At 61.4% G+C, this 113,877-nt stretch carries 101 protein-coding genes and 1 tRNA gene; 52 read left to right on the top strand and 50 right to left on the bottom strand.

The genetic code is table 11. The annotated features are described in order from the left end of the window. Positions 1-87 precede the first annotated feature (87 nt). From ACYU70_RS09330 to pth, 5 genes are all read left to right on the top strand, one after another. A tRNA-Gln gene (locus tag ACYU70_RS09330) sits at positions 88-160 on the top strand. Positions 161-305: 145 nt separating this feature from the next. Further along, on the top strand, positions 306-1,232 hold the full coding sequence (locus ACYU70_RS09335; RefSeq protein ID WP_342300522.1) for a ribose-phosphate pyrophosphokinase: 927 nt from the start codon (positions 306-308) through the stop codon (positions 1,230-1,232). 258 nt (positions 1,233-1,490) lie between these two features. Further along, complete coding sequence (locus ACYU70_RS09340) at positions 1,491-2,555, top strand: DUF6340 family protein (protein WP_342300520.1); 1,065 nt, start codon at positions 1,491-1,493, stop codon at positions 2,553-2,555. Positions 2,556-2,676: 121 nt separating this feature from the next. Further along, complete coding sequence (locus ACYU70_RS09345) at positions 2,677-3,249, top strand: 50S ribosomal protein L25/general stress protein Ctc (protein ID WP_342300518.1); 573 nt, start codon at positions 2,677-2,679, stop codon at positions 3,247-3,249. 137 nt (positions 3,250-3,386) lie between these two features. Further along, positions 3,387-3,953: an aminoacyl-tRNA hydrolase gene (gene pth, locus ACYU70_RS09350; protein ID WP_342300516.1), complete on the top strand. Its 567-nt coding sequence runs from the start codon at positions 3,387-3,389 to the stop codon at positions 3,951-3,953. 77 nt (positions 3,954-4,030) lie between these two features. Here the strand turns inward: pth and metG are convergent, their stop codons facing one another. After that, positions 4,031-6,073: a methionine--tRNA ligase gene (gene metG, locus ACYU70_RS09355; RefSeq protein ID WP_342300514.1), complete on the bottom strand. Its 2,043-nt coding sequence runs from the start codon at positions 6,071-6,073 to the stop codon at positions 4,031-4,033. 238 nt (positions 6,074-6,311) lie between these two features. On the opposite strand from metG, the gene ACYU70_RS09360 reads away from it, so the two are divergent. Next, entirely contained in the window at positions 6,312-7,055 is a 744-nt protein-coding gene (locus ACYU70_RS09360; protein ID WP_342300513.1) for a hypothetical protein, read from the top strand. A gap of 89 nt (positions 7,056-7,144) precedes the next feature. Here ACYU70_RS09360 and ACYU70_RS09365 read toward each other — a convergent pair whose 3' ends face one another. The 3 genes from ACYU70_RS09365 to msrB form a co-directional block, all read right to left on the bottom strand. Continuing rightward, complete coding sequence (locus ACYU70_RS09365) at positions 7,145-7,516, bottom strand: hypothetical protein (protein WP_342300512.1); 372 nt, start codon at positions 7,514-7,516, stop codon at positions 7,145-7,147. 75 nt (positions 7,517-7,591) lie between these two features. Continuing rightward, positions 7,592-8,383, bottom strand: coding sequence for a DUF3050 domain-containing protein (locus ACYU70_RS09370; protein WP_342300510.1), 792 nt, complete (start codon positions 8,381-8,383; stop codon positions 7,592-7,594). 158 nt (positions 8,384-8,541) lie between these two features. After that, positions 8,542-9,090: a peptide-methionine (R)-S-oxide reductase MsrB gene (gene msrB / locus ACYU70_RS09375; protein ID WP_342300509.1), complete on the bottom strand. Its 549-nt coding sequence runs from the start codon at positions 9,088-9,090 to the stop codon at positions 8,542-8,544. A 228-nt stretch (positions 9,091-9,318) separates the two neighbouring features. Between msrB and typA the strand changes: the two genes are divergently transcribed. From typA to galB, 4 genes are all read left to right on the top strand, one after another. Next, on the top strand, positions 9,319-11,130 hold the full coding sequence (gene typA, locus ACYU70_RS09380) for a translational GTPase TypA (protein WP_342300507.1): 1,812 nt from the start codon (positions 9,319-9,321) through the stop codon (positions 11,128-11,130). A gap of 157 nt (positions 11,131-11,287) precedes the next feature. Then, positions 11,288-11,815: a hypothetical protein gene (locus ACYU70_RS09385; protein WP_342300506.1), complete on the top strand. Its 528-nt coding sequence runs from the start codon at positions 11,288-11,290 to the stop codon at positions 11,813-11,815. Positions 11,816-11,824: 9 nt separating this feature from the next. Next, positions 11,825-12,352 (top strand): DUF6630 family protein, encoded by a 528-nt coding sequence (locus ACYU70_RS09390; protein WP_342300505.1) that lies wholly within the window; start codon positions 11,825-11,827, stop codon positions 12,350-12,352. Positions 12,353-12,427: 75 nt separating this feature from the next. After that, on the top strand, positions 12,428-14,878 hold the full coding sequence (galB, locus tag ACYU70_RS09395) for a beta-galactosidase GalB (protein ID WP_342300503.1): 2,451 nt from the start codon (positions 12,428-12,430) through the stop codon (positions 14,876-14,878). Positions 14,879-14,894: 16 nt separating this feature from the next. Here the strand turns inward: galB and ACYU70_RS09400 are convergent, their stop codons facing one another. Next, positions 14,895-15,722, bottom strand: coding sequence for a TrmH family RNA methyltransferase (locus tag ACYU70_RS09400; protein WP_342300501.1), 828 nt, complete (start codon positions 15,720-15,722; stop codon positions 14,895-14,897). Positions 15,723-15,803: 81 nt separating this feature from the next. Between ACYU70_RS09400 and ACYU70_RS09405 the strand changes: the two genes are divergently transcribed. The 8 genes from ACYU70_RS09405 (at position 15,804) to ACYU70_RS09440 (ending at position 23,982) form a co-directional block, all read left to right on the top strand. Beyond that, on the top strand, positions 15,804-17,294 hold the full coding sequence (locus ACYU70_RS09405; protein ID WP_460615971.1) for a sensor histidine kinase: 1,491 nt from the start codon (positions 15,804-15,806) through the stop codon (positions 17,292-17,294). A gap of 120 nt (positions 17,295-17,414) precedes the next feature. Further along, entirely contained in the window at positions 17,415-17,825 is a 411-nt protein-coding gene (locus ACYU70_RS09410) for a response regulator (protein WP_342301175.1), read from the top strand. 192 nt (positions 17,826-18,017) lie between these two features. Further along, complete coding sequence (locus ACYU70_RS09415) at positions 18,018-19,001, top strand: hypothetical protein (RefSeq protein ID WP_342301173.1); 984 nt, start codon at positions 18,018-18,020, stop codon at positions 18,999-19,001. Between the two features lie 80 nt (positions 19,002-19,081). Continuing rightward, entirely contained in the window at positions 19,082-19,843 is a 762-nt protein-coding gene (locus ACYU70_RS09420; protein ID WP_342301171.1) for an endonuclease III domain-containing protein, read from the top strand. A 139-nt stretch (positions 19,844-19,982) separates the two neighbouring features. Next, positions 19,983-20,249, top strand: a complete 267-nt coding sequence (locus ACYU70_RS09425) for a DUF167 domain-containing protein (RefSeq protein ID WP_342301170.1) — start codon at positions 19,983-19,985, stop codon at positions 20,247-20,249. A gap of 57 nt (positions 20,250-20,306) precedes the next feature. Next, positions 20,307-21,680, top strand: a complete 1,374-nt coding sequence (locus ACYU70_RS09430; RefSeq protein ID WP_342301168.1) for an ATP-binding protein — start codon at positions 20,307-20,309, stop codon at positions 21,678-21,680. Further along, positions 21,680-22,924 (top strand): tetratricopeptide repeat protein, encoded by a 1,245-nt coding sequence (locus tag ACYU70_RS09435; protein ID WP_342301166.1) that lies wholly within the window; start codon positions 21,680-21,682, stop codon positions 22,922-22,924. The genes ACYU70_RS09430 and ACYU70_RS09435 overlap by 1 nt, the downstream gene beginning before the upstream one ends. A 38-nt stretch (positions 22,925-22,962) precedes the next feature. After that, positions 22,963-23,982 carry a tetratricopeptide repeat protein gene (locus ACYU70_RS09440; protein WP_342301164.1) on the top strand — a complete coding sequence of 340 codons (1,020 nt, stop codon included), beginning with the start codon at positions 22,963-22,965 and terminating at the stop codon, positions 23,980-23,982. Positions 23,983-24,033: 51 nt separating this feature from the next. Here the strand turns inward: ACYU70_RS09440 and ACYU70_RS09445 are convergent, their stop codons facing one another. From ACYU70_RS09445 to ACYU70_RS09460, 4 genes are all read right to left on the bottom strand, one after another. Continuing rightward, entirely contained in the window at positions 24,034-25,866 is a 1,833-nt protein-coding gene (locus tag ACYU70_RS09445; RefSeq protein WP_342301161.1) for a polysaccharide deacetylase family protein, read from the bottom strand. A 159-nt stretch (positions 25,867-26,025) separates the two neighbouring features. After that, a complete protein-coding gene (locus ACYU70_RS09450; protein WP_342301160.1) occupies positions 26,026-27,228 on the bottom strand; it encodes a threonine synthase in 1,203 nt (400 codons plus the stop codon). Between the two features lie 63 nt (positions 27,229-27,291). Then, positions 27,292-28,197, bottom strand: a complete 906-nt coding sequence (locus tag ACYU70_RS09455; protein ID WP_342301159.1) for a LysR family transcriptional regulator — start codon at positions 28,195-28,197, stop codon at positions 27,292-27,294. Positions 28,198-28,278: 81 nt separating this feature from the next. Further along, the gene (locus ACYU70_RS09460; RefSeq protein ID WP_342301158.1) at positions 28,279-28,908 is read right to left on the bottom strand and encodes a chloramphenicol acetyltransferase; all 630 of its coding nucleotides are present in this window, start codon (positions 28,906-28,908) and stop codon (positions 28,279-28,281) included. Positions 28,909-28,951: 43 nt separating this feature from the next. Here ACYU70_RS09460 and ACYU70_RS09465 point away from each other — a divergent pair, with 43 nt between their 5' ends. Continuing rightward, complete coding sequence (locus ACYU70_RS09465) at positions 28,952-29,647, top strand: HAD family hydrolase (RefSeq protein ID WP_342301156.1); 696 nt, start codon at positions 28,952-28,954, stop codon at positions 29,645-29,647. Positions 29,648-29,662: 15 nt separating this feature from the next. On the opposite strand, the gene ACYU70_RS09470 is transcribed toward ACYU70_RS09465, so the two are convergent. Further along, positions 29,663-30,676, bottom strand: a complete 1,014-nt coding sequence (locus tag ACYU70_RS09470) for a 2-hydroxyacid dehydrogenase (RefSeq protein WP_342301154.1) — start codon at positions 30,674-30,676, stop codon at positions 29,663-29,665. A gap of 130 nt (positions 30,677-30,806) precedes the next feature. Between ACYU70_RS09470 and ACYU70_RS09475 the strand changes: the two genes are divergently transcribed. Next, on the top strand, positions 30,807-36,332 hold the full coding sequence (locus tag ACYU70_RS09475) for an alpha-2-macroglobulin family protein (protein ID WP_460615972.1): 5,526 nt from the start codon (positions 30,807-30,809) through the stop codon (positions 36,330-36,332). Between the two features lie 77 nt (positions 36,333-36,409). On the opposite strand, the gene ACYU70_RS09480 is transcribed toward ACYU70_RS09475, so the two are convergent. The 4 genes from ACYU70_RS09480 to ACYU70_RS09495 are packed head-to-tail and all read right to left on the bottom strand — an operon-like array spanning position 36,410 to position 43,130. Then, entirely contained in the window at positions 36,410-37,573 is a 1,164-nt protein-coding gene (locus tag ACYU70_RS09480) for a Wadjet anti-phage system protein JetD domain-containing protein (RefSeq protein ID WP_342301284.1), read from the bottom strand. Beyond that, positions 37,570-40,992, bottom strand: a complete 3,423-nt coding sequence (locus ACYU70_RS09485; protein ID WP_342301282.1) for an ATP-binding protein — start codon at positions 40,990-40,992, stop codon at positions 37,570-37,572. The genes ACYU70_RS09480 and ACYU70_RS09485 overlap by 4 nt, the downstream gene beginning before the upstream one ends. Positions 40,993-40,995: 3 nt before the next feature. Then, positions 40,996-41,643 carry a DUF4194 domain-containing protein gene (locus ACYU70_RS09490; RefSeq protein ID WP_342301280.1) on the bottom strand — a complete coding sequence of 216 codons (648 nt, stop codon included), beginning with the start codon at positions 41,641-41,643 and terminating at the stop codon, positions 40,996-40,998. A 26-nt stretch (positions 41,644-41,669) separates the two neighbouring features. Beyond that, complete coding sequence (locus ACYU70_RS09495) at positions 41,670-43,130, bottom strand: DUF3375 family protein (protein WP_342301278.1); 1,461 nt, start codon at positions 43,128-43,130, stop codon at positions 41,670-41,672. 295 nt (positions 43,131-43,425) lie between these two features. On the opposite strand from ACYU70_RS09495, the gene pbpC reads away from it, so the two are divergent. Then, the gene (gene pbpC, locus ACYU70_RS09500) at positions 43,426-45,708 is read left to right on the top strand and encodes a penicillin-binding protein 1C (RefSeq protein WP_342301276.1); all 2,283 of its coding nucleotides are present in this window, start codon (positions 43,426-43,428) and stop codon (positions 45,706-45,708) included. Between the two features lie 55 nt (positions 45,709-45,763). On the opposite strand, the gene ACYU70_RS09505 is transcribed toward pbpC, so the two are convergent. The 4 genes from ACYU70_RS09505 to ACYU70_RS09520 all read right to left on the bottom strand — a co-directional run bounded on the left by ACYU70_RS09505 (position 45,764) and on the right by ACYU70_RS09520 (position 49,759). Then, positions 45,764-46,636: an SMP-30/gluconolactonase/LRE family protein gene (locus ACYU70_RS09505; protein ID WP_342301273.1), complete on the bottom strand. Its 873-nt coding sequence runs from the start codon at positions 46,634-46,636 to the stop codon at positions 45,764-45,766. A 10-nt stretch (positions 46,637-46,646) separates the two neighbouring features. Further along, positions 46,647-47,639, bottom strand: a complete 993-nt coding sequence (locus ACYU70_RS09510) for a 2-dehydro-3-deoxygalactonokinase (protein WP_342301271.1) — start codon at positions 47,637-47,639, stop codon at positions 46,647-46,649. 164 nt (positions 47,640-47,803) lie between these two features. After that, a complete protein-coding gene (gene dgoD, locus ACYU70_RS09515; RefSeq protein WP_342301269.1) occupies positions 47,804-48,952 on the bottom strand; it encodes a galactonate dehydratase in 1,149 nt (382 codons plus the stop codon). A 180-nt stretch (positions 48,953-49,132) separates the two neighbouring features. Next, entirely contained in the window at positions 49,133-49,759 is a 627-nt protein-coding gene (locus tag ACYU70_RS09520) for a bifunctional 4-hydroxy-2-oxoglutarate aldolase/2-dehydro-3-deoxy-phosphogluconate aldolase (protein WP_342301267.1), read from the bottom strand. A 102-nt stretch (positions 49,760-49,861) separates the two neighbouring features. Between ACYU70_RS09520 and ACYU70_RS09525 the strand changes: the two genes are divergently transcribed. From ACYU70_RS09525 to ACYU70_RS09535, 3 genes are all read left to right on the top strand, one after another. Then, complete coding sequence (locus ACYU70_RS09525) at positions 49,862-50,467, top strand: 2,3-bisphosphoglycerate-dependent phosphoglycerate mutase (protein WP_460615973.1); 606 nt, start codon at positions 49,862-49,864, stop codon at positions 50,465-50,467. Between the two features lie 111 nt (positions 50,468-50,578). Then, positions 50,579-51,898, top strand: a complete 1,320-nt coding sequence (locus tag ACYU70_RS09530; protein ID WP_342301237.1) for a family 1 glycosylhydrolase — start codon at positions 50,579-50,581, stop codon at positions 51,896-51,898. 170 nt (positions 51,899-52,068) lie between these two features. Next, entirely contained in the window at positions 52,069-52,812 is a 744-nt protein-coding gene (locus ACYU70_RS09535) for an SDR family NAD(P)-dependent oxidoreductase (RefSeq protein WP_342301235.1), read from the top strand. 95 nt (positions 52,813-52,907) lie between these two features. On the opposite strand, the gene ACYU70_RS09540 is transcribed toward ACYU70_RS09535, so the two are convergent. After that, positions 52,908-54,191 carry an aminopeptidase gene (locus tag ACYU70_RS09540; RefSeq protein ID WP_342301234.1) on the bottom strand — a complete coding sequence of 428 codons (1,284 nt, stop codon included), beginning with the start codon at positions 54,189-54,191 and terminating at the stop codon, positions 52,908-52,910. Positions 54,192-54,353: 162 nt separating this feature from the next. Here ACYU70_RS09540 and ACYU70_RS09545 point away from each other — a divergent pair, with 162 nt between their 5' ends. The 3 genes from ACYU70_RS09545 (at position 54,354) to ACYU70_RS09555 (ending at position 57,909) form a co-directional block, all read left to right on the top strand. Beyond that, positions 54,354-55,121 carry a DUF4197 domain-containing protein gene (locus tag ACYU70_RS09545; protein ID WP_342301232.1) on the top strand — a complete coding sequence of 256 codons (768 nt, stop codon included), beginning with the start codon at positions 54,354-54,356 and terminating at the stop codon, positions 55,119-55,121. 156 nt (positions 55,122-55,277) lie between these two features. Beyond that, positions 55,278-55,748, top strand: a complete 471-nt coding sequence (locus ACYU70_RS09550; RefSeq protein ID WP_342301230.1) for a MaoC family dehydratase — start codon at positions 55,278-55,280, stop codon at positions 55,746-55,748. 118 nt (positions 55,749-55,866) lie between these two features. Then, positions 55,867-57,909 (top strand): S9 family peptidase, encoded by a 2,043-nt coding sequence (locus tag ACYU70_RS09555; RefSeq protein WP_342301228.1) that lies wholly within the window; start codon positions 55,867-55,869, stop codon positions 57,907-57,909. A gap of 85 nt (positions 57,910-57,994) precedes the next feature. On the opposite strand, the gene ACYU70_RS09560 is transcribed toward ACYU70_RS09555, so the two are convergent. Beyond that, positions 57,995-58,390 (bottom strand): DUF779 domain-containing protein, encoded by a 396-nt coding sequence (locus tag ACYU70_RS09560; protein WP_342301226.1) that lies wholly within the window; start codon positions 58,388-58,390, stop codon positions 57,995-57,997. A gap of 176 nt (positions 58,391-58,566) precedes the next feature. Next, the gene (locus ACYU70_RS09565; protein ID WP_342301224.1) at positions 58,567-60,096 is read right to left on the bottom strand and encodes an aldehyde dehydrogenase family protein; all 1,530 of its coding nucleotides are present in this window, start codon (positions 60,094-60,096) and stop codon (positions 58,567-58,569) included. A gap of 164 nt (positions 60,097-60,260) precedes the next feature. Here ACYU70_RS09565 and ACYU70_RS09570 point away from each other — a divergent pair, with 164 nt between their 5' ends. After that, complete coding sequence (locus ACYU70_RS09570) at positions 60,261-61,190, top strand: helix-turn-helix transcriptional regulator (RefSeq protein ID WP_342301221.1); 930 nt, start codon at positions 60,261-60,263, stop codon at positions 61,188-61,190. Between the two features lie 193 nt (positions 61,191-61,383). Here ACYU70_RS09570 and ACYU70_RS09575 read toward each other — a convergent pair whose 3' ends face one another. The 3 genes from ACYU70_RS09575 to ACYU70_RS09585 are packed head-to-tail and all read right to left on the bottom strand — an operon-like array spanning position 61,384 to position 62,875. Continuing rightward, positions 61,384-62,310, bottom strand: coding sequence for a bestrophin family protein (locus ACYU70_RS09575; RefSeq protein WP_342301219.1), 927 nt, complete (start codon positions 62,308-62,310; stop codon positions 61,384-61,386). A 40-nt stretch (positions 62,311-62,350) separates the two neighbouring features. Next, a complete protein-coding gene (locus ACYU70_RS09580) occupies positions 62,351-62,620 on the bottom strand; it encodes a GreA/GreB family elongation factor (RefSeq protein WP_342301218.1) in 270 nt (89 codons plus the stop codon). Between the two features lie 57 nt (positions 62,621-62,677). Continuing rightward, the gene (locus ACYU70_RS09585; RefSeq protein ID WP_342301216.1) at positions 62,678-62,875 is read right to left on the bottom strand and encodes a hypothetical protein; all 198 of its coding nucleotides are present in this window, start codon (positions 62,873-62,875) and stop codon (positions 62,678-62,680) included. Between the two features lie 130 nt (positions 62,876-63,005). Here ACYU70_RS09585 and ACYU70_RS09590 point away from each other — a divergent pair, with 130 nt between their 5' ends. Next, positions 63,006-64,208, top strand: coding sequence for an MFS transporter (locus ACYU70_RS09590; protein WP_342301214.1), 1,203 nt, complete (start codon positions 63,006-63,008; stop codon positions 64,206-64,208). Positions 64,209-64,262: 54 nt separating this feature from the next. On the opposite strand, the gene ACYU70_RS09595 is transcribed toward ACYU70_RS09590, so the two are convergent. From ACYU70_RS09595 to ACYU70_RS09615, 5 genes are all read right to left on the bottom strand, one after another. Further along, positions 64,263-64,499 (bottom strand): hypothetical protein, encoded by a 237-nt coding sequence (locus tag ACYU70_RS09595; protein WP_342301213.1) that lies wholly within the window; start codon positions 64,497-64,499, stop codon positions 64,263-64,265. Between the two features lie 98 nt (positions 64,500-64,597). Continuing rightward, positions 64,598-65,461 carry a dTDP-4-dehydrorhamnose reductase gene (gene rfbD / locus ACYU70_RS09600; RefSeq protein ID WP_342301211.1) on the bottom strand — a complete coding sequence of 288 codons (864 nt, stop codon included), beginning with the start codon at positions 65,459-65,461 and terminating at the stop codon, positions 64,598-64,600. A 123-nt stretch (positions 65,462-65,584) separates the two neighbouring features. Beyond that, the gene (locus ACYU70_RS09605; RefSeq protein WP_460615974.1) at positions 65,585-66,517 is read right to left on the bottom strand and encodes a TIGR03915 family putative DNA repair protein; all 933 of its coding nucleotides are present in this window, start codon (positions 66,515-66,517) and stop codon (positions 65,585-65,587) included. Positions 66,518-66,642: 125 nt separating this feature from the next. Continuing rightward, entirely contained in the window at positions 66,643-66,921 is a 279-nt protein-coding gene (locus tag ACYU70_RS09610) for a hypothetical protein (RefSeq protein ID WP_342301207.1), read from the bottom strand. Between the two features lie 7 nt (positions 66,922-66,928). Next, complete coding sequence (locus ACYU70_RS09615) at positions 66,929-68,197, bottom strand: putative DNA modification/repair radical SAM protein (RefSeq protein WP_460615975.1); 1,269 nt, start codon at positions 68,195-68,197, stop codon at positions 66,929-66,931. 296 nt (positions 68,198-68,493) lie between these two features. Here ACYU70_RS09615 and ACYU70_RS09620 point away from each other — a divergent pair, with 296 nt between their 5' ends. Continuing rightward, positions 68,494-70,392 carry a BamA/TamA family outer membrane protein gene (locus tag ACYU70_RS09620; protein ID WP_342301325.1) on the top strand — a complete coding sequence of 633 codons (1,899 nt, stop codon included), beginning with the start codon at positions 68,494-68,496 and terminating at the stop codon, positions 70,390-70,392. 161 nt (positions 70,393-70,553) lie between these two features. Here ACYU70_RS09620 and ACYU70_RS09625 read toward each other — a convergent pair whose 3' ends face one another. After that, positions 70,554-71,006, bottom strand: a complete 453-nt coding sequence (locus ACYU70_RS09625; protein ID WP_342301324.1) for an energy transducer TonB — start codon at positions 71,004-71,006, stop codon at positions 70,554-70,556. Between the two features lie 361 nt (positions 71,007-71,367). Between ACYU70_RS09625 and ACYU70_RS09630 the strand changes: the two genes are divergently transcribed. The 5 genes from ACYU70_RS09630 (at position 71,368) to ACYU70_RS09650 (ending at position 74,043) form a co-directional block, all read left to right on the top strand. Beyond that, positions 71,368-71,718, top strand: coding sequence for an ArsR/SmtB family transcription factor (locus tag ACYU70_RS09630; protein ID WP_342301323.1), 351 nt, complete (start codon positions 71,368-71,370; stop codon positions 71,716-71,718). Positions 71,719-71,774: 56 nt separating this feature from the next. After that, the gene (locus ACYU70_RS09635; protein ID WP_342301321.1) at positions 71,775-72,236 is read left to right on the top strand and encodes a DUF6428 family protein; all 462 of its coding nucleotides are present in this window, start codon (positions 71,775-71,777) and stop codon (positions 72,234-72,236) included. Between the two features lie 43 nt (positions 72,237-72,279). Then, entirely contained in the window at positions 72,280-72,702 is a 423-nt protein-coding gene (locus ACYU70_RS09640) for an arsenate reductase ArsC (RefSeq protein ID WP_342301319.1), read from the top strand. A 148-nt stretch (positions 72,703-72,850) separates the two neighbouring features. Then, positions 72,851-73,360 (top strand): GNAT family N-acetyltransferase, encoded by a 510-nt coding sequence (locus ACYU70_RS09645; protein ID WP_342301318.1) that lies wholly within the window; start codon positions 72,851-72,853, stop codon positions 73,358-73,360. Beyond that, positions 73,360-74,043, top strand: coding sequence for an MIP/aquaporin family protein (locus ACYU70_RS09650; RefSeq protein ID WP_342301316.1), 684 nt, complete (start codon positions 73,360-73,362; stop codon positions 74,041-74,043). The genes ACYU70_RS09645 and ACYU70_RS09650 overlap by 1 nt, the downstream gene beginning before the upstream one ends. 189 nt (positions 74,044-74,232) lie before the next feature. Here ACYU70_RS09650 and ACYU70_RS09655 read toward each other — a convergent pair whose 3' ends face one another. Beyond that, a complete protein-coding gene (locus ACYU70_RS09655; protein WP_342301314.1) occupies positions 74,233-75,690 on the bottom strand; it encodes an OmpA family protein in 1,458 nt (485 codons plus the stop codon). A gap of 238 nt (positions 75,691-75,928) precedes the next feature. On the opposite strand from ACYU70_RS09655, the gene ACYU70_RS09660 reads away from it, so the two are divergent. The 3 genes from ACYU70_RS09660 to ACYU70_RS09670 all read left to right on the top strand — a co-directional run bounded on the left by ACYU70_RS09660 (position 75,929) and on the right by ACYU70_RS09670 (position 78,114). Then, positions 75,929-76,765, top strand: a complete 837-nt coding sequence (locus ACYU70_RS09660) for a CvfB family protein (RefSeq protein ID WP_342301313.1) — start codon at positions 75,929-75,931, stop codon at positions 76,763-76,765. Between the two features lie 106 nt (positions 76,766-76,871). Beyond that, a complete protein-coding gene (locus ACYU70_RS09665; protein ID WP_342301312.1) occupies positions 76,872-77,336 on the top strand; it encodes a transposase in 465 nt (154 codons plus the stop codon). A gap of 124 nt (positions 77,337-77,460) precedes the next feature. Beyond that, positions 77,461-78,114: an NAD-dependent epimerase/dehydratase family protein gene (locus ACYU70_RS09670; RefSeq protein ID WP_342301310.1), complete on the top strand. Its 654-nt coding sequence runs from the start codon at positions 77,461-77,463 to the stop codon at positions 78,112-78,114. A 124-nt stretch (positions 78,115-78,238) separates the two neighbouring features. Here the strand turns inward: ACYU70_RS09670 and ACYU70_RS09675 are convergent, their stop codons facing one another. The 3 genes from ACYU70_RS09675 to ACYU70_RS09685 form a co-directional block, all read right to left on the bottom strand. Then, on the bottom strand, positions 78,239-79,576 hold the full coding sequence (locus tag ACYU70_RS09675) for a hypothetical protein (RefSeq protein ID WP_342301308.1): 1,338 nt from the start codon (positions 79,574-79,576) through the stop codon (positions 78,239-78,241). Continuing rightward, on the bottom strand, positions 79,554-80,597 hold the full coding sequence (locus tag ACYU70_RS09680) for a hypothetical protein (RefSeq protein WP_342301305.1): 1,044 nt from the start codon (positions 80,595-80,597) through the stop codon (positions 79,554-79,556). The genes ACYU70_RS09675 and ACYU70_RS09680 overlap by 23 nt, the downstream gene beginning before the upstream one ends. Positions 80,598-80,869: 272 nt before the next feature. After that, positions 80,870-83,263 (bottom strand): RCC1 domain-containing protein, encoded by a 2,394-nt coding sequence (locus ACYU70_RS09685; protein WP_342301303.1) that lies wholly within the window; start codon positions 83,261-83,263, stop codon positions 80,870-80,872. 348 nt (positions 83,264-83,611) lie between these two features. Here ACYU70_RS09685 and ACYU70_RS09690 point away from each other — a divergent pair, with 348 nt between their 5' ends. From ACYU70_RS09690 to ACYU70_RS09705, 4 genes are all read left to right on the top strand, one after another. Next, on the top strand, positions 83,612-84,943 hold the full coding sequence (locus tag ACYU70_RS09690; protein ID WP_342296991.1) for a glycoside hydrolase family 28 protein: 1,332 nt from the start codon (positions 83,612-83,614) through the stop codon (positions 84,941-84,943). A gap of 203 nt (positions 84,944-85,146) precedes the next feature. Further along, complete coding sequence (locus tag ACYU70_RS09695) at positions 85,147-85,755, top strand: peroxiredoxin-like family protein (protein ID WP_342296989.1); 609 nt, start codon at positions 85,147-85,149, stop codon at positions 85,753-85,755. Between the two features lie 24 nt (positions 85,756-85,779). Further along, complete coding sequence (locus ACYU70_RS09700; protein WP_342296987.1) at positions 85,780-86,469, top strand: spondin domain-containing protein; 690 nt, start codon at positions 85,780-85,782, stop codon at positions 86,467-86,469. A 213-nt stretch (positions 86,470-86,682) separates the two neighbouring features. Next, entirely contained in the window at positions 86,683-87,282 is a 600-nt protein-coding gene (locus ACYU70_RS09705; protein ID WP_342296986.1) for a hypothetical protein, read from the top strand. A gap of 91 nt (positions 87,283-87,373) precedes the next feature. Here ACYU70_RS09705 and ACYU70_RS09710 read toward each other — a convergent pair whose 3' ends face one another. Further along, a complete protein-coding gene (locus tag ACYU70_RS09710) occupies positions 87,374-88,540 on the bottom strand; it encodes an acyltransferase family protein (protein WP_342296985.1) in 1,167 nt (388 codons plus the stop codon). Positions 88,541-88,687: 147 nt separating this feature from the next. On the opposite strand from ACYU70_RS09710, the gene ACYU70_RS09715 reads away from it, so the two are divergent. The 6 genes from ACYU70_RS09715 (at position 88,688) to ACYU70_RS09740 (ending at position 94,481) form a co-directional block, all read left to right on the top strand. After that, the gene (locus tag ACYU70_RS09715; RefSeq protein WP_342296984.1) at positions 88,688-89,335 is read left to right on the top strand and encodes a zinc ribbon domain-containing protein; all 648 of its coding nucleotides are present in this window, start codon (positions 88,688-88,690) and stop codon (positions 89,333-89,335) included. 164 nt (positions 89,336-89,499) lie between these two features. Then, positions 89,500-89,862 carry a glyoxalase superfamily protein gene (locus tag ACYU70_RS09720; RefSeq protein ID WP_342296983.1) on the top strand — a complete coding sequence of 121 codons (363 nt, stop codon included), beginning with the start codon at positions 89,500-89,502 and terminating at the stop codon, positions 89,860-89,862. A gap of 60 nt (positions 89,863-89,922) precedes the next feature. After that, positions 89,923-92,532, top strand: coding sequence for a PAS domain-containing protein (locus tag ACYU70_RS09725; RefSeq protein ID WP_342296982.1), 2,610 nt, complete (start codon positions 89,923-89,925; stop codon positions 92,530-92,532). Positions 92,533-92,563: 31 nt separating this feature from the next. Next, positions 92,564-92,968 (top strand): response regulator, encoded by a 405-nt coding sequence (locus tag ACYU70_RS09730; RefSeq protein WP_342296980.1) that lies wholly within the window; start codon positions 92,564-92,566, stop codon positions 92,966-92,968. 137 nt (positions 92,969-93,105) lie between these two features. Next, positions 93,106-93,519: an STAS/SEC14 domain-containing protein gene (locus tag ACYU70_RS09735; RefSeq protein WP_342296979.1), complete on the top strand. Its 414-nt coding sequence runs from the start codon at positions 93,106-93,108 to the stop codon at positions 93,517-93,519. Between the two features lie 515 nt (positions 93,520-94,034). Further along, a complete protein-coding gene (locus ACYU70_RS09740; protein ID WP_342296977.1) occupies positions 94,035-94,481 on the top strand; it encodes a hypothetical protein in 447 nt (148 codons plus the stop codon). Positions 94,482-94,582: 101 nt separating this feature from the next. Here ACYU70_RS09740 and ACYU70_RS09745 read toward each other — a convergent pair whose 3' ends face one another. Further along, a complete protein-coding gene (locus ACYU70_RS09745; RefSeq protein WP_342296975.1) occupies positions 94,583-95,572 on the bottom strand; it encodes a GlxA family transcriptional regulator in 990 nt (329 codons plus the stop codon). 194 nt (positions 95,573-95,766) lie between these two features. On the opposite strand from ACYU70_RS09745, the gene ACYU70_RS09750 reads away from it, so the two are divergent. The 4 genes from ACYU70_RS09750 (at position 95,767) to ACYU70_RS09765 (ending at position 97,758) form a co-directional block, all read left to right on the top strand. After that, positions 95,767-96,204: a DoxX family protein gene (locus tag ACYU70_RS09750; RefSeq protein WP_342296974.1), complete on the top strand. Its 438-nt coding sequence runs from the start codon at positions 95,767-95,769 to the stop codon at positions 96,202-96,204. A gap of 190 nt (positions 96,205-96,394) precedes the next feature. Continuing rightward, complete coding sequence (locus tag ACYU70_RS09755; protein ID WP_342296973.1) at positions 96,395-96,820, top strand: VOC family protein; 426 nt, start codon at positions 96,395-96,397, stop codon at positions 96,818-96,820. Positions 96,821-96,841: 21 nt separating this feature from the next. After that, complete coding sequence (locus ACYU70_RS09760) at positions 96,842-97,375, top strand: dihydrofolate reductase family protein (protein ID WP_342296971.1); 534 nt, start codon at positions 96,842-96,844, stop codon at positions 97,373-97,375. A gap of 5 nt (positions 97,376-97,380) precedes the next feature. Continuing rightward, entirely contained in the window at positions 97,381-97,758 is a 378-nt protein-coding gene (locus ACYU70_RS09765; protein WP_342296970.1) for a VOC family protein, read from the top strand. Positions 97,759-97,855: 97 nt separating this feature from the next. Here ACYU70_RS09765 and ACYU70_RS09770 read toward each other — a convergent pair whose 3' ends face one another. From ACYU70_RS09770 to ACYU70_RS09835, 14 genes are all read right to left on the bottom strand, one after another. Then, the gene (locus tag ACYU70_RS09770) at positions 97,856-99,649 is read right to left on the bottom strand and encodes a HAMP domain-containing sensor histidine kinase (protein WP_342296968.1); all 1,794 of its coding nucleotides are present in this window, start codon (positions 99,647-99,649) and stop codon (positions 97,856-97,858) included. A gap of 169 nt (positions 99,650-99,818) precedes the next feature. Beyond that, positions 99,819-100,985 (bottom strand): sensor protein KdpD, encoded by a 1,167-nt coding sequence (locus ACYU70_RS09775; RefSeq protein ID WP_342296967.1) that lies wholly within the window; start codon positions 100,983-100,985, stop codon positions 99,819-99,821. 185 nt (positions 100,986-101,170) lie between these two features. Beyond that, positions 101,171-102,298 (bottom strand): porin, encoded by a 1,128-nt coding sequence (locus tag ACYU70_RS09780; protein ID WP_342296966.1) that lies wholly within the window; start codon positions 102,296-102,298, stop codon positions 101,171-101,173. Positions 102,299-102,321: 23 nt separating this feature from the next. After that, complete coding sequence (kdpC, locus tag ACYU70_RS09785) at positions 102,322-102,882, bottom strand: potassium-transporting ATPase subunit KdpC (RefSeq protein WP_342296965.1); 561 nt, start codon at positions 102,880-102,882, stop codon at positions 102,322-102,324. Between the two features lie 185 nt (positions 102,883-103,067). After that, complete coding sequence (gene kdpB / locus ACYU70_RS09790; protein WP_342296964.1) at positions 103,068-105,113, bottom strand: potassium-transporting ATPase subunit KdpB; 2,046 nt, start codon at positions 105,111-105,113, stop codon at positions 103,068-103,070. A gap of 127 nt (positions 105,114-105,240) precedes the next feature. After that, the gene (gene kdpA, locus ACYU70_RS09795) at positions 105,241-106,941 is read right to left on the bottom strand and encodes a potassium-transporting ATPase subunit KdpA (RefSeq protein ID WP_342296963.1); all 1,701 of its coding nucleotides are present in this window, start codon (positions 106,939-106,941) and stop codon (positions 105,241-105,243) included. A gap of 110 nt (positions 106,942-107,051) precedes the next feature. Further along, the gene (kdpF, locus tag ACYU70_RS09800) at positions 107,052-107,132 is read right to left on the bottom strand and encodes a K(+)-transporting ATPase subunit F (RefSeq protein ID WP_410779753.1); all 81 of its coding nucleotides are present in this window, start codon (positions 107,130-107,132) and stop codon (positions 107,052-107,054) included. A 30-nt stretch (positions 107,133-107,162) separates the two neighbouring features. After that, the gene (locus ACYU70_RS09805; protein ID WP_342296962.1) at positions 107,163-107,312 is read right to left on the bottom strand and encodes a hypothetical protein; all 150 of its coding nucleotides are present in this window, start codon (positions 107,310-107,312) and stop codon (positions 107,163-107,165) included. A gap of 166 nt (positions 107,313-107,478) precedes the next feature. Next, entirely contained in the window at positions 107,479-108,834 is a 1,356-nt protein-coding gene (locus tag ACYU70_RS09810) for a sigma-54-dependent transcriptional regulator (protein WP_342296961.1), read from the bottom strand. An 83-nt stretch (positions 108,835-108,917) separates the two neighbouring features. Next, the gene (locus ACYU70_RS09815) at positions 108,918-109,295 is read right to left on the bottom strand and encodes a cupin domain-containing protein (protein WP_342296960.1); all 378 of its coding nucleotides are present in this window, start codon (positions 109,293-109,295) and stop codon (positions 108,918-108,920) included. A gap of 22 nt (positions 109,296-109,317) precedes the next feature. Continuing rightward, positions 109,318-109,917: a hypothetical protein gene (locus tag ACYU70_RS09820; RefSeq protein WP_342296959.1), complete on the bottom strand. Its 600-nt coding sequence runs from the start codon at positions 109,915-109,917 to the stop codon at positions 109,318-109,320. A gap of 174 nt (positions 109,918-110,091) precedes the next feature. Beyond that, positions 110,092-110,385, bottom strand: a complete 294-nt coding sequence (locus tag ACYU70_RS09825) for a hypothetical protein (RefSeq protein WP_342296957.1) — start codon at positions 110,383-110,385, stop codon at positions 110,092-110,094. A gap of 90 nt (positions 110,386-110,475) precedes the next feature. Next, positions 110,476-111,453 carry a DUF4249 domain-containing protein gene (locus ACYU70_RS09830; protein WP_342296955.1) on the bottom strand — a complete coding sequence of 326 codons (978 nt, stop codon included), beginning with the start codon at positions 111,451-111,453 and terminating at the stop codon, positions 110,476-110,478. A gap of 12 nt (positions 111,454-111,465) precedes the next feature. Further along, positions 111,466-113,835, bottom strand: a complete 2,370-nt coding sequence (locus ACYU70_RS09835; protein ID WP_342296953.1) for a TonB-dependent receptor — start codon at positions 113,833-113,835, stop codon at positions 111,466-111,468. Positions 113,836-113,877: the final 42 nt, after the last annotated feature.

The raw sequence follows: 113,877 nt of genomic DNA on the forward strand, positions 1-113,877 counted from the left end.
CTTCAAATTTTTTTCAAAAAATCCTTGCGCCGAATTTTTCCGGTAGTACATTTGCACTCCCAAACGGCACGTAGCCAACTGGGAAATTGTCCGATGGTGTAACTGGCAACACGCTTGATTTTGATTCAAGAAAGTCCAGGTTCGAGCCCTGGTCGGACAACGACAAAGCTCGAGTAAATGCAAAGGCGCTGGCTTCTCCAATTTCCGGAGTGGTCAGCGCCTTTCGCTTTTCTATCCTTTCCGGTTTTCATGGCCTCCCCCCTGGCAGGCTTCCGTACACCAACTCATTATCAGCACCTTCCCCTATGAAACAGGTCAAAATATTCGCCGGCAGCGCTTCGCGTGAGCTCGGCGAAAAGATTGCCGCCGCCTACGGCACCACCCTCGGCGACCTCAGCCTCCAGCGCTTCGCCGACAACGAAATGGGGCCGAGCTTCAATGAAAGCGTGCGTGGCTGCGAGGTATTCCTCGTGCAAAGCACCTTCCCGCCCGCCGAGCACCTCATGGAGCTCATGCTGATGGTGGACGCCGCCAAGCGCGCCTCGGCCCACAAGGTCGTCATCGTGATGCCCTACATGGGCTACGCCCGCCAGGACCGCAAGGACAAGCCCCGCGTAAGCATCGGGGCCAAGGTGGTGGCCAACATCATCCAGAGCGTGGGCACCGACCGCCTGATGACCTGCGACCTGCACGCCGGCCAGATTCAGGGCTTCTTCGATATCCCCGTCGACCATCTCGACGGCGCCACCGTCACGGCCCCCTACATTAAGTCGCTGAACCTGGAAAATCTGATTTTCGCTTCGCCCGACGTGGGCGGCGTGGTGCGTACCCGCGCCTTTGCCAAGAAATTCGGGGCTGAAATCGTAGTCTGCGATAAGATGCGGATACGGGCCAATGAAATTGCCTCAATGCAGGTGATTGGCGACGTGAAAGGCATGGACGTGGTGTTTGTGGATGATATGGTGGACACTGCCGGCACCATCTGCAAAGCCGCCGAGTTGGTGATGGAGCGCGGGGCCCGCTCGGTGCGCGCCGTGGTGACTCACCCGCTGCTCAGCGGCCCGGCCCACGACCGCATCCGCGCCTCGGCCCTCACGGAGCTGATTACGACCGACACGATTCCCCTACGGCAGGAGAATGAGAAAATCCGGGTGATTTCGCTAGCTCCGCTATTTGCGGCGGCTATTCGGAACGTGGTGACGCACGAGAGCATCAGCTCTTTGTTTGTGTAAAGTCGACTGTCATTGCGAGTGGAGCGCAGCGCGGCAATCCGTCCTCTCAAACTTAGACACGTTCTTTTACCAGAAAGCCCCGGTACTTCATAGTATCGGGGCTTTCTGTTGTTAAAAAGGGCTTTATCAAATCTCGGGATTTGTCACCCTGGGAGGACGGATTGCCGCGTTGCGCTACGCTTCACTCGCAATGACAGCCGACTTTGGCACAATTTTGTAGAAACCACTTCCTAACTGGAACCTTTTTCTGCAAACCTGATGAACAAGCTTTACACCTCCGCTTCCACCCTTTTAGCCGCGCTGCTGCTCAGTGCCTGCGCGTCGTCGGTCCACATTCGGGCGCTGGCCCCGGCGGCGGTGCCCATGCCTGCCAACCTGCAAAGCGTGGCCACCGCCAACCGCATTATCCCGGAATCACGCCGCGATAAATTCTTCGACGTTATGGAAGGAGCCTTCACCGGCGAGGGCATTGGCGTGGACCGCGCCGGGGCCGATGAATGCGTGAACGTGGTAGGCCAGGCGCTGGCTAATAACAGCTACCGTTTCAAGGTGACGCAGGCGCAACTGCAGTTGCTGGGTCGCAGCCGCGAGTTTTTCCTGCCGCCGCTGGCCCCGCGCTACGTGCAGGACCTGTGCCGCCGCACGCAGGTTGACGGTTTGGTGGTGCTCGAAGCCTTCGACTCCGATATGCTGCTGAGCCACACCAACGGCTTCCGTACCTTCAAAGACAAGGAAGGCAAGGAGCAAAAAGTGCCCACCGTGCACGTGGAAATGGTGATGAAAATCGTGAGCGGCTTCCGCACCTACGGCGCGGCTCAGGGCTTCGTACTCGACCAGGCCCGGCAGGAAGACCAGCTGGTTTTCACCGGCAACGCGGATACCTACCCCGCCGCTCTGCGTCAACTGCCGCCGCCCGAGGAGTGCATCCGCCGGGTGGCCCAGCGGGCCGGCGATGGCTACGCCCGCCGCATCGCGCCGTCCTACGTCGACCTGAACCGGGATTATTTCACGCAGGCTAAAAAGGACGTCCGCATGAAAGAAGCCGCCCAGCGCGCCGAAGCCGGCGACTGGGCCGGAGCCGCCACGCTCTGGCAGCAGTCGGCGCGCCACCTCAACCCCAAAATTGCCGGCCGGTCCTTCTACAATCTGGCCGTGGCCAGCGAGGTGCGCGGCGACCTGCCGGGGGCCATCGACTGGGCCAAAAAGGCGGCTTTCACCTGCAACAACGCCCAGGCCCGCCAGTACCTGCGTGTGCTGAACGACCGGATGCAGGCCCAAGCCGTGGTGCAGGAGCAATTGAAGAGCGTGCCGACCGTGGACTAGCGCTGGCGGCTTTTCTTCGTAACAGGTTGGCTTTTCGGCCGATTTACCCCTACCTTTGCGGCCCGTTTGCCCCCAACGTTGGGAGCGAACGGGCCATTTTTCATCCCCAAAAACCACTTTTATGAAAAGCCTCGAGATTGTAGGGTTTAAAAGAGCGAATCTCGGTAAAACGGACGCCAAGGCATTGCGCCTCGACGCTCAAGTACCGTGCGTATTGTATGGCGGCAAGGACACCGTGCACTTCTCTGTGCCCGCTATCCTGTTCCGCGAGTTGTTGTATACGCCGGAGGCTCACATCGTGGACCTGAACGTGGAAGGCGCTATGTACAAGGCTATTGTGCAGGACGCCCAGTTCCACCCCGTAAACGAAATGCTCCTCCACGTTGACTTCCTCGAGTTGGAAGAAGGCAAAGAGGTGAAAATGGACATCCCCGTGAAGTACGTAGGCGTTTCGCCGGGCGTATTGGCCGGTGGCAAACTGGTGAGCAAGCTGCGCAAAGTGCGCGTGCGTGCCACGATGGACAACCTCCCCGACTACGTGGAAGTGAACATCGGCACCATGGAGCTGGGCAAATCCATCAAGGTAGGTGCCGTGGAGCCGAAGGGTTACACCATCCTCACCAGCGCGGAGGCTCCCATCGCCACCATCACCATCCCGCGTGCCCTGAAAGGCGAGCTGGCTGGCAACAAGTAATTCTTTTGCCCGCGATACGCCCACATTCCGGGAATATTCGGACGAATACAAAAAGCCGCTCCAATTTTGGGGCGGCTTTTTAGTTACCTCAATATGCGCCGCGCCCTGGCCGGTGGTTTCTTGTTGATTGAATTGATATGAAATTTTTGGTTCTCTGCCTGGGCAACATTGGCCCCGAATACGCCGACACCCGCCACAACATCGGCTTCATGGTGGCCGATTACCTGGCCGCCAAATTTGACGCGCCCCGCTTCGAAATCGGCCGCCATGCCTTCACCACTGAGTTTAAGCACAAAGGCCACACCTACGTGTTGGTGAAACCCACCACCTACATGAATCTGAGCGGCAAAGCTGCCGCCCACTGGCTGGCCACGCTGAAAATCACGGCCGAAAACATGGTGGTAGTGACCGATGACCTGGCCCTCCCCTTCGGCAAGTTGCGTCTGAAGGGCCAGGGCTCGGCCGGAGGGCACAATGGCTTGAAGGATATTCAGGCCACGCTCGGCACCGATGTGTATACCCGCCTGCGTTTTGGTGTGGACGCGAATTTTCCCAAAGGCCGGCAGGTGGATTATGTACTGGACCCGTTTTCGAAGGATGAATTAATTGAATTGCCTACGCGCATTGAAAAAGCCGGTGAGGCAGTTTTAGCGTTCGGTGCAATGGGCTTGGAACGGGCTATGAACATTGTGAACGTGAAGTAATTCGTGTACTAAACACCATAAAAAAGGCTCATCGGAACAATTCGGATGAGCCTTTTTTATGCAATCAAACGAGCAGTTTACGCCACTCCGCTGCCGTTGCGCACGGGCTTGCTGGGCTGCATGAGTGCGAGGCTGCCGTCGGCGTTTTCGGCCATCAGCAGCATGCCCTGGCTTTTGATGCCTTTGATTTCGCGGGGCGCGAGGTTGAGCAATACCTGCACCTGCTGGCCAATCAGGGCCTCGGGGATGAAATACTCCGCAATACCACTCACGATGGTGCGTTCTTCCAGGCCCAGGTCGACGGTGAGTTTGAGCAGCTTTTTGGTTTTGGCTACTTTTTCGGCCGCTGTGATGGTGCCGATGCGCAAATCCATCTGGCCGAAATCATCGAAGGAAATATCGTCTTTTGCCGGCGTCACGGGTGTGTTGGCGAGTTGATTTTCCTTTTTGGTATCGAGCAATTTCTGCACCTGCGTTTCAACCACGGCATCTTCAATTTTACCGAAGAGCAGCGCGGCTTCGCGCAACTGGTGACCGGCAGTGAGGGCATCGGGACGGCCGGCGCTGGCCCAGTTGCCCAGTTCCAGGTTGAGCATGGTGGCCAGTTTCCGGGCCGATTCGGGCAGGAAAGGCTCCAGTAGCGGGGCCAGGCCAGCCGCGATTTGCAGCGACACATTCAGCACGGTGCCGGTGCGGGCGGCATCGGTTTTGATGAGGTGCCAGGGCTGGGTTTCGGCGAGGTATTTATTGCCGAGGCGCGCCAGGTTAATTACTTCGGCCAGTGCGTCGCGGAAACGGTAATTCTCAATCAGCTCGCCAATTTTAGCCGGAAATTCGGACGCTTGGGCCAATGTAACCCGGTCAATGTCCTGCAATTCACTTATTGCTGGCACTTTGCCTTCGAAGAATTTGTGCGTGAGCACGGCGGCACGGTTTACGAAATTGCCGAGCGTGGCGACTAATTCGTTGTTATTACGCGCTTGAAAATCCTTCCAGGTGAAGTCGTTATCCTTGGTTTCGGGAGCATTGGCACACAGTACGTAGCGCAATACGTCGGCTTGGCCAGGGAAATCGGCCAAGTATTCGTGCAGCCACACGGCCCAGTTGCGCGAAGTGCTGATTTTATCGCCTTCGAGGTTTAGGAATTCGTTGGCGGGCACGTTATCCGGCAGAATAAATTCGCCGTGCGCCTTCAGCATCGTCGGGAAAATAATGCAGTGGAAAACGATGTTATCCTTGCCGATAAAATGCACCAGTTTCGAGCCGGCATCTTTCCAGTATAATTCCCACTCTTCTGGGAAGGCTTCTTTGGTGGCAGAAATGTAGCCAATAGGCGCATCAAACCACACGTAGAGCACTTTTCCTTCGGCTCCGGGCACCGGCACGGGCACGCCCCAGTCGAGGTCGCGCGTCACGGCGCGGGGGTGCAGGCCCTGGTCAATCCAAGATTTGCACTGGCCGTAAACGTTGGTTTTCCAGTCGTTTTTGTGGCCTTCAATTATCCATTCGCGCAGCCAGGGCTCGTATTGGTCGAGAGGCAAAAACCAGTGCTTAGTATCGCGCAATATCGGCTGGTTGCCGCTGAGCATGGAGCGCGGATTAATTAATTCCGTCGGGCTGAGCGAGGTGCCGCAGCGCTCGCACTGGTCGCCGTAGGCATTTTCGTTGCCACAGTTTGGGCAGGTGCCCACGATGTAGCGGTCGGCCAGAAATTGCTGAGCTTTTTCGTCGAAATATTGCTGCGTGGTTTGCTCGATGAATTTGCCTTCGTTGTTCAGCTTGGTGAAAAAGCTGCTGGAAACCTCGGCGTGCGTGGGCGACGAAGTGCGCGAATACACATCAAACGACACGTTGAAATCTTTGAACGAATCGCGAATCAGGGCGTGGTATTTGTCCACCACTTGCTGCGGCGTAACGCCTTCTTTCTGGGCGCGAATGGTGATGGGAACGCCGTGCTCATCGGAACCGCAAATAAATTTCACATCCCGGCCGGCTGAGCGCAGGTAGCGCACATAAATGTCGGCGGGCAAATAAACCCCGGCCAAATGCCCGATGTGTACCGGCCCGTTGGCATAGGGCAAAGCAGCAGTAACGGTGTAGCGCTTAGGAAGAAGTGACATAAAAAATCAGAAGTAAAAAGGCGGGGACGCGAAGGATATTTTTCACAGAAAAACAGGGCAATTATTCCCCTCCGCAAAGAAACGATTAAAAAAAGTACAGAATTAAATCAACAAAAAAACCGGGCAAACCGTTTGACGCTTAAATGATTTTATATTTGAGTGCGCTTAATTAAAATATAGCGCCATCTAATCGACTTCCTTTCGCCTCTTTCACCCTTCACCAACCAATTTTTTTCAGATGAAAAAACCTGCTTCTCCGGTTAAAACGGAAAAACGTGCTAAACGCACGCCGGAAGAAAAATCAGCTCGTAAATCGGCCAAAAGCGCAAGCCGCGCTTCCGCTGACCTGAACGACGACCGCGCCAGCAAAAAAGCCAGCCAGAAGAAGTCGCTGAAGTCGGCCGCCAAGCAATTGCAAAAGGAGTTGAACGCCCGTATGAATGAAGTGGTGACACGCATTCGCAAAGAAACGAAGGCCAAGCTGAAGGAAGTGGTGAAAGAGGCCACGCGCCGCCTCGACGGCGACACGGAGCGCATGTTTGAGCAGGCCCTGCACACCATCGTGCGCCACTACGATTCAGTATCCGGCCCCGCTGCCGCCGACAATGGCCAGAATGCTGCTGCTGCTACCTCTGCCGCTGGCAAATCTGCCCGAGGCAGCAAAAAAGGCCCGACGCTGAACAAGGACGGCACCCCCCGCAAACCCCGCGCCCCCCGCGCCGGCGATGAAGCCGCTACCGAAACTGCTGCTGCCGCTCCGGCTGCCAGCGGCCGGGGCCGTAAGCCCACTGCCACGGCAGCCAAAGCCAAAACCACCGGTGCCAAGCGCGGTCCCAAGCCGGCCGCCGCTACCGCCGCCGCCAGCACGGGTGCCAAGCGTGGCCCCAAGCCGCGCGTTCAGGCCGCCCCCGCGCCGGAGCCCGAAGCAACCGGCGTATTGAACTCGGCCGATAGCCCCAGCACCGGCGAAGTAAGCGAATAGCCTGCTTCAGCCATTGCCTGGCTAGTGGCAAAAAGCCCGCTCCGAATAATTCGGGGCGGGCTTTTTTTATTAATGCCACCAAAGGCTTTTCAGGGCCGGCGGGCAGTGTCCAGCGGCGTGGGGGCGTTGGTATTGAGGCGTTGCAGGCGGGTTTCGGGCGTGGTGTTGTTGGGGTCGTTGGTGTTCACGTTTTCGATGCGCTTCTGGCTGTTGATATCGGCGGCCTGCTCGCCGAGGCGCACGCGGTTGGGCGTGGCATCGGGCACGGCGTAGCCATTGCTGGTGCCCGCGCCGTTGCTGTTGTAGATGGCGCGGCGGTCGGCATCGGTGCGGACCTCGGTGGGTACCGAGGTGGGCGCGGCGTTTTCGGAGGTTTGCTCCGAAACCGAGCAGGCTGAGAGCAAGGCGGCAGCCCCGAGCGCCAGCCAGGGACGGGCGGTGAATAGTTGGGAAGTCAGCATGGCCGATAAGTAAAAAGGAGGCAGCCAAGTGGCTGCCTCCTTCAAACGGTGAGCGGGGCTCAGTAGTTTACTGATTTACGCCAATGTGGGGCTTGCCTGGGTGGGCTTGATGCCATCCCAGAGGGCCATGCGGGCTTCCAGGCATTCGATAGTGACTTGCTGGGCTTCCTGCCAGCACTGGGGGTCGTCGGCGCACAGCTCGCGCACCATTTGCTGGGCCAGCGGGGCGTGCACTTCCTCATCGAGCTCGATGTGGCGGTCGAGGTAATACACGAACGTGTCGAGCTGGCCGGGAAACCGGTCGCGCAACTCACCCACCAGCTGACGGAACATAGCCGGAATCAGGTCCTCGCGGCCGAAGGTGAAAGCGGCAGCTACCGCGTGCGCCTTGCCGGATTGAATGATGCGGAACGTGGTTTCGACAAACTGGCGCACCGAATCCGGAGCCTGTGCATCGGTAAGCGCCTGGGAAACGGTGCGGCCGGCCCCCACGGCCGCCACCAGGCGGCGGATGGGCAGCGTGTTAGCCCCGCATTCTTCCATGGCCCGCACGTAGAGCTCGAAATGACTGATGGGCTGGCCCTGCGGGTCAAGGTCGGTTTCCTCGCCCAGCACAATTTCGTTGATGAGGCGGCGCGTGGCGGGGTTGGCGGTGGGCACCCATGGCACATCCACGCAGGTTAAATCGCGTTGCAGAGCCTTGAGCAGCGACATGAAATCCCACACGGCAAAGATGTGGTGCTCCATGAACTGGCGCAGGTCGGCCATGGTCTGGAGGCGGTAGTAAAGCCCGTTGTTGAGCAGTAGCTGGCGGGTACTAGCCACTTCCTGCTGCAAAAATTCGATGGGGTCCAGTACTGCTTCCATATGGCAATTTATATTATAACTATTTAAATACAACCAATTCGCTATTATTCCCAACGGCAGGCTGCTGAAAATGGTTTATACAAACGAAAAACCCTTTGGACTGGATTGCCAAAGGGTTTCGATTTGTTAATTTTCCCAGAAAATCACCAGGGTTTCTTTTATTTCTTCTCAAATACCAGCGCGTTGCCGTCCATGCAGTAGCGCTGGCCGGTGGGCTTGGGGCCGTCGTTGAAAACGTGGCCGAGGTGGCCGCCGCATTTGGCACACACAATCTCGTCGCGGCTCATGCCGAAGCTGTTATCGGAGGCAATTTTGACGCTGGTAGCGGTGGCTGGCGCGAAGAAACTGGGCCAGCCGGTGCCCGACTCAAACTTGGTATCGGAAGTGAAAAGCAGGTTGTGGTCGGCGGCGCAGTAGTAGTTGCCGGCGGCGTGGTTGTCGTGGTATTTGCCGGTGAAGGGCCGCTCGGTGCCCTGCTCGCGCAGGATGTAGTATTGGTCGGGCGTGAGGATTTTCTTCCACTCGGCGTCGGTGTGGCGCACCGGAAATTCGTCGGGTTTACCGGTCACGGGCTGGGGCTGGAAGTAGGTTTTGCCGGCGATGGTGCGAGCCGGGCGCGGCGTATTGGCGGCTACATCACGCTTCTGCGAGCAGGCCGAATTGAGCGAAAGCACCGAAACAAGTAATAAGAGCAGGGAAAAACGCATGGCTGAGGTTGGGTTTAAAGGCACGTGGACTACATACGGTGGCGGGGCCGGGTTTGGTCGGCCAGGTAGACGAAAGAAGGCCGGGAACCTTACGCCTTAGCTAATCGATTTAGGGCGACAGGCTTGGCTGCGTAGCGGGGTGCAGCAGCGGGGCTCGTGTTAATAGTTGAGTACCACAAGGCTTTGCGCTATTTTATCCGTACCTTTGCACCCGCAAAACCAACCCATATGGCCAACAATATTCGGAACATTGCCATCATCGCTCACGTTGACCACGGCAAGACGACCCTAGTGGATAAGATTATCCACGCTTCCAAGATTTTCGACGCGCACCAGCACTTCGACGACCTGATTCTCGACGACAACCCCCTGGAGCGCGAGCGTGGCATTACCATCGTTTCCAAAAACGTATCGGTACGCTACAACGGCACCAAAATCAACATCATCGACACCCCTGGTCACGCCGACTTCGGCGGTGAGGTAGAGCGTGTGTTGAAGCTGGCCGACGGCGTGCTGCTGCTCGTGGATGCCTTCGAAGGCGCCATGCCGCAGACCCGCTTCGTGCTCGGCAAAGCCATTGCCCTGGGCCTGAAGCCCATTGTGGTGGTGAACAAAGTGGACAAGGAAAACTGCCGCCCCGACGAGGTGCACGAGCAAGTTTTCGACCTCATGTTCAACCTCGGCGCTTCGGAAGACCAGCTTGATTTCGTGACCTTGTACGGTTCGTCGAAGCAGGGCTGGATGAGCACCGACTGGAAAGTTAAAACCGACAACTTGATTCCGCTGCTCGACGCGGTTATCTCGTCGATTCCGCCCGCGCCGACCTTGGAAGGCACGCCCCAGATGCAGATTACCTCGCTCGACTACTCGTCGTTCGTGGGTCGTATCGCCATCGGCCGCGTGCACCGCGGTACGCTGCGTGAGGGTTCTAACATGAGCCTGATGAAGGCTGATGGCACCATCAAAAAAGTAAAAATCCGCGAGTTGCACGTATTTGAAGGCCTCGGCCGCGTGAAAGTGGCAGAAGTAGCAAGCGGCGAAATCTGCGCCGTATCGGGCATTGAAGGCTTCGATATTGGTGATACGCTGGCTGACTTCGAGAACCCGGAGGCACTGGAGCGCATCAGCATCGACGAGCCGACGATGAACATGTTGTTCACTATCAACAACTCGCCGTTCTTCGGTAAGGAAGGTAAGTTTGTGACTTCGCGTCACTTGCGTGACCGTCTGTTCAAGGAGACCGAGAAAAACCTCGCTCTGCGCGTGCAGGCCACCGATAAGGAGGATTCGTTCCTCGTGTTTGGCCGCGGCATTCTTCACTTGTCGGTACTCATCGAAACGATGCGCCGCGAGGGTTATGAGCTGCAAGTAGGTCAGCCCCAGGTTATTTTCAAGGAAGATGACAACGGCAAACGCCAAGAGCCCATTGAGCTATTGGTAGTGGACGTGCCCGAGGAATCGGCCGGCAAGGTGATTGAGCTGGTGAGCATGCGCAAAGGCGAAATGACCATCATGGAGCCTAAGGGCGACCTCCAGCACTTGGAATTCATGATTCCGTCGCGCGGCCTGATTGGCCTGCGTAACAACGTGCTGACCGCTACCGGCGGTGAAGCCATCATGAACCACCGTTTTGTGGACTATGAGGACCACAAAGGCACCATCCCCGGCCGTATTGCTGGTTCGCTGATTTCGCTGGAAACCGGCGCTGGCACGGCTTACACGATTGACAAGCTGCAGGACCGTGGCTCGTTCTTCGTGGACCCGGGCGAAGAAGTGTACGGCGGCCAGGTTATCGGCGAGCACACGCGCCCCAATGACCTGACGGTGAACATCCAGAAAGGCAAGAAGCTGACCAACATGCGTGCCTCGGGTACGGATGACAACGCGAAGATTGTTCCCAAGCGTCAGTTCTCGCTGGAAGAAGCCATGGAATACATCCAGAAGGATGAGTACCTGGAGGTGACGCCGAAGTCGATTCGGATGCGCAAGATTCTGCTCGACGAAAACGAGCGTCTGCGCTACGCCAAGCAGGCTGACTAATTGTCATCCGCTTTTTATAATAAGCAAAATGCCCAGCTTCGGAGTCCGAGGCTGGGCATTTTGCTTATGAAGCAGGTATGAATGCGGGCGGGGCATTATTTTTACTGATTGTTCGCTGACTATTTCAGTTGATTTTCTTTCCTTTCACACCTCCTTTATGCTCAAAAAATCTACGCGGTTGTTTCTGTTTGCCTTACTCATTATTGCCCGGCCGGGGCAGTCGCAGTCGCCAGCCGCAACAATGACTGAACACCCGGACAAATCCGAATACAAGCTCTCCAGGGCGGGTTTCGAGGATGCTTATGCTTTCAACGACACGGCGCGCGCCATTATTCGCATGTATTACGCCAAGTGGAATACCGGCCGCAACATCATGCGCTTTGCGGCCATTCCGGTGCCGGTAGTAAGCCTCGTGGGGCGACACTACGAGCCCAACCCCGCTACGTATGGTGTCACACCCAATTACAATGCCTATTACTACGACTCGTGGGTAGCTCCTACGGCCTTTAGCTTGTTGGGCATCTCGGCGTTCGGGATGATTCGGGCCGTGAGCAATGGCCGTGACCAACTGTATCAGGTCATCCGGCAGTATCGCGCTACGCGGCGGTTGCCGCTGTCGATACGTACGGCCGCTCTGGTGCCCTATCTGGTGCAGGTGCAACAGGAAGGAGTACAGCCCCGCTAATTTTAATTTATGATGAATTCGACATCCCCCGAAACCCTGAGCCGCTTCGTGCAGCTTTTTACCCTGAATGATGCGGAGGCCACCCAGCGTGTGAGCGAGCGGCTGGCGCTGGCGCTACGCGACCCGGCCGCCTATCAGGAGCGGTTTGCCGAGGAATTGGAAGAGCGCGGCATCGTGGCGGCGCTGCCGGCGCAGGAATTGCGCGATTTGGCGCTGATTGATGCCTTGCTGAGCGAGGAATTGCTCTGGGAAAGCGACTGGAAAGACCCGGCCGCTGACCTGGTTTATGGCATCAATGAAACACTGACGCAGCAGAAGCAGCCTGTGCGGCTTGGTGAGCCCGCGAGCGGCCGCGCCACGGTGACGGGCCCCGAAGCGCTTGACATCGTGCAGGATTTGGCCGAGCCGGTTGGGCTGGCGGTGGTGTTGTTTACGTTGGATAGCGACTCGTATGCCTTAAGCGTGGTGGCTGATGCGCAGGCTGAGGAAGCGCGCCAACTGGCGCAGGAACTGGGCTTCGGGGTGACGGTGTACTAGCCCAACAGGGCAGGATAATCGATTGTGTAAAGGCAGCGGCGCGTACCTTGCGGGTCCAATCCCCCCTGCTCGCTTATGCTGCTGAAAAACCTGCTGAGTGCCACGCTTCTGCTGGCCGCCACCGCTGCCACGGCCCAAAACCGGCACGAATACCTGCTCGATTCCAACTGGAAATTCTCGAAGGGCGACGTGCCGAATGCGGCTAAACCGGATTTTGCCGATGCCAAATGGCAGACGGTGAGCGTGCCGCACGACTGGGCCATCACCGGGCCGTTTGATGGGAATAACGACCTGCAGGTCGTTAAGATTGAGCAGAACCAGGAGCAGAAGGCCACCCAGAAATCGGGGCGCACAGGCGGGCTGCCGTTCATCGGCACGGGCTGGTACCGGCGTAAGCTGGCGGTGCCGGGCTTCGGGTCGGGGCAGCGGGCGGTGCTGGTGTTCGACGGCGCGATGAGCGACCCGCACGTGTTTGTGAACGGTAAGGAAGCGGGCCACTGGGCCTACGGCTATAACTCGTTTTCGCTGGACATTACCTCGCTGCTGAAGCCAGGCGACGGCAACGTGCTGGCCGTGCGCCTGCAAAACCAGTCGGAAGCCTCGCGCTGGTACCCCGGCGCGGGCCTCTACCGCAACGTACATCTGGTGGTGACGGATGATGTGCACATTCCGGTGTGGGGCACTTACCTGACCACGCCCGAAATCACAGCGACGCAAGCCAAAGTGACCCTGAAAACGACGGTGGAAACGCCGGGCGGCAAGCCGCAGCCACTGCGGCTTGATACTGAAATCCGCGATGCGGCTGGCAAGGTGGTGGCCACGACTAGCACGGAATTGACCAATGGACTGACGTTCGAGCAGAACCTGACGGTACCGCAGCCGAAGCTGTGGTCGCCGGAAACGCCGGTGCTTTATACGGCTTCGTCGAAGCTATACGCGGGCAAGGTGCTGAAAGACGCTTACAAAACCACGTTTGGCATTCGCTCCTTTAAGTTTGAGAAAGGCGTGGGCTTTTCGCTGAACGGGCAGCCGCGCAAGTTTAAAGGCGTGTGCAACCACCACGATTTGGGGCCGCTGGGCGCGGCAATTAATACGGCGGCCTTGCGCCGGCAATTGACTTTGCTGAAGGATTTGGGCTGCGATGCTATTCGGACTTCGCACAACATGCCGGCCCCGGAGCTGGTGGCGCTGTGCGACGAAATGGGCATGATGCTGATGGTGGAGTCGTTTGACGAGTGGAAAGCGCCTAAGGTGAAGAATGGCTACAGCCAGTATTTCGATGAGTGGTCGGAGAAGGACTTGGTGAACATGGTGCACCACTACCGCAACAATGCGTCGGTGATAATGTGGAGCATTGGCAACGAGGTGCCCGACCAGAGCAACGCCAACGGCCCCATCATCGCCAAGCGTTTGCAGGACATCGTGCACCGCGAAGACCCCACCCGCCCCGTGACCATGGGCCTGGACCGCTTCGATGATGATTTCAAGTACGGCATCGCGGCCGTGCTCGACATCCCCGGCTTCAACTACAAGCCCCACCGCTACCCCGAGGCCCTGGCCAAGCTGCCGCAGGGTTTCCTGCTGGGCTCGGAAACGGCTTCGACGGTAAGCTCGCGCGGGGTGTACAAGTTTCCGGTGGAGAAGGCTAAGCAGAAGCAGTACCCGGATAATCAGTCATCGTCTTACGACCTAGAGGCCTGCGTGTGGTCGCAGACGCCGGACGAGGAGTTTGCTGCGCAGGATGATATTCCGAATGTGATGGGTGAGTTTGTGTGGACGGGGTTCGACTACCTTGGCGAGCCCACGCCTTACGATGAAAAGTGGCCTTCGCACAGCTCCTACTTTGGGATTCTGGATTTGGCGGGGATGCCGAAGGACCGGTACTACCTCTACCGCGCCCGCTGGAATACGGCCAAGCCCACGCTGCATATCCTGCCGCACTGGACCTGGCCCGGCCGCGAAGGCCAGACCACGCCGGTTTTCGCCTACACCAGCTACCCATCGGCTGAGCTGTTTGTGAACGGCCAAAGCCAGGGCCGTCAGACCAAAGGCCCATCGACTGAGCCGCAATCGCGCTACCGCCTGATGTGGAAGGACGTTAAATACGCACCGGGTAGCATCAAAGTGGTGGCCTACGATGCGCAGGGCAAAGCCGTGGCCACTGAGGAAGTCAAAACCGCCGGCGTGCCCCACCACATCAAACTGGTGGCCGACCGCACGGCCCTCACGGCGGATGGCAAGGACCTCGCCTTCATCACCGCCCGCGTAGAGGACAAGGACGGCAACCTCTGCCCCGATGCGGCGCATTCGCTCAGCTTCGCGGTGAGCGGCGCAGGCAGCTTCCGCGCCATCGGCAATGGGGATGCGACCAGTTTGGAGCCGTTCCAGAAGCCGCAAATGCGGGTGTTTCAGGGGCAGTTGGTGGCCATTGTGCAGGCAGGCGATAAGGGCGGCGCGGTGCAGGTGAAGGCCAATAGCACGGGACTGCAAGCCGGTACCATTACACTGCAAACCAAAGCTCGCTAGGCACTATATCGTTGGATTACGAGGCCGTGCGCTGGCGCACGGCCTCGAAGGCCAGCACGGCCCCGGCCACGCTCACATTAAGCGAGTCGATGCGGCCCATCATGGGGATGATGATGGTTTCATCACAGGCTGCCAGGGCGGCGGGGGTCAGGCCGTCGGCTTCGGTGCCGAGGACGAGGGCCGTGGGCTGGCGGAAGTCGCAGTCGAGGTAGGAATGCGCTTTGGGCGTGAGGGCGGCGGCGTAGCTGCGGATGCCTTTTTCGCGCAGGAAGGCGGTGATTTCGGCCATTGGGGCGGCGATGACAGGCACCGAGAATACGCAGCCGATGCTGGAGCGGATGGTGTTGGGGTTGTAGAGGTCGGTGCGCGGGTCGCCGATGAGCACGGCATCGACCGGGGCGGCGTCAGCGGTGCGGAGGATGGCCCCGAGGTTGCCGGGCTTCTCCACGGCTTCGAGGACGAGGAGGAGCGGGTTGGCGGGCAGGCGCAGGTCGGCCAGGGTGCGGGCCGGGGTGCGGAGGACGGCCAGCAGGCCGTCGGAGCCTTCGCGGTAGGCTACTTTTTCGAAGACGGGGCGGGTGACCTCGAACCACTCGGGCGCATCTTTCTTGCCGAAAAAGAGGCTTCGCAATTCGGTTTCGCCGTTTTCGCCGGCCAGCTCGGGGCAGCTGTAAATGGTGGCGACGGGCACGCCCGCTTCCACGGCAATGGTGAGCTCGCGTAGGCCTTCGACCAGGGTGAGGCCCAGCGCCCGGCGCTCGGCCGACTTCTGCTGCAGCTTCAGGAGCTGCTTGATGCGCGGGTTTTGGGGGCTGCTGAGGCGGTCGGAGGGGGCAAAAGGCATGGGGCAAAGATACCGGGCCGGCCGCCGGCCCCAACCATCACGGGGCCGGCCGCGTAGGGCGGCCGAGTACCTTCGCAACTGATGACCTTAAAAACCAACACCAAAATCATCGTGGGCTTTGCCCTGGCCGTGGGCGTGCTGCTGCTCACAGCGGCCGCCTCGTTCTGGAGCATCCGGGGCCTGAGCGTGCAAACCCGGAACGTGGAGCACACCTACCAGGTGATGCAGGAGGCCGAAACCGTGACGGCGGTGCTTAAGGATGCCCAGGCGGGCACGCGCGGCTACCTCCTCACCGGCGACACGGTGTACCTGCGGCCCTACAGCATGGCCACCAACCAGCTGCCCGCCGCCTTGGAGCGCGTACAGGCCCTGACCGTGGACAACCCCGACCAGCGCGCCCGGCTCGACTCGCTGCGCGGCTTGGTGGAGCAGGAATTCCGCATCCTGCGGCCCCTCACGGAGATAAAAAAAGCCATGAGCCAGTCGGCCATGCAAACCCTGCTCGACACCGACCGCCAGACCCTGCGCCAGGTACGGATGCTGTACAGCCGCATCAAAACCAGCGAGCTGGCCCTACTGGCCCAGCGCAGCGCCTTGCAGGACGTGTTTGAAAAAGCTACGCCCATCGTGGTACTGATTTCGGCGGTGCTGGCCGTGCTGATTGTAGTGTGGCTGGTGATGAAAATCGTGAAAGAGCTGGACGACAACCGCCGCCTGCAAAGCGAACTGGCCGACGTGAACGCGCAGGTAGCCCGCCGCATTGCCCAGATTCGGGAGCTGGCCGAGCAGGTGGTGCAGGGCGATTACACCGTCAAAATCACGGACGATGCCGAGGACAACCTCGGCGGCCTGGCCGCGTCGCTAAACCGCATGACCCAGACGCTGGAAGGCAGCTTCAGCGCCCTTGAGAAGCGCAACCGCGAGCTGGACCAGTTTGCCTACGTGGCCTCGCACGATTTGAAAGCGCCATTGCGCGGCGTGACCACCATCGTGAAGTGGATTGAGGACGAGCTGGCCGCCGAGCTTTCGCCCCAGCTCCGCACCTATCTCGACCAGATGAAGGGCCGCCTGGCGCGCCTCGAAGACCTGATAAACGGCCTGCTGGCCTATGCCCGCGTGGGCCGCACGGCGCAGTCGCGCGAAACGGTGAGCGTGCAGCAGCTCCTGACCGAAGTGGCCGACCTCGTGGTGCCCCCCGATTTCACGCTGCGCATCGGCCCCGATATGCCCACCTTCGAAACCGACCGGCTCAGCCTGCAACAAGTCTTCACCAACCTGCTCTCGAACGCCGTGAAATACCACCAGCGCGGAGCCGGCCACCTCGAAGTAACGTGCCAGGACATTGGCCGCTGCTACGAGTTTCGGGTGCAGGACGACGGACCAGGTATCGCGCCGGAGTACCATCAGAAGATTTTCCTGCTCTTCCAGACCCTGCGCGACCGGCACACGGCCGAAAGCACGGGCATCGGCCTGAGCATCGTGCAGAAAATTATTAACGAGCAGCAGGGCACTATTCGCGTCGAATCGGCGGTGGGGCAGGGAGCTGGTTTTATCTTTACGTGGCCCAAGTAAACCCCGGCCCTTACTACCGGGTCTGACCAGTTTGGACACCCTTTTAAACTACCGGATTTTTTATCGGGCGCGCGGCGCGGCCGGGCTTTCTATTGCTTACTTATTTCAGCTAACCACCCTATGCGTTCTGTTTTACTAGTCGAAGACGATATTTTTGATACGATGACGGCGGAGAAATCCTTCGCCAAATTCAACGTGCCGCACCAGCTGCACACGGCCTTCAACGGCGAAGAGGCGCTGGACCTGCTGCTGGGCCGCAACGGCGCGGAGGCCCTGCGCCCGCTGCCCGAAGTCATCCTGCTCGACCTGAACATGCCCCGCATGAACGGCGTCGAATTCCTGACCGAGCTGCGCGCCAACCCCGAATTCCAGCACATTCCGGTATTCATCACCACCACGTCGAGCATGGAGGAAGACCGCGCCGATGCCGAAACGCTGGGCGTGAGCGGCTACATTCTCAAGCCGCTGGATTTTGAAACCGGCACCGACCTCTCGGACAGCCTGAGCCTGCTGGAAAAGCTGCTCAAGTAGCGCCGGCCGTAGCCTGAACGGTTACAGGCTCACTTGCGCTTCACAATAAAAGTGCGGAATTTACCGGCGATTACCGACGTTCCTTTTTCACGGTTCACCTGCGCATTTGTAGGGGTTTGCGCGGGGTTCGGTATTATTGGCGGGGCAAGGCTACCTTGTTCGGCCTGTTGGTCCTAATTGCTGTCCTTCCGTATGAAAATTCCCATTTTATATCCGGCCCTGCTGTTGGTTTTACTAGGGGTGCGCCCGGCGCAGGCGCAGGATGATGGCCCGCGCCAGCTGGGTGCGCCGCCGGCCATGCCCACGCCCGCCCGGCCCCGGCCCACCCCCGCCCCACGCCAGCTGGAAACCGTGCCCGTGGCCCCCCGCGACTCTTCGCGCCGTGCGGCCGTGACGGCCCCGCAGCCCGGCCCCATGGCCGCCCCCGCACCCGTGTACGCTCCTACGCCCGCCGGCCAGCTGCCGGGCAACAACGCCCGCCCCGCCCGCTTCCAGGTGGGCCTGAAAAACGGGATGATATACTCGGCCAACGACGTGGAAACGAAGAATCCGCTCTTCGGCCGCTCCTACCTGCTGCTGGACGGCCGGCAGAAGTTTGAAATGGCGGAAATCGGGTTTTATGAGGATGAAACCGGACACTACGTTCGCACCACGCTGCCCAACTCTTCGCGGGAAACCACGTTGCGCCGCGAAAAAACCGGGCGCATCAGCCTCTATTCCATCACCACTTCGCAGTACAGCTCGGGGCCGGGCGGCTTCGGCTACCCGGGCTATGGCTACGGCTACGGGGGAGTTGGCATGGGCTACGGCGGGTTTGGCGGCTACCCCTACGGGGGCTACCGCACCGTGAAAACCGAATATTTTTCCAAAGACAACGGCCCCATTCAGAACCTGACCACCAACAACCTGATGCTGGCCACCCGCGACAATGCCGGCTCCCAGGAGCTGCTGCTGGAATCGCGCCGGTACCAGCGGCTCACCGTGGGCAGCTACGTGGTGGGCGGCGGGCTGCTCGCGGCCGGGCTGTTGCAGTCGCTACGCTCCAACGATGGCCGGGCGGGCATTTCGCCGCTGGTTTACGCGGCCATTCCGGTGCTCATCGTGCCCATCGTGCTGCAAAGCAAGCAGGCGAATAACCAGCGCCAGGCCATTGCCTTGTATAACTCGACGCGGTGAGACGTCTTTGACTTACTGGGAAAAAGAACGTCATGCTGAGCGTAGCGTAACGCCACCCCACCTCGCCGCGTAGGCCGGGGATGAAAACTGCCGCCGCTTCTACCATTACTACCGAAGCTCAGGCCGCCGACCTTGCCGCCCGCCAGGCCAAGGCACTGCTGGTGCACGAGCGGCTTTGCGCCGAGTACGGGGCTCCGTTCCGCTTCTTCAGCACCAAGGACCCGCTGAGTGAGCTGGTGAGCGCCCTGCTTTCGCACCGCACCAAAAATGCCGAATCGCACCGCGCCTACCTGGAGCTGCGGGCCACTTTTCCCACTTGGGAGGCCGTGCGCGACGCGCCCACCGAGGCCGTGCAGCACGCCATCCGGGCCTGCACCTGGCCCGAGCAGAAGGCCCCGCGCATTCAGGCCGTGCTGCGCGAAATCAGCCAGCGCTGCGGTACTGATGCCCCCTGCGCCCTGGATTTCCTGGCCGAAATGCCCATTCCCGAGGCTCGCGCCTGGCTGGAAAGCATCAGCGGGGTGGGGCCGAAAACCAGCGCGGCTACCCTCCTTTTCAGCACCCTGCGCATCCCAGCCATGCCCGTCGACAGCCACCACCACCGCGTGGCCCAGCGCTTGGGCCTCATCGGGCCGAAGGTGGGCGAAGGCCCGGCCCACAAGCTGCTCGAAGCCCTGCTCCCGCCCGGCTGGGACGCCCAGCAGGTGTATGACCACCACGAGGCGCTCATGTTTCACGGGCAGAAGTGCTGCTATTTCAGCGGGCCGGCCTGCGGGCGTTGCGTGGTGCTGGACCAGTGCCCGTTTGGGCAAGCGCGGCTGGGCGGGAAGGCTGCCGAATAAATCAGGTTCCCGAAGCACGTCATGCTGAGCGCAGCCGAAGCATCTCTACCGCAATAGTAAATAAATTACTTGCACAGTAGAGATGCTTCGGCTGCGCTCAGCATGACGTTCTCTATTTAACATCAAACTAGCCCAGACCATGATTCTGCACCTGCGGGCCAAGCCCAACGCCCGCCAAACCCAGCTGCTCCGCGCGCCCGACGGCACCCTGACCGTGCGCCTGCAAGCACCGCCTCAGGAAGGCCAGGCCAATGCCGTGCTGCTGGCGTTTCTGGCCACGGTGTTTGCCGTGCCCAAAAGCCGCGTGCTGCTGCTGAGCGGCCACACGGCCCCGTTCAAAAAGCTCGAAATTGAGGGCGTGAGCGAGGAAGACGGCCAACGGATACTGGCCGCGCGGCTGGCCTGAGCGGCCGGCCGGGCTTAACTTCCGGGCCGGTTTCACCCTCCCTCCGCCCCCGCCGCCATGTCTGCCGACTTCCAGCCGCTGCTCGATGCCCTGCAATTCTCACCCGATAACCTGCCGTTGCGCCAGCACCTGGCCCGCCAGCTCAACGCCGCCGGCCAGCCGCACGAGGCCGAAGCCCTGTGCCGCGAAGGCCTGCGCCAGTACCCCACCGACGACGCCCTGCGCCTGAGCCTGGCCGAAGCCTACCTCGCCACTGGCAAGCACTCGGCCGCTTTTGTGGTGGTGGAGGAGCTGCTGGACCAGCACGCCGACCACGCCCCCGCGCACTGGCTGCACGCCCGCCTGCTGCTGGCCACCGGCCAGCCCGCCGAGGCCCGCGCCGCCTACGACCACGCCATCGAACTGAGACCCGACCTGGCCGACAACGACCTCGACCAGGCCCTGACGGCCGCCCTGCCCGCCCCGCGTGTGCCCGCCGCCACCGGCAGCGGCTATGCCGCACCCGCCAACCACGCCGCCGATGCCCTCAACACCCAGGCCCAACTGCTGGGGCTGGAGAAGCCCAAAATCAACTTCTCCGACGTGGGCGGGATGGAGGCGGTGAAGGATGAAATCCGCCTTAAAATCATTCATCCACTGCAATTCCCGGACCTGTATAAGGCCTACGGCAAGGCCAGCGGCGGCGGTCTGCTACTGTATGGCCCGCCCGGCTGCGGCAAAACCCACCTGGCCCGCGCCACGGCCGGCGAGGTGCAGGCCAGCTTCATCAGCGTGGGCATTTCGGATATTCTGGACATGTGGCTCGGCAATAGTGAAAAAAACCTGCACAAGGTGTTTGCGCTGGCCCGGGCGCAGGCCCCGTGCGTGCTGTTTTTTGACGAAGTGGATGCCCTGGCCGCCAACCGCCACGACCTGCGCCAGAGCGCCGGCCGCACCGTGATAAACCAGTTTCTGGACGAGCTGGACGGGGCCACGCACTCCAACGAGGGCGTGCTCATCATGGCCGCCACCAACGCGCCCTGGCACCTCGACCCCGCCTTCCGCCGCCCCGGCCGGTTCGACCGCATCACGCTGGTGACGCCGCCCGACGAGCCGGCCCGCGCCGCCATTCTCGACATCCTGCTGCGCGGCAAGCCCCTGGCCCCCGGCCTGAACGTAGCCGCCGTGGCCGCCCGCACCGCCGGCCTCAGCGGGGCCGACCTGATGGCCCTCGTGGACGGGGCCGTGGACGTGTGCCTGCGCGCCTCCATGCGCAGCGGCCGGCCCCTGCCCATCGAGCAAAGCCACCTGCTGGATGCCGCCAAGCTGGTAAAGCCCAGTACCAAGGAGTGGTTTGCCACGGCCCGCAACTACGCGCTGTACTCCAACGAAGGCGGGCTGTACGACGATATTCTGGTGTATCTGGGGGTAAAAAAGCCGGGCGGACTGTAATGGCCCAGGCGCAGGGGGAAGCGGTGCGGAGCCAGCCCGGCTGGTTTGCGCAGGTCGAAAACCTGGTCGCGGTACACCGCTACGCCCTGGCCGAGGAGCTGACCCGCCGCGAACTGGCCCAGAACCCCCGCTCGGCCTTTGTGCTGGTGGTGCTGTGCATGGTGCTGAACGGCCACGACCGGCACCCCGAGGCCGAGGCGGCGGCCCGCAGCGCGGTGGCCGAGCAGCCAGAATATGCCGAGGCGTACTACTTCCTGGCCCTCAGCATTGCCAACCAGCGCCGCAACAAGGAGGCCGGGCAGGCCCTTGATACCGCCCTGGCGCTGGACCCCGGCAAGCCGAAATTCTACGCCCTGCGCAGCTACCTGGAGCTGGCGGGCAACCACCCGGCGCAAAGCCGGGCCACGGCCGAAGCCGGCCTGCGCTGGGACCCCAACCACCTGGATTGCCTGTATCGCCGGCTGCTGGCCCTGCGTCAGCTCGATGAAAACGACCTGGCCGAAGCCACGGCCCGCACCATGCTCCGCCTCGACCCCAGCCACTGGCGGGCGCACCTGGCGCTGGGCCAGCTGCTGCTGCCGCGCGAAGCCTATGCCGAAGCCGAAAGTCATTTCCGCACGGCCTTGCAGCACCAACCGAATTCCCGGGAAGCCCGCGAGGGCCTGTCGCTGAGCTGGAAGCAACGCTACTGGCTGCCGCGCCAGATGGAGCGAATAGATGGATACATTGTGGCCTACAACGAGTGGTTCGCGGCCCGGCTGGGCACCGCCGGCCACGCGGTGGCAATGCTGGGCCTGACGGTGGCTATTTCGATGCTGTGCGTGCCCCTGCTGCTGCTCTATGGCTGGGCCTACCTGCGCTGGCGCCTGGCCCCCGTGGTGATGCAGCTGCGCGGCCGCCCCCTGGCCTGGCTGGGGCCGCTGAGCTGGCGGCTGGTGGCGGCCGGCCTGGGCTGCGTAGGCGCGGCCGTGCTGGCCGTGCTCATTCCGGCCCGGCTGCCGGTGGTGGCCGCCACGCTGGCCGGGCTGGCGGTATTAGGGGTGTGGCAAGGGTCTTGGCGCAAGGTGTGGGGCGATTCGGAGCACCGGTACGCCCAATGGTTTTGGGTGGGCGTGGCCACCGCCACATTATTTATGTTCTGGCTCGACAATTCCCCCTTAGCACTCTGGAGCCGGCTGATGCTGTTTGCTTATACCGGCCTGCTTAGCGGCGCGGTATTCCTCCGACCGCCCGCTGCCCAGTAGGCAGCCGAAGTTTTCATTTTGCCTTTCCCCGCTTGCGCATGGCCCATTTCCACCCTGGCACCTCTCCCCTGGCGCGCGTCTGGGTGCTGCTGGAGCACCACCGGCCGCAGCAAGCCGCCCAGCTGGCCCGCCAGTGCCTGGCCGATGACCCTACCCACGCGCCTACCCACGTGGCCCTGGCCGAAGCCCTGCGCCAGCTCGACCGGCTCGACGAAGCCCGCGAGATTGCCCAAACGGCCATCGGCTTAGCCCCGGAAGCCGCCCGAGGCCACCACCTATTGGCCCTTATTCTGGGCCAGCAGGGCCACCTGCGCAAAGCCACCGCCGCCATCGACCAGGCCCTACAGCTGGACCCCACCCGTGGCGAATTTTTCGGCCTACGGGCGCAGCTGTGCTACGTTCAGGGGCAATACCACGCCGCCATTCAGTGCGCCGGGCACGGCTTGCAGGCCGATGCGCGCCAGGCCGACTGCCTACTCTGGCGGGCCCTGGCCCAGGAAAAGCTGGCCCGAACAACCGCCTCCGATGCCACCTTCGACCAGGCATTGCGCCTGGCCCCCAACAGCGCCTTGGTGCACCAATGGCGCGGCAAGCTGCTGCTTCAGCGCTACGAGCCCCAGCAGGCCGCCCTCCATCTCACCGAGGCCCTCCGCCTCACGCCTACCAAACGTGCCCTGCTCCCCCTGCTGCAACAGGCCCGCCGGCAACAGCTATGGCCCGCCTGGCTGACGCAGCTGCACCAAAAGCGGCAGCGCGACTGGAGCACCGACCTGCCGGTTAGCTGGACTGGCCCGGTCATCGGCATCCTGATGCCATTTTTTGAGCTGCGTAGCTGGTGGCAAACGCGCACCGACCCCCTGTTTCAGGAAAATATTCCCGGGCAGCGCCGGGTACTGGCTAAAAGGTGGGGGACAACTGGAGCAGTAGTGGCTTCGATAGGCATCATGGGGTTTGCCTGCCTGTCCGCTGGCATGCCTTTTTCCGTCATGCTTTTAGGCTTGGTGATGCCTTTGCTCATGCTGGCAGTCGGAGCAATGATAAGGTCGAAATCGGACTAGCGACGCGGCAGCGCCCCCCACCTCGCACCAATCCGCTACCACCCACCGTCCCTATTTCCCGCGCTTCCAGCGGTAGTATTTGCGGTACCAAGGCGAGGTTTTCTTGAATAAGCTGCTGGTAGACTCGTTCGGAAACATGTTCACCCGGAATACCTGCATCCGGTCGGCTTCGATGGTCATACCGCCCGTGTCGGTGGCCACGCCGAGGGCGAATCCGGCTTCGCGCACCGCCGCTTTCACGTCCTCGCTCAGGTCGCCATAAGGGTAGGCGAAGCTCACGATTTCGGTTTGCAACCCAGTTTCCAGCGCCGTTTTGCTGCGCTGAATTTCGGCGGCGGCTTCAAGCAGCGGCAGGGTGGTGAGGCGGGGGTGCGACATGGTGTGTGCCCCGATTTCCCAGCCGGCGGCCACGAAAGCCCGCTTCTGAGCGAGGTCCATTATCTCGGAGCGCGGCTCGTCGGGGTCGAAATCCGCATCCCACTGGTTGTAGCGGATATCGGCATCGCCCAGCAGGTAGAGCACGCCCCGGTAGCCATATTGCTGCATCAGCGGCAGCAGGTTGGTGTAGTTATCGGTGTAGCCATCATCAAAAGTGAGGATGATGGGGCGGGCGGGGAATTCGCGTAGCGGCAGCTCGCCGCTGGCATATTTCAGGTAGTCGGCGAAGGTGATGGGCGTTAGCTTCTGCTGCTTGAAATAGGCCAGGTGCTTCTCAAAGTTCTCCTTCGTGACGTAAATCTGGTGTTTGGTGGCCAGCGGCGCGTCAGGGATTTTGTGGTACATGAGCACCGGAATGAAGCCCGGGACGGCCTTCTGCATCCGCGCCGCCTGGTACACTTCCAGCACCCGCGCCGCCACGGTGGCCAGGCTATAATGCGCCCGCACCTGCTCCCGCAACGCAACCGGCACTGCCTGCGGCTGCCGCAAAAATCCCTGCGCATCGGCCAGCAGCGCACCAAAATCAACTTCCGAAGCGCCTAACCGGGCCGAGATATCCCCAAAATTGGAAGCCGCCGCCGAAGCAAAAGTTTCTTCCGTAACGAGGCCCGCGTAGCTGGCCTCACCCAGCGCCAGCACGGGCCGGCGGGCCCCCAGCGCCTCAATGGCCACGCGCCCCGCCCCGATAACCAGCGTGGTGCGGGCCAGCCAGCCGGGCACGTCGTCGGTGAAACCCACCACCTCAATCCGCTCCCCAAAATCGGCTTGCAACTGCGCCAGGGCCGTTTTGCCGGCCGCCGGCAGGTGTTGCAGCTCCCCGCCGATAAGTGCCACCCGCAACCCCGGAAACTCCCGCAGCAAGGCCGGAAACACCTGCGCCAGCAGCGCCGCCGCCCGCTCGCCCTTGCCCCCATTGAAGCGCCCGATAAAGGAGATTCGCAAAGCGGAATCCGCGCTGGCCGCTGCTTCCTTCCCAAACGCCACCCCATTGGGAATAGCCACAATTTTGGCCGCGTCCATCTTCACTTCGGTGATGAGGTGCTCCCGCAGATTGGCACAAATGGCAATGACTTTGTCGCCGTACACATCGAGCAGTGAGGTGGACGTGTGCAGGTGCTGCCGCCCGTGCACGGTGCTCACCAGCGGCACGGCCAAGCCGCGCAGGGCAAAATAGCTAACCCAGCTGGCTGCCCGCGAGTGGCAATGCACCACGTCAATCCGTTCCTTTTTCACCACCTGCCGGATGATACGCGCGTTGCGCAGCCGCTGCCGGTAGCTGCGGTTGCTGATGCCGGCCCACACCAGCGTGGCCCCGGTGGGCAGTTTGTCGGCATCGGCTACCACCCATACCTGGTGGCCCTGGGCGCGGTGGGCCTCGGCCAATTGCACGGCATAGGCCACGGAGCCCGCAAAAAACTCAGCCGAAAGAACGTGGAGAATGCGCATGCCGCAAAGGTATTGCCGGGCGCGGGGCTGGCACTGCTATCCGAACTGTGTCGGACAGTCATGCAGAGCGCAGCGAAGCATCTTTACCGCTATAGTAAATCAGATTACTTGCGCGGTAAAGATGCTTCGCTGCGCTCTGCATGACGGCCCTTTTTCCTGTCAGCCCCGCGCCCGGCCGGCCACGTTGTCCATGTACTTCTGGCCGTTGCCGGTGTTCAGGAGGAGGATTTTCTCGTCGGGCTGGATTTCGCCGCTGGCTAGCAACTGGAGGGCGGCCGTCCACACCGCGCCGCCTTCGGGGGCCACGAACAGGCCTTCCTGGTGGCCGAGGTCGCGCATGCCGGCCAGCATGCCTTCTTCGCTCACGCTCACCACCGTGCCGTTCGACTCGTGGAGGACGCGCAGCATCATATTTTCGCCCAACGGGTGCGGCACGGCCAGGCCGTTGGCCAGCGTGGCGCGGCCCTGGTAGGCGTGGCAGTTGGGCTGGCGGCCCTCGTAGGTTTCGAGGAGCGGGCAGCAGTTTTCAGCCTGCACGGCCACCATGCGGGGCAGTTTCACGTCGGGGGCCAGCCAGCCGAGCTGCTTCATTTCCTGAAACGCTTTCCAGATGCCGATGAGGCCGGTGCCGCCGCCGGCGGGGTAGAGCAGCACGTCGGGCAGCGTCCAGTTCAGCTGTTCGGCAATTTCGTAGCCCATGGTTTTCTTGCCTTCGAGGCGGTAGGGCTCTTTCAGGGTCGAGATATCGAGCAGGGCACCGTCGGCGTTGCGCTGCCGCACACGGGCCCCGCAGTCGCTGATGAGGCCGTCGACCAGCTCCACTTCGGCCCCGTACCAGAGACATTCTTCCTGAAATGCCTGCGGGGTGTGGCGGGGCATCACCACCACGGCACGCAGGCCGGCGCGGGCGCAGTAGGCGGCCAGGGCCACGCCTGCATTACCCGCTGTGGGGATGATGCAGCCATCCACGCCCAGCTCTTTGGCTTTGGACACGGCCATGCTCAGGCCCCGCGCTTTGAAGGAGCCGGTGGGGTTCTGGCCTTCGTCCTTCAGCAGCAGGTGGGCCAGCTCGTGGCGGGCGGCCAGGCGCGGCAGACGCAGCAGCGGCGTGAGGCCTTCGCCCAGGGTCACTTTGTTTTCCTCGTGCAGCAGCGGCAGCAGCGCGCCATAGCGCCACATCGAGGTATCGGCCTGGTCGATAACGGCGCGGCTGAGGGGCTCGCGCAGGTCGTAATCGGCCACCAGCGGCACCTGGCAGCAGGCCGAAACCCGCTGCAGGTCGAAGGCGGAATATTCGGTGCCGCAGGCGGAGCAGTGCAGCGCGGCCAGGCGGGAAAGGGATTCGGACGCAACGAGTTTCATAGGGCAAAGTACGGAATGACTTTACCCGGGGTATGCCGCAATGGGATGGGCATTTGGAATAGCCTATGCCCTATCGGAATAATAACGCCGCGTGAATTGCAGGAAATCCTTGTAGGGTGCGTTGTTTTCGGTGCCCTTGCGCTGGATGAAATTAAACTCGCGCCGGAGAGGGAAATTGTTGATTTTAACCTCCGAAAATTCGCCCGAAGCCAGCTCCTTCACCACCGCCTGCCGGGGCAGGAAGGCCAGGCAGGTATCCACGCGCACGAAGTTTTTGAGGGCTTCGGTGCCACCCAGGCGCACACGCACCGGCAGCGCGGCCAGCTTGATGCGATGCCGGGCCAGGGCTTCTTCGAGCACGGCCAGCGTGCCGGAGCCGTCCTCACGCAGGGCCAGCGGCGTGGTGAGCAGGTCGTGGATTTCGAGGGTGCGCTTTGCGAGCGGATTGCCAGCGGCGCATACGGCCACCACGTCATCGGTGAGCAGGGGCGTGTAGGTCACATTGCTCACTTTGTGGATGCCTTCGATGATGCCAAGCTCGATTTCGTGGTCAAGCAGAGCGCGCAGGATGTTGTCGGAATTGCGGTTTTTGAGGCTGAGCTGGCGGTTGGGGTGCAGGCGCAGATAGGCCGATACCACGGGCGGCAGCACGTAGAGCGAAATGGTGGTGCTGGCCCCGATGAGCAGGTGCTGGCTGGGCGCGAAATCTGGGCTCAATTCGCTCATTTCCTGGTGCAGCTCCTGTTGCAGTTGCTTGGCCTGTAGCAGCTTTTCGTAGAGTTTACGGCCGGCCGGAGTGAGTTGGATGCTGCTGCCCAGGCGTTCGAACAGGCCGGTTTTGTAGTGCTCTTCCAGGGCCTTCACCTGTTTGCTCACGGCCGACTGGCTGGTGAACAAGGCTTGGCTGGCTTTGGTGAAGCTCAGGCGCTGGGCCACTTCGAGAAAGACTTCGTGCGGGTGCGAAAGCATGAGGTGGGAAGTGTAGCACATGCTTTAGCTTGTGCATGGAAAGGGAATACCAGCCAACGCCGGCACAAGCTAAAGCATGTGCTACAAGCTCAGCCGCCGCTGAAACGCGGCCAGAAACAGCCCGGCGTGGTAGCCATCGCCGAGGCCGTGGTGCAGGTTGATGGATACGGGCATTTGCCGGGTAGCGCCTTCGCTGAAAACCTGGCCGAAGGAAATTTTGGGGCAGCTGTCCGGGTGCGAAAAGCTGCGGGCGTGCGAGAGCGCCGTGAAGCGCACCCACGGCAGGGCCGAGCAATGCACCACGTCGGGCCGGGCGGTGGTGTCGCTCAGGCGCAGGCCGGTGCTGGCCTGCACGGCCGCTATTTCGGCTTCGGCGGCGGCGATGAAATCAGTCAGCGTGTTGCTCTGCTCGATGAAGGAGAAGGCGAACGTGTGGTCGGCCCGGCCGAGGGTGGCGGAGGCGTGAATGCGGTCGTAGAGGTACACCTGGCCGTTTTCGATGCGGTAGCGGAAGGCTTCGACTTCGTTGGCTGCCTCCAAGGCGTGGTATAGGTAGTAGAGGAAAAACGACACGCCCAGCCGCTTGGCTTCGGCCTGCGCCGTGGTGCAATCCACGTTGGCCGTGAGGCCGAAGAAGGGTTCTTCAAAAGCCGAGAAGAAGGCAAAATGCTCGCGACGGGGCCAGGTTTCGAGGTCAATCAGGTGCTTCATGGCGGGCAAAGGTCGGTAGCTTTGCGGCGTCAATCCCCACGTTATGCCCACGCAAACCTTCATCGCCTTCGACGCCGACGACACCCTCTGGCCCAACCAGCCGCACTTCGACCACGTCGAAGCGCAACTGCTCCAGATTCTGGCGCCATATGCTGACCATGCGACCATCAACGCCCGGCTCTACGACGTGCAGCGGGCTAATATGCATCTGTTCGGCTACGGGGCCAAGTCATTTATGCTCTCAATGATTGAAACCACGATTCAGCTGTCCGGCGGCGCGGTGGTGGGGGCCGAAATCCAGCGCATTCTGGATTTGGGAAAGGATTTGCTGCGTTTCGCCATTGAGCCGCTGCCCGATGTGGTAGAAGTGCTGACCGAGCTAAAGGAGCGCGGCCACAAGCTGATTCTGCTTACCAAAGGCGACCTGTTCGACCAGGAAAGCAAAATAGCCCGCTCCGGCCTGGGCGATTTTTTCGACTACGTTGAAATTGTAAGCGAAAAGGACGAGCCCACGTATCGCCGCCTCTTCACCCGCCTCGGGGCCACGCCCGAAAACTTCGTAATGATTGGCAATTCGCTAAAATCCGACATTCTACCAGTGGCGAAGCTGGGATTTCCGGCCGTGCACGTGCCATATCACGCCAACTGGATTCACGAACATGTGCCCGCCGAGCTGCTGGCAGGCGTGGAGTTTCGGGCGGTGGAGCGGCTGCGGGAGGTGCTGGAGCTGGTGCGGTAAGCCGCAATTCAGGGCTTAGGCGGCGGGAGGATTACTGGGCGGCCGAAGCTCCGTAGGCACCGGCTGGCCGGCAGCCCAGCCGTCGAGGTTGCTACGGGTGGTGGCGGCAATGTGCTCCAGCGCCTCCCGCGTGAGGAAAGCCTGGTGGCCGGTGACGAGGACGTTGGGCAGGGCGAGCAGCCGAGCAAACAGCGCATCGGTGGGCGGGTTTTGGCGGTGGTCGACGAAAAACAGCTTTTTCTCGCCCTCATACACATCGAGGCCCAGGTAGCCCAGCTGGCCGGTTTCCAGGGCCGCGATGGCGGCGGCAGTGTCCAGCTCGGCCCCGCGACTGGTATTGATGAGCATCACGCCGCGCTTCATGCGGGCCAGGCGGGCGGCATCAATCAGATAAGGCGCGTGCGGAATCATGGGGGCGTGCAGGGTGATGATGTCGGCCTGCGCGCAGAGGTCGTCCAGCGTGGTGTAGGTCACGCCGAATTGCGTGGTCAGGGCCGGGTTGGGCACCGGGTCGTAGCCCAGCAGCCGGCAGCCGAAGCCGTGCAGAATGCCCGCCACCACGCCGCCAATGTGCCCCAGGCCCACAATGCCCACGGTTTTGCCGTGCATGTCGAACCCAATCAGCTCATCGAGCCGGAAGTCGTGCGCCCGCAGCTGCTGGTCGGCCTGGCGCAAGCGGCGGTTGAGGGCCAGCATGAGGGCCACCGCGTGCTCGGCAATGGCGTGGGGCGAATACTCGGGCACATTGGCCACTCGCAGTCCCAGTTCCTGGGCGCGCGCCAGGGCCACCTGCTCGTGACCGGTGGCCCGAATGGTGAGGAACCGGATGCCCAGCGCGTGCAAGGCCTCGAGCACAGGGGTGGAAGCGTCATCGGTACTGAAAATGGCCACGGCATCCGTGCCAGCAGCCAGGGCCGCCGTTTCAACCCCGAGGTTTTCTTCCACAAACTGCAACTCGTGTGCGGTGCCAGCCGCCGTGGTCAGGTAGGAGCGCTCAAATGGCTTTGTGCTAAAGACCGTGGTTTTCATAAGAAAGGAGGACAGTAAGGCGTTCAAGGTACGTCATCGACACCCGGAAACGGGAAACGGCCCAGCACTCAGGCATTGGAATACAGACTAATTGCTACCTTCCCCACGGCTTTCCCCCACACCCCTCCCCATGCTGGCCCGTTACCGCTTTTTGCCCCTGCTGCTGATGCTGCTGGCGGCTTCGTCGTGCTCAAAAAAAACCGCCCAGGAGCAAGCCGCCGAAACGGCCGCGACTACCGACGGCGACGAAATCGACCCGTACTCCAATCTGGTTTTCACCTTTGATGAAAAGGTGGTGGATGAGGCCAAGCAAAACCGCTGGGACACCACGCGCTACGTCACGTTCTCACCCAACATCCGCGGCAAGTTTAAGTGGACGGGTGACCGGGAGCTGACCTTCTCGCCGCTGGAGCCCTTCCGGCCCAGCACCGTTTTCTCGGCCTCGCTGCGGCCCGAAACGCTGCCCAGCGGCAAGCAGAAACTGGCCCTGAACCGGCCCAAATTCCACACGCCGTATCTGGATATGGCCGCGCCGCAGGTGTTCTACGGCAGCTCGAAGCGGGCGGCGGGCACGGCGGAATTGCGCGCTAATCTGGTTTTTAATTACCCCGTGCGGCCTTCTGATGTGAAGTCGCGCCTGAAGGTGACGCAGGGCGGCAAGCCCGTGGCGGTGGAAGTGAACTCGGCCGAGTCGGATGCGCTGGTGGCCGTGACGTTTATGCAGGACGTGCAGGCAGGCACGCCCGTGCAGATTGACATTGCACCCGGCCTGCGCCCGGCGGCCGGTACCAAGGCCACCGAGAAAGTCCTCACCGCCCAGGCCGAAATCCCCGACCAAAGCACGCTGGAAGTGCGCGAGCTGACCGGCTCCCTGCTCAACGGCCAGCCCGTGGTGACGCTGCTGCTCAACCAGCCTGTGAGCGCCGCCGACGTGCAGTCCAATCTGAAGGTGACGCCCGCCGTGGCCTTTTCGGTGGAGGCGCTGGAAAGCGGCTTTGCCTTGCGCGGCGGGTTTGAGGTGGGCAAAACCTACCAGGTTTCGCTGGCCGCCGGCACACGCGGGCTGCTGGGTGGCAGTCTGGGCGAGGCGTTCAGCCAGGCCGTTTCCTTTGGGGATGAGCGGCCGAGTCTGAGCTTCACCAGCAGCGACAAGGCAATGTACCTCGATGCGCTGGGGAACCGGAATCTGGGCCTGCGCATCAACGAAGTGGCCAAGGTGAAGGTGACCATTGCCAAGGTCTACGCCAACAACATCCAGCAGTTGCTACGCGGCGAAAAGCAGTACGGCTACCCCGAGTACGACGAGGACGAACCCCGCGAATCGAACACCGACGAAAACGGCGACTACATCGACCGCAGCTTCCAGTATTACGACACCGAGAACATCGGCAACGTGCTGTCGGAGCGCACCATTTCCGTGGATGGCTTAGCGAAGGAAAATGGCATGCGCCTGCTCAATCTCAACCTGAAAGACCTCGAATTTCAGGGGCCGATGAAGGGCCTGTACGTCATTCGGGTGCAGGATACCGAGCGGCAGTGGCTGCAGGTGAGCAAGCTGGTGGCCGTGACGGACCTGGGCCTCATCGTGAAGCAGGGCGCAACGGGCGGCACAGTCGTTTTTGCCAATTCCATCCGCACGGCCGAGCCGCTGGCGGGCGTTACGGTGAACCTCGTGAGTTCGAATAATCAGGTGATTGGCACGACCACGACCGACAAATCCGGCGTGGCGCAGTTCGATTCGGCGGCCAGCATGAAGCGCTTCACGCTGGGCATGATTACGGCCGTGAAGGAGGCTGATTTCTCCTTTCTGGATTTGACCAAAAGCCGGGTCGAAACCTCGCGGTTTGAGGTGGGCGGGCTGACCTCGAACGCGGCGCATTACCAGGCGTTTCTGTACGGCGACCGCAACCTGTACCGGCCCGGCGACACGGTGCGGACCAACACCGTCATCCGCACCGAGGACTGGAAAAATCCGCCCTCGGGCCTGCCGATGAAAATCCGCTTGCTGCTGCCCAGCGGCAAGGAATACAGCAGCCTGCAGCAGAAACTAAGCGCGGCGGGCAGCTTCGAAAGCCGCTTCATTCTGCCGCCCACCATCATGACGGGCCTCTACACGATGGAGGTGCTGACCGGCAACGAAGTGCTGCTGACCTCGCGCCAAATCAGCGTCGAAGAATTCATCCCCGACCGCCTGAAGGTGACCGTGACGGCCGCCCCCAAAACCGTAAAACCGGGCCAGGACGTGACGGCCAGCATCACGGCCGTGAACCTCTTCGGCCCGCCCGCCGCCGACCGCAAGTTTGAGGTCGAATTCTCGCTCAAGCAAAAGGCCTTCGCCCCCAAGGGCTACGACGGCTATAACTTCACCATCAACAGCGGTGAGCGGCGGCGCAGCACCAACGAGGACGGCGAAACCAGCAGCGAAAGCGCCCTCACCGCCCGCTTCGAGAAAACCGTGCGCGAAGGCACCACCGATGCCGCCGGCCACGGCACCGCCGCCTACACCGTGCCCGGCTACCACGACCTCGGCACGCTGGAAGGCGTGGCCTTCGCCACGGTGTTCGACGAAACCGGCCGGCCCGTGAACCGCCTCGCCACCTTCGACGTGCAAACCCAGTCCACGATGTTCGGCATCGGCACTTTGCCCGACCTCATCAGCACCAAACAGCCCCTCACCGTGAAGCTGCTGGCCCTCTCCCCCAACGGCCAGCCGGCCCTCGCGCCGGCCGAAATCAAAGTGGTGCGCCTGCTCTGGGAAACCGTATTGGAGCGCCAGGGCGGCCGCTACGTCTACAATTCGCAGCAGCGCGAGCAAACCATTCTCCGCCAGACGCGCTCCATCCGGGCGGCCACCAGCTTCAGCTTCACCCCCATCTACTCGGGCGAATACGAGGTGCGCGTGAGCCGGCCGGGCGCCAGCAGCTACGTTACGCAGCGGTTTTACGCCTACGGCTACGGCGATACCCAGGCCAATTCCTTCGAGGTGAACAACGAGGGCGAGGTGACCATTGAGGCCGACAAGCCCAAGTACGCGCCCGGCGAAACGGCCAACCTGCTGCTGAAATCGCCCTTCGCCGGCCGCATTCTGGTGACGGTGGAGCGGGCCAACGTGCTCGACCATTTCTACGTGACCACCGACGGCAAGGCGGCCGAGGTCAAAATCCCCATCAAAGCCGAGCATGTGCCCAACGTGTACGTGACCGCCACCGCCGTGCGCGCCCACACCGCCCAGGACCGCCTGCCCCTCACCGTGGCCCGCGGCTTCCTGCCCCTGACCGTGGAAAAGGCCGATTCGCGCCTCGCCGTGGCCATTGCCGCGCCCGCCGCCAGCCGCTCCCAGACCTGGCAAACCGTGGAAATCACCACCGCGCCCAGCGCCCAGCTCACCCTGGCCGTGGTGGACGAAGGCATTCTGCAGCTCAAAAACTACCAGACGCCCGACCCGCACGCCTACTTCTACCAGAAGCGCGCCCTCGAAGTATCGGCCTTCGACGTGTACCCCTTCCTGCTGCCCGAGCTCGGCACCAGCAGCAGCGGCGGCGACGCGGCCGACATGCGCAACCGCACCAACCCCGTGCCCAACCGCCGCGTGAAACTGGTTTCGAAATGGAGCGGCGTGCTCACCGCCGACGGCGACGGCAAAGTGCGCTACCGGGTGCGCGTGCCGCAGTTCAGCGGGGCGCTCCGCATCATGGCCGTAGCCTACAAAGACGATGCCTTCGGCTCGGCCGAATTCACGATGAAGGTGGCCGACCCGGTGGTGATTTCCACGGCGCTGCCGCGGTTTATGAGCCCCGGCGACACGATTGATGCAGTTATAACACTGACTAACACTACGAATAAATCAATAACCGTCCCCTTCATTCAACAGATGAAAGGGCTGACGCCGGTGCTCCCATTGATTTTAGATAATAAGGGGACGCCTTTTTATGAATTGAAAAAGCAGTCGGAAAAGAGGATATCTGTAAAGCTGGTAGCAAAGACTATCGGAAATGCAGAACTGAAAACCATTGTAGATATTGGTGGGGCTGGAAAAACGGAAAGCCTCACTGAAACTGTCGAACTCCCAATTCGCCCCGCCGCCTCGCTCGAAAAGCGCACTGGCAGCGGCGTGATTGCCGACGGGGCCACGCTCCCGCTCAACCTGAAAACCGATTTCCTGCCCACCTCGCTCAGCAGTCGGCTTGTCGTGAGCCGCTCGCCGCTCACGGAGTTCAGCAAGGATTTGCGCTACCTGCTGCAATACCCCTACGGCTGCCTGGAGCAAACCGTGTCGGCCGCCTTCCCGCAGCTCTACTACGCCGATTTGGCGGCCACTTTGCAGCAGAAAACCGGGGCCGCCGCCAAGGCCCAGCGCTACAATCCGAACTACCACGTGCAGGAAGCCATCCGCAAGATTGAGGCGATGCAGCTCTACAACGGCAGCCTGAGCTACTGGCCGGGCGGCGACTACGACAACTGGTGGGCCACCGCCTACGCCGCCCATTTTCTGCAGGAAGCCCAGCAAGCCGGCTTCGCGGTGAATAAATCCGTGCTCGACAAGGTGCTGAAATACCTGGCCTTCCGCCTCAAAAAGCGCGAAACCGAGCCCTACCAGTACTTCGACGTCAGCAACATTGCCCGCCAGCGCACGATAGCCAGCAAGGAAATCGCCTACTCGCTCTACGTCCTCGCCCTGGCCGGCCGCCAAGACCCCGTGGCCATGAATTACTACCGCGCCAACCGCCCCCTGCTCACCGAGGACTCCCGGTTCCTCCTCGCCTGCACCCAGAGCCTGCTCGGCAACCAGCGCGCCTTCCGCGAGTTGCTGCCGACCAAATTCGGCAGCGAGCGAGCGACCCGGCGCGCCCTCGATGGCTCGTTCTACTCCCCCATCCGCGACGAAGGCCTCATCCTCAACGCCCTCGTCAGCACCGACCCCAACAATCCGCAAATCCCCGGCATCGCCCGCCAGCTCAGCCGCCAGCTAAAAGCATCGCCCTGGCTCAGCACCCAGGAAGAATCCTTCGCCCTGCTCGCCCTCGGCAAAATAGCCCGCCAGAACGCCCGCAGCACCGCCACCGCCACCCTCACCATCGACGGCAAACCGGCAGGCGGCTTCGATGGCAAAGACCTCACAATCCGCAACGTAGCCAACCGCAACGTGAGCATCCGCACCGCCGGCAAAGGCAGCCTCTACTACTTCTGGGAAACCGAAGGCATCTCGGCCAGCGGCCAGGTGAAGGAAGAAGACACCTACCTGAAAGTCCGCCGCCAGTTCCTGAACCGCGACGGCGTGCCGCTGGGCACCCCCAGCTTCCGCCAGAACGATTTGGTGGTGGTGAGAATTTCCATCGAAGCCGGCGACGCGGCCGGCGAGATAAAGAACGTCGCCATCACGGATTTGCTGCCAGCTGGGTTGGAAATTGAGAACCCGCGCATTGGCGCGTTGCGGGAATTGTCCTGGGCGAAGGATGCCAGTACGCCTGACTATCTGGACGTGCGGGATGACCGGATTAACATGTTCACCACCGCCACGGGCGCGCCGAAGCATTTTTATTACCTATGCCGCGCGGTGTCAAAAGGTACATTCAAGCTGGGGCCGGTGAATGCCGATGCGATGTACAACGCGGACTACCACAGCTACAATGGAGCTGGCGTGGTGCGGGTGCGGTAAAATCAAAAGAACGGTCGTGCAGCGCGCAATGCTGTATGACCATTCCTCTGGTTTTAACAATCATCGGCAGGCTAATCTCAACTCAATTTTGATTGCAGAACATTCATCAGATAGGCATCTGAAATATGCTCCTGTTCCAAGCGGTTTTGCGCTGGCTTGCTAATTAGCAGCTGATAGAGCTTTTCCTCACCCGGAGTCAGCAGCTCAAAGTTGATTTGGGATGGAATGGTGCCGGCATGGGCAAAACGCTCGTGGTCATGGTACGTCTTCGCATCCATGAGCACCGACCGGGCTTGCGGAAAATAGCTGCGCAACTGCGTCAGAATGCGCAGGCCGTGCAGGTCCAGGTCGCCCCAGTACCACAGCGGCAGGTGGTGTAGCCAGTGGCAATGGCGCAGGCGCTCCACGGCGTAGCCACTGCCCCAGATTGCCAGGGTGGCAGGCAATGGGGGCAAAGTCAGAAAAGTGAGTTTGTTCTCGACTACCAGCACTTTCAATCCGGGCTGCATGGGCAAAGTCAGGCGCTCAAAATCCGGTTGTGGAATGGTGAGGTCGGCAAGGCCGCCAAAAGCGGCGGCCAGCATTTCATCCAATAGCCGGAAACGGACGGCGGCCGCATCGGTTCGCAGGCCGAAGCGGGTGGCAAAATCGGTGGTCGGCTCCTGCTGCTCGGGGGGCAACAAGTAGCTCAGTAAGCTGCTGAGAATGCCGCTGTGCTGCTCCACGAATTTGCTGTGCACGCCGGGCACCTGGCGGGCGTACAGGTTGGGCCGTGGATTTGCCAGGAAGAACTGGCAGACGGCCAGCAGTTCCGGCCAGTATCCGGTATGCGGGGTTACCCGTTCAGGATGCAGTTCCAACCAGCCGGTCAGGGCCGGCAGTTGCTGCCGAATGAGGTCGGCTTGCGCCTGAAAGCAGGCAAAATCTGCGGCCAGGCCACAGAGGCGCAGGTAATCCTCCAGCGTTTCCAGCTGGATTCGGACGGGCACGCCCTGCTCGCCGTGCCGGGGCGAGCGCACCGTGGCCCAGTGCACCACGTAGCCAAAGCCCCGGCCCTCGAGGGAGCCGGCGCGCAGGGCTTGCAGCTGCTGCGTGCGTTGGGCGGGCTCGGTGGTCAGGCTGCCTTTGTTGCCGGCTATCACCAACGGGAACTGCGCGGGCAGCGTATCGGCCAGCCATGCCTGCAGCAGGCGTGGATAATAGCGGCGAGCTTTCGCGCCTATCTCTTCCGGCGTAATCATGCGTTAGCGGGCACTTCGCCAGTGGCAACGGCCGCCGGGGCGGCGTGGCGCTGCTGATACTGCTCCAGCGTCAGGTCCCACACTTCCGACTCGAAAGTGGGCCGGCGGCGCACCAGGTGCAGGTGCTCGATGAAAGGGGCGGCCAGGGGAATGTTGTCGAGCGGCGTCACAATCATCAGCTGCAGGCCGAGCTGCGCAAAGAGCTTCAGGGCGTAGGTCGAGTTGGCGGCGTCGCTTTTGCTAAAGGTTTCGTCGATGACCACGAAGCGGAACGAGGGCTGGTGGCGGCCGGGCTTCAGGGCATTGTACTGGTAGGCGATGGCGGCGGCCAGCACGGTGTAGGCCAACTTGGCCTTCTCGCCGCCCGAGCGCCCGCCCGAATTGGAATACACGTTGATGACCTGCCCCGTTTCGCGGGCCACTTCTTCGGCCCCGAATTGCAGCCAGTTGCGCACGTCCAGCACCTTGCGGCGCATGGTGTCGTCGCGGTGCAGCTCATCGAGCAGGGTTCGGAGGTTTTCGAAGGCAATCAGGGCTTGCTGCGGGTCGCGCGAGGCCAGTAGCTCCTGGTTGGGCACGGCCTGGTGCAGGCGGGCGCGAAACGCGGCGATGCCTTGCGCGGCCCCGTCGCGCACGTCGGTGGCCGTGAGGCGAATATAGGCGCGCGGCTGCTGGCTGAAATCGATGCTCACCAACGCTTCGTTCAGCTCGCCAATGCTGCCCCGAACATCCCGCAGCTGCTCCGCCAGCGTCTTGCGGAATTTGAACACGAACTGCAGGACATCTGTCGTCAGGTGTTTCTGGAACTGCTGCTGGTATTGGGGCAGGTTTTCGACGCTCAGGCGCTGGTACAACAGTTCGTAGTCGCCCAGACTATCGGGATTAGCCAGCAGGTTGGCGCATTCGGCGTGCCACTGCGCAGCATAGGCTTCGGGTAGCTGGTTGGGCTTGCGAAACTGATTCATCTGGTTGACCAAGCGGGGCAGCAGCTTTTGAACCTGTCCGGCGTGGCCGGCGTGGCGAGTGCGCAGCTGGCTTTCCGTGGTGGCGCGCTGGTGGTCGGCTTCTTCTACGGTGGCGGGGTCCGGCAGCGGAGCGGCCAGCCACAGGCCGGCGGGCACCGGGCTAGGCGTGTTGGGCCAAGCGTCGGTTTCGCTTTGCAGCTGGCCAGTCAGTCGCTGAACATCGTTTTCCAGTCCCCCCAATAATTTATCGACCTGGGTTTTATCAGCCAGCACCTGGGCTTCTTCGGCGCGGGCGGCTACTAGCTGCGCCTGCGTCCGGCGTAGCGCTTCGTCGTTGTCGCGCTGGTGCTGGAGCTGCTCCTGCTGCTGGGTTAGCTGTTGGTGGTGTGTCTTTTCGGTGGCCCAATCCAGCTCCTCAAATGATTTGACGCGGAGTAGCAGTCCAAGCTGCTCCTGCTTTTTGCGAAGCTGCCCCCGGGCTTCGCGGATGCGCCCGATGGCTTGGGCGGCGGCATTTTCCCGCTGTCGCAGTTCGCGCAGCTCGTTATCCAGCGCGGTTATTTTTGCCTGGTTGTCCCAGCCCAGCACGTAGTGGCGTGGGCCGGTTTTGCCCGGACGGTCGTCCTTTTCGTGGCGGTGGCGGGTGCGCGTCAGGCCCGCGCTGGTGAGCACCAGGGGCTCCGCACCGTCCTCAAAACGCGCCAAATCATCGGTGCAGCAGTAGTTGTAGTGTTGGTATAGGTGCGTCCGCAGCCACACATCAAATGGTCGCCTCTCTGCAATATCCAGCTTGTGGAGCAGCGAGTCGGCCCCCAATTCCCCACTGACCAGCCCCTGGCCGGGCTCTACGCGGTGGTACACCAGCCGGCCGCCCAGGTCGGTTTCGTGCACGTACCGGTTGATGCGGGCAGCCAGCGCGGTGGGCACCAGCAATTGCAGGCCCACGCCGTGCAACAATTTTTCGATGGCGGGCCGCCATTCGGCAGCCTCGGCTTTCACCTGCAGCAGCTCGCCGATGAACGGAATCTGCGCCGGGCTGATGTCCAGCGTTTGGCACAGGCGCTGGCGCAGGGCCGTCATTTCCCGCGGAATCAGGGTGCGCTGCTCGCGGAGGGCCTCCAGGTCTTTCTCGCCTTGCTCGCGCTGCTGCTGGGCAGTTTGTTGCCGGCCCAGCTGGCCGGCCAGGTCAGTTTCGAGTTCCTCTTCGGTGGCTTTCGATGCGGCTACTTGTTGCTCGGCCTGCTGGCGGGCCGTCTCAAACTCCGGGGCGGTGGTGGGCATGTTCAGACCAACCTGCTGCGCCAGTTGGGCATACTGCTCATGGAATTCGCGCTTTTGGCTCAGGCGCTGGGTGGCGCTGCGCAACTGCTCGCGCACAAGTTCCAGCTTGCGGCCCACGTCAGAATTGCGGACTTCAAATTCCAGCTGACTGATGCGCGGCTTCAGCACTTGCAAGGCCTCGTGCAGCGCCTGTTGCTGCGCCGTAGCGGCGGCGGCTTCCTGCTTGCTTTGGGCCAGCACCTGGCGCAGCACGGTTATTTTGCGCTGGCCAAAAATTTCGGGTACCGCCGCCATGGCCGCGTCCAGCGCAGCGCGGCTGGTCTCAGCCGCCTGGTACTCGCGGCCGGTGTCCACAACGGGCTGCAGCAGCCGCACCTGGTGCTCGGCTTTTTGCAGCAGGTGGTAGACTTCCAGCAGGTGCCGGTAGGCGTCATACAGCTCCCGGAAGGCCGCCTCGCCTCCGGCATCGCCGAGCATTTCGCGCCGCACAAACTCATCCAGGCTGCCCAGCATTTTCATGCCAACGGTTTTGCTGAACAGCGTCAGGGCCTTGTCGGAGCGCACGTCCACCGTCCGTTGCCATTCGGCCGCGTATTGCTCAAACGATGGCGTTTCCTTGAAAACGCCCCCAGCCAGCAGATGCGTGCGCCAGCCAGCGGGCTCGCCAGCTAACCGGGCTTGCAATACCTCATCGGCCTTCAAACTGACTGCGCGCGGCAGCACCAGGTAGTGTGTCACGAGCTCGCCCTGCCGGAAGCGGCGGTACTGCACTAGGGTAAGGGTCTGGCCCAGGTCGGCGTGGTGGAAAGTGGCCGACAGCCAGCTGTAGTAGCCCGTGCCGGCCCGCAATACCTGTGCGGTTACGTCGCCCGTTTCAGCATCCTGACCGGTGCCATAGGCTCCTTCCATGTAGGACTTGATACTCCGGTCACGCTTGGCCTCCGTGCCGCTCGACTGGTTGAAATGCCGGTGCTGTGGGGGTGTGAGCAACGTCACCAGGGCATCAACCACCGTGGTTTTGCCCGCCCCGTTGGGACCCGTGAGCAGGGTGGTGCTTCCGCCGGGGCTAAGCTGCCACACCGGCCCGTGAAACGTGCCCCAGTTATAAATTTCCAACGTGTGCAGCCGAAAGCCGGGTAGAGCCGTTGCGAAGCCAAAGTCAAGTGTGCGCATGGGTTACAGGGAAGGAAAGGCAGGTTCGGACGATTCCTCGTCGGGTAGCTCAGCACTGGCGGGGCCGGCCAGGTGCTGGCGCAACTGGTCGCGCACATCCAGCAGCTTTGCGTTGCTGATGAGGGCCGTTACCAGGCGGCAGATTTCGTAGCGCGGCTCCGGGTCCAGGGTTTTATCCGGAGCCGTGGTGCGTAAAAACCCCAGTCGTTCGGCCGTTTTCAGGTCGGCATCCAACTGCTTGCTGGCCTTGGCCTCGTCGGTAGTGGGACGGGCAAACAGCTCCAATTGCTGGCGCAGCTCGGCCCGGGTCACGAAGCAGCGGCGCGTGTCGTCGGTCGCGGCCTGGTCGAAACGGTCGAGGTGGTAGCGCAGCGCCACGCACAGCATGGTTAGCTCATAGGACAACTGATGGCGGCGCATCAGGCGCGGCAGGTCGGGTTGGCTGGCGTCGTACTCGTCTTCGTCGGGCGCGGGCTGCGTTACATAGGCCAGGCCCTGGTCCTTATCCAGGTGTAGCTTCAGCCCTATTTTGGCTAGGTACTGGCCGATGCTCACCTGCAGTTGTTCCAGCTCGCGCCACTGGGTTTTGTCGGTGTCGTACACGGCACCGAGCAACAGGCGCAGCACATGCGGGGCGAAATCAGCAGCCATCGGTAGAAAGTCTGGAATAGAATTATTCAGGAAGCGGTGAAGTAGACTTTGGGCAGCCGCACCCGCCGGGCATCCGGCAAAGCAAGGCATTCGGTCGGGGCATCGGGGTCGAAGTGAGCCGGTTGCCGGGTTTCGCCGGCCAGGTAAGCCACCAGTTCCGGCAAGCCTTGCGGCAGGCCGTACCGGGCCACCACTTCCGCCAGCGCCACCGTGGGCCGTAGCAATAGCATATCGGCCAATTGCTGCTCCAAGCGGCGGACATCAACGGGCGGGGCTTCCTCGCCCAGGGTCGCCAACAGTTCGGCCACGGAAGTGCGGGTGGCGGGCTTGGGCAGGGCGCAGGCCACCACCTGCGGCGGCTCAAACTGCGGCGGGCGTGCCAGGGGCAGGTACACAGCGGCTTCGTCGGTTTCCAGAGTAATGAAATGGCGCACATCCGGCGGCTGGGGGGAGGCCCGGCGGGCCAGGTCACGGATTTCGCGGAGCAGCGTGGCCGTGAGGCGGCGGTCGGCCACGGTTTCCTGGGCCAGAGCACGGTGCAGCTTTTCGGCCAGCACCTGCTTGGCAGTAATCACCACATCGGCCTCGGTATGCAGGTGCTCTTTGAGGCGCGCCAGCAGCGGATGCGGCTGCCCCAGTTGCCGGGCGTGCAACACTTCGTGCGCGGCTTGCACCAGCGTGCTCCATTCGTCCTTGGCCTCGTCTTCGTGCAGAAACAGCCAGAACGCTTGGAAGCTCTGGCCTTGGTCCGACTGCTCCAGATGCTTCCGCTCCTGCAAGGCCCCGCCCAGCAGCTGCCCCCGGTGCTGCGTAGCGGCCTGCTGCTGCATGAGGCGAAACGACATTTCGCGGAAGTTCTGCCGCACGGTTTTGAAATCGCCTAGCAGCAGCTCAGCCGTTTGGCCCAGCTCGGTGTACCGCTCCCGCACCTGCGTATCGGAAAGTGGCGTCACCTGGTTGGTGGCCCGAATCTGCTCAATTTCCTCATCGAGCCGCTGGCGCTGGGCTTCCAGCTCCCGAATGCGCTGCTGGGGGTCGTCGTGGCTGCGCTCCAGCAGCTCCCGCAAGCCCGCAAACAGGCTTCGGAACCGGGACTCGGTGCCCACAAACGTGCGGGTTTCCAGCATGGCCAGCCACCGAAACACCATTTCGCTGTGCGTGGTCAGCTCGTAGTGCACCTGGCCGTCGCCTTCCTGCCGCCGGGCCAGCAGAGGCATGGTTTCATCCGTCCAGCGCCGGAGCCATTCCTGTGCCCGCAGGCGCGGATTGGGCTCATGGTCGGGCTCATACGTCTCCACATGCTGCTCCAGGCGAACCAACAGCCGCTCGTGCGGCACCCGGCTGATATGGTGCTGCCGAAAAACCTCGTACAGAAAACTGACCGTAAACGCCGGATTATCCTTTTGCCCTCGCAACAGCGCAATGGCCGGGGCCGGCTTTTCGCTGAGCAGGTAGCGCGCGGTAGCGTAATCCAGCACTTGCTCCATGAGGGGTAGATAGGTCCGTTGTTAAGCACAATTTATTTTAGACCAGCCCGGCAATTTGCGGGAATATCCTGGGTTTAGCAAAAAAAATCAGACACTCATCTAATCCATCGCTGATAAGCACAAGCGTCAGCAAGACCATCGACCTACTGAACAAGAGACAGACTTAGCAACCAGGTATTATCTGAAAATCAGCCGAAGGCATATCTACCTGCTGTAGGGCCTGAGCGCACAAGTATATTTGATTATGAATCGGCGTAATGGATTGCGGCTTTTAAGCACTTTGCTGATTGGTGGGTTGATACTGTTTGGGCTCGACTGGCTCTGCCCTCTGCCGCTCGCCCCGCGCTACTCCCCCATCGTGCTGGCGGCCGATGGTAGCGTGCTCCACGCCTTCTTGAACCCCACGCAGAAGTGGCGAATGAAGACGGAGCTGGCCGAAATAACACCGGCACTACAGCAAGCCATTATCCAGAAAGAAGACCGGTATTTCCGCTACCATTTCGGGGTAAACCCCGTGGCGATAATGCAGGCCGCTGGCCGGAACATCTTCAAAAAAGGCCGCACCACCGGGGCCAGCACCATCACCATGCAGGTGGCCCGGCTACTGGAGCCCAAGGAGCGCACCTTCGGCAATAAGCTGCTCGAAATGCTGCGAGCCACGCAGCTGGAAGCCCACTACAGTAAGGCCGAAATCCTCCAGCTCTACCTGAACCTGGTGCCCTACGGCGGCAATATCGAAGGCGTGAAATCGGCCGCGCTGCTCTACTTCCAGCAACCGCCCGATTACCTCTCGCTGGCCCAGACCGTGACGCTGGCCATTATTCCCAACCAGCCGCGCGTGCTGGTTTTGGGCAAGAACAATGATAAAATCCTGGCCGAGCGCAACCGCTGGCTGCGGCAGTTTCAGCAGCAGCATTTGTTCCCGAACCAGGATATTGAAGATGCCATTAATGAGCCGCTGGACGTGCAGCGCCACGCGGCCCCCACGCTGGCCCCGCACCTGGCGCGCCGGCTGGTTTCGCAGTTTCCGAATCAGCCCATCATCCACTCCACACTCCGGCGCAACCCCCAGGCCAAAGCCGAGGACCTGACCAAAAACTACGTGCGCCGTCTGCGCGAGCTGGGCATTTCGCAGGCCGCCGTGCTGGTGGTGAATAACCGCACCCGCGCTGTGGAAGCCTACGTAGGCTCCGCCGATTTTACCGATGCCGCCAGTAGCGGGCAGGTGGATGGCGTGCGGGCCATTCGCTCGCCGGGCAGCGCGCTCAAGCCGTTTTTGTATGCGCTGGCGGTAGATAGAGGCATCGTGACGCCCAAGCTGAAGCTGCCCGACGTGCCCACCAATTTCAGCGGCTTCCGTCCCGAAAATTTCGACAAAAGCTGCGCCGGCGAAGTAACCGTTGAGCGGGCCCTGACCTACTCGCTCAACATCCCAGCCGTGCGCGTGCTGGCCGATGTGGGTGTGCCCGTTTTCACCGATAATCTGCGGGCGGCTGGCTTTAAAAGCGTGGCCAAAGCGGCTCCGAGACTGGGATTGAGCACCATTCTGGGCGGCTGCGGGGCCACGCTGGAGGAGCTGACGGGCCTGTACGCTGCCCTAGCCAATGGTGGAAATTATCAGCCGCTCCACAACACCACACCCATTGAGAAAAAAAACCTAACCCTCAAAACTCAACCCTCAACCCTTCTCTTATCCCCCGCCGCCGCCTTCCTCATCACCGACATCCTCGCCCAGCGCACCCGCCCCGACCTGCCGATGGGCTACCAAAACAGCCGCCACCTGCCCAAAATCGCCTGGAAAACCGGCACCAGCTACGGCCGCCGCGATGCCTGGAGCATCGGTTATAATGCCGACTACACCATTGGCGTGTGGGTGGGCAATTTCAGCGGGCAGGGCAGCCCCGCCCTCACCGGGGCCGACGTGGCCTCGCCCCTGCTCTTCGACCTCTTCAATACCCTCGCCTACAACTCGCCCAACCGCTGGGCTGTGCCGCCCACCACCCTCGATTTTCGCCTTGTGTGCGCCGAAACCGGCCTCGTGCCCGGCGAGCATTGCCCCAATCAGCTCATCGACTACTACCTGCCCGGCACCTCTTCGGCCCGCCACTGCGAGCACCAGAAAGAAGCCCTCGTATCGGCCGATGGCACTATTGCTTACTGCCGCGCCTGCGTGCCGGCGGCGGGCTTCAAGCGCCAGCTCTTCCCCAACCCGCTGCCCGAAGTGCTGGCGTTCCGGGAATCTCAGGGTCTGTCCAGTACACGTCTGCCGCCGCACAACCCCGCCTGCCGGCTGGTGCGCACCACCGACAGCGGCGCGGGCGCGGCTCTGGCCATCACCTCTCCGCTCGACCACGCCGAGTACGTACTCGACCGTCTCGACAAGCAGCAGATGCTGCTGAGTTGCGCCGCGGGCAGCGAGGTACGCCAGGTATTCTGGTACGTGAACGACCGGTTTCTGCGTGCGGCTTCGGCTACTGAGCGGGTGTTTTTCCGGCCGCCCAGCGGAGCGGTAAAGATTTCCTGTGCCGACGACCACGGCCGCAACGTGAACATTCAATTGCAGGTGCAGGAGTTGTAGCGCGGACTTTTAGTCCGCGAGTGGCTCACCTGAATTCGCAGACTAAAAGTCCGCCTTACGCTTCGCCAAAAAAGCAGGCCGGCACCCCTGCCACGCCCGGCCGCACGGCAAACACGTCGCCGCTGAGCGGAAATTCGGCTGCCTGCTGCGGTGTGAGGCCGCCCCGCGCCGTGGTGATGAATAGGGTTTCGAGCCCCGGCCCGCCGAACGCGCACGAGGAGGTAAACGGCGCAGGCACGGTGATGACCTGGAGCAACGCACCGGTAGCGGGGTCGTAGCGGTGCACGCGCCCCGCGCCCCACAGCGCCACCCAGAGCTGGCCTTCGGCGTCGATGGTCATGCCATCGGGCCCGCCGCTGCCTTCCGGGATGCGAATGATGACGCGCGGGTTGGCGATGTGGCCCGTGGCATTGTCGTAGTCAAAAGCCTGCACGGCGAGGGTGGGCGTGTCGATGTAGTACATCGTGCGGCGGTCCAATGACCACGCGATGCCGTTGGAATTGGTGATGCGGCGCAGCATGGCGTGGGTGCTGCCGTCGGGGTCGAAGCGGTAGAGGGTGCCGGCGTGGGGGCGCAGCATCAGGTCGAAGGTACCCACCCAGAAGCGGCCCGCCGGGTCGCACTTGCCGTCGTTGAAGCGCAGGTACTGGTCCGTCACGGGGTCGGCGAGGCGGGTGAGCAGACCGGTGGTCAGGTCGATTTCGTGGATGCCGGTTTGCAGCGCCACTAGGGCGCGACCGCCGTGCCGGGGCACCACCGTGCCAATGCGCTTGCCTACCGGGTAGCGGCGGTCGTGCCCCGTGGCGGGGTCGAAAATATGCAGCGCCCGGCCTTCGATATCGACCCAGTACAGCTCGGCCGTTTCCGGGTTCCAGAGGGCGCCCTCGCCCAAAGCTGCCTGCGCGTGAAGGATGGATTCGGCCTGCATGGTGGTCTGGCTACGTGGTGAGCAATGCGGCGAGGTGCTGCTTCAGCACGGCCAGCTGGCCGTGCAGGGTTGTTTCCTGGGCGGTTTTGGTGGTTACCGGGCACTTGTGGGCGATGCCCAGCACGCGCAGGGCCGCGCCGTAAAGGTCCACCAGCACGGCCTCGCCGGCCAGCACGATGCGGGCCGGCAGGTGAGCCAGCAGTTCGTGGCATTCGCTGCCGATGAGCAGGCCGCTCAGATAGAAGTAGTTTTCCGGCTTGCTGTTCTTCTGGAATAAGTCGTTGGTTCGCACCAGAAAGGCATTGTGGAGCAGGTTGGCCTGCTGGCCATCCAGTACCCCTTTGGCAAACCACTGCTGGTGCCGGCCCTCGGCCAGCTTCCCTCCCTCCTCCACCGAGGCCGCCAGAATACTTTTGGTCGAAAGCAGGGAGAAAAACTCGCCCGTCATGTAGGTTTTCAGGGCCGTGGCCTGGCCATTTTGCACCGTGACGTGCTTGGCGTGGGTGCCGGGATGCAGGAAAAGCTGCTCCTCGGGCGTGTTCTCAAACCCGCAGCCCACCAGCTGCACCTCCTCGCCGCGCATCACGTCATCGTCGCTTCGCACTCCCGAAATCAGCAGCACCGGATGCGGAAAATCCGCCGTTGGACCAATGGTTTTGGTGAGCAAATCCGAGCCATCCACCGCGAAGGGCAGCGGCTTATACGGCAGCTCCGCCATGCCGATTGTGGACGAGGCCATGCCCGAAATCACCACTGGCACGCCCGCCAGCGCGGTTTCGGCCGCCGCTTCCAGCCGCTGAATGTGCTGCCGCACGATATTCAGGTAAAACGCCACGCGCTGCTCGGGCGGCTGCCTGGCCTGCTGCCAGCGTTCGGCCGTGGCCGCGTTACCCTCCTTCGAGCTTTCCTCGGCGATGATGGTCAGGGTGTCGCGCTCCACCAGCCGCAGGCGGAAGGCGGTGGTGCCCCAGTCGCAGCTGAGGAAGGTGGGGGGTGGGGTCATTGGTGGGAAGGTGTTTAGCTCATCTAGTTAACAGACCGTCATGCTAAGCGCAGTCAAAGCATCTCTACTGCTTCGTTGCAGCAATTGAATTAGTTGCGCGGTAGAGATGCTTCGACTGCGCTCAGCATGACCATTCTCTTTTCTTCATTCTCATCAAAATACCCCTACCATTCTGCCACGCTCCCATCCACATTTCGCCAAATCGGATTGTGCCAGTCATGCCCAATAGCCGCTCGGCTACGCACGTATTCCTCATTGATTTCAATGCCCAGCCCCGGCCCGCCGGGAATCCGGCAATGCCCCGCCTCATAGTCAAACACCGACTTATCGACCAGGTAATCGAGCAAATCATTCTCTTTGTTGTAATGAATCCCCAGGCTCTGCTCCTGAATGAATGCGTTGTGGCAAGTGGCGTCCACCTGCAGGCAGGCGGCCAGCGCAATGGGCCCCAGCGGGCAATGCGGCGCGGCGGCCACGTCGAACGCCTCGGCCATGCTGATGATTTTCTTGCACTCGGTGATGCCGCCGGCGTGCGATAAATCGGGCTGAATAATATCGACGTAGCCATCAATGAGTAGCTGCTTGAAATCCCAGCGCGAAAACATCCGCTCACCGGTGGCAATGGGAATGCTGGTGTGCCGGGCAATCTCGCGCAGGGCCTCGTTGTTCTGCGGCAGCACGGGCTCCTCGATGAACATCGGGCGGTAGGTTTCCAGCTCGTGGGCCAGCACTTTGGCCATCGTCTTGTGCACCCGCCCGTGGAAATCGATGCCGATGCCCAAGCCCGGCCCGCCGGCCGCCCGAACGGCCGCCACGCGGGCCAGCACGGCATCAATCTTCACATAGGAGTCGACGTAAGCCATTTCGTCGGTGGCGTTCATCTTGATGGCGTCGAAACCTTTGGCCACCATCTCGGCCGCAGCTGCGCCCACATGCTCGGGCCGGTCGCCGCCAATCCAGGAGTAGACGCGCATCTTATCCCGCACCGGACCGCCCAGCAGCTGGTGAATCGGCGCATCGTGGTACTTGCCCTTAATGTCCCACAGTGCCTGGTCGATGCCCGCGATGGCCGACATCAGAATCGGCCCGCCCCGGTAGAAACCGCCCCGGTACATCACCTGCCAATGGTCTTCGATGTGCAGCGGGTCTTTGCCAATGAGGTTCTCCATGAGTTCCGTCACGGCGGCGGCCACGGTGGCGGCCTTGCCCTCAATCACCGGCTCGCCCCAGCCGATGAAGCCGGTGTCGGTTTCGATTTTGAGAAACAGCCAGCGCGGCGGCACCTGAAAGAGTTCGAAGCGGATGATTTTCATGGGGTGTCCTTGGGTGGAAGAATGAATACTGATGGCGCGGGGCTCCGGCCCCGTGTCTGGTATTAGTGGGCCTGTGGCCCACAGAACGTCGCAGGCTGGGCGGTATGAAATATGCTGGTGCCGCGGGCCAGAGGCCCGCCAATAATCAGCACGGGGCTAGAGCCCCGCGCTATCCGCACCCTACGCCACGGCCGCCACAAACGCCCGCGCCTTCTCCGTCAGCTGCGCCAGATTCTCGTCCGTCACCGCCTGCCGGGTATCCACCAACGCGCTGCCAAGTCCAAAAGCCTTCGCCCCGGCATCAGCAAAACCTTTGATATTATCCAGCGAAACCCCGCCCGTGGGCATGAGCGGAATGAAAGGCAGCGGCCCGGCAATGTCCTTGAAATAGCTCGCCCCACCGGCCCCGGCCGGGAATACCTTGATGAGGTCGCCGCCGTATTCGTAGGCTTTCAGAATCTCGGTGGCGGTGTAGGCCCCGGGGATGCTCACGGCCCCGTAGCGCTTGGTCATGCGGATGGTTTTCTTGTTGAGCGTGGGCGAGATGATGAATTTTGCCCCGGCCAGCAGGGCGGCGCGCGCCGATTCGGGGTCAAGCACGGTGCCGGCGCCCACCAGAAAATCATCGTCCATGCCCCCGGCAATTTCCCCAATGGAGGCCAGCGCCCCGGGCGAGTTCAGCGTGACTTCCATGGCGCGCACGCCGCCGGCGTGTAGCGCCTGGGCAATGCGGAGCAGGTCTTTGGGGGCGGCACCACGCACGATGGCGACTACCTTGTGTTCGAGAATGTGGGCGAGCGGGTTCATGGGAGCTTCAGGCGGGCAGCCGCATCATTGCAGCTTGCTGGCAACGTATAACCGCCCAGGCAGGTTAGGCCAGGTGGCCTCAGCGCGTTTTAAATCAACCTTATGGCCAACCTAGTGCTCGTCCGGCACGGCGAATCAACCTCCAACCTGGCCAATATCTTTACCGGCTGGCTCGATGTGCCCCTCAGCCCCAAAGGCGATGCCGAAGCCCAGCAGGTGGCCGAAAAGCTGCGCGGCTACCACTTCGACGCGGCCTATAGCTCCGACCTCATCCGGGCCGAGCGCACGCTCGATATCATCGTATCGCGGCCGGCCTGGGCCACCATTCCGGTGCACCACGTTTGGGCGTTGCGGGAGCGGATGTACGGCGACCTGCAAGGCCTCAACAAGGCCGAAACGGCCCTGAAATACGGCCAGGCGCAGATTGATATCTGGCGGCGCAGCTACGCCGTGCCCCCGCCCGGCGGCGAAAGCCTGCAACAGACGCAGGCGCGGGTGGTGACATTCTTCGAGGCCGAAATCGCCCCAAAGCTGCGGGCCGGACAGGACATTCTCATCGTGGCGCACGGCAACACGCTGCGGGCGCTGCGCATGTACCTGGAGCACCTCACGCCGCAGCAGGTTGAGGGGCTGGAAATCGTGACGGGCGGCGTTTGCGTCTATCATTTTGATGCGCAGCTGAAGATTCTGGAGCTGCGCACGCTGTAGCCGCGCCGGCACCGGTACCCATGAACGTAACGTGAACCCGGCGAAAGGAGTAAGCAGGACTAGCTGACCGAAGCCTTCTCTCGGCGGCTCCGTTTCCACTTTTCCGCACTCATGGGTCCTCAGTTCCTTTTCGCCACCGGCATCGAAAACAGCAACCCCACCATCCAGAACGGCAAGCACCGCGTGGATGAGCTGGAGAAATGTAACCACTACAAGCTCTGGCAGAAGGATTTCGACCTGGTTGATGAGCTGGGCATCAAGTTTCTGCGCTACGGGCCGCCCATTCACACCACGTTTCTGGGGCCGGGCAAGTACGACTGGAGTTTTGCCGATGTGACGTTTCAGGACCTGCTGCGGCGCAACATCGCGCCCATTGTCGACCTGTGCCACTTCGGCGTGCCCGACTGGATTGGCAACTTCCAGAACCCTGATTTTCCCGAGCTGTTTGCGCAGTATGCCAAGGCGTTTGCGCAGCGGTTTCCGTGGGTGCAGCTCTACACGCCGGTGAACGAGATGTACATCTGCGCGCAGTTTTCGGCCCGCTACGGCTGGTGGAACGAGCAGCTGAGCGGCGACAAGCCCTTCGTAACGGCCCTCAAGTACATCGTGAAGGCCAACGTGCTGGCCATGGAAGCCATTCTGGAAGTGCGGCCCGATGCGGTATTCATCCAAAGCGAGTCGTCGGAATACTTCCACGCCGAAAACCCGGCCGCCATCGGCCCCGCCGAAACCATGAATTCCGAGCGGTTCCTGTCCCTCGATTTGAACTACGGCCGCCGCGTGAATTCCAGCATGTACGAATTCCTGATGGACAACGGCATGACCCGCGAGGAGTACCACTTCTTCCTGAAAACCAAGATGAAGCGGCACTGCATCATGGGCAACGACTACTACTACACCAATGAGCACCGCGTATCGGCCGACGGCAGCACGCGCGCTTCGGGCGAGATTTTTGGCTACCACGTCATCACCACGCAGTACCACGACCGCTACCGCCTGCCCGTGATGCACACCGAAACCAACATCTGGCAAGGCCAGAACGGTGACGAAGCCGTGAACTGGCTCTGGAAAGAGTGGGCCAACGTGCTGCGCGTGCGCAACGACGGCGTGCCCATGGTGGGCTTCACTTGGTACTCCCTCACCGACCAGGTGGACTGGGACACCGCCCTGCGCGAAAACAACGGCCGCATGAACCCCGTGGGCTTGTATGACCTCGACCGCAACATCCGCCCCGTGGGCGAGGCCTACAAACAGCTCATCACCGATTGGAGCCAGGTGCTGCCCGCCCAAAGCGTGTGCCTGCAAGTGCCAATCGTGATGCCCCAGGAAAGCAACGAAACCTGGGCCAAAGAGCAAAAAGCCGATGTGAAAGCCGCTAATGCGGATAAATCCACGGCTCAGGCCAACGCCACGAATGTGGACGCAGCGTAGGTCCAAATTGTCATCCTGAGCGCAGCGAAGGACCTTATTACGCCAGCACAGCTTGCAGTAATCCAATCAGCGCAAGCGTGAGAAGGTCCTTCGCTGCGCTCAGGATGACAACCGATTATAACCAACATCCCCCCCTTCCCCTTCCCCTTCCCCTTCCCCTCTTCCTTCCCATGTCCCCTCGCTTCCAGGATAAAGTCGTTCTCATTACCGGCGGTGCCAGCGGCATTGGCTTAGCCGCCGCCAAGCGTTTTGCCTCTGAAGGTGCCCGCGTGGTGCTGGCCGATTACAACCAAACCAACCTCGACGCCGCCGTGCCCGAGGTGAAAGCCGCCGGCGCACCCGACGTGCTGGCCAGCCTCTGCAACGTGGCCATCGAAGCCCAGGTGGAAGCCACCGTGGCCGCCACCCTGGCCCAGTTCGGCCGCCTCGATGCGGTGGTGAATAACGCCGGCCTCATGCAGTTCAAAGCCCTCGAAGAGCTGACCGGCGACGACTGGCTGCGCATCCTGAACGTGGATTTGCTGGGTGCATTCTACTTCACCAAGCAGGCTTTTCTGCACATGAAGCCGGGCGGCAGCATCGTGAACGTGGCCAGCATTCACGCCGTCGAAACCAGTCCGCTGGTAGCGCCTTATGCGGCGGCGAAAGCCGCCATGCTGTCGCTCACCCGCTCCTCTTCGCTCGAAGGCAAGCCTAAGGGCATTCGTACCAACGTCGTTTTGCCCGGCGCCATCGACACGCCCATGCTCTGGGATAATCCGAACGTAAAATCCGGCGTCGAAGTCATCGACAAAGCCGATGTGGGCAAGCCCGAGGACGTGGCCGCCATCATCGCCTATCTGGCTTCGGATGATGCCGCCTTCGTGCAGGGAGCCGAAGTGCGCGTGGATGGCGGCCGGCTCGACCGGCTGTAAGCCAAAAAGAATGCGTAGCATGACCATGTTGCACAAAAAAGGGCCAGCCAATTATGCATTGACTGGCCCTTGAAGCATCGTTGCGTTAGCGCAGTTTATTTGCCTTTCTTCTTCGCCGCGGGCTTGGTGCTGGCCATGGCCGGCGATACAAGCTGACCGTTGCGAACAATCACCTTGCCGTCAATGTCCACCGTGGCGTTGGCAATGGGGAAGCTGTAGCCACCCGGCGTTTGGTTCTGGCCGCCATACAGGGCATTATTGCCAGTGCTCACGTACACCATACCAGCCGCCGTGTTTGGGTAGAACGCCTTTGCGTTATCCGTTTTCATCATTGGATTAAGCCCGATGAAAAACTTGTCTACTTGCAGCCCTGGAGCCCCATAAGCGGCCATTTGTTCTTTAAAAGCATCGGCCCCAACCTCGGCCCGCACGTTTTCAACCTGACCGCTCTTCAAGTCAGCTTTAAAGGCTTTCAGCGGTTTGCCATCGGAAATATTGTCGTTGGCAACCGCAAGCCGGCCCGTGGCGGAAGTTTCCTGGCAGGTACCGTAGAGTAATCCGCCGGGCAAACGCGCCGTCCGGTTGTAGATAAGTTTCTCCTGCTGGTCGGCGGCCGACAATACCCCGTCATCGGCAAACACGGGGCGGCTGGCCAAGTCTACAGTCAGGTCGGTACCTTCCGGCGAGGTAATGTGCATTTTTTTACCGTTGGCCAGAAGCTGCTTCATCTGCTCCGCTTGCACGGCAATAGCCGAGTAGTCGGTTCCTATGCTGCCCCATATCATTTGCTCGTAGCCAGCATAGTCGAGTTGCTGCGACGCGGCGTAACTCTTGCTTGGATAGGTTATATACACCCCCCGCTGCTTGCTGGCATCTAGTTTCTGCGTGTAGCCGGACGCGGCAGCCACTTGACCAAATTTGGCTCGGCGGGCCGTACTCAGGCCCGCCATCACCGCGCGGCCGTCTTCAACTGTAGGCAAGCCGATGAGCACATCTGCCTGCAACGACATGTTATTGAATTTACTTGCCTGGATATCCGCTTCGGGCGTTTCCATGTTAACGGCGCGCGCCACCTTGTCGGTTTGAACCCACATCAAGGGCTGTCCGCCGGCACGGGCCACTTCAACGGCCACAGCTTCCATGAGGGGCAGCGTGTGTTGGCCGCCCGAAATGATAACTGACTCGCCGGGTTTTACTCCGGCCGAGGTATTCACAATCTGTTTGGCCACCTGCTCGTAGTTCTGGCCGAAGGCCGAACCGGACGACAAAATCAGGCCCGAAACGCAAGCCATTGGTATAAGTTTTTTCAACATGACAACAAGGATTGAATGGGTAAGAAATTTGACCAGTGCTCCGGCGCGGCTAGCGGTTAGATTCACCGATTTACAGGTCAATGTTACGTTTAATTATATTAAGTTTATAATTATTTGTATTTAATTAAAAAATATTCAATTCACGAAGCCCTTGCGCCAGCACCAAAAAGTCGGCACGGCCGTTGCAATAGGCTATTTGCCGACATCATTCGTCCGGCGCTCCCCGCTATGAAAAACCGCACCCTGGCCGTTCTATTCTTGCTTTTGGCTGGCTCGTTCAGCGCCTCGGCCCAGTTCCGCCTGCCCGACCTCAAGAACATCAACCTCCCCAACATCCTCAAAAAGCCCACCAGCACCGGCACCTCAAGTAGCGGCAGCATCGGCGGCCTCAGCAACGCCGACGCGGCCAATGGCCTCAAGGAAGCGTTGCTGCAAGGCATTGGCAAAGGGGCCGACCAGGCTTCGCAAACCGACGGTTTTTACCTCAACCGCCTCATCCGCATCCCCTTCCCGCCCGATGCCCAGCGCGTGGCTACCACGCTGCGCAGCATCGGCCTGGGCAGTCAGGTCGATAAATTCGAGCTGAGCCTGAACCGGGGCGCGGAGGACGCCGCCCGCAGCGCCAAGCCCATCTTCATTTCGGCCATCAAAAGCCTCACGTTTTCGGACGTGTGGAATATCCTAACCGGCCAGAAAGACGCCGCCACGCAGTTTCTGAAGCGCACCACTTCCACGCAGCTCGTCTCGGCCTTCTCGCCTATCATGCAGAAAAGCCTCGACCAGGTGGGTGCCACGCGCTACTACACCCAACTGGCCACCACCTACAACCAGCTGCCCCTGGTGCAGAAAGTGCAGCCCGACCTGAACCAGTACGCCACCGGCAAAGCCGTGGACGGCCTGTTCACGCTCATCGCCCAAGAGGAAGCCAACATCCGCGAAAACCCGGTGGCCCGCACTACGGAGCTGCTGCGTCGCGTGTTTGGCAGCCGGAGCTAGGTATTATGAAGTAGGGTGCGGGGCTTGCCCCCGCCCGTCATTGAACGGCTTTTACACAGAATGTTCAACGACGGGCGGGGGCAAGCCCCGCACCCTACACCAATTGGAGTGGCGTATGTTTGCGGCCCTAAATCCGCAACCGTACGCCACTTTTTTATGCCCACCCTCACCATTGGCAGCCTTGCCGAACTCGAAGCGCACACCGGCCAGGAGCTGGGCGTGTCCGAATACCACACCATTACGCAGGCTCAAATTGACCAATTTGCCGCCGCCACGCTCGATTTTCAGTGGATTCATACCGACGCGGAGCGCGCTGCTACCGAGTCGCCATTCAAGGCTACCATTGCCCACGGCTACCTCACGGTGGCGCTGCTGCCCTATCTCTGGCAGCAAATCGTGACCATCGAGAACCTGAAAATGCAGGTGAACTACGAAATCGAAAGCCTGCGCTTCAACCAGGCCGTGACGGTAAACAGCGCCGTGCGCCTGCGCGCCAAAATGCTCTCGGTAACCAACCTGCGCGGCATCGCCAAAACCCGCATCGAAGTCACCCTGGAAATTGAAAACGTGAAAAAGCCGGCCTACACGGGCGTGGTGACGTTCTTGTATCATTTTCAGGAGCAATAGCTTGACTCATTATTTGGCGACTTTCTATTGAATGTCGCCCACTTGCCCCGACTGCTTTCGTGGTCGGGGCTTTTTTGTGTACTTTGGGCGCATCATACACCTTTTTCTGCGTTTTATTATGAAACACTTTTTCCTGGGTCTGGGGCTCGTGCTGAGTCTGGCCACTCCCCAAACCGGCTTTGCGCAAGCGGCCAAACCGGGCGCGCAGCCGCCGCTTATCGACCGCGAGCTGCTCTTCGGTGACCCCGAAATTTCGGGCGCGCAGCTCTCGCCTGACGGCAAGTTCCTATCCTTCATCAAGCCTTACAACGGCACCCGCAACATATGGGTGAAGGGCCTGAACGAGCCCTTCGATAAGGCCCGGCCGATGACCAACGACCAGGCCCGCCCGGTGCGCAGCTACTTCTGGAGCCGCGACGGCAAGTATCTGCTCTACAGCCAGGACAAGGCCGGCGACGAGAACTTCAACATCTACGCCGTGAACCCGGCCGAAGCCCTGCCCACCGGCCAGCCCGTGCCCACCGCCCGCGACCTCACCGGCCTGAAGGGCGTACGGGTGCAGGTTATCAACGTGCCCCTCACCGACCCCAACACGCTCTACATCGGCCTGAATGACCGCGACAAGGCCTGGCACGACCTGTACAAGCTGAACCTGACTACCGGCGAAAAAACCCTGGTGCGCCAGAATAACGACCGCATCGGCGACTGGGTGTTCGACTGGAACGACCAGCTGCGCCTCGCGGCCCGTTCGAACCCCGACGGCAGCACCGAGTGGCTGCGCGTGGAGGGCGAGCAAATGACGCCCTTCTACAAAACCACGATTGACGAGCAAAGCGCCGTGGAAGGCTTCGCCAAAGACAATCAGCACGTATACCTCGCCACCAACAAAGGCTCGCGCAACTTGGCCGAAATCGTGCTTCTGGACCCCGCCACCGGCCAGGAACAGCCCTACCAGGCCGACCCGCTGAAGCGCGTGGACGTGGGCGGCCTCGCGCTGTCGGAGAAAACCCACGAGCCGGTGTTCGTGAGTTTTGAGGACGACCGGATGCGCCGCGTGTGGAAGGACAAGGCCTTTGAGCAGGACTTTACTACAGTTAGCAAGAAGCTGCCGGGCCTGGATGTGTACCCCGTGTCACACACCACCGATGAGCGGCTGTGGCTGCTCTCGGCCAGCTCGGCCACCCAGCCCAATGTGGCGTACTTATTTGACCGCCAGACCAAGCAGCTCACCAAGGAGTACGAAACCCGCCCCAAGCTGAAAGCAGCCGACCTGGCCGACATGAAAGTGGTGCGCTACAAGTCGTCGGATGGCCTGGAAATTCCGGCTTACCTGACGCTACCCAAGGGCGTGGCGGCTAAGAATCTGCCCGTCATCATCCTGCCCCATGGCGGGCCGTGGGGGCGCGATACCTATGGCTTCAACACCATGGCCCAGTTTCTGGCCAACCGGGGCTACGCCGTGCTTTCGCCCAACTTCCGGGCTAGCACCGGCTACGGCAAGCAGTTTCTGAACGCCGGCAACGGCGAATGGGGCCGCAAAATGCAGGACGACCTGACCTGGGGCGTGAAGTACCTCGTGGCCCAAGGCATCGCCGACCCCAAGCGCGTGGGCATCATGGGTGGCTCATATGGCGGCTACGCCACGCTGGCCGGCGTGGCCTTCACGCCCGATTTGTACAGCGCCGCCGTGGCCATCGTGGCGCCTTCCAACCTGACCACGCTGCTCAACGCCATCCCGCCCTACTGGGAGGCCGGCCGCAAGCAGATGTACGCCCGCATGGCCGACCCCGGCACCGCCGAAGGCCGCGCCGCCCTCGACCGCATGTCGCCGCTGGGCTCGGCTAACAAAATCAAAACCCCGCTCATGGTGGTGCAAGGGGCTAATGACCCGCGCGTGAACAAGGCCGAAGCCGACCAGATTGTGGTGGCCCTGCGCGACCGCAACTACCCCGTGCAATACCTGCTGGCCCCCGATGAAGGCCACGGCTTCGCCCGCCCCGTGAACAACATGGCCATGTTCGCGGCCTCCGAGAAGTTCTTGGCCGGCCATCTCCACGGTCGCTACCAGGAAAGCATGAGCCCCGCCGTAGCCAAGCGCCTGCAGGAAATCACCGTGGACCCGAAAACGGTGCAGTTGGTGACGAAAACGAATGTGAAGTAAGTTTTGTATGACATTAAAAAAGCCCCTGCCAATATTAGCAGGGGCTTTTTTAATGTCAGAAACGAGCAGGGTGTGGGGTCGTACCCTACACTGCCATTTCCGGGTATTCGTCGCCGGCGTACACCGGTTCCATATCCTTTTCCTCGTCCTCGGTAAACAGACGGGACCGAATCAAAAACCGCACGCCGAGCGGAATTTCCAGCGAGAAGCTCGCGCCCCGGCCCTTCACCACATCCACCGTGAGCTGGGTGTGTTTCCAGTACTCGAACTGGCTGGCACTCATGAAGAAATCGCAGCCGTGGATGCGACCCAACCACGTATCATTCCCACCCACCCGAAACTCGCCCTTGGCGAAGCACATGGGCGAGGAGCCGTCGCAGCACCCGCCGCTTTGGTGAAACATGAGCGGGCCGTGCTCGTCGCGGAGCAGGTCGATGGTGGCTTCGGCGGCAGTGGTAACGAGGACGCGGGGGGTGGGCATGGGTGGGAATGAGGCAGGTGGAAATTAAAAACAATAGAACGTCATGCTGAGCGTAGTCGAAGCATCTCTACCTCATCACTAACTCTTTCGTTTGAGATTAGTTATGCGGTAGAGATGCTTCGACTACGCTCAGCATGACGTTACTTTTCAGCTGAGAAACTTAGCTACGGCCGGGCCTAGAAGAAACCGAGTTTCTGCTGGCTGTAGCTGATGAGCATGTTCTTGTTCTGGCGGTAATGGCTCAGCATCATCTTGTGGTTCTCGCGGCCGAAACCGGAGGCTTTGTAGCCGCCAAAGGGCGCGCCGGCGGGGTAGTCGTGGTAGCAGTTCACCCACACGCGGCCGGCCTGGATGGCGCGGGGCACTTCGTACAGCTCGTGCGCGTCGCGGGTCCACACGCCGGCCCCGAGGCCGTAGAGCGTGTCGTTGGCAATTTCAATGGCTTCTTCCACGGTTTTGAAGGTGGTGACGGATACCACCGGCCCGAAGATTTCCTCCTGGAAAATGCGCATCTTGTTGTGGCCCCGGAACATGGTGGGCTGGATGTAGTAGCCCTCGGCCAGCTCAGGGTGCTCCTGCGAGTGGGCTTCGCCGCCCACCAGCACTTCGGCTCCTTCGGCCTTGCCGATTTCGAGGTAGCTCAGGATTTTCTCGAACTGGTCGTTCGAGGCCTGCGCGCCCATCATTGTGTTCATATCAAGCGGGTTGCCGAGTTTGATGGCTTTCACGCGCTCAATAACGCGGGCAATGAAGTCGTCGTAGATGTCTTCGTGAATGAGCATCCGCGAGGGGCAGGTGCAGATTTCGCCCTGGTTCAGGGCAAACATCACCGCGCCTTCGATGGCCTTGTCGAGGAAGTCGTCGTCGGCATCCATCACACTCTTGAAGAAGACGTTGGGCGACTTGCCGCCCAGTTCCATCGTCACCGGAATCAGGTTTTCCGAAGCGTACTGCATGATGAGGCGGCCGGTGGTCGTCTCGCCCGTGAAGGAGGCCTTCTGGATGCGCGGCGACGAGGCCAGCGGCTTGCCGGCCTCGAGGCCGAAACCGTTCACGACGTTAATCACGCCAGCGGGCACCAGGTCCTGAATCAGCTCCATGAGCACCATGATGCTGGCGGGGGTTTGCTCGGCGGGCTTCATCACCACGGTGCAACCGGCGGCAATGGCGGGAGCCAGCTTCCAGGTGGCCATCAGCAACGGGAAGTTCCAGGGAATAATCTGGCCGATGACGCCCAGCGGCTCCTGGATATTGAGCGACACGGTGGTGGCATTCAGCTCGGTAGCACTGCCTTCTTCGGCCCGAATTACGCTGGCAAAATAGCGAAAGTGGTCTACCACCAGCGGCATGTCGGCAAAGGTGGTTTCGCGGATGGGCTTGCCGTTCTCGACGCATTCCACGGCGGCGAGATGGGGCAGGTTTTCTTCGATACGGTTAGCAATTTTGTTGAGGATGTTGCTGCGCTCGGTGGCGGAGGTTTTGCCCCAGGTTTTGAAGGCTTCGTGGGCGGCATCGAGGGCTAGCTCAATGTCTTCCTTGGTGCTGCGGGCCACTTTGGTGAAGGCCTTGCCATCAATCGGCGAGGGGTTTTCAAAATACTGGCCCTTCACCGGGGGCACCCATTTACCGCCGATAAAGTTGTCGTAATGGGTTTTGAACTGGGGCCGGGCCACCAGGGTGGTGGTTTGTTCGAGGGTTTCAGCCATGACTTTGTTGGATGGGAATGAGTTGAATGAGAGAGGATGTAAAGGTCTCTTTTTTACCTGCCGCCGGATTGTGGTATTATCGCAAAGAGTGCCGAAATTGTCGCAACTTGCTGGCACACCTCCGTGTTAGGAGTGTGTACTTCCTCACCACAGACTTCCCGCCCATGCCCACCCGCGTCCACCTGCCTACCGCCGTTGCGCCGCTCGCGCTGGAGCGCCTGCATTCTCTGGTCGAAAACCGGACGGTGTATAACCTGGCAGGCTTCGAGCTGAACGTATTCGAAACGCACCGTACCGCCCACCGCGTGCCCCTGCGCCTCGAAGGCTTGGCCCTGACCACCATGCTGCGCGGCAAAAAGGTGATGCACCTACCAGGCCGCGAGGCCTTCGACTACCTACCCGGCGAGTCGGTGGTAGTGGATAAGGATGAGTTGATGGAAATCGACTTCCCCGAGGCCTGCCTGTGCCAGCCCACGCAGTGCCTGGCCGTGGCCATCGCGCCTGATACCATCCGCCACACCGTGGATTTATTGAATGAGCGTTACCCCAAGGCCGAACCGCACCAGCCCTGGGCCATCGAAGGCCCCGAGTACGCCCACCTCACCAACACGCCCGAGCTGACCGACACGCTGGGCCGCCTGGTAGCCGTGTCGCGCACTTCGGATATTAACAAGGATGTGCTGGCCGGCTTCACGCTCCAGGAATTATTGGTGCGCCTGATGCAGACGCAGGCCCGCCAGCTCATTTTTCACGACTACGCCCGGCACCTCACCACACACCGCTTTGCGGCCGTTGTGGGTTACATCAAAGACCATCTGGCCGAGAACCTGACCATTGATAAGCTCAGCGCGCTGGCCTGCATGAGCAAGGCCACGTTCTTCCGCGTGTTCAAGCGCGAGTTCGGGATTACGCCGGTCGAGTATATCATTCGGGAACGGCTGGGCGAGGCCAAGCGGCTGTTACGCCACCCGCTGGCCAGCGTGGCGGAGGTTTGTTTGCGGGCGGGTTTTAATAACCTGTCGTACTTCCAGGCGCTGTTTAAGAAGTACGAGGGCGTGACACCGGGGGCGTATAAGAAGCAGATGGTGGCGTAGAAATCTGCCTTGTCATTGCGAGCGAAGCGCGGCAATCCGTCCTGTCAAAACCAGACACTTTGTTTTACCAGAAAGCCCCGACACTCTGCATTTTCGGGGCTTTTCGTTGTCAAAAAAAGCTTTATCACACTTCAGGGCTGGTCGCTCATGAGAGGACGGATTGCCGCGCTTCGCTCGCAATGACAAGGCGGCGCTAAAACACCACGCTATACGGCGCATCGGCCAGGCCGCGAATGTCCTCGTGCAGGTCTACACCCAGGATTTCGTGCACGTTGGCGCGGATGCGGTTCGACATTTGCGTCAGCGGCAAGTCGTTGCTGTCTTTGCCGAAAGGGTCTTCGATTTCGTCGCCAATCATCTCTACGCCCAGCAGCGCGTAGGCTCCGAACATGGTGATGGGCACCGTGAGCCACTCGTAGGTATCGAGCAGGTTGAAGGGCATGGTGAGGATGAACACCGAGATAAAACCCTTGATGAAATAGCTGTAGGAGAAGGGAATGGGCGTATTTTTGATGCGCTCGCAGCCGCCGGCCACGTCGAGCAACGCCTCGTGGTGGCGCTGGATGGTGATGAGGTGCGTGGGCAGAATGATTCCCTCGCGCAGCAGCTGCTCGTAGAACTCCTGGAGCATGGCCGCCAGGCGGGAAGGCACATGGCGGACAGTCTGCAAATGGTCGATAAAACCGGGTTCGACGGGTTCCAGCTTCTCGAACCGCACGCCGTTGCGCAGGTGGCCATCCAGGGCGATGGGGAAGTTGGAGAGCAGCCGGGCGAGGTAGGTGCGGGTGGCGTAATCATCGGCCGGCAGGCGGGCGTGGAGCAGGCCGGCCAGGTTGCGGCAGTTGTTGGTGAGCTGCCCCCAGAGGCGGCGGCCTTCGTAAAATCGGTCGTAGGCAGTGTTGGTGCGAAAGGCCAGCAACAGGCTGAGCAGGATGCCCAGAAACGAGAAAAACTCCTTATCGACGGCCACGTTCATGCGCTCGAAGCGGATGACCAAGGCCGTCACAGCGGTGGCGTAGAGGCCCACGAACAGCACCCGTTTCAGCAGCAGCCGGATGATGCCCGAGGAGCGTAGGTGGCGTAGGGCCTCCCACCAGTCGGTCGATTTGTAGACAATCATGCATAAAGCGCGGCTTGGTGATGAGCCGACACGGCCGAAATTACGCTTCGGAATATTGGATGGCGGCTGTTTCCACCACTTCCTCCTGTGGGCCGAGCTTCAGCGTCACCTGCTGCTTCAGTTTCGCGCCCTGCACGGCCCGGGCAATGGGCGCCACAAACGCCACTTTGCCCAATGCCACATCGGCCTCATCAACACCCACGATGGTGAACTTTCGCTCGAAACCCACCCTGCCACCGCTCACGGTGCACAGTGTGACGGTGGCCCCGAAACGCACTTCTTTGGCCGGCTGGCCGGCGGGGTCTACCACTTTGGCGCTGCCGAGGCGCTCCAGCAGCAGCGCGATGCGGCCGTTGTAGGATGAAAGCTAGTGGGTGCGGTCAGTGTCGTTATCATGGTTGGCTTCGGCCTGGGCGCGTTCGGCTTCGAGGGTGGCGAGCTCGGCGCGGAGTTGCTCCAAGCCGGCGGGCGTGACGTAGTTGGGCGTGCCCGGCGGCAGGGCTGCCCGAGGCGGAATAATGGGCGGCGTCTGCGCGTCGTCTTCCTTGGTAAATCCTCGGCTCATGTGAGGGCAAACGCAGGTGCGGCGGGCGGGTTGCGGGTGTCCGACGCAACCATCGGGGCCAGAAAGCGGTTACCCTACGCTATTTCGCTGCTACCCTATCCCGATTCGTTCGCGCTATTTAATGTCAGAAATGCTTGTTGAGACTGCTGATTCAGCGGTTGCCTCTCCCCTACCCACCCGCCGGCTCGACGGCGCCCTCGTCTGGCTCATGGCCCTCACCTGCGGGTTGGTGGTGGCCAATATTTACTACAACCAGCCGCTGCTGGCCGCCATTGGCCGCACCTTTCACCTCTCGGACAGCAGCGCCAGTCTGGTGGCCACAGCCACGCAGGTAGGCTATACGCTGGGCATGCTGTTCGTGGTGCCGCTGGGCGATATGCTGGAGCGCAAGCGCCTGATGCTGCTCATGCTGCTGGGCGCGGCGGCCTGCCTAGGGCTGGCGGCATTTGCGCCCAGTTTCGCGCTGCTGGCGGGGGCGAGTATTCTGCTGGGCATCTGCTCGGCAGTGCCGCAGTTGCTGCTGCCCATGGCCGCGCACTTGGCACCGGAGGCCGACCGGGGCCGCATCGTAGGCCGCATCATGAGCGGCTTGCTAATTGGCATTCTGGCCTCGCGCACGGTGAGCGGCTACGTGGGTGCGCACCTGGGCTGGCGGGCCATGTTCGAAATCGCGGCTGGCCTGATGCTGGCGCTGCTGGGCCTGCTGGCCTGGCGCCTGCCGCAGGACCGGCCCAACTTCACGGGCTCCTACGGCGCACTCATGAAATCATTGGGTACGCTGGTAGCCGACCTGCCGGCCCTGCGCCGCTCGGCGCTGGTGGGCGGGCTGCTGTTTGCGGCCTTCAGCGTGTTCTGGACCACATTGGCTTTTTTCCTGGAAGGCCCGGCCTACCATTACGGCAGCGACGTGGCCGGATTCTTTGGGGTAATTGGAGCCGTGGGAGCGTTGGCCGCGCCACTGGCCGGCAAGGCTGCCGATACGCGCGGGCCGGACTTCGCCATCGGCGTGGGCATCCTGCTGGCGCTGGCGGCTTATGTATTCATGGGCCTCACCGGCTACCACTTGGCCGGGCTGGTGCTGGGCGTGATTCTGCTGGATGTGGGCGTGCAATCGGCCCACATCTCCAACCAGACCAAAATTTTCTCACTGGTACCCGAAGCCCGCAGCCGCCTCAACACCGTGTACATGACCGGTTATTTCACGGGCGGTTCGCTGGGCTCGGTGGCTGGCGGGCTGGCGTGGGTGCACGGCGGCTGGCCCGGCGTGTGCGTGCTGGGGGCAGCATTTGCTGGTTCGGCGTACTTGGTGAGCCGGTTCTACGGGCGCGGTTAGAACTTACTTCGAAGTCGAAATCGCGTCCCAGGAATACCGACCCACCTCGCCCGATTAGAATGGCCGGTGAATGCCCACGATGTTGACCGGCATGGCCTCAGTGGTCTGGAAACGCACGGTCACGCTGCCATCGGCATTCACGGGCACCAGGCCGTAGTTGCGGCCGGCCATGGGCAGGGCAGGCGTTGCGGCGGTGGCCTCCGGGATGAACTTGATTTCTTTACCTACTAGTATCAGCAAGCAGGCAGCAATGACGGTCAGGACGGCTTTGGTATATAGGTCGGTTTTCATGAAAGGAGGCAAAAGTGGTTGGTGGATGGCGCAAAATAAGCCCCCGCTGGCGAACCAACGGGGGCTTTCAACTACACTTCGAAACAAGCGTAACTCAGCTACTCGGCGGCGGCTAAGCGCTCCAAACAGACTTTGAGGCTCTCGCGCCAGTGCGGAATGGCCACGCCCAACTGGGTTTTGATTTTAGTCTTGTCCATCACCGAAAACGGCGGGCGCGTGGCCTTCGTGGGGTATTCGCTGGTGCGAATGGGCGTGGTTTTCACCGAAATTTCGCTGAGCTCGAAAATGGCCGTGGCAAAGTCGTACCACGACGTCAGGCCCTCGTTGCTGTAATGGTAGAGGCCGTAAGCCGTGCTGCCGCTCTCAATAATTCCGAGAATGACGCCGGCCAGGTCGATGGCGTAGGTGGGCGTACCCACCTGGTCCCAGATGACGCGAAGCTCGTCGCGCTCGCGGCCCAGCTTGCGCATGGTTTTCACGAAGTTGCCGGCGAATTCTGAGTACAGCCAGCTGGTGCGCAGCGTGAAGTACTTCTCGGTGAGGCCCGGAATCACCTGCTCGCCTTCGAGTTTGGTGAGGCCGTAGACGCCCAGCGGCGCGGTTTCGTCAATTTCGAGCAGCGGCTCATTGCCCGCGCCGGCAAACACAAAATCGGTCGAAATCTGAATGAGCACGGTGCCGTGTTCCGCACAGAGGCGGGCCAGGTTTTCCACACCATCGCGGTTGATTTTGCGGGCTAAATCCACGTCGTCTTCGGCCTTATCCACGGCCGTATAGGCGGCGCAGTTGATGACGTGATTGGGGCGGTGCGCGGCAAAAAGCGCGGCCAGCGCGGCCTGGTCGAGAATATTGCCTTCAGCCTCGGACAGGAATACCAGGCCCGGCGTGTTCCGCTCCCGCGCCACGTGCGCCAGGCATTGCCCCAATTGCCCGAGGGCCCCGAAAACCAGTGTCGTACTCATTAGCATAAGCTCAGATTTAGGCCGCAAGTTAGCCCGGCCCGCCTTGTAGCACATGCTTCAGCGTGTGTTTTTTGGGCAATGCATCTGCTATAATACACAAGCTAAATCATGTGCTACAGGAATTTACCCACGCGGCAGCAGCTTCTGGCCCGCCGATATCTCTTTGCCCACAATGGTCTGCTTGTTTTTAATCGGCTCGAAGCGCACCTCGCGGGGCTGCTTTTCACTCAGGTATTTCCAATAGCGCAGCGGCATGTGGCGGCGGTGCAGCTTTAGGTTTTTGCGCTCAGGGATGTTGACGTGGTCGAAATACGTCTGCCAGAGGTGCTTGAACAGGGGCTCCCGCTCATCGAGCACGGTGGCCGAAATATCGGTGGCTTTCCGGCCCGCCGGGTTCTCAAACTGCACAATGTCGGTGCGCGTGAGGTCATAATACAGCCCGTAGTGGCGGCGGCGGTCATAAATCAGCCAGCGCTGGTCGGCGTAGCGCTTGGTGAAGTGCGCGGCGATGAGCGGCAGCACGTCCATATCCGGCTCAATAGTGGCGTGGAATAGCTCGTCGCTGGTTTTCTCGAAGCGCACGAAGGCTTCCATGCGGTGCTTTTCGCGAAACATCATCTGGGCCAGGCGTTGCACGCGGCGCACGTCGGCGTTGGCGTAGTTCTCCGAAATATCGACGGGCGAGCGCAGGGCCAAATCCACGTAGCGGAAAATCAACAATTCCCGGTCCGCATCCTCGCTGAGAAAAACGTGATAGAGGCGGGCGCGGGCCTCGTTATCCATCGTTTTCAGCAAGCCTTCCCACACACGGGCGGCCAGGGTTTCATCGGTGGCGCGGTGGGCGGGCTGGGTGAAAAGGCCGCTTTGGGCCGTGGCTTCGGGCTGAATGCTGTTGGGGGCTGCCCGCCAGTCGTACACCGTGAACAGCACCGTGAGCAGGCCCTCAAACGTGCCGTCGTAGGTATAGTCCAGCGGCGGGGCCGTGAGCGTGGGGGCCCCCGCCCGGCGTGGGGCGGCAGAGGCTACAGCGGTGGATGGACGGCGGATGGGTTTCAATAGGGAATAACAGAACGTCATGCTGAGCGCAGTCGAAGCATCTCTACCGCTTCGTTGTCTCGATTGGATTACTACTGCGGTAGAGATGCTTCGACTGCGTTCAGCATGACGTTCTTAAAGCGCCATTACGCCGCTTGCTGGCGCTGCTCGTTTTGGCGGCCGGCTTCGTAGCGGGCGCGGGCATCGTGGTGCAACTGGCGCACCAGCGGCATCAGCTCGCTGAGGCGGCAGCAGCACGAGAGACGGTCAACTTTATCGGAGGACGCGGTGGCAGGCCGGACGGTATTTTCAGGCTGGCGGTGGATGATTTTCATGACAGAAAAGAGGATGTCGTGCTGCACACCGCCCAGTTGGCCGGGGTGCAGTTGCGAGGTGGAAGTGAGGTTATTGAAATCAGCTTGCATGGCAGAATCAGGAGGCTTGGGCGAACAAATCGAGCTGCTGGGTGACGAGGGCCGAGCGTACCGAGCCGGCCCCAAACAGAATCTGGCGGCGCACCTGCTGCTCGGTCAGCTCGCCGATGACGGGCTGGTGCTCGCCCTGGCAGGTGAGGAAATATTTGGCCCGCTTGAGCACCACGCCCAGCTGGCGCAGGGTTTCCATGTTGAGCGTGGCGAAGCGGCGGGCGGCGATGATGCGCTTGGCGGAGCGCGCCCCCACGCCGGGAATGCGCAGTATCATCTCATAGTCGGCCACGTTCACATCAATGGGAAAAACGTGGCGGTTGCGCAGGGCCCAGGCCAGCTTGGGGTCGATTTCGAGGTCGAGGTGCGGGTGCGCGGGGTCGAGGATTTCGTCGGCCTGGAAGCCGTAGAAGCGCATCAGCCAGTCGGTCTGGTACAGGCGGTGCTCGCGGATAACGGGCGGCTGCGTCACCTGCGGCAGGCGGGCGTCGTCGGTCACGGGAATGTAGCCGGAGTAGTACACGCGCTTTAGGCCGTAGCCCTGGTAGAGGCTGTCGGTGAGCTTGATGATTTGCAAATCCGTCTCAGCGCTGGCTCCTACGATGAGCTGGGTGCTCTGGCCGGCGGTGGCGAAGCCGGGCACTTTCTTGAACAAGGCCTTTTCCTCCTTATTCTGGATGATGCCGTCCCGAATCTGGGCCATCGGGGTCAGGATTTCCTGGTAATTTTTCTCGGGGGCCAGCGTGGTGAGGGCCAGCTCGGAGGGCAACTCGATGTTCACGCTGAGGCGGTCAGCGTAGAGGCCGGCTTCGGCAATCAGCTCCTCCGAAGCGCCGGGGATGGTTTTGACGTGGATGTAGCCGTTGAACCGGTGCTCGGTGCGCAGCTTTTTCACGATGCGGACCAGGCGCTCCATCGTGTAGTCGGGGCTGGAGAAGATACCGGAGCTCAGGAACAGGCCCTCGATGTAGTTGCGGCGGTAGAAATTGATGGTGAGGTCGACGACTTCATCCACGGTGAAGGCGGCACGCTTCACGTCGTTCGAGCGGCGTGAGACACAGTAGGCGCAGTCGAAAATGCAGTGATTGGTGAGCAGGATTTTCAGCAGGCTCACGCAGCGGCCGTCCTCGGTGTAGCTGTGGCAAATGCCCATGCCTTCGGCGTTGCCGAGGCCTTTGCCTTCGTTTTTGCGCTTGCCGCCGCTGCTGCTGCACGATGCATCGTACTTGGCGGCATCGGCTAATATGCTTAGTTTCTCCTGAATGCGTTCGTTCATGCGGCGAGGCGTTGCTTTCGGCCTTAAAAGTAATAACCAGTGCCCAATCGGGCACTATTGTTTAAGCTAATTTTTTTGGGAATAGTTTCTTTTTTTGGGAAAAATACCTGGACAGCATTTCGCAACGGCTTAGCAAAATTGACGGGACGATGCACGCTGGCAACGCTGGCCCAGCACCTGCTCACGCCTGCCAGCGCCTCAATAACTATAGAACCAACCCATGCCCCGGCTCCTTTTCGTAATTTGCGGCGTTGCGTTCCCAAATGAGCTTTCGCGGTTTTTTCCTGCTTGTATTTTTGCTCCTGGGCTCGCTGGTCCGGCCGGCGCGCGCGCAGACGTTTGACCCGCGCTCGGCGGTGCCGCCCGATTCGCTCAAGGCCAAGCTGGAGATACTGCCCCAGCGCCCCGACTCCCTGCGCCAGCGCTTCGACGAGCAGCGGCTGCTGACCCGGCTGCAGGCCTACTCGCGCCGCAAAACCATTGCCGGCCGGGCGGTTTCCGCCATGTTCAATTTTACACGGCGGCAAGAGGAACAGGCCGGGCTGGATGCCGTGCTGCTGGACCGGCAGTTCGACCGCCACAACTTCAAAATCGTGCGGCGCATCAACATCCGCACGCTCGATGCGTTCGGCTACAACTTGTCCGACTCCACCCGCGTACCGCGCACGGCCATTGAGAAGGCCGGCAATGCGTTGCACATCAAAACCAGCCGCTCGCGCATCCGGCAGGTGCTGCTGTTCCGGCCCGGCCAGCCGCTGGAGCCCCAGGCCCTGGCCGAATCGGAACGCCTGCTGCGCCAGACGCCCGAAATCCTGGATGCTCGCGTGCTGGTGAACGAGCGCACCACCACCCGCGACAGCGTCGATATTGAGGTATTGACTAAGGATGTATTCAGCATCACGGCGGGCGTGGAGGTGGGCACGCCCACGTCGGGCCTCATCACGGCCGGCGACGACAACTTCCTGGGCCAGGGCCACCAGTTGGCCAACTCCTACCGCTACGGCCGCGAATGGCCCCAGAGCTGGGCCTACGAAGGGAGCTACACGGCCCCGTTTCGGCACTTTTTATACGCGCAGGCCCGCTACCGCAACGAATACAACTACCGCTCGGGCGGGGTGTCGCTCACCCGCGACTTCTACTCGCCCAGCACGCGCTACGCCGGGGCCATCAACCTGAATGCCGTCGACCAGGACATTCCCTTGCAGGCCCCGCCCGACGGGCAACCGTACGTGTATTACCCCCTGCACTACCTGGTGCAGGATGCCTGGGTGGGCCGGGCCCTGCGCCTGCGCTCCTACGACCTGGGCTACGAAAACCCGGGCCGCATCATCGTGGCGGCCCGCGTCATCAACACCCACTACACGGCCACGCCGCAGCCCACCGACATTCCGGCACCGGCCTACCACAACGGCGCGCTGCTGCTGGGCACGGTGGGCTATTCGGTGCGCCGCTACTATAAGGCCCGGTACCTGTTCGGTTTTGGCCGCACCGAAGACGTGCCCACGGGCACGCTGCTCAGCTTCACGACGGGCTACGAGGTGAGCAGCGTGTTGCCGCGCCGCTATTTCGACGTGCGCATTGCGGCGGCCAGCTTCAGTGCCAACAGCGGCTACCTCTACGGGGCCGTCGATTTTGGTTCGTTTCAGACCGTCAATCAGCCCCGCGTGTGGCAGCAGGGCCTGCTGGGCACCGAGCTTACGGCCTTCACCAAGCTCTACCACGCGGGCAACTGGCAGTACCGGCATTTCCTCAGCAGCAAGGCCACCATCGGGCTTAACCGCAACCCCGGCGACATCCTCCAGGGCATCACCAACGACCGGGGACTGCGCGGGTTTTCGCCGGGGCAGCCCATTCTGGCCACCAGCCGCTTTGTGGTGAACTACGAAACCACGCTCTTTACCCCGCTTTCACTTTTGGGTTTCCGGCTGGCCGGCGTGGCCTTTGCCGATGCGGCCTGGGTGAGCGACCAGCCCCGGGGCGGCACGCCCTTTGGCGGCGCACCCTACACGGCTTTCGGGCTGGGCCTGCGCTTCCGCAACGAGTTCACGGCCCTGCGCACGTTCCAGCTGCTCATCGGCTACTACCCGCGCGGGCTGGCCACGCCCAACGGCATCAAGATGTTCGAGTCGACCCGCGAAACGGTTACATTCAACGATTTCGGCCTCGGGGCCCCCGGCACAGCACCGTTTCAATAAAGCGGGTGAGGGAGTGAGGGAATAAAAGAACGTCATGCTGAGCGTAGTCGAAGCATCTCTACCGCAGTAGTAATCCCAATCAAAAGGATTAGTATCGCAGTAGAGATGCTTCGACTACGCTCAGCATGACGTTCTTTTACCCAGTTATTTACACCCTACTTCTACCGCTCCGAATTGAAGGAGATGGGCACGGTGCAGGCCACGCGCACGGGCTGGCCGTTGGAACGGGCGGGCTCCCAAGGGGGCATCAGCCACACCAGGCGCAGGGCTTCGTCGTTGAGGCCGTTGCCGGGGCCGCTCACCACGTGGGCATCCTGCACGCGGCCCTGGGCACTGAGAATAAAGTTGACAAACACCCGGCCCGATATCCGCCGCTGCAACGCCTGTTGCGGGTAGCGAATGTTCTTGCTGAGATAGGCCATAAAGGCTTTGTCGCCGCCCGTGAACTGTGGGCGCACCTCCGGGTTGATGAACACCGAATCGGGCTTGATGGCTGCCGGAGCCACGGGGCTGGTGTGGGCGGCCGGGTTGGGGCCGGTTTGGGCCAGGCTTTGGCCGGTGGCCAATAGGCCCAGCAGACCAACACCCAATAAGAAGCGTAGAGGATTTATCACGTTGCGAGGGGATTAGGAGTAGATGATAAACGCCAGGCCGAAAAGTCTAGCAACAGCCTAAGCTACGAAAGTTTTACCAGAATTGGCTTTTCTAAATAAAATAACTGTGCCAACAAGCACAAAAAACGCTTTAGAAAAGGCACTGCCGGTCAAATTTATTTTTAGCAAAACGGCTCAACAAAGTCTTAGAGGCAATTACTACGCCACAAAGCTATTGCTCACTTGCATTTTTAAAATAATAAGCCAATTATTGTTAGCAATTATTTAATATAACTATTCGCATAAATACCAAGACAACGGAGGAGGAAGCAAATAAACCAACTATGTTTGCAATCGTAAATCTACGATAAACGAAACATCTATGGCAACTCACAAGCGGGCCGAATTCACGGAAGCGGAGCAGCGGCTGGCCGCAATTGCCAAAGCGCTAGGGCACCCGGCGCGGGTGGCCATTGTGCGGCTGCTGGCCCAGCGGCGCGCCTGCGTATGCGGCGAGCTGGTGCTGGAGCTGCCCCTGTCGCAGAGCACCGTGTCGCAGCACCTCAAGGAGCTGAAAGCGGCCGGCCTGGTGCAGGGCGAGGTAGATGGCCCCCGCGTGTGCTACTGCCTCGACCCGGCCGGCTGGGCCGTGGCCCGGCAGCTGCTCGGCAATTTGCTGGCGGAAATGCCCACTAGCGTCCCCGATACTGCTGCTGTCCCCAGCTGCTGCTGAGTCGCCTGATGCCTCCTCTCCTTCTCCCGAAACTCACTTTTAACCAACCCAGCATCATGAAAATCTCCGAGATGAAAGAAGCCCTGAACGGGCTATCAGCCGTGAGCTTCCGCCTGCCCGATGGCACGCAGCTGCCCGCCCATTTCCACGTGACGGAAGTGGGGCTGGTGAGCAAGCATTTTATCGATTGCGGCGGCGTGGAGCGGCGCGAAACGGTGGCCAACTTCCAGCTCTGGGAGGCCGGCGACTACGACCACCGGCTGGCTCCGCAGAAATTCCTGCACATCCTGAAGCTGTCGGAGAAAATCCTGGGACGCGAGGATTTGGACATTGAAGTGGAGTACCAGCAGGCCACCATTGGCAAGTTCGGACTGGCGTTTGATGGCACCGATTTTCTGCTCACGGCCAAGCATACGGCTTGTTTGGCGCAGGATGCCTGTGGTATTCCGGCCGACCAGCAGTTCGCCCTGCCCCAGCTGCAAGTGGCAGGCTGCACACCGGGCGGTGGGTGCTGCTAGACAACTTATAACCGACGCTTTTCAACTGCTTTCCCCAAGCTCTATGCCTGACAAAAAGAACATTCTGGTGCTGTGCACCGGCAACTCCTGCCGCAGCCAGCTGCTGCACGGCTACCTCGCGCAGGCCCTGGGCGACCGCGCCAACGTGTACAGCGCCGGCGTCGAAGTGCACGGCCTCAACCCGCGTGCCGTGCGCGTGATGGCCGAGGACGGCGTGGACATTTCGACCCACACCAGCAACCATGTGGACGAGTACGCCGCCGTGCCCTTCGACTACGTCATCACCGTGTGCGACCACGCCAACGAGGTGTGCCCCGTGTTCCCCTCCACGGCGAAAAAGCTGCACCACAATTTCCCCGACCCCGCCAAGGCCACCGGCAGCGAGGAGGAAATCATGGCGCAGTTCCGCAGCGTGCGCGATGAGGTGAAGGCGTATGCGCAGGATTTTGTGCGGGCCGAGTTTTAGGGGTAAGCTCTACCAGCACGTCATGCAGAGCGCAGCGAAGCATCTTTACCTCAATACTAATCCTCTGATTGCGTTGCGCGGTAAAGATGCTTCGCTGCGCTCTGCATGACGTTCTTGATTAATATTTCCCTCCTTACCATTTCCTCCCATGACCATTCTTCCCCTCACGGCCGACCATTGGCCGGCCGTGCGCGCCATCTACGCCGAGGGCATGGCCACCGGCACCGCCACCTTCGCCACCGAGCCGCCGACCTGGGAGGCCTGGGATACCGGCCACCTTGCCTCTTGCCGCCTGGTAGCCACCGATGAAACGGGCCAGGTGCTGGGTTGGGTGGCCCTCTCGCCGGTTTCGGGGCGCTGCGTGTACGCGGGTGTGGCCGAGGTGAGCGTGTATGTGGGGGCCACCGCCCGGGGGCGCGGTGTAGGCTTAGCCCTGATGCAGGCGCTGGTTGCTGAATCGGAACGAAATGGCCTGTGGACCTTGCAGGCCGGCATTTTCCCCGAAAACGCGGCCAGCGTGCGGCTGCACGAAGCCGTGGGATTCCGGCAGGTGGGGCGGCGTGAGCGCATCGGCCAGCTGCGCGGCGTGTGGCACGATACCCTGCTGCTGGAGCGCCGCAGCGCCGTGGTGGGCACCGCCGACAATGCCGTAGCCTGATGCAGCATACTCTTCGAACCTGCCTGCTGGCCGAGGCGCTGGGCACGACCATTCTGTTGATTTTTGGGACCGGCGCGGCGGTGGTCGATGCGCAGACCCACGCACTGGGGCACGGCGGCGTGGCGGCGGCCTTCGGGCTGGTGGTGTTCATCATCATCCAGAGCCTGGGCGAAACCAGCGGCGCGCACGTCAATCCCGCCGTGACGGTGGCCTTCTGGGCGATGGGACGGTTTCCGGGGCGGCGGGTGCTGCCGTATGTGCTGGCGCAGTTGGCGGGCGCGGCGCTGGGCAGCTTTCTGGTGAAGCTGATTGCCGGGCCGGGCTCCAACCTCGGGGCCACGCTGCCGGCACATGGGGCCTGGCAGGCGCTGGGCATCGAAACCTTCCTCACGTTCTGGCTTATGCTGGTGATTCTGCGGGTCACCTCGGGCTCGAAGGAAGTGGGGATGCTGGCGGGACTGGCCATCAGCGTGACGGTGGCGCTGGAGGCGCTGGTGGCCGGGCCGCTCACGGGTGCGAGCATGAACCCGGCCCGCTCGCTGGCTCCGGCGCTGTTTAGCGGGGTTTGGACCGATTGGGGGGTGTATGTGGTGGGGCCGGTGGCCGGGGCGCTGCTGGCCGTGGCGGTGGATAGGCTGCTGGCCGTTGGCGCGGAGCCAGAAGCACTTCCGCCCATTCAATAATCGGCATTTGTAGGGGCGGGGCCTGCCCCCGCCCATCGTTGAACGGAATCGTTGCAACGAGGCGAACGAATGGGCGGGGGCAGGCCCCGCCCCTACATTCAGACAATGAAACCGCTTTAAGAAAGCTATTAAAAAAAGCGCCCCACCAATGCGGTGAGGCGCTTTTTTCATTCTATCAAACCGTCCTTATCAGGGCTGCGGCGTGGTTGCGGGCGCAGGGGTGTACTCGAATTTGAATTCGACCCGCCGGTTTTTCGACATGCCGGCCTTCGTGGTGTTCGGGGCCACGGGCTCGCTTTCGCCCCGGCCTTCGGTTATCACGCGCTCGGATTCGACACCCTTCTTGGTGAAGTAGCTTTTCACGGCTTCGGCGCGGCGCAGGGACAGGGCCTGGTTGTACTCATCGGTGCCGCGGCTGTCGGCGTGGCCGATGATGCGGAGCTGATAGTCCGGGTGGGCTTTCATGGCGGCCGCGATGCTGTTGGCCTTGGGATAGGAGCTGCGCTCGATAATCGTGCTGTTGGTCCGGAACCGGATGGGCGATTGCAGCTTCAGCGTGCCGGGGTCGATGGCCAGCGGGCAGCCTACGGAGTCAACGCGGGTACCTGCCGGGGTGTCGGGGCACTTATCGGCGGGGTCGAGCACGCCGTCCTTGTCCTGGTCGAGCACTACGGGGCAGCCACTGGCGTCTACCTGGGTGCCGGCGGCAGTGCCGGGGCACTTGTCCACGTTGTCGGGAATGCCGTCGCCGTCGGTGTCGGGGCAGCCGCGCAGGGCGGGCGTGCCGGGCTGGTCGGGGCAGGCGTCGTCGCCGTCGGCCACGCCGTCGCCGTCACGGTCGGGGCAGCCCTGCAGGGTGGCGAGGCCTTTCTCGGTGGGGCACTTGTCCTGGTAGTCGGGCACGCCGTCGGCATCGCCGTCGAGGGGGCAGCCGGTGAGGTCCACGGCCACGCCGGCGGGCGTGTTGGGACACTTGTCTTTGCGGTCGGGCACGCCGTCGCCATCGGTGTCTTTGGGCTTGCCGAGGGCAATGGTAACGCCCACGGTGTGCTGGAGGTACCGGTCATCGAACTTGTCGGCGTCGCGGATGGGCTCGCCGTCGAAATTCGCGTTCAGGGGAATGTGCTGGCCGGTCTGGATGAAAATCCCCAGGCCTTCGCTGACCTGGAAGTTGATGCCGGCCGCCCCGAACAGGTCGAAGTAGGTGGCCTTGTCATTGACGGAAACGCCGCGCACCACGCCGGTGCGGTTGGTGAAGGCCAGGCCCGGCGAGGCCAGCAGGTAGGGCTGCACCACGGCATCCTCCTTGATGGCCCAGCCGTTATTGAGCTTCAGTTTCAGGGCCAGGTTCACGCTGGTTACCTTGGTGCTGAAATTGGTGGCCGCGCTTTGGGAGCCTTCGAGCTTCACGAAGCTGCCTTGCAGGCCCAGGTCGAGGCCCGGGGTGAGGTAGCGGTTGATGCCAATGCCCCCGCCGTAGCGGTTGCGGTCCCACTTCCAGAAATCTTCGCCCAGGCTACCCTTGTACTGGGAAGCGCTGCCGAAGAGGCTGATGGCCGTTTTGCGGTCGGCGGTTTGGGTGTAGCCACGCGGGGCCGCCATTAGCAGTATTCCCACGACTAGCAACGGAGTTAGAAAACGTCTCATGCGAATGGGGTTTGGAGTGAAGTATTGACCCGATGGCAAGTCATGGCGAAGCGCCGGGTCACACACATAGCCAATGTGCTATACTTAGCAGGTGATAGAAGGTTATGGATGAGGTAATGCCTTTTAAGCGGATTCGGGGTCGAACAGCGTAGGGGCGGGGGCAAGCCCCGCCCCTACGCTGTTCTGACGTCAGCATTTTCGCCCGACCTTTGTACCCTCACTAATAACTCTCAGACGAATGGCCAGCCTCCTCCTCGGCGATTACAACGACCTCGAAGTAGCCCGCGAAACCAGCATCGGCCTCTACCTCACCTCCGACGACGGCGACCTGCTGCTCCCCGAAAAGTACGTGGAAGCCGGCACCCGCGTGGGCGACATCGTGCGCGTGTTCGTGTACCGCGACTCGGAGGACCGCCTCATTGCCACCAACCTGCGCCCCCTGGCGCTGGTGAACTCCTACGCCGGCCTCACGGTGAAGGACCACGGCCCGGCCGGCGCGTTCCTGGAGTGGGGCCTGGAAAAAGACCTGCTCCTGCCCTTCCGCAACCAGCGGCGCGACCTGCGCCCCGGCGAGCGGGTGTTCGTGTACGTGTACCTCGACGAGGAAAGCGACCGCCTCGTGGCCTCCACCAAGTGGAAGCAGTTCCTGAGCCAGGAGCCTTTCCGGGGCGAGCCCGGCGACGAGGTGCGCCTCATGGTGGCCGACGAAACCGAGCTGGGCTACCCCGTCATCGTGAATGGCACGCACCAGGGGCTGCTGTTTCACAACGAAGTATTCCGCCCCCTGCGCCTGGGCGAGCAGCTGACCGGCTTCCTCCGCCAGGTGCGCGCCGATGGCAAGCTCGACGTGCGCCTGCAAAAGGAAGGCTACGGCGAAGTAGAATCGGCCACGGATACGCTGCTCAAAGCCATCAAAGCCGCACCAGGCGGCCGCCTGCCCCTGGGCGACAAGAGCCTGGCCGAGGACGTGTACCGCCGCGTGGGCATGAGCAAAAAGGTATTCAAAAAGGCGCTGGGGGCCTTGTTCCGCCAGGGCCTGGTGCTGCTGGAGCCGGAGGCGACCATATTGAAGTAGGGTGCGGGGCTTGCCCCCGCCCGTCGTTGAACGGAATCGTTGAACAGCCCCTTATATTTCGGAGACACCGTTCAACGACGGGCGGGGACAAGCCCCGCACCCTACAATGGAACCGACTCCCCAGCGCCGCAGCATCCGCTATAATGGCTATGACTACAGCATGGCGGGCTACTACGCTCTCACCATCTGCGCCCGCGACAAAGCGCATTTGTTCGGTGTCTTAACGCCAGAAGAACCGCTTCAACCTTCGGCTTTGGGCCAATTGGTATTATCAGAATTGGCCGCCATACCAACCCATTTCCCAACCGTGCGGCTGGATACGTGGATGGTGATGCCCAATCATCTGCACTGCATTCTAGTTCTGACCCGCAACCAAGCAGTGCATGTGAGCACAGTGGTTGGTAGTTTTAAATCACGCTGCTATGCAAAATGGCGCAAGCAATTGCTAGCGGATGGGCAACCAGTTCCGGCTTCGTGCTGGCAGCGCGATTATTACGAGCACATCATCCGCAACGCGAGCGAACTGGAAGGCTACCGCAAATACATTCTCGATAACCCCAGCCGCTGGTAGGGTGCGGGGCTTGCCCCCGCCCGGACGTTGAACGGAATCGCTGAGATGGCGTAGACGATTTCGTTCAACGACGGGCGGGGGCAAGCCCCGCACCCTACACCATACAGCATCCCCACCGCACCCTATGCAAAAAACCGCTTTACTCGCCGGGGCCACGGGCCTCATTGGTTCGCAGCTGCTGCCGCTGCTGCTGGCTTCGGAGCGCTACGCCAAGGTGATTGTGGTGGGGCGCAAGGCCGTGCCCACCATCCACCCCAAGCTGGTGCAGGTGGTCACGGAGCTGGACCGGCTGGACGAGGTGCGCCTCAAGCTCATCGCCGACGACGTGTTTTGCTGCCTGGGCACCACCATGAAGCAGGCGGGCTCGAAGGAAGCGTTTTTCAAGGTCGATTTCCTGTACGTGGTGCAGCTGGCGGCGCTGGCGGCCGGCAATTTTGCCTCGCAGTTCATGGTGGTATCCAGCATGGGGGCCGATGCCGACAGCGCCATCTACTACAGCCGGGTGAAGGGCGAGATGGAAGCCGCCGTGCGCCAGACGCCCTTCCGGGCCATCCATATTTTCCGGCCCTCGCTGCTGCTGGGCGAGCGGGCCGCGCCCCGCCTGGGCGAGCGCCTGGGGGCGGTGGTGCTGCGGCTGCTGCGCCCCCTGCTACGCGGCCCGCTGCTGAAGTATCGGCCCGTGACGGGGGCCACGGTGGCCGCCGCCATGCTCCGAGCCGCCGAGGAAGATGGCGGCGGTACCCGCGTGCATTCGTCGGAAGAGCTGGCGCCGCGCTAGCCCACCCCCACCCGCCCCGTGGTGAAACGCCCGGTGCCGGAGTAGCCGCGCCGTAGCTTGAAGCAGCAAAAAGCCTCGCCAGACACTGGCGAGGCTTTTTGCTGCTTCAAGCTACGGCAAAGAGTTATACTTCTTTGTTTTTTATAATTGTTTCAGCAGCTCTTTTGACCCCTTCGTAAGACCTGTTATTTATGCTCCTTAATAGACTTGCCATATATTTATTCGTACCTGGTGCTACATTAAGTTTGAGCGTGTGATAAAGCTCCACAAACCTGCGTGAAGAATTCTCTTCATAAAGTTTGTACAGTATTATATCATCGTCTTTAAGAACCTTGTCGATATAATACTCCCAACGTACGATAGGAATTTTAATAAGCTGTTCATATGCTACCGGAGCAGCATCCCTTGCATAACCATACCTATTACCTATATAAACACAGAGGTATGCCTGTATGCAATCTAAGAAAGCGTCTTTAGGTATAGATGTCCCTAGGTTAGCTAAGTTTTTAACCAAGGGGTATTCATTATAAAAGTTGTTGTGACTAAAGTGCGTATCGACAATTTGTTTTGCAACTTTAGAAAAGGTTGCAGACTTAAGTGTTTCTGGCACATAGTCAAATCCCTGGACCTTGAGCAATGCAAGACGAATCCCGTTGGATATACTAGTATTCCCGTCGGCTATGGTATCTCTGTAAATACTTCCTAGCCTGAATTTATCCTTTTCAGGCAGGTTTTTCCACATTGCTTTAATTAAAGAATTCAGGTTACTCAATGCATGAGTAACCGTTGCACCTTTAGGCTCTTTTATAGAAGAAAGCAGAATGGTAATAGTCGTACTAAGATAAAACGCAGGAGAACCTATCAACTGTTGTACCTGAGAGTCTTCTGTGGTCAATGTTTCGGAAAGAAGTCTATCTCTGAATCTTGAAAACTCAATTGCCACAGTAATATTCTGCTGCCCTAGGACATACTGCACGCAATTTTTTACAATATTTAATGCATCAAGATAGGACAATTCTTCCTCTTCACTTTCACCATCCTCAGCATTACCCAGTCTAACAAAATGGTTTATTATTTCTAAAGACTGCTTAAGCCTGAACGCACCGGTAGAATTGAATATACCTAATTGTTCTGCAAGTTTTAGTGTTGAGAATTCGGTTAGTTCGTTTTCTATAACACTACCTGTGTCAATATCGGAACGATTAAGCATTTCGCCTATAAAGTTCATACCAAGGCTATACAGAATTGACTGAAGACGTGATATTGAACGTTTCCATACAAATTCCGCAGCCATTTCATACGACTCGTTTTTTACTGCCTTAATAACATTTTCCTGTTGTTTAGGAGTAAGCGCATTTGCTAAAACAACGATTTGATTCGCAGTCTTGGCGTTTCTAGGAATTACAATGCCACTCCCACCCGTCCAAGGCGGCGAAACACTAGAATGATTTTTCTCTTCCATCTTGTGATTTAAAAAAGCCTGAAATAAATATCCCTGATGATTTCATCGTATCGAATGCTTTACTTCTTGTTCCCGCACCTTCCCTATTAGCCGAAGTATCTCCAGCACCATGTATGCTTGGAATCAACAAATGGTATCCTACAAGCTGAGCCTTGTTATTAAAGACAGTAATACCGTCATTGTTCAACATTGATTTCACAGCACTAACATACAATCTAAGTTTAAAGTCTGATTGACTTGACTTTTCTTCGTGCAGAACCTTTATCATTTCACATATATCAATTGGCTCCTCTAGATAAATGCCCTCTGGTATTTTTCCACGCAAATTCGTCAAAGACTCAGTCGATTCATCTATAACACCTATTAAATTACCATGTCCACTTCTCACAGCATCAGATATTAGTCTATTGATATGATATAACATGTTCAATTGGTCAATATTTTCTGATTTAACAGCAATATTATTAGCTAGCACATTAACATGATTCACCTCAGTTTCAAGTGGCTGTTTCAATGAGAACTCAACAATTATATTATTCTTTCTTCCTTGAACCTCGACTGAGGTTGCTGTATTTCTGCGTATATAAGCAGTACAATAGACGATTTCAGGAGCCGACAGTGTTTTAAGTTGGTCTAATAGAGTAAGACTATTTGAACTTAATTCAGCAGACACCAAGCCATATATCATTTCATCTTCTTCAAGGTTAATGTACATAACCCATCCATCCTTACATAGAGGCGCACATTGCTTAATTGCCAATTTGAAGTTATTAGAAGCTATGGGCGCTTTGCCAATTTTAATTTCTTCATGAGGAATAAGTTGCATTAACAACTTGAAGTTATTCACAACTAGAACCTCCGGAAAAAGCAATTGACCTTCTTCGTAGTACTCAGATATTTCATCTATGGTAATAAGAAGAGCTTCTTCAATTTGCTCATGTACATGAAACTTCTCATTATACAAGAAGCGTCCTATTTCTCCTTGTACTGCTTTTCTGAGTGATTCAACTAAATTGTTCATTCTGATGGTCTGTGTTAACCCTGTACTATCCACAATTTTAAACAAGGCAAGATATAGCAGCAATATTACATCAACAGCGCTTATAATAAGGCAGTACTATCCCTTCTTTTTGACTCAACAAAAAGCCCCGTCAGCTACTGGCGGGGCTTTCTGTTTCTTGTCGCGGCTTAGGCGTCCTTCTTCGCGGTGGTATCGCCTTTGGCCCCGCCCCCGCCGAGGAGGATGAGCTTGGTGTAGCCCTGGAAGCGCGCTATCGGCTTGAGCAGGCTTCCTTACTCAACCGCCAGCCGCAGGGTGCGGGTGGTGCCTTCCGTAGTGGCCCGGAGCAGATAAAGCCCGGGGGCGAGGCCCGTCAGCACGATATCAGGGGTGGTAGCGTTCCGGACCAAACGGCCCTGCGCATCGAATACCTTTACCGCCACCAGTTTTGTAGTCAGTCCTTGCAGCCGTACGCGGCCTTGCGCGGGATTGGGCACGAGCTGCCAGCTTCCCAGGGCGGTGTTGGCCACCGTAGCCAAGGGCGTGCCACCCGAAGGAATGTATAGGGGGGTGGGGTTATCCACGGGCTGCGCGAGCTGGCCACTGCTGTTCCAGCCCCAGGCCCAGAGCAGGTTATCGGTCCGGATGGCCAGCATGTGGTTTCCACCGGCGTCTACGCGCTGCCAGGTAGCCCCGGTACCCACTTGCACGGGGGTATTCGTAGTGGTGGTAGTGCCGTTGCCGAGTTGCCCAAGGCCATTATTGCCCCAGGTCCAGAGAGAGCCATCGGTCCGAATGGCCGCTGCCCCGTAACCGCCTGCATTCACGCTTTGCCAGGTCGATACGGTACCAACCTGCACGGGGGCGGTTTGGGAAATATACGTGCGGTTGCCCAGCTGGCCGTAGCTGTTGTTGCCCCAGGCCCAGAGGGTGCCGTTGGTGCGCAGGGCCAGGGTGAAGATGTAGCCAGCGGTTACGCTTCGCCAGGTGGTAGCGGTACCTATTTGCACCGGAGCATCTTGGTTGGTGGTGGTGCCGTCGCCCAGCTGGCCGGCGTAATTGCTGCCCCAGGCCCAAAGGGTACCGTCCGCACGAACGGCGGCCGTGTGGTCCCCGCTCGCACTCACGCTTTGCCAGGTGGTGCCGCTGCCAACCTGCACGGGCGCATTTTGCGCGGACACAGCCCCAAGGCCGAGCTGGCCGCTCTGGTTGTTGCCCCAGGCCCACAGCGTCCCATCGGTGCGGATAGCCACGGCGTGGCGGCCGCCCGCGCTAATGCTCTGCCAGGTGCTGGCCGTACCAATTTGGACGGGCGTGCGCTGGTTGACCCTCGTGCCATTGCCGAGCTGGCCTTCGGTGTTATCGCCCCACGCCCACAGGGTGCCGTCGGTGCGAATGGCCAGGGTGAAGTTGGTGCTCGCGCTGATGCTCTGCCAGGTTGCGGCCCCTATTTGCACCGGCGCATCGTGGTTGGTGGTGGTGCCATCGCCGAGCCGGCCGTTCAGGTTATCGCCCCAGGCCCAGAGGGTGCCATCCATCCGGATGCCCACCGAGTAATTGCTGCCGGCCGCAATGGCGCGCCAGGTACTGGGCGGCGCCACCTGAATGGGCGATGTCTGCACGCCGGCGTTGTTGCCGAGCTGGCCACTCGTGTTATCGCCCCAGGCCCAGAACGTATTGTCGGCCCGCAAGGCAACAGTATAATTATTCCCGGCATCAACGGCCGTCCAGCCCGACAAGCTGCCTACCTGCACGGGTGCTAGGCGGCGGTTGGTCGTCCCATCCCCGAGCTGGCCATAGGTATTATCGCCCCAGGCCCACAGGGTGCCATCGGTGCGGGTGGCCACGGTGTGGTTGGTGCCCGCGGCTACGCTTTGCCAGGTCGAGGCCGTGCCTATCTGCACGGGCACTACCTGGCGGGAAGTTGTCCCATTTCCCAGCTGGCCCTGGCTATTATCGCCCCAGGCCCACAGGGTGCCGTCGGTTCGGATGGCCACCGCATGGCCATTGCCTACGGATATACTTTGCCAGGTAGTGGCCGTGCCTATCTGCACGGGACTGGTAGAAGCGCCAGGCAAGAGCAGGGTGCTGCCCCAGGCCCAGAGCGTGCCATCGCTGCGAATAGCGGCGGTATTGTATGTGCCAGCCGAAACACTGCGCCAAGTGGCCGTTCCTATCTGCACGGGGGCATTTTGCCCAAGCGTGGTGCCATCCCCCAGCTGGCCGTATTGGTTGTCTCCCCAGGTCCAGAGGGTGCCATCGGTCCGGATGGCCGTGGCATGGTTACTACCAGCACTAATGCTTTGCCAGGCATCGGTACCCACTTGGGCGGGCTGCGTCTGGTTATAGTTGGCGTAGCCATTGCCTAGTTGGCCGGTGTTGTTGTTGCCCCAGGTCCAGAGGGAGCCGTCGGTCCGGATAGCAGCAGTGAATTGGTCGCCCGCCGCCACCACCTGCCAGTTGGTATCCGTGCCTACCTGGCCGGGGGCCGTCTCGTCAATGGTTGTTCCATCACCGAGCTGGCCGTAGGTATTGGTTCCCCAGGTCCATAGGGTTCCATCGGGATGAATAGAAGCGGTGTGCGCGCTGCCCGCCGCAATGCGCTGGGGCTGGGTTTGCGCCTGAGCGGCCACGGCAAGAAACCATAGGCTGAGAACAGCCCACAGCGGAAACTTAGAAATCGACATAAGTGGATGGGTTGGAAAAGAAGAAGCGGGACAGGCCAAACGGTGGTTAAGTAGACTGATTGCCGGGCATGCCAAATATAACAGGCTCCTGTATCTGGCGGGCCGTTGTGGGTGTTCTTGCTTTCACCGCATGCCCCAAGCCTATTACACCACCAAAAAAGCTCTGCCGACGTCCCCGACAGCTGCTGGCGGGTTCGTGTCCGGTGGCTGTTTCTTCAGCAGCTTGGGTTACCCGGATGGCATGGGCCACAGGCCCGCGCCATCCATCCGCCCCCGGTCAGGTAACTACAGAACAGTGCCGCCGGAAGCGCGCTGCTTCTTTACGGCCTCAACCAATTTTCCCGCCCTATGAAACTCCTTCTTGCGCTGCTGACCATGTGGCTGGCCACTTTCTCGCTGCCCTTCCACGTCGCCACGCCCCCCAAAAAGCCCGCCGTCCCCAAAGACTACGTCATCACCCAGTTCGGGGCCAGCCTCGACAGCACCCGGCTCAACACCCAGGCCATTCAGAAGGTCATCGACAAGGCCAGCGCCGCCGGCGGGGGCACCGTGGTGGTTCCAAAGGGCGTTTTCCTGAGCGGGGCGCTGTTTTTCAAGCCCAACACCCACCTGCGCGTGCTGGCCGGCGGCAAGCTCAAAGGCTCCGATAACATTGCCGACTACCCCCTCATCCCCTCCCGCATGGAGGGCCAAAAGCTCGATTACTACGCCGCCCTCGTCAACGCCACCAAGGTAAACGGCTTCACCATCACCGGCCCCGGCACCATCGACGGCAACGGCCTGCAATTCTGGAAAACCTTCTGGGCGCACCGCGACTCCATGGCCAAAGCCCACAAGCCCTCCACCAACCTGGAGGTGCACCGCCCCCGCCTGCTCTTCATCTGGGGCTGTGACAAAGTGACCATCAAAAACGTGAAGCTGCACAACTCCGGCTTCTGGACCACCCACCTCTACCAGTGCACCAACGTGCTGATGGACGGCTGCGACATCCGCTCGCCCTTCCGCCCCGTGAAGGCCCCCAGCACCGACGGCGTCGACATCGACGTGTGCAGCAAAGTCACCATCCGCAACTGCTACGTGTCCGTGAACGACGACGGCATCTGCATGAAGGGCGGCAAAGGCCCCACCGCCCAGAAGCTCCCCGAAAACGGCCCCATCGAAGACGTGCTGGTCGAAAACTGCACCTTCGGCGAAGTCCACGCCGCCCTCACCTGCGGCAGCGAGTGCATCCACGCCAATCGCATCACCATGCGCAACTGCAAAGTCGATAATGAGCGCCCCATCCTGCTCTTCAAAATGCGCCCCGACACCTACCAGCTCTACGAAAACATCACCATCGAAAACATCACCGGCAAGTGCGGCACCATCGTCACCCTCTCGCCCTGGATGCAGTTTTTCAACATGGCCGGCAGCACCGAAAAGCCCTTCGGCACCATCCGCAACATCCGCATCTCCAACGTCAACGTGAAGTGCAAACAGTTCGCGGTACTGAATGGCAACCCCACCGATAAGGTGTCCAATATCACCTTCAAAGACGTGACCGCCACCGCCGATAATGCCGCCTTCCCGAACAAATACCCCGACGTGAAATTTGAAAACGTCACCCTCAACGGCGCGCCCCTGAAAGCCTCGCCAGCCGCGCAGGCCGCCCCGGCCGCTACGCCCCTGAAGCCGGACTAATACCACACTTTACCTCGCCTAAAACAACAAAAAGCCTTGCCAGCATCTGGTGAGGCTTTTTGTTGCTCTCCGCAATTTGGATGGCGAGCTCGGGAGCAGGGGTTTTCCCGCACCGAGGTCGATTTAAAAAAGACGGAATTGGGTGTAAGGGTAATAATGGGCGTGCGTCTGGCACCGCAACTATTCGCTACGCTTCCCAGCCCATGAACACCTTTTCGAATCTTGCCGGCGTGCTGCTGCTGCTGCTTGCCGCCCCGGCGCTGGCCCAAACCGCCCCGGCCCCGCCGCTCACGGCCTCAGCCCTCGCGGTGGGCACCGTTGCGCCCGCTTTTAAAGGCCAGGATGCCGCCGGGCGGCCCGTAGAGCTGCGCCAGCTCCTGAAAAAGGGGCCGGTGGTGCTGTATTTCTATCGCGGGCAGTGGTGCCCATACTGCAACAAAGAGCTAAGCCAGCTCCAGGATTCGTTGCAGGTGCTCACGGCCAAAGGCGCCCAAGTAGTGGTTGTTACCCCCGAAACCCCGGCCAACATCACCCAGACGGTGGCCAAAACCAAGGCCTCTTTCCCCATCGTACATGACCGGGATTTGACCATCATGAAGGCCTACAAAACCGCCTTCGTGGTGGACGATGCCACGGCAAAAAAATACCTGCGCTACGGCATCAACCTGAAGCAGGCCAATGGGCTCGACCAAAACATCCTGCCCGTGCCCGCCACCTACGTCATCGGCCAGGATGGCAAAATCAAGTTTGCCTACTTCGATGCCGACTACCGCCACCGCGCCAGTGTGCGGCAGGTGGCGCAGGCGCTGTAACTCCACTCTTAATTCATTCGTGCCATGCCTCGTTCACTCCATCGCCTGGGCCTATGGGCCGTTTTGTTCGGGCTGGCAGCCTGCTCTAAGAATGCCGATTCGGAAGAGCAGCCGCCTGCGCCAGCCATTGGCCCGGCACTCTACCGCGTCACGTTCGAAGCCACCTGGAGCGCCGACACCCACGCCAATTTCCCGGCGGGGGCGCATTTTTCGTCCGTCATCGGGGCTTCACATCGGGCCGATGGCCTCCTGTTCCGGTCCGGCCAGCCGGCCAGCACCGGCATCAAAAACATGGCTGAGCGCGGCAACAACACCGCGCTGCGAACCGAAATAATGGCCCTGCAAAGCAGCGGCGCAGCCTTCCGCACGCTGGAGGGGCGCGTCATCAATTCGCCGGGTACGGTGGCCGATACCATTCGCCTAGACGCCGCCCACCCCCGCCTGAGCCTCGTCACGATGATTGCGCCCAGCCCGGACTGGTTTGTGGCGCTGGAAGACGAAACCCTGCTCGACGCCGATGGCCAATGGGTGGCCCTGCGCCGGGTGTCCGCCCGTGCCTACGACGCCGGCACCGACAGCGGCCCCACCTTCACCGCCCCCGACCAGGCCACGCTGCCGGCCGGCGTGGTGGCCCCGCTGCTGCTACCGCCCACCAGCGGCTCCGCGCCCGACGGCCCGCCGCTGGGCACCTGGCTCCTGGAGCGCATCAAATAATCCGCTCTTTTTCAGCCGATATTTTCCCACCAATTCACTGGCGGCGGCCTGCTGTCGACCACCCCGGCCGGCAGCCCATTCATCCCGGGCCAAGCCTGGCAATACCCTGTTGCGAGGAGCAGCAGCGGCGGGAACGCGCCCGAGCCACGGCGTACTTCCCGGCCTACCGCTTACTTTTGTCCAAATTCCATCATTCGCATACAGTGTTTTCCCATGAATTATTTACGTCTTACGGCCTTCCTATTGCTCCTGCTGCCCGGCTTGGCAGCCAATGCCCAATCGAAGAAAAAAAGCAGCGGTGGCGGCAGCAGCAGCGGTTCGGGCTATAGCACGGGCCTGGGCCTGCGCGGCGGCGGCTGGTCCTCGGGCCTCACGCTGAAGCACTTTCTGGGCAGCGGCAAAGGCGTGGCCATCGAAGGCCTGCTCACGACGGAATACAAAGCGCACGGCGGCCGTCTCACCATCCTCGGCGAGAAGCACATCGGTATAGCCGATGCCAAGGGCCTGCAGTTTTACTACGGCGCGGGCTTCCACGCCGGGGCCTACCAGGGCCGCTACTACTTCGCCGATGACCGGTTCTACTACAACGGCCGCAACGGCGACGTGTACTTCCTCAAAGGCAACAAAGGCGGCTACTACTACGACGAAAACACCTACATCGCCGTCGGGGCCGACCTCATTCTGGGCCTCGAATACAAGCTACCCGACCTGCCCTTCGTGGTGGGCGTCGATTACAAGCCTTTCTTCGAGGTATTCCACGGCTACACCGGCTTCTACAACGACGCGGCCGTGAGCCTACGCTTCACGTTCTAAGGCTCGCGCCATCAGGTGCAACGCATTACTGAAAAGGCCCCATCAGCAACTGATGGGGCCTTTTTTTGTAGAACAACGGCCAGCAGCACGGCTACTCCGCCCCTGCCAGAACCGGCAGAGCCACGGCGCGCCGCCGTGCCAGCAGCCACTGGCGCAGCTTCAGAAACGGCTTTTCCACCGCCACATTCAGCAGCCACGCGCCGGCCAGCACCGTGGCCAGGCACAGCCCCATCATGGCATTGCTCTCCAGCCCAATACCGTACGCTGAAAACCACGCCTGCGTGAGATGAATAATGCCCTTATGCGTGAGGTAAATGGCAAACGACAGCGCCGCCACCCGCGCCGATATGCGCGACGCCGTGCCATACAGCACGCTGCCCGGGCTGATGGCCGCCACCACTAGCAGCCCATACCCCAGCGCCACCAGCGGAAACCCAAAAATGGACGCCCCGAACGCCTGCGGCTCGCGGCACACCCAGAACGCCCCGGCCAGCACCGCCAGGCCCAGCAGCCCCAGCCCGTTGCCGTGGCGGGCCAGCCGGGCTGCCGCCTGCGGCCGGAAGTGGAACAGCGCCGCAATGGCAATGCCCACCAGCAGCCCATCGAGCCGGTTGTAGGTGGGATAATACATGTACTTGTACCACACCAGAGTCACGTGCTCGGTATTGAGCTGGGGCGCAACCGCCCCGTACCAGCTCAGCAGCCGTGCCCCGAAGCCCAGAACCACCAGCGCGGGCAGGGTTGCGGCCGCCCATTTGCCGCGGCGGCCGGGGGCCAGGGCCAGCAGCCCCAGCGGCAGCAGCAGGTAGAACTGCTCCTCTACGCACAGCGACCATGCGTGCGAAAACGTGCCGCCCCGTGCCAAATCCAGCCCAAAATTCTGGGTGAAGGTGAGGAATTTCCACAGCGGCGGCAGCGCCTCCCGCTCCCGGAAAGCCGGGACGAGGAAATACAGCGCCAGCACCGCCCAATAGGCCGGCAGAATACGAAACGTGCGCTTGATGAAGTAGGTGGCCAGCGAAAGCCGGCCCCGCCGCGCCAGCTCCCGAAACAGCTGCGAGGCAATGAGGTAGCCGCTCAGCACGAAGAATAAATCGACGCCGGTCCAGCCAAACTGCCCGGCCGTGTTCAGCCACTCGGGATGCGGGAAAATGCGGTAATGAAACAGCAGCACCAGGCCAATGGCCAGGGCCCGCAGGTGGTCGAGGCCGGGCAGGCGGGTACCCTGGGCCGGAGCCGAAAGCTCGTTTGTCATCATAATGAAGGGCCGGGCCGACCGGTTTGCCTCAAAAGTAACCGGCCCCACGGCCCCCGCCATGAGGTGCCGAAGCCGGGCGGCACCCTTGCGGCATCCTCGTATTGGCATTTGACGCTACTTTTACCCATCACCTCTCCCCGCTGCGCCATGAGCTCCCTGATACAATTCGTAGCCAACTACGACGACCTTTCCACCGACAAGGGCTTCCAGTTCAAATTCCATTGCGACAAGTGCCGCAACGGCTACATGTCGCGGTTTCAGCCGAATGCCATCGGCATTGCGGGCAGCCTGCTCAATGCCGCCAGCAGCCTGTTCGGCGGGCTGGGCGGGGTGGAAAACGCGGCCTATGAGATTCAGCGGGCCGTGGGGGGCACCTCGCACGACAAGGCCCTAGAAGCGGCCGTGGCCGAGGGCAAGCAGCAGTTCAAGCAATGCACCCGCTGCGGCCACTGGGTGTGCCCCGATGCCTGCTGGAACCACAGCGCCGGCCTCTGCGAAGACTGCGCCCCCGACGAGCAGGAGGAGCTCCGCGCTCAGCAGGCCCAGGCCACCCGCGAGCAAATCCGCACCCAGACCCGCGCCCAGGACTATACCAAAAACCTCGATTTCCTGAACCGCGACACTCTCATCCAGTGCCCCAACTGCCAGACCAAGCTGGCACCCGGCCAGAAGTTTTGCCCCAGCTGCGGCACCGCCACCGCCGCCCAAACCCAGCCCCGCCACTGCACCAGCTGCGGCGAGGCCCTGAAGCCCGAGCAGAAATTTTGCCCCAGCTGCGGCACGAAGGCAGGGTAGTGGACTGAACAGTGAGAAAAAAGACGGTCATGCTGAGCGGAGTCGAAGCATCTCTACCACGCAACGCAATCCAATCGAAAGGATTTACTATTGCGGTAGAGATGCTTCGACTTCGCTCAGCATGACGCTTTTCTTCGCTCCCCCAATCCCCTATCCCCAAACCCATGGCCACCGTCAAGCCCATCCTCCGCATTTTCGATTACGCCAAAGCCATCGAGTTTTACCTCGACTGGCTGGGCTTCCGCATCGACTGGGAGCACCGGCCGGAGGGCAGCCCCGGCTACCTGCAAATCACGCGGGAGGATGTGACGCTGCACCTCTCCGAGCACCACGGCGACTGCGCGCCGGGGGCGCGGGTATTCATCGATGATTTTGCGCACCTCACGGCCTACCACGCGCAGCTGCTGGCCCGGCAGTACAAGCACAACAAGCCCGGCTTGGACATCCCCTTCTACGACCCCACGGCGCTGGAAATGACGGTTATCGACCCGTTCCACAACCGCCTCACCTTCGTGGAGCGCCGGTAGCGGCGCGGCGCGAAGGCCGGGGCTAGTAACTTCGGGACCCATTGCGCTAGCTGCCTTTCCATGCCCGACCCTGCTGCCCCGGTTTCGCCAGCCGACCTTCCCTACTCGCCGGACCTGTTGCAGGTGGTGCTCAACACCTCGCAAACCGGCTTTATGCTGCTGCGGCCCGTGTATGATGCCGCCGGCACCACCATCATCGACCTGGCCTGGGAGTACCTCAACCCCGCCGCCCAGCAGATGCTGCGGCTGCCCCAGCGCCCCACCGAGTCGTTTCTGACCCTGTTTCCCACGGCGGAGGCGGCCGGGGTGTTCGCCTTCTACCGCGACGCCTTTTTGAGCGGCCAGGTGGAGCGCCGCCAGAACAACTACCAGCACGACGGCCTCGACGGCTACTACCTGCTGGTGGCCCAGCGCCAGGGCGAGGTGCTGGTGGTGAACTTCACCGACACCAACGACCAGGTTCGCTCGGCCATTGTGGAGGAGCTGCGCGCCAGCCAGGCCCGCGAGCTGGAAGCTCGCGCCGAAGCCGAGCTGCAACACCAGCACCTGGAGCTGCTGCTGCACGATGCCCCGGCCATGATTTGCGTGTTCGACGGGCCGCAGCACGTTTTTCAGTTCGTGAACCCACCCTACCAGGCGCTGGTCGGCGACCGGCCCATCGTGGGCAAGCCCATTGCTGTGGCCATGCCCGAACTGGTGGGCCAGCCCATCTTCGGCCTGCTGGATAAGGTGTACCAGACCGGCGAAACCTTCCGGGCCTCGGAAATGCTGGTGCAGCTCGACCACGACAACGAAGGCCGCCGGGAGCTGGAAAAGCGTTACTACAACTTCATCTACCAGGCCCGGCACGACCCACGGGGGGCCATCAACGGCATTTTCGTGTTTGCCTACGACGTGACGCCGCAGGTACTGGCCCGCCAGGAAATCCAAACCTTGAATGAGGAGCTGGCCGCCATCAACGAAGAACTGGCCGCCACCAACGAGGAGCTGCGGGCCAGCAACGACGAGTTCCTGACCACCAATACCGCCCTGGCCCACTCGGAGCAGGAGCTCTACGCCCTCAACCAGGAGCTGGAAAGCCGCGTGACCGCCCGCACCCGGGAAACCCAGGCTGCCCGCGCCGAAGCCGAGCGCCAGCGTGCCCGCCTCGAACGCCTATTTATGGCGGCCCCGGCGGCCATCTGCATCCTGGCCGGACGCGAGTTGGTGTTTGAGTTGGTGAACCCGCCCTATCTGGCGCTGTTTCCGGGCCGGCAGCTGCAAGGCCACCGCATGGCCGAGGTATTCCCGGAACTGGCCAGCTCCGGCGTGCTCGACACCTTCCGGCGCGTGTACGAAACGGGCATTACCAACGAGGAGCAGGCCATTCTTATCTCCTTCCGCCGCCCCGAGGACGGTGCGCTGGAAGACCGGTACTTCAACTACATCCAGCAGGCCCGCTTCGATGAGCAGGGCCGGATTGATGGCATTCTCGTGTTCGCATTTGAAGTCACGCCGCAGGTGCAGGCCCGCCAGGCCACCGAAGCCGCCGCCCAGCGCCTGCGCCTGCTCACCGATGCGCTGCCCGTGCTCATCTCCTACATCGACCGCGACGAGCACTGTCAGTTTCTGAATAACGCCTACCGGAACTGGTTTGGCCTCGACCCCGTCGCGATGATTGGGCTGCCGGTACGGCAGGTGGTGGGTGAAGCCGCTTATGCCGTTGTGCAGGGCTATATGGCGCGGGCGCTGGCCGGCGAGCGCCTGGAATTTGAAGCCCGCATGCCCTACCGCGAAGACCTGGTGCGGTATACCCACACCAACTACATACCCGATGTCCACGACGGCGAAGTGCGGGGTTTCTACACCCTTATTACTGACATTACCGAGCAGGTAGAAGCCCGCCAGCGGGTGCAGGAGCTGAACGAGGAGCTGGCCGCCATCAACGAAGAAATGCTGGTGGCCAACGAGGAGCTGCGCGACACCAACGACCGCCTCAGCCACACCAACGTGGACCTCGACACGTTCGTCTACACCGCTTCGCACGACCTCAAAGCCCCCATCGCCAACATCGAAGGCCTGCTGCTGGCCCTCGGCGAGCAGTTGCCCGCCGCCGTGCGCCACACCCCCGACGTGACCCACCTGCTGGAGCTCATGCACGGCTCCGTGCTCCGCTTCCAGCGCACCCTGGGCCACCTCACCGACGTGAGCAAGCTCCAGCAGGCCCACGCCGAACCCGCCGAAGCCGTGGACCTGGCCGCCCTGGCCGAAGCCGTGCGCCTCGACCTGGCCCCCGCCCTGGCCGCCGCCGGCGGCCACCTCACGCTGGACCTGGCCGACTGCCCCACGGTGCGCTTTTCGCCCAAAAACCTGCGCAGCATCCTCTACAACCTGCTCAGCAACGCCATCAAGTACCAGGTGCCCGGCCGCGCCCCGCAGGTGCTGCTACGCGCCACCTGCCCGCCGGGCCAGGTGCAACTGGAAGTGCACGACAACGGCCTGGGCCTCACCGAAGCCGAGCAGGCCAAGCTGTTCGTGATGTTTCGCCGCCTGCACACCCACGTCGAGGGCACCGGCGTGGGCCTATACATGGTCAAGCGCATCGTCGAGAACGCGGGCGGCACCATCCAGGTGCAGAGCACGGCGGGCGTGGGTTCCACGTTTACGGTGGTGCTGCCGGACCGCGTCTGAACTTAAACGCGGCGCTTACGTAGGGTAGCTCATGCCGAAGTTGAGCAGTGTGCTGTTGGTCGATGACGACCCGACCAATAACTTTCTGAACGAGCGGCTGCTGAAGCGGCTGGCCGTGACGGAGCAGATTATGGTGGCCGAAAACGGGCAGGAAGCCCTGGCCGTTATTCAGCAGGCCAGCACCGCATCCCAGCCCGACTACCCGGCCCTCATTCTGCTCGATATTCAGATGCCCGTCATGAACGGCATCGAATTTTTGCAGGCCTACCAGCAGCTGCCCTTGGCCCAACGCCGCGCCACCACCGTGGTCGTCCTCACCACATCCATGGACCCACGCGACCTCACCCGCCTCGCGGAGCTGCCCGCCGCCGGCCGCATCACCAAGCCCCTCACACCCGAAAAGCTGGATGCCGTGCTTCAGCAGCATTTCCAGTAGCGCCCAGGCACCCGGCCAGCAGCCCGCAGGCCCCGGCCGTAACGCGGCAAAATCTCTTTAATAACTAAAGAATTACTGTTGCTTACGCAACCGTATCAGAATCCAATTGGCTATATTTTTTAGCCGTACTTTACTGCATGATTGAAGAATTGAAAAGCCCCACCGGCCGCGTCTACCTCACCATCGACTCGGACGCCACCAACCGCTGGGTATTTGTGGATTGGATGGGCTACCTCACCGCCGACAGCATTCGGACCGGGGCCGCCGCCTACACCAGCGCGCTGGCCCAGTCCAAGTTCAGCTGCGTGCTCAACGACACCCGCTCGGTGCGCGGCCCCTGGGACCATTCCATGGACTGGGTTATTAATACCTGGGCTCCCAACGCCGCCGCAGCCGGCCTCAAATATTTCGCCCTGGTCTCCACGCCCGAATCCCTGGCCGATGGCTCGGCTGCCAATTTCTACGCCCAGCTCACCGCCTTCCACGCCGAAGTCTTCGACAACCTGAGCACGGCCCGCGAGTGGCTGCACCGCATGCAGGCGCAAGGCTAACCCCTTCCAACAGCTAAACTGACCAAGCGAAAGGGCCGGCAATTTGCCGGCCCTTTTTGGTGTGCCCTGCTGCGGGCGCAAAAAAAGTTTTTCCGGGCTGTAACGTTCGCTTTCATCGGCGGTATCCACATTTGAAAGCTCTCCCAATCTCCTGCCCACCGAGTCGTGCTCTTCTATCGCAGCCCTCCCCGTTCGGCATGTTCCAAAGCTGCTATCACTTCTGAAGCAGTTTCCGCTCTTGCCAAAAGCAGCCGGGCGGCTCTCCTGCAACGACCATCAACCCGCCTAATCCGCTAAAAAAAGCAGGCCTAGCATCAATAGATAATTTTTCTCATAAAATTTTATCGTTGATAATCAGCATTTAAGCCGGGAAACGCATAGCAACATGTACAATAATTGAAACAGTACCTTGCTTTACAAAGTACCTACCATACATTTGTACTGTTCGACGCCCAGTACTGTAGCCGCCGAGAACGTCACACTTTTTTCCATCTCACCTTTTTTCTGTAAAAACCATGAAAACCTCCCTCACCTCCCGCCCCGCTGCCGCCACCCAAACCCGTACTGCACCGTACTTGCGGGCCCTGCTGTTGGGCGGGTTAGCCATCGTGGGTAGCGCTGGCACCGCCCTGGCCCAGAGCGCCCCAGCCGTGAAAGCCAAACAGGCCGATGCCCAGGCGCTGTGGCTCACCGTGGAAAACCCAGCCCAGCAACGCTTGCAGATGCAGGTCGTTTCGCTGGACAACAGCACCTGCCTGGTGAATGAAGTAAACCACCTCACCTCCTATGGCAGCAAGCTGAATTTCAAAGGGATGCCCGCCGGCCAGTACGCCGTGCTACTGCGCGTGGGCCGCGAGCGGTTCCGCTACAGCGTGGACGTGCAGGGCAAAGCCCAAACCACCATTTCGGTGCGCGAGCTCACGCCCGCTAAGTCGCCGGAAGCCGTGGCGGTCGTCCGCTAGCTTCCCCCGGCACAGGGCCCCGAAACGGGTACCCTGAAGTGTTTCGGCCCCTGACAGCGCTAGCTATCAGGGGCCGAGTCGTGTGGTAGCTATGCCACTGCCTACGCCGCCAGCGGCAGGCTTTTGCGGCTGTACCGCTCCCGATAAGCCAGCGGCGACACGCCCGTAATGCGCTTAAACAGCGTCCGAAACGCCTTGGTATCGGAGTAGCCCACCGAGTACATCACCTCGTTCACGTTTTCGCGCGATGATTCGAGACTCATTTTGGCGGCTTCGATTTTCACGCGCTGCACGTATTCGGCCACGGTGTTGCTGGTGGCTTTCTTGAAGCGGCGCTCGAAATTGCGGCGGCTCAGGCAGCTTTGGGCCGCCAAATCATCCACCGCAAGCTTCTCGGCAAAGTGCTGCTCGATGAATTCCTGAGCCTTTTTGATGGGCTCGTCGTCGTGGTCCTTCTGACCCCGGAAAATGACGAATGGCGACTGACTGCGCCGCCCGATGTCAATCTGAAACACTTTGGCGCAGCACACGGCCATGTCGCGGCTCACGTATTTCTCCACCAGATACAGTATCAGGTTGAGGTAGGAATAGGCTCCGCCGCTGCTGTAGAGGCCCTGCTCGTCGGTAATTACCTGCTCGGCCACGAGGTGTACGGCGGGGTACATGGCCGCGAACTGCGGCGCGCCCAGCCAGTGGGTGGCGCACTGCCGGCCATCCATCAGGCCCGTCGCGGCCAGCAGAAACGCGCCCAGGCACAGGCTGGCCACTTCGGCCCCGTGCGCGTGCTGGCCGGCAATCCAGGCGATGAGGTCCTGGTTCAGGGCCACGGCTTCGGTCAGGTCGCCGTGCGGGGCGGGAATGATGATGAGGTCGGTGCGGAAATCCTCGTCGATGGTGCGGGTGGCATGTAGCGTGAACAGGCCCCGGTTGAAGGTTTTATGCTTGGTGAGGCCCACCAGCTCAATCTGGAAGGCGGGCGGCTGGCCCGCGCCCGCCAGCAAATCATTCACCTGGCTCAGCACCTTGTGCGGCCCTTCAATGCTGCCTACCACCGCATCGCCGGCCGGCACCAGAATAGAAACGTGCTTCATAGAGGTCAAATATAGGCAATCTGTTGCCGCATTCAGCCCCCTAATTGGGCAGAATCACCCCCTTGCACACCTGATTTTTGCTAATACCTTTGCTAACATAGTTAGATGGTCAAAATTTTAGCAAAATCTCAGCCTTCCGACGCGGTTAGGGCTGCCATTTCAGCCTCTTCTTTTACCTCTCAATCACCATTGCCATGACACCCCGCACCACTGCCCGCCTCTATTGGACACTCACCATCCTCTTCTGCCTCATGATGCTGGCCGACGGCGTGGCCGGCCTGCTGCACGAGCAAAATGGCATCGCTGCGATGAAGCAGCTCGGTTATCCGGTCTACATCATGGACATCACGGGCGCGGCCAAAATTCTGGGCGCACTGGCCCTGCTCCAGAACAAGTACCGCACGCTGAAGGAATGGGCTTTCGCCGGCTTCGCCATCGACTTCATCGGGGCTGCCGCGTCGGTGGCGCTGGCCGGCATGGGCTTCGTGGCCACGCTGCCCGCGCTGGTGATGACGGCGGTGCTCTTCGGCATTTATTTCCTGTGGAAGCGCTACCTCATCAGCCGCGCCCAAACAGCCGGCGCTGATGAAACGGAAGCTGCTTTTGCGACGCCGGCAGCGGCTACGCTGTAAGCGACACTGTTGCACGGTAGTGGGGCGGTCGCAGCACGGTCATGCTGAGCCTGTCGAAGCATCTCTACCGCGCAACGCAATTAATGCCGACTGCAACGAAGCGGTAGAGATGCTTCGACTGCGCTCAGCATGACTGTTCCTTTTTTCCTTTCTCATTTAATCTTCTCACAATTATTCCCCCCTAACCACCATGGCTCTCCTCAGTCCTCACCTCGCATTTCCCGGCGGCACCTGCCGCGAAGCCCTCTCCTTCTATAAAAGCTGCATTGGCGGCGAGCTCAAGCTGATGCGCGTCGGCGATACGGCGATGTGCGACCAGATGCCCGCCGAAGCCCAGGACCAGATTATGCACGGCACCCTGACCACCGACTCGTTCGTGCTTATGGCCTGCGACGCCCTGGATACCCGCCGCCCGTTTGACCCCGGCAACAACATCGCCATGTGCCTGAATTGCAGCAGCGACGAAGAAATCAACACCCTTTTTACCAAGCTGGGCGAGGGCGGCACCGTCATCGACCCGCTGGCCGATATGTTCTGGGGCGGTAAGTTTGGAACCCTCATCGACCGGTTCGGCACGGAGTGGCTGTTCAATTTTGATAAGCCCGCCGGCGAGTAGCAAGTCCAGTTTTCGAAAATCATGAGCAAAGTAATTGCCGCCGAATACCTTACGCTGGATGGCGTGATGGAAAACCCCGCCTGGACCGCCCCCTATTTCAACGACGAGCTGGGCGAGTTTCAGGGCGAGCTAATGGCCTCCAGCGATGCCCTGCTGCTGGGCCGCGTGACTTACGAGGCCTTTGCCGGAGCCTGGCCCAAGATGCCCGACGCCCCCGGCGCCGACCGCATGAACAGCATGCCCAAATACGTGGCCTCGCGCACCCTGCAAACGACTGAATGGAACGCCCAAATCATCGAGGGCGATGTGGCGGCCGCCGTGGCCCGCCTCAAGCAGGAGCCCGGCCAGAACCTGCTCGTCTACGGCAGCGGCCAGCTGGTGGAATACCTGCGCCAGCACGGCCTGATTGACGAATACCGTCTCATGATTTTTCCGGTGGTGCTGGGCAGCGGCAAACGACTTTTTGCGAGTGCCCCCACCGATTTCAAGCTAAAATCATCGCACACCACCAGCACGGGCGTGCTCGTGCTTACCTACCAGCCGGCCAACGCCTGATTTTTATGGACTTTAAACTGGAGCTAATCCCCGTGCCGGTGGCCGATATCGACCGCGCCAAAGCCTTTTATGTGGAACAAGTCGGCTTCCACCTCGACCACGACGTGCGGCCCAGCCCCACGGTGCGCGTGGTGCAGCTCACGCCGCCGGGCTCGGGCTGTTCCATCGTGCTGGCCGCTGGTTTGGCGGGCCTGGCCATGCCGGCCGGTTCATTGCGTGGCCTGCACCTGGTAGTGGCCGACATCGCGGCCGCCCGTGCCGAGCTGGCCGGCCGGGGCGTGGCCATGGGCGGGATTCAGGATATGGGCGGGATTAAATTTTCCGCCTTCCAGGACCCCGACGGTAATACCTGGACCTTGCAGGAGATTCCGGGGCGGAAGTAGCGCGGACTTCACAGTTGTCATTCCGACGCAGGAGGAATCTGGGTAAAGCCGTTCAGGCGGCTTTACCCAGATTCCTCCTGCGTCGGAATGCCGTTTTTTACACCACCGGCAGCGTGAAGCTGAACGTGCTGCCGCTGCCCAGCTCGCTCTCCACCCACAGCCGGCCGCCCTGCGTGGTGATGAACTCGCGCGCAATGCTCAGGCCCAGGCCGGAGCCGCCCCGGTAGCCTGTTTTGTCGGGCAATTGAGCGAAGCGTTGGAAGATTTTCTCGTGATGCTCGGGTGCGATGCCGGGGCCATGGTCCTGCACGCTCACTTGCACGAAGGCCCCGGCCAGGGTAGCGCGCACCGTGAGGGGGGCGCCCACCGGCGAGTAGCGGATGGCATTGGCCAGCAGGTTGATGAGCACCCAGGTGGTTTTTTCGACGTCGGCACGGGCGGCGGGCAGGTTGGCGGGCTGCTGGATTTCCAGGCGCAGCTCCTTGTCGGCGAGCTGGGGCTGCACGGTGGCGGTGGCAAAGCCAATGACATCGGCCAGGCTGGTGGGGCGTACGTCGAGCTGAATGCCCGCGCCCGCGTCGAGGCGCGACACGTCGAGCAGCTCGGCCACCATGCGCTGGAGGCGCTGGGTTTCCTGCCGGATGTAGCCGGTCACGCGCTGGCGCTCGTCGGCGGGCAGGCGCTCATCCTGAAGCAGCTTGGTGTTGAGGTTGATGCTGGAAAGCGGCGTTTTCAACTCGTGCGACACGGTGGCGAGGAAGTTCGACTTCACCTGGTCGAGCTTCTTGAAATCGGACACGTTGCGCAGGGTGAGGATGTGGCCCACGAATTCGGTCTTCTCTGTGGCTTCATTAAACGACACCAAATCCTGCACCGCGAGGCGGTAGAAAGCCTCCTCGCCGCGCTGGGCAATGTGCAGCAGCGGCGCTTCGGCTACCGCAGATTCGCGGTTGGGCGCATCCAGGGGCTGGAGCATGGCCTGAAACAGGTCATTTTCGAGGCGCACGGTGGCGGCGGGGCGGCCGACTAATTTTTCTACGGGCATTCCCAGCAGCTCACACAGCACGGGGTTGGCCAGCAGAATGTGGCGGTTTTCATCAAGCAGCAGCAGGCCTTCATCCAGGGTATTCACGATGCTGGCGGCGCGGTTGCGCTCGGTTATCAGCCCGGCTTCGGTGGAGGTGCGGTACTCGCGCAGCTGGCTCAGCATGCGGTTGAAGGCGCGGGCCACCTGGCCAAACTCGTCGTGGCTTTCCTGCGGGATGCTGGCCGAAAAGTCGCGCGCGGTGGCGTGGTCGAGGGCGGCGGTGAGCTTGCGCAAGGGCTGCACGGCGGCTTCTGGCACGCTGCCCACCAGGGCCAGGGCCAGCAGCCCGGCCAGGGTGATGAAGACGAGCAGGTTGCGGTTGGCCTGGTCGGCACGGCGGTTGGCAGCTTCGGTTTTGCGGTTCAGGGCGTCGGTGTTCAGCGCCATCATCTGGTAGGTGAGGCCGCCGAGGGTGTAGGGTTCGGCGCTGATGCCCAGCGGACTGGCTTGCCCGGCGGCCGCCGTGCGCCGCGCCGCCTGCTGGTGCTGCCGGAGCTGCTGGGTCAGGCTTTGCAGGTTGTCGACGACTTGCTGCTCGCCGGGCTCGGTCACGTTGCGGGCCTCCGCACCCAGGGCGGCCATGAAGGCAGCCGTGCCCGCCGTATCGGCCAGCGGCTGGCGGGCCAGCTGGTCGAGGCTTTTGAGCATGCGAAGGCCCAGATTCACGGAATAGAGGTTGGCCTTGAGCACATCGTGCGAGCTGCGGTCGAGCTGCCGCAATGAGTAGTAGGCGTAGCCCCCGATGCTGAGCAGCAGCAGCAGCATGGCCAGGAAACCCAGGGTGATTTTGGTTTTGAGATTCATGATTTTGGTTGGCTTTTAACAGCCCTTTGAACGTCATGCTGAGCGCAGTCGAAGCATCTCTACCGTGCAAGTAATTCAATCGAGCCAACGAAGCAGTAGAGATGCTTCGGCTGCGCTCAGCATGACGTTCCGGGTTTGTTCGGCTGACGGTCCGAGGTTGTTCAGGAAATCAATAAGTCACCAGATACACGTCCAAATCGCTGCCATCGTCCGCCACGGCGCGCAGCAAATCCGACGTCACGCCGCGCCGGCTCAGCTGCTCCCACCAGCCCTTCTCGCGGGTGATGCCGCAGACCAGCAGCGTGGCGTTTTTTTCCTGCGCCACCCGCCGGATGGCCCCCACAATGTCGTCGTCCTTCACCCGCAGAATCTGTGCGCCCAACTCAGCGGCCAGCTGTAAGTTATTGAGCAAATGCCGCTGCGTGGCCAGCCCGATGCGGTCGGCGGTTTCGCGGCCGGTCTGCACGTAGAGCACGTACCAGGCGGCGGCCGCAAACCGGTCGGCCAGCCGCGAGGTCTTGCGAATGATTTCCCGGGCGGCTTTATCGTTCGAGTTGATGCAGGCCAGCAGGCGGTCGTCGTTGCGGCGCTGCGGGGCCACGGCGGGCGCGCCGCCGGCTTCGGATTCTACCTGCCGGCCCAGCAGTTGGGCCACTTCGCGCACCGCCAGCCGCCGCAGCTGCAACAGGTTTTCGGCCTGGAAAAAGTTGGCCAGCGCGGTGGGCACCTTGGCCGGGTCGTAGATTTTGCCTTCCTCCAGGCGGGCGCGGAGCTCGCCCACGGTCAGGTCCACGTTCACCACCTCGTCGGCCTGTTTCAGCAGCTGGTCGGGGATGCGCTCGGTCACGTCGGTGCCCGTGATTTTCAGCACTTGGTCGTGCAGGCTTTCGAGGTGCTGCACGTTCACGGCGGTTATCACCGAAATGCCTTGGGCCACGAGGTATTCCACATCCTGCCAGCGCTTTTCGTGGCGTGAGCCGGGCACGTTGCTGTGGGCCAGCTCATCAATGACAACCACCTGCGGCCGGCGCTGAATGATGGCTTCCACGTCCATCTCCTCCACCGCGTGCCCTTTGTAAAAAACCTGCTTGCGGGGCAGCAAGGGCACGTTTTTCAGTTCGGCCACGGTGCCGGCGCGGCCGTGGGTTTCGATGTAGCCGATGAGCACGTCCACGCCGTGCTGGTGCAGGTCGTGGGCCTCCTGGAGCAGGCGGTAGGTTTTGCCCACGCCGGCGGCTAGGCCCAGGTATACCTTGAGCGTGCCGCGCCGCCGCGCCTGCACCAGGCGCAGGAACCGCTCGGCAGATTGGTCGCGGGGGTCGGCGGCGGGGTTCATAAGGATAGGCTATTTGTCATTGCGAGTGGAGCGTAGCGGAACGCGGCAATCCGTCCTGTCAAAACCAGACACTTTCTTAAGTGACCAAGCTAAAAAAGGGCTTTATCACATCTCAGGGCTTTTTGCATCGAGAGGACGGATTGCCGCGCTCCACTCGCAATGACAGTCATCCCGTTCAGCCGCCCCTAAAACGACAGCGCGATGCTCGTCGTCACATTGCCGTAGCTGCGGTTATCCGCGTTATCGCCCCGCGCAAACACGCCCTTCATGCCATTCAGATACCGCCCTTCGACCCGAAACGCCACGTTGCTGGTGGGCAGATAATCGAGGTTGAGTGAGCCGCCGGCTACCCGGAAATCACTATCCCGCGCGGCGGGCATGATGCTGCGGATAATCACGCCGCGCTCGGCGTAGTAGTACTCACCGCGCAGCGTGGTCGACCATTTATCGGCCAGCTTATATTTGATAAAGGCCGCCGCCGTGTGCCAGGTGTCGTATTTCTCGCTGCTCACGCCCCGCTGCTTGCCCACATCAAAAACCAAAGCCAGATTGGTGCGCTCCGAGGCGGCATAGGTGATGTAGAAATCGTGGAAATAGCGCCGGCGAATGAGCGAGTCCGTGGGCTGCTCGTTGCCATAAAAGGTGCTGCTGTTGATGAGGATTTTGTCCGACGGCTTCCACTGGATTTGGGTGCCGAGGGCTTTGGCCTGGTTGGTTTCGCGGATGTTCTGCCAGCCATTCAGCACCATTCCGGTCAGGGTCAGCTTCGGGCCGACTTCGTAGGTAAACCGGGCCCCGGATTCATAATAGGGCGAATTCTCAGCCATCACGGAGCGCGTCAGCGTCCAGTTATCCTTCGAAATAGCCGACTCGAACCCAATGTGCGAGCCGAAAATCCCCATATCGAGCCAGGCCTTGGCGAAGGGCCGGAAGCCCGCGTAAGCCTCGTACACGTGCCGGAGCACGGGGTCCTCGGCGGCGTAGTTGGCGGCTACGTAGGTGCCGGCGTGCAGGCCCACGGCCCCGCGCACCTTGCCGTCATCGTAGCGCACGCCAATGAGGCCCTGGTTGAGCGCAAACTCGTTCTGACGGCCGTGCGAGTAGAGGAAGGCCTGCCGGTTATTGCCATTGGCGTGGTTGAAATCGTAACCGTAATAAGCATCCACGAAGCCGTAGGTGGTGATGGGGCCGGGCGCGGCAGTAACAGGCGCGGCGGGCGGCGGCACGGCCAGGGCCGGGTCGGTGGTGGGAGCAGTTTGGGCCAGGGCGGCCAGCGGCAGGGCCGCCAGCAGCAGGAAAGCGGGTATTTTCATTGGTTGATTTTGTGCAAAAGAAGCTATTCGGCGGCCAGCGCATCCAGCGCCAGATTGAGGCGGAGAACGTTCACATGGTCGGGGCCGAGGGTGCCGGGCTCGATTTGCTGCTGCACCAGCGCTTGCACGCGGGCCGCATCGAGCTTGCGCACGCGGGCCACGCGGGCCACCTGCACCAGCGCCCCGGCGGGCGAAAGGTGCGGGTCGAGCCCCGAGCCGCTGGCCGTAATGAGCTCAGCGGGCACGTCGGCGGCCTTCACGCCGGGGTTTTGCCGCAGGAAGGTATCGAGGCGGGCCTTCACCACGGCCAGGTATTCGGGGTTGCTGGGGCCTTTGTTCGAGCCGCTGCTGGCATCGGCGTGGTAGTCGGCCGCCGAGGGGCGGGAATTGAAGTATTCGGGCTTATCGAATTTCTGGCCCACGTTGGCGAAGCCCACCACGCGGCCGTGGCGGCTGATTTGAACGCCCGCGCCGTGGCCGGGGGCCGCCTGGGCGATGGCCGTTACGAGCGCGGGGTAAATGATGCAGCACAGCACCATCAGGGCCAGGGTGAGGCGGAGGGCGGGCAGGAGTTGGGTTTTCATGGAATTGGGGATAAAGGCGGTCAAACTCCCCTCCTTACCAAGGAGGGGACGCTGGCGCGAAGCGTCAGCTGGGGTGGTTATGGCGTTGAAGTCGTTCGGGAGGTCGTTCGGGTGTCGTTCAACGCCACAACCACCCCCGTCCGAACCTTCGGTTCGAACATCCCCTCCTTGGCAAGGAGGGGAGTTTACAAAAACACCCCCACAATCAAGTCCAGCAGCTTAATCCCGATAAACGGCACCACCACCCCTCCCAGGCCATAAATCAGCAGGTTCCGGCGCAGCAGCGCCGATGCGCCCACCGGCTTATAGGCCACGCCTTTCAGCGCCAGCGGCACCAGCGCCGGGATGATGAGGGCGTTGAAAATCACGGCCGAGAGAATGGCCGATTGCGGCGATTTCAGCCCCATCACATTCAGCGCGCCCAGGGCCGGGATGGCCACCATGAACAGCGCCGGCACGATGGCGAAGTACTTGGCCACATCATTCGCAATCGAAAACGTGGTGAGCGTCCCCCGCGTCATCAGCAGTTGCTTGCCAATTTCGACCACCTCAATCAGCTTGGTGGGGTCGTTGTCGAGGTCGACCATGTTGCCGGCTTCCTTGGCGGCCTGGGTGCCCGAGTTCATGGCCACGCCCACGTCGGCCTGGGCCAGGGCGGGGGCATCGTTGGTGCCGTCGCCCATCATGGCCACCAGCTTGCCCAGCTGCTGCTCGGTGCGGATGTACTGCATCTTGTCCTCGGGCTTGGCCTCGGCGATGTAGTCGTCCACGCCGGCTTTTTCGGCGATGAATTTTGCCGTCAGCGGGTTGTCGCCGGTCACCATTACCGTCTTGATGCCCATGGCCCGCAGCCGCGCAAACCGCTCCTGGATGCCGGGTTTGATGATATCCTGCAACTCGACCACACCCAGCACCCGGTCGTTTTCGCTGAGCACCAGCGGGGTGCCGCCGTTGCTGGCCACCATTTTCACGCGGTCGGCCACGTCGTCGTGGTAGGCGTGGCCGGCCTGTTCGGCCAGCTTGCGGATGGCATCGGCCGCGCCCTTGCGGAGGCGAGTGCCGCCGGCCAGCGTCACGCCGGAGCTGCGGGTTTCGGCCGTGAACTTGATGAGTTCGGCTCCATCCAAGCGGGGTTGAAGTTGCGCGGGGTCCACTTTATGGTCGCGGGCCAGCTCCACGATGCTCTTGCCCTCGGGCGTTTCGTCGGTGAGGGAGCTGATGGTGGCCTGCTCGATAAACGCCTGCATCGCCACACCTGGCGCGGGCCAGAAATGCGTGGCCTTGCGGTTGCCGATGGTGATGGTGCCGGTTTTGTCCAGCAGCAGCACGTCGATATCGCCGGCCGTTTCCACCGCTTTGCCGCTCTTGGTGATGACGTTGGCCCGCAGCGCCCGGTCCATGCCCGCGATGCCGATGGCCGAGAGCAGCCCGCCGATGGTGGTCGGAATCAAACACACGAACAGCGCGATAAACGAGGCCACCGCAATGGGCGTTTTCGAGTATTCGGCGAAGGGCTGCAAGGTCACGCACACAATCACGAACACCAGCGTAAACCCGGCCAGCAGGATGGTGAGGGCAATTTCATTGGGCGTTTTTTGCCGCGACGCGCCTTCCACCAGCGCAATCATCTTGTCGAGAAACGACTCGCCGGGTGCCGTCGTCACCTGCACCACGATGCGGTCGGAAAGCACCTTGGTACCGCCCGTAACGCTGGATTTATCGCCGCCCGCCTCCCGAATCACGGGCGCGGATTCGCCGGTAATGGCCGACTCGTCAATGGTAGCCAGGCCTTCGATAATCTCGCCGTCGGTGGGAATAATCTCGCCGGCCACGACCACGAAAACCTGCCCCTTTTGCAGCTGGGCCGAGCTCACGGCCACCATCTGGCCGTTATCCAGCCGCACGTTGGCGGGCGTATCCTGGCGGGTTTTGCGGAGCGAATCGGCCTGGGCCTTGCCGCGCGCCTCGGCAATGGCCTCGGCGAAATTGGCAAACAGCAAGGTCAGAAACAGCACCACGAACACCGTGAAATTGTAACCGAAGCTGCCCTGCGCCGCATCGGGCTTCATCAACAGACCGATGGTGACGAACAACATCACCACCGTGCCGATTTCCACGGTGAACATCACCGGGTTGCGGAACATCGTGCGCGGGTCGAGCTTGACGAAGGCCTGGCCGACGGCTTCGCGCACCAGCGCGGGTTGAAAGAGGGATTGGGATTGGGTTGCCATTGGTTGGTTTGTCATCCTGAGCGCAGCGAAGGACCTTATCATGTCCGCGCCGCAAGGGTTAGTAATTCAGATGAGCGCAGCCGTGATAAGGTCCTTCGCTGCGCTCAGGATGACAGAAAATTTAAGTTTAGTACAGCGTGAAATGCTCAGCCAGTGGGCCCAGGGCCAGTGCGGGAAAGAAAGCCAGCGCGGCGATAATCCAAATCACGAAGAAGACCATCACGCCGAAGGTGGCGGTATCTACGCGCAGGGTGCCGGCGCTTTCGGGGATGAATTTCTTGCGGGCCAGCAAGCCCGCGATGGCCACCGGGCCGATGATGGGCAGGTAGCGGGCCAGTATCATCACCACGCCGGTGCTGATGTTCCACCACGGCGTATTGTCGCCGAGGCCCTCGAAGCCGGAGCCGTTGTTGGCGGCCGAGGAGGTGAATTCGTAGAGCATTTCGGAGAAGCCGTGGTAGCCGGGGTTGGCCAGCCAGGAGGCGTATTCGGTGGGGTGGGCGGCGTAGCCGTGGGCCGCCAGCGCCGTGCCCGTCAGTATCAGCAGCGGGTGCAGCAGGGCAATGAGGATGGCAATTTTCATCTCCCGCGCCTCAATCTTCTTGCCCAGGAACTCCGGCGTGCGGCCCACCATCAGCCCCGAAATGAACACGGCCACGATGATGAACACGAAGAAATTGAGGAAGCCCACCCCTACCCCGCCATAAAAGGCGTTGGTCATCATGCCCAGCAGCGTATTCATGCCCGAAAGCGGCGTGAGTGAGTCGTGCATGGCATTCACCGAGCCGTTGCTGGTGACGGTGGTGGTGATGGCCCACAGCGCCGAAGCCGGCGCGCCGAGGCGAATTTCCTTGCCCTCCATCGAGCCCAAGCTTTGGTCGATGCCCATGCGGGAGATGGCGGGGTTGCCGTGCATTTCCAGCGCCACGGTGGGCACTTGCAGCAGCAGGTAGCCGGCCGTCATCACGCCGAAAATCATCCAGCCCAGCCGAGGCCGGCCCAGGTAGAAGCCGAAGGCCAGCGCCATGGCAATGGGAATGAGGACGATGGCCCCGTTCTCCACGGCATTGGTGAGGTAGGTGGGGTTTTCGAGCGGGTGAGCCGAGTTGACGCCGAAGAAGCCGCCGCCGTTGGTGCCGATTTGCTTGATGCCAATCATGGCGGCGGCCGGGCCCCGGCTCACGTTTACGGAGTCGCCCTGCACCGTTACAATCGGGGCCTTGGCTGCCCAGTTCATGGGCGTGCCCTGGAACACCAGCACCAGCGCCACGGCCAGCGACAGCGGCAGCAGTACTCGCGTGATGCTCTTCACGAAGTAGCTATAAAAGTTACCCAGCTTCTCCGCAGTGCCTTCTTTCAGGGCATTGAAGACCACCACGCAGGCGGCCATGCCGGTAGCGGCCGTCACGAATTGCAGAAACATCAGGCAGAACACCTGCGAGAAGTACGTCACGCCCGACTCGCCCGAGTAGTGCTGCAAATTGCAGTTCACCAGAAAGGAAATGGCCGTATTGAACGCCTGGTCGGGCGTCATCGAGGGGTTGTGGTCGGGGTTGAGCGGGAGGCTTCCCTGGGTGCAGAGCACGAACATGGCCCAGCCAAACCACACCAGATTGATGGTGAGCAGCGCCACCAGATGCTGCGGCCAGGTCATGCCCCGGTTGGCATCGATGCCGCCGATGCGGAACAGCAGCCGCTCGAATGGGGCGAGGAAATCGGTCCAGCTTTTATCGCCGCGGTATATGGTGGCCAGGTAGCGGCCCAGCGGAATGGCCAGCAGCACCGTGCTGCCGAAAATGAGCAGGATGCCGAGAAGTTCTTTGTTCATGGTGGTTGGGGGATTGTAAAAACTGCGTAGGGTGCGGGGCTTGCCCCCGCCCGCCGTTGCACGGAATCGCTAGAGCAAGCGTCCGGGCGGGGGCAAGCCCCGCCCCTACATCAGAATTTTTCCGGTTTCAGCAGCACGTAGCAGAGGTAGCCGAACGTGGCCAGGGAGAGGAAAAGCAGGGCGAGCATCATGGCGATAGCAACAAAGCGAGGGATGAGAAATCAGATGCGGTCGAAGAAATCGACCGAGCGATAGAAGAGCCAGAAGGCGGCCAGGCCAAGGGCGGAAAGCAGGATAATCAGCAGCAGCGGGTTCATCAGCGGTGAGTTTGACAGGGTTGCCCAAAGCCCCTTGCCAATCAGAATCCACATTGGAAAAGTGGAAAGCAAAAGCTCATCAATCAACTTATATTCAGTCAATAACTTTATGTCAGTCCCAAAATTCAGACAGCCCAAACGCAGAAAACCGGGTCATTCTGACCCGGTGCGGTGGTCAGAATAACCCGGTTTTGTTTTAGTGAAGCGTGTTCTGTTTGGTCTATTGCAACCCGTACTCCTGAATCTTGCGATACAGCGTTTTGGTGCCGATGCCGAGCTGGCGGGCGGCCTCCATCTTGTTGCCGCCGGTGTCGAGCAGCACCTGCCGAATCTGGCGTTTTTCCTGGGTGCGCAGGGTGCGGTCGGTGGCCTCATCGAGGCCCGGGGCGGGCAGGATGTGGTGGAATTCGGGCGGCAGGTCGTCCACGGTTAGGGTGTCGCCGTCGGCGAGGATGGCGGCGCGTTCCAGCACGTTCTTCAGCTCGCGCACGTTGCCGCGCCAGTCGTGGGCGCGGAGCTGGGCCAGCACGTCGGGGCCGAGGGGGCGCAAGCGGCGGCGCAGCCGGGCGGCGAAGAATTGCAGGAAGTAGTCGGCCAGCTCGGGCACGTCGTCGCGGCGCTCGTTGAGGCCGGGCACGGGCACGGTGAACACGGCCAGGCGGTAGTAGAGGTCGGGCCGGAAATTGCCGGCTTCGGCCTCCTGGCGCAGGTTGCGGTTGGTGGCGGCCACAATGCGGACATCAATGCTGGTGGGCCGGGTATCGCCCAGCTTCGTGAACTGCCGCGTCTCCAGCACCCGCAGGAATTTGGCCTGCACGTTCAGCTCCAGTTCCCCAATCTCATCCAGAAAAATGGTGCCACCGCTGGCTTCCTCCAGCAAGCCCTTTTTATCTGCCAGCGCCCCCGTAAAGGCCCCTTTCTTGTACCCAAACAGCTCCGATTCCAGCAAATCCTTCGGAAAAGCCGAGCAATTCACCGCCACAAACGGCTTGCTCCGGCGCGGGCTGGCCTGGTGGATGGCCTGGGCAAACAGCTCTTTGCCCGCGCCGGTGGGGCCTTCCAACAGCACGGTGCTGTCGGTGGGCGCAGCGCGCTGGGCCAGCTTTTTGGCCTGCTCCAAAGCGGGCGCGTGGCCAATCATGGAGTCGAAGCTGTACTGGGCGCCGACCTTTTTCTCCAAATCGGCCACGCGGCGCTGGAGGCGGGCTTTTTCGGCGGCGCGGTCCACTACCACGATGAGCTGGTCATCGGAATCGCCTTTGGTGAGGTAGTCGAACGCGCCTTCCTTCATGGCGCGCACGCCGTCTGGGATGGTGCCGTAGGCCGTCATTAGCACCACTTCGGCTAGCGGGGCGAGGGCTTTGTAGCGGGGCAGCAGGTCGAGGCCGCGGCCGTCGGGCAGCTTCACGTCGCTCAGCACCACGAGGATTTCGTCGGCGTACTCGCGCAGGGCTTCGAGGCCGCGCATGGCATCGGGGGCCTGGCGCACGAGGTAGCCTTCCAGCTCCAGGGTGCGGGCCACGGCCTGGCGCAGCATGGCTTCGTCGTCGATGAGCAGAATGGTGCCGGTGGGCATGGGCGGGGCAGTAAGATGGGGGCGCAAAAGCGCGTCAAAGCTACGCCGGTCGCACTTTGCGCCCTCCTGATTTGGCCAGGCGGCTAGTGCCGGCTGGCCAAGCCCATGCGCTCCACGGTTTCGCCTTCAAAGTCGAATTCAATCAGAATGGCGGGCTCATTGCCCACCACCCAACCGTCGTGGCCGGGCGCGATGGCGACGGCCTGCGGGGCCACAAACTCCTCCAACGCCCCGTCGGCGTACTGGATATTTATCCGGCCACTGGCCAAAAAACCTACGTGCGCGTGCATGCACAGCGACGTGCCCATGATGTCCTTCAGGTTTTTCGACCACCGAAAACCCACCGGGTACACAATACGCTTGACGCGGGCATTGCCGGTGGGCACTACATCAACGAGCACGCCGCCGACTTCGCGGTGCGTAGCGCCCTTCAGCGGGCCGAGGAGAGAGGTGTTTTCCATGCCCTAACCTACGCATTTTCAGCTATTTTTTCGATGCCGGCGCGGCTACAACCAGCGTGTTGGGGGGCAGCGGCACTTCGCGCGAGGTTTCAAATTTGGCGGCTTCGGGGTTGGTTTCGTCCACGCGGCGCTGCACCACGCGCAGGTGGCGGGCGTCGGGGTGCAGCACGGCCAGGTCCTGGCTGATGCCGGAGGCGGCGTCGTAGCTGCGGAAGCCCATCAGCATGCCGTCGGGGAAGTTGGCGGCCTTGGCTTTGGCGCCGGTCACCATGTCGGGCTGGTTCGGGAATTTGCCCAGGTCGATGTCGAGCGGCTGGCTGCCCTGTACCAGCAGGTGGGCCAGCACGCGCGGATGCTTGGGGTCGTCGGGATTGTCGGTGGGCTTGAAGCTGAACGCCACCTTCATGGTTTCGGCATCCTTGAGCGTGGGTGCGACAGCCGGCGCGGGGGCCGTAGCCGCCGCATCAGGAGCCGTGCTGGTGGCTGCGTTGGCCGAGTCGACGGCAATGGGGGTGATGGGCGCCGTATCGGCGGCGGTGGTGGGCGTGGAGGTGACGGGGGCCGTTTGGTTGCAGCCGGCCAGCAGCAGGGCCGCGCTCAGGGTCAGAATCGAAGATTTCATGGGAAACGGGATGACAGCAGTTGGGGCTGTAAGATTAAGCAAAATTGCTCAACCTCGTATTTTTCGCGCTCGGCGCAATTAGTCAAAAGCCCCACCCCGTGAGCACAGCAAAAAGCCCGGCCGCGTTTCCGCAATCGGGCTTTTTAGCACTTGAATTTTCAGTCGAAACGCGGCTTACCAGCGGCGGCCACCCCGGCCCCAACCGTGGCCCCGGTAGCCGTAGTACGGCCGGGGAGCATAGTATACGGGGCGCGGCGCATAATATGGCATGGGAGCAATAATGACGGGCGGCGGCGGGGCATACACCACGGCCGGCTGGGGCGGATAGTAGTAGCGAGGGCCGTAATAAGCCCGCGGCGGGCCATAATAGCCGCCCCCAATACGCACCGAAACCTGGGCGCTGGCCGCCTGGCTGCCGAGCAGCATCAGGAACAGGCCCAAGGCAAAAAACACTGATTTAGTCCGCATAAGAATTCGCGCCGAAGCGCGCTGATTAATGATGGAAGGACAATTTATGGATTTTAGACGCAAACGCGACCGTAAGGTTTAATGGTTCGGCTAAGGGAGTTGAATGACGTAGGTGACATCGGTGGCACCGCCGAACAGGCCGTAGCCGGGGCGCACGTTGGAGGCCAGCGGGGCGGGCTCTGCGAAGGGGTTGCCGTCGGCGTCGTAGTAGCGGCGGCGCGAGAGGTAGAAATCGTAGGCATCCTTGGTGATGCTGCTCACCGTGACTTCGATGAAGCCCGGCTGCGGGCAGCCGGGCTGGGAGCAATAATTGTAAAACTGCACGTCCGAAGCCAGCGAAATGCGCTGCCCGTTCACGTTGGCATCAGCAAACGGGTAGATGCTGTACCCCTGGCTGGGGCTGGAGAGCTGGAACTGGCCAATGCTGACGGCGCTGTTCTGGCTGTTATAGTCCACCCGCAGGCTGCTGTTCCCATTGCTGGACTGGCCCTGCCGGTCCAGCAGGCGGGCGAAGGCCAGGTAGTAGTTGGTGGCATTGGGGTCGTCGCGCAGCGCCAAATTCAGGCGGCCCGTGTACTGGCCCGAGCCATTGGGGCCGGGCACGCTGCGGGGCTCGTAGCTGCCGCTTTCCACCACGGGTGCGGCGGGCATGGTGAGGGTGCTTTCGGCGGTTTCGAGGCCGGGCAGGCTGGCGCGTAACGTGTACTGCTGGCCCGGCTGCGGCCGGAAGCCCAGCACGGGCAGGTAGTAGCCGGGGTAGTTGCCATACTGGGTGCCCCGGGCGGCGCGGTAGCGCTCTACCACGCTGCCCGTGGCATCGCGCAGCTCCACGGTGGCATCGGGCCGGCCGGTGAGGTAGTTGGTGTCGAACACGCGCTGGCTGTTGCTGACGTAGAGCCGGCGCTGCTGAAACAGCTCGTAGAAGGACGAATCCAGCGGCGCAGTGGTGAGGATGTGCATCAGGGCCACGCGGGGCGTGTGCGGCGGCTCGGGCAGGTCGGTGGCAGTTTCGCAGCCGGCCAGGGCGGCGGTGGCGAGGAGCAAAGTTCGGAACAGGTTCTTTTTCATTGGTAGAAGGCGTTAAAACCGGAACGTTTTGCTGAACGATGGCAGGATGGGGAACAGTGACACCTGCCGGTAGCTGAGCTTGTCGCTCCCCTGCCCGCGCCCCAGGTAAATGAAGTAGGGATTGTGCCGGTTGTAGGCGTTGTACACGCTGAAACTGTTCACCACTTCGCCCCAGCGCTTCTTTTTGGTGTGGCTCAGGTCGAGGTCGAGGCGGTGGTAGGCAGCCATGCGGTAGCTGTTGCGGGTGCCGTAGTCCTCAATCGACGAGCTGTACGGCCCCAGCGAATAGCGGCCCTGCGAGAGCGTCACGGCATTGCCGCTGCCGTACACGAACGTGCCCGAGAGCGTGAGCGTAGGACTGAACTCGTGGATGACGACCAGCTTGAAATCGTGCCGCCGGTCGTACTTGTAAGGGTAGAGCTGGCCTTGGTTCAGCTCCGGGAAGCGGCGGTTGCTCCAGGCCAGGGTGTAGCCAATCCAGCCGGTGGTTTTGCCAGATTTCTTTTGCAGAAACAGCTCGGCCCCGTAAGCCCAACCCTGGCCGCTGGTGATTTTGCTTTCGTAGTTGTCGTCGGTAGTTCCCACGAAATCAGCCCCTTCCCGAAACTCAATCAGGTTCTGCATGGGCTTGTAGTAGGTTTCCACGCTGAACTCAAAGTCCTCGTCGTGGAAGCGCAGGCTGCGGGCGGCGCCCACGCTGAACTGCTGGGCTTTCTGGGGCAGAATATTGGCCGTGGCGGGCACCCACAGGTCGGTGGGCAGGCCAATGCCGCTGTTGGTGAGCAGGTGCACGTACTGCGTGGTGCGGGCGTAGGAGCCTTTCAGCGCCCATTGCTCAGTGAGCAGGAAGCGGGCCGATAGGCGCGGCTCCAGGCTGGGGTACAGCTTTTTATCCACCAGGAAGCTGTTCACGCGCAGGCCCACGTTCACCTTCAGGCGGTCGGTCAGCTTCACGTCGTCTTCGGCGTAGATGCTGGCCTCGTTGGCCCCGATGTTGCGGCCGGTAGCCTTGTTCTCGGACGGGTCGGTGCTGCCCTCGGTTTGCAGCGCGCCGGGCCGGAACTGGTGCCGGATGTACTGCCCGCCGAAACGCACGTAGTGGTTGGGGTTGGGCACGTAGTCGAAATCCGACTTTAAGCTGATATCCTGAATATTAGACAGGTAATTCAGGGCAAATTTATCAGTACGGGCCTGGCCGTTGCTGTCCGTGAACCGGTCCTCCTGCGTCGTGCCCACGTCGAACTGGTAGCGCGTGTAGGTGAGGTGGGTGTTCATGAACAGCCGGTCGTTCACGATGTGGTTCCAGCGCAGGGCCGCGATGCGGTTGCCCCAGCCCAAGGCGCTGTTCTGGCGGTTGTAGTCGCCATTGTCGCGCTTGCTGCCCTCGTCGTTGGCGTAAAACTCGTCGTAGCCCAGGTAGCCGCTCAGGTAGAGCCGGTCGCGCGGGCTGATTTTCCAGTTCAGCTTGCCATTGAGGTCGTAGAAGTAGTAGCCGGCCACCAGCCCATCGGCGTTGGCCTTGATGAGTGGCCGGGCCAGAATGTCGATATAGGTGCGGCGGGCCGAGAAAATGAACGACGCCGTGTCCTTCTTAATCGGCCCTTCCAGCGTGAAACGCGAGGCAATGAGGCCAATAGCACCCTCGCCGTGCAGCTTCTGCATGTTGCCCTCCTTCATCGTAATATCCACCACCGACGACAGCCGCCCGCCGTACCGCGCCGGAAACCCGCCCTTAATCATCTCCACGTTCTTGATGGCGTCGGCGTTGAAAATCGAGAAGAAGCCGAACAGGTGCGAGGCGTTGTAGATGGGCGTGCCATCGAGCAGCAGCAGGTTCTGGTCGGGCGAGCCGCCGCGCACGTAGAGGCCGCTACTGCCCTCGCCGCCCGCCTGCACGCCGGGCAGCAGCTGGAGCACCTTCAGCACGTCGGTTTCGCCAAACAGTGCGGGCAGCAGCTTTATCTGGTTCACGGGGATGTTGATGGTGCCCATGCGCGTGCTTTCGGCGATTTTCTCCTCCTTGCTGCCCACCACTTCCACCCCCGCCAGCTCGGCCGAGGAGGGTTTCAGGCGAAAATCGTAGGTGAAGCTGCGCTCGGCTTTACGGGCCAGCCGCAGCTTCTCGTAGCCCAGCGCCGACACCAGCAGCCGCACCGAATCGGGGCTGGCGGCCAGCGTGAGGGAGTAGAAGCCGAAGGTGTTGGTGGTGGTGCCCTGGCCGCTGGCCGGGTGCACCACGGCCACACCGGGCAGGCTTTCACCAGTCGCGCCATCGCGCACGTAGCCGCTGATGGTGAACCGGTTGTTTTGTTGCGCGTGGGCGGTAGCGGCCCCCAACAACGCCACGCTGCCCACGGCAGCTAGGCGGAAAAGTGAATTCATAGAAGCAATAAAAAGGTGGAAAGGAACCGACCCCGGCGGGCC

This window comes from Hymenobacter segetis (genome assembly GCF_054776495.1).

Excerpts from the sequence above, each read along its gene's own strand:
- ACYU70_RS09335 (WP_342300522.1), top strand. The coding sequence starts at position 306 with ATGAAACAGGTCAAAATATTCGCCGGCAGCGCTTCGCGTGAGCTCGGC.
- ACYU70_RS09340 (WP_342300520.1), top strand. The coding sequence starts at position 1,491 with ATGAACAAGCTTTACACCTCCGCTTCCACCCTTTTAGCCGCGCTGCTG.
- ACYU70_RS09345 (WP_342300518.1), top strand. The coding sequence starts at position 2,677 with ATGAAAAGCCTCGAGATTGTAGGGTTTAAAAGAGCGAATCTCGGTAAA.
- pth (WP_342300516.1), top strand. The coding sequence starts at position 3,387 with ATGAAATTTTTGGTTCTCTGCCTGGGCAACATTGGCCCCGAATACGCC.
- metG (WP_342300514.1), bottom strand. The coding sequence starts at position 6,073 with ATGTCACTTCTTCCTAAGCGCTACACCGTTACTGCTGCTTTGCCCTAT.
- ACYU70_RS09360 (WP_342300513.1), top strand. The coding sequence starts at position 6,312 with ATGAAAAAACCTGCTTCTCCGGTTAAAACGGAAAAACGTGCTAAACGC.
- ACYU70_RS09365 (WP_342300512.1), bottom strand. The coding sequence starts at position 7,516 with ATGCTGACTTCCCAACTATTCACCGCCCGTCCCTGGCTGGCGCTCGGG.
- ACYU70_RS09370 (WP_342300510.1), bottom strand. The coding sequence starts at position 8,383 with ATGGAAGCAGTACTGGACCCCATCGAATTTTTGCAGCAGGAAGTGGCT.
- msrB (WP_342300509.1), bottom strand. The coding sequence starts at position 9,090 with ATGCGTTTTTCCCTGCTCTTATTACTTGTTTCGGTGCTTTCGCTCAAT.
- typA (WP_342300507.1), top strand. The coding sequence starts at position 9,319 with ATGGCCAACAATATTCGGAACATTGCCATCATCGCTCACGTTGACCAC.
- ACYU70_RS09385 (WP_342300506.1), top strand. The coding sequence starts at position 11,288 with ATGCTCAAAAAATCTACGCGGTTGTTTCTGTTTGCCTTACTCATTATT.
- ACYU70_RS09390 (WP_342300505.1), top strand. The coding sequence starts at position 11,825 with ATGATGAATTCGACATCCCCCGAAACCCTGAGCCGCTTCGTGCAGCTT.
- galB (WP_342300503.1), top strand. The coding sequence starts at position 12,428 with ATGCTGCTGAAAAACCTGCTGAGTGCCACGCTTCTGCTGGCCGCCACC.
- ACYU70_RS09400 (WP_342300501.1), bottom strand. The coding sequence starts at position 15,722 with ATGCCTTTTGCCCCCTCCGACCGCCTCAGCAGCCCCCAAAACCCGCGC.
- ACYU70_RS09405 (WP_460615971.1), top strand. The coding sequence starts at position 15,804 with ATGACCTTAAAAACCAACACCAAAATCATCGTGGGCTTTGCCCTGGCC.
- ACYU70_RS09410 (WP_342301175.1), top strand. The coding sequence starts at position 17,415 with ATGCGTTCTGTTTTACTAGTCGAAGACGATATTTTTGATACGATGACG.
- ACYU70_RS09415 (WP_342301173.1), top strand. The coding sequence starts at position 18,018 with ATGAAAATTCCCATTTTATATCCGGCCCTGCTGTTGGTTTTACTAGGG.
- ACYU70_RS09420 (WP_342301171.1), top strand. The coding sequence starts at position 19,082 with ATGAAAACTGCCGCCGCTTCTACCATTACTACCGAAGCTCAGGCCGCC.
- ACYU70_RS09425 (WP_342301170.1), top strand. The coding sequence starts at position 19,983 with ATGATTCTGCACCTGCGGGCCAAGCCCAACGCCCGCCAAACCCAGCTG.
- ACYU70_RS09430 (WP_342301168.1), top strand. The coding sequence starts at position 20,307 with ATGTCTGCCGACTTCCAGCCGCTGCTCGATGCCCTGCAATTCTCACCC.
- ACYU70_RS09435 (WP_342301166.1), top strand. The coding sequence starts at position 21,680 with ATGGCCCAGGCGCAGGGGGAAGCGGTGCGGAGCCAGCCCGGCTGGTTT.
- ACYU70_RS09440 (WP_342301164.1), top strand. The coding sequence starts at position 22,963 with ATGGCCCATTTCCACCCTGGCACCTCTCCCCTGGCGCGCGTCTGGGTG.
- ACYU70_RS09445 (WP_342301161.1), bottom strand. The coding sequence starts at position 25,866 with ATGCGCATTCTCCACGTTCTTTCGGCTGAGTTTTTTGCGGGCTCCGTG.
- ACYU70_RS09450 (WP_342301160.1), bottom strand. The coding sequence starts at position 27,228 with ATGAAACTCGTTGCGTCCGAATCCCTTTCCCGCCTGGCCGCGCTGCAC.
- ACYU70_RS09455 (WP_342301159.1), bottom strand. The coding sequence starts at position 28,197 with ATGCTTTCGCACCCGCACGAAGTCTTTCTCGAAGTGGCCCAGCGCCTG.
- ACYU70_RS09460 (WP_342301158.1), bottom strand. The coding sequence starts at position 28,908 with ATGAAGCACCTGATTGACCTCGAAACCTGGCCCCGTCGCGAGCATTTT.
- ACYU70_RS09465 (WP_342301156.1), top strand. The coding sequence starts at position 28,952 with ATGCCCACGCAAACCTTCATCGCCTTCGACGCCGACGACACCCTCTGG.
- ACYU70_RS09470 (WP_342301154.1), bottom strand. The coding sequence starts at position 30,676 with ATGAAAACCACGGTCTTTAGCACAAAGCCATTTGAGCGCTCCTACCTG.
- ACYU70_RS09475 (WP_460615972.1), top strand. The coding sequence starts at position 30,807 with ATGCTGGCCCGTTACCGCTTTTTGCCCCTGCTGCTGATGCTGCTGGCG.
- ACYU70_RS09480 (WP_342301284.1), bottom strand. The coding sequence starts at position 37,573 with ATGATTACGCCGGAAGAGATAGGCGCGAAAGCTCGCCGCTATTATCCA.
- ACYU70_RS09485 (WP_342301282.1), bottom strand. The coding sequence starts at position 40,992 with ATGCGCACACTTGACTTTGGCTTCGCAACGGCTCTACCCGGCTTTCGG.
- ACYU70_RS09490 (WP_342301280.1), bottom strand. The coding sequence starts at position 41,643 with ATGGCTGCTGATTTCGCCCCGCATGTGCTGCGCCTGTTGCTCGGTGCC.
- ACYU70_RS09495 (WP_342301278.1), bottom strand. The coding sequence starts at position 43,130 with ATGGAGCAAGTGCTGGATTACGCTACCGCGCGCTACCTGCTCAGCGAA.
- ACYU70_RS09505 (WP_342301273.1), bottom strand. The coding sequence starts at position 46,636 with ATGCAGGCCGAATCCATCCTTCACGCGCAGGCAGCTTTGGGCGAGGGC.
- ACYU70_RS09510 (WP_342301271.1), bottom strand. The coding sequence starts at position 47,639 with ATGACCCCACCCCCCACCTTCCTCAGCTGCGACTGGGGCACCACCGCC.
- dgoD (WP_342301269.1), bottom strand. The coding sequence starts at position 48,952 with ATGAAAATCATCCGCTTCGAACTCTTTCAGGTGCCGCCGCGCTGGCTG.
- ACYU70_RS09520 (WP_342301267.1), bottom strand. The coding sequence starts at position 49,759 with ATGAACCCGCTCGCCCACATTCTCGAACACAAGGTAGTCGCCATCGTG.
- ACYU70_RS09525 (WP_460615973.1), top strand. The coding sequence starts at position 49,862 with ATGGCCAACCTAGTGCTCGTCCGGCACGGCGAATCAACCTCCAACCTG.
- ACYU70_RS09530 (WP_342301237.1), top strand. The coding sequence starts at position 50,579 with ATGGGTCCTCAGTTCCTTTTCGCCACCGGCATCGAAAACAGCAACCCC.
- ACYU70_RS09535 (WP_342301235.1), top strand. The coding sequence starts at position 52,069 with ATGTCCCCTCGCTTCCAGGATAAAGTCGTTCTCATTACCGGCGGTGCC.
- ACYU70_RS09545 (WP_342301232.1), top strand. The coding sequence starts at position 54,354 with ATGAAAAACCGCACCCTGGCCGTTCTATTCTTGCTTTTGGCTGGCTCG.
- ACYU70_RS09550 (WP_342301230.1), top strand. The coding sequence starts at position 55,278 with ATGCCCACCCTCACCATTGGCAGCCTTGCCGAACTCGAAGCGCACACC.
- ACYU70_RS09555 (WP_342301228.1), top strand. The coding sequence starts at position 55,867 with ATGAAACACTTTTTCCTGGGTCTGGGGCTCGTGCTGAGTCTGGCCACT.
- ACYU70_RS09560 (WP_342301226.1), bottom strand. The coding sequence starts at position 58,390 with ATGCCCACCCCCCGCGTCCTCGTTACCACTGCCGCCGAAGCCACCATC.
- ACYU70_RS09565 (WP_342301224.1), bottom strand. The coding sequence starts at position 60,096 with ATGGCTGAAACCCTCGAACAAACCACCACCCTGGTGGCCCGGCCCCAG.
- ACYU70_RS09570 (WP_342301221.1), top strand. The coding sequence starts at position 60,261 with ATGCCCACCCGCGTCCACCTGCCTACCGCCGTTGCGCCGCTCGCGCTG.
- ACYU70_RS09575 (WP_342301219.1), bottom strand. The coding sequence starts at position 62,310 with ATGATTGTCTACAAATCGACCGACTGGTGGGAGGCCCTACGCCACCTA.
- ACYU70_RS09585 (WP_342301216.1), bottom strand. The coding sequence starts at position 62,875 with ATGAGCCGAGGATTTACCAAGGAAGACGACGCGCAGACGCCGCCCATT.
- ACYU70_RS09590 (WP_342301214.1), top strand. The coding sequence starts at position 63,006 with ATGCTTGTTGAGACTGCTGATTCAGCGGTTGCCTCTCCCCTACCCACC.
- ACYU70_RS09595 (WP_342301213.1), bottom strand. The coding sequence starts at position 64,499 with ATGAAAACCGACCTATATACCAAAGCCGTCCTGACCGTCATTGCTGCC.
- rfbD (WP_342301211.1), bottom strand. The coding sequence starts at position 65,461 with ATGAGTACGACACTGGTTTTCGGGGCCCTCGGGCAATTGGGGCAATGC.
- ACYU70_RS09610 (WP_342301207.1), bottom strand. The coding sequence starts at position 66,921 with ATGCAAGCTGATTTCAATAACCTCACTTCCACCTCGCAACTGCACCCC.
- ACYU70_RS09615 (WP_460615975.1), bottom strand. The coding sequence starts at position 68,197 with ATGAACGAACGCATTCAGGAGAAACTAAGCATATTAGCCGATGCCGCC.
- ACYU70_RS09630 (WP_342301323.1), top strand. The coding sequence starts at position 71,368 with ATGGCAACTCACAAGCGGGCCGAATTCACGGAAGCGGAGCAGCGGCTG.
- ACYU70_RS09635 (WP_342301321.1), top strand. The coding sequence starts at position 71,775 with ATGAAAATCTCCGAGATGAAAGAAGCCCTGAACGGGCTATCAGCCGTG.
- ACYU70_RS09640 (WP_342301319.1), top strand. The coding sequence starts at position 72,280 with ATGCCTGACAAAAAGAACATTCTGGTGCTGTGCACCGGCAACTCCTGC.
- ACYU70_RS09645 (WP_342301318.1), top strand. The coding sequence starts at position 72,851 with ATGACCATTCTTCCCCTCACGGCCGACCATTGGCCGGCCGTGCGCGCC.
- ACYU70_RS09650 (WP_342301316.1), top strand. The coding sequence starts at position 73,360 with ATGCAGCATACTCTTCGAACCTGCCTGCTGGCCGAGGCGCTGGGCACG.
- ACYU70_RS09655 (WP_342301314.1), bottom strand. The coding sequence starts at position 75,690 with ATGAGACGTTTTCTAACTCCGTTGCTAGTCGTGGGAATACTGCTAATG.
- ACYU70_RS09660 (WP_342301313.1), top strand. The coding sequence starts at position 75,929 with ATGGCCAGCCTCCTCCTCGGCGATTACAACGACCTCGAAGTAGCCCGC.
- ACYU70_RS09665 (WP_342301312.1), top strand. The coding sequence starts at position 76,872 with ATGGAACCGACTCCCCAGCGCCGCAGCATCCGCTATAATGGCTATGAC.
- ACYU70_RS09670 (WP_342301310.1), top strand. The coding sequence starts at position 77,461 with ATGCAAAAAACCGCTTTACTCGCCGGGGCCACGGGCCTCATTGGTTCG.
- ACYU70_RS09675 (WP_342301308.1), bottom strand. The coding sequence starts at position 79,576 with ATGGAAGAGAAAAATCATTCTAGTGTTTCGCCGCCTTGGACGGGTGGG.
- ACYU70_RS09680 (WP_342301305.1), bottom strand. The coding sequence starts at position 80,597 with ATGAACAATTTAGTTGAATCACTCAGAAAAGCAGTACAAGGAGAAATA.
- ACYU70_RS09685 (WP_342301303.1), bottom strand. The coding sequence starts at position 83,263 with ATGTCGATTTCTAAGTTTCCGCTGTGGGCTGTTCTCAGCCTATGGTTT.
- ACYU70_RS09690 (WP_342296991.1), top strand. The coding sequence starts at position 83,612 with ATGAAACTCCTTCTTGCGCTGCTGACCATGTGGCTGGCCACTTTCTCG.
- ACYU70_RS09695 (WP_342296989.1), top strand. The coding sequence starts at position 85,147 with ATGAACACCTTTTCGAATCTTGCCGGCGTGCTGCTGCTGCTGCTTGCC.
- ACYU70_RS09700 (WP_342296987.1), top strand. The coding sequence starts at position 85,780 with ATGCCTCGTTCACTCCATCGCCTGGGCCTATGGGCCGTTTTGTTCGGG.
- ACYU70_RS09705 (WP_342296986.1), top strand. The coding sequence starts at position 86,683 with ATGAATTATTTACGTCTTACGGCCTTCCTATTGCTCCTGCTGCCCGGC.
- ACYU70_RS09710 (WP_342296985.1), bottom strand. The coding sequence starts at position 88,540 with ATGATGACAAACGAGCTTTCGGCTCCGGCCCAGGGTACCCGCCTGCCC.
- ACYU70_RS09715 (WP_342296984.1), top strand. The coding sequence starts at position 88,688 with ATGAGCTCCCTGATACAATTCGTAGCCAACTACGACGACCTTTCCACC.
- ACYU70_RS09720 (WP_342296983.1), top strand. The coding sequence starts at position 89,500 with ATGGCCACCGTCAAGCCCATCCTCCGCATTTTCGATTACGCCAAAGCC.
- ACYU70_RS09725 (WP_342296982.1), top strand. The coding sequence starts at position 89,923 with ATGCCCGACCCTGCTGCCCCGGTTTCGCCAGCCGACCTTCCCTACTCG.
- ACYU70_RS09730 (WP_342296980.1), top strand. The coding sequence starts at position 92,564 with ATGCCGAAGTTGAGCAGTGTGCTGTTGGTCGATGACGACCCGACCAAT.
- ACYU70_RS09735 (WP_342296979.1), top strand. The coding sequence starts at position 93,106 with ATGATTGAAGAATTGAAAAGCCCCACCGGCCGCGTCTACCTCACCATC.
- ACYU70_RS09740 (WP_342296977.1), top strand. The coding sequence starts at position 94,035 with ATGAAAACCTCCCTCACCTCCCGCCCCGCTGCCGCCACCCAAACCCGT.
- ACYU70_RS09745 (WP_342296975.1), bottom strand. The coding sequence starts at position 95,572 with ATGAAGCACGTTTCTATTCTGGTGCCGGCCGGCGATGCGGTGGTAGGC.
- ACYU70_RS09750 (WP_342296974.1), top strand. The coding sequence starts at position 95,767 with ATGACACCCCGCACCACTGCCCGCCTCTATTGGACACTCACCATCCTC.
- ACYU70_RS09755 (WP_342296973.1), top strand. The coding sequence starts at position 96,395 with ATGGCTCTCCTCAGTCCTCACCTCGCATTTCCCGGCGGCACCTGCCGC.
- ACYU70_RS09760 (WP_342296971.1), top strand. The coding sequence starts at position 96,842 with ATGAGCAAAGTAATTGCCGCCGAATACCTTACGCTGGATGGCGTGATG.
- ACYU70_RS09765 (WP_342296970.1), top strand. The coding sequence starts at position 97,381 with ATGGACTTTAAACTGGAGCTAATCCCCGTGCCGGTGGCCGATATCGAC.
- ACYU70_RS09770 (WP_342296968.1), bottom strand. The coding sequence starts at position 99,649 with ATGAATCTCAAAACCAAAATCACCCTGGGTTTCCTGGCCATGCTGCTG.
- ACYU70_RS09775 (WP_342296967.1), bottom strand. The coding sequence starts at position 100,985 with ATGAACCCCGCCGCCGACCCCCGCGACCAATCTGCCGAGCGGTTCCTG.
- ACYU70_RS09780 (WP_342296966.1), bottom strand. The coding sequence starts at position 102,298 with ATGAAAATACCCGCTTTCCTGCTGCTGGCGGCCCTGCCGCTGGCCGCC.
- kdpC (WP_342296965.1), bottom strand. The coding sequence starts at position 102,882 with ATGAAAACCCAACTCCTGCCCGCCCTCCGCCTCACCCTGGCCCTGATG.
- kdpB (WP_342296964.1), bottom strand. The coding sequence starts at position 105,113 with ATGGCAACCCAATCCCAATCCCTCTTTCAACCCGCGCTGGTGCGCGAA.
- kdpA (WP_342296963.1), bottom strand. The coding sequence starts at position 106,941 with ATGAACAAAGAACTTCTCGGCATCCTGCTCATTTTCGGCAGCACGGTG.
- kdpF (WP_410779753.1), bottom strand. The coding sequence starts at position 107,132 with ATGATGCTCGCCCTGCTTTTCCTCTCCCTGGCCACGTTCGGCTACCTC.
- ACYU70_RS09805 (WP_342296962.1), bottom strand. The coding sequence starts at position 107,312 with ATGTGGATTCTGATTGGCAAGGGGCTTTGGGCAACCCTGTCAAACTCA.
- ACYU70_RS09810 (WP_342296961.1), bottom strand. The coding sequence starts at position 108,834 with ATGCCCACCGGCACCATTCTGCTCATCGACGACGAAGCCATGCTGCGC.
- ACYU70_RS09815 (WP_342296960.1), bottom strand. The coding sequence starts at position 109,295 with ATGGAAAACACCTCTCTCCTCGGCCCGCTGAAGGGCGCTACGCACCGC.
- ACYU70_RS09820 (WP_342296959.1), bottom strand. The coding sequence starts at position 109,917 with ATGAAATCTTCGATTCTGACCCTGAGCGCGGCCCTGCTGCTGGCCGGC.
- ACYU70_RS09825 (WP_342296957.1), bottom strand. The coding sequence starts at position 110,385 with ATGCGGACTAAATCAGTGTTTTTTGCCTTGGGCCTGTTCCTGATGCTG.
- ACYU70_RS09830 (WP_342296955.1), bottom strand. The coding sequence starts at position 111,453 with ATGAAAAAGAACCTGTTCCGAACTTTGCTCCTCGCCACCGCCGCCCTG.
- ACYU70_RS09835 (WP_342296953.1), bottom strand. The coding sequence starts at position 113,835 with ATGAATTCACTTTTCCGCCTAGCTGCCGTGGGCAGCGTGGCGTTGTTG.